Origin of the sequence: Gilliamella sp. CG13 (assembly GCF_046635805.1) — a bacterium.
GTDB lineage: Bacteria > Pseudomonadota > Gammaproteobacteria > Enterobacterales > Orbaceae > Gilliamella > Gilliamella apicola_I.
Genome location: NZ_JBIDFM010000003.1, coordinates 156,762 through 272,104, shown reverse-complemented (window position 1 = coordinate 272,104; position 115,343 = coordinate 156,762). Strand labels below are relative to the sequence as shown.

The window sequence follows — 115,343 nt, the reverse complement described above, 5'->3', positions numbered from 1 at the left end:
TGAGTTGTTGCGCAACTTCAGATGAATCACAAAAAACAAAAGGCAATATTTTAGATATGGTACCAAATCCTTATCTAAAAGCATCGGAATGGGGTTGGCAAATCGATCCAACAGGAATCCGTTATCTATTAAATATGCTTTATGAACGTTACCAAAAACCATTATTTATTGTTGAAAATGGTTTAGGCGCAAAAGATAAATTAGAAGCAGATGGCACGATAAATGATGATTATCGTATTAACTATATGAACGATCATCTTGTGGAAATTCGTGAAGCTATCGATGATGGTGTCGAAGTGATGGGCTATACCAGTTGGGGACCAATCGATTTGATTAGTGCTTCAAAAGCCGAAGTAACTAAACGTTATGGATTTATTTATGTCGATTTAAACCAAGACGGATCGGGAACGCTAAAACGCTATAAAAAGAAAAGTTTCTACTGGTATCAAGCGGTGATTGCATCAAAAGGCGAAGTTTTAAAATCTTAACTTTTGTATCACACCTAAAATTGGAAAGTTACTGCTTACAGCAGGCAAAACCTAAATAGCATTAGAGATAACTTTGCTTAACCGGCTATTTAGGTTTTTGATAATTAAAAAAAGGATATAAAAATGAAAATAAGATATTTAACCTTCGCATTATTTAATATCATGTCTTATTCCGTTCTCGCAAACCCAATATCCAATAATCATTTACAACCTAGCTTTATAGAGAATGCTTTTATTACCGATAGTAAACTTGATTTTTCTACCCGTAATCATTGGAAATATTTAAAAGAAAATGCCGCTCAACCAAAAGAAGTGCACAGTGCTTGGGGACAAGTTTTCACGTTCAATTATAAATCGGGTTATCTGTTTGATACACTTGGATTTGATGTCACTTATGACAATGCAATAAAACTGGGTGCAAGTGACTATTTTGCAACCCGTAATCTACTTTATAACCACGGTAAAGGTTATAGTAAACACAATGCGCATGGCTTTAATAAATTTACTCAGCGTTATATAAAAATAAAACTGGGTGAAGATAGGATAAATTTTAACGGTAAAGTGGGCTGGCATAGTGTGAAAGATTTAGGCATCATTAGCTCTTCACAACATTTAACACGAAACAGCTATCTCGGATTTAGTGGCATATTAAAATATGATGACTTTGCCTTTTCATTTGGTCGTTTAGACAGTGCCCTACCCCGTGAATCCGCCCAAAAAGTTCACTTTTTAACAAACGATCGTAAAAAAGTCATTGATCACATCTCAACAGTTGAAATGGCTTATAAAGATAGTGATACCAAAATCGACTATTCTTATGGTGTCGCCAAAGATTACTTAAGACGGCATGCAATTGAATTATCTTATAAACCCGTTAAAAATTTAACTTTGGGTTCACAATTTTATGGTAGCTATGCGATGAAAAATTATGATGCCATGAAACAAAATAGAAAAGAGTTTGATTCCCATGCATGGCACTATGCAACCGACATTGAATGGAAAGAAGAAGACTGGAGCATCAAAGTGGGGCTCGCCTATACCGATGCAAATAAACATAACGCTCTTGGGTATTATGGACGCCATATCGGTAAAAATAACCGTGGTCGTTTTAATGGACTTGCCGCCGCAGCAGCAGATTACATGCGCGATGGGGAACTTGTTTTCACCGCCGTATTAAATTATGATTTTATTAAGGATAATACCACTGGATTGTATATGAACTATGCTAAATTTAATTATAAGCATGACCGATTAAAAAATGGTGAGATCAACATTTTTAATATTTGGAAACCGAGTTCTGGCATGTTTAAAAATCTCTCGATTTTATCTAAATTTGGTTATGGATGGTCTTACAAAACGATGAGTGCCTCAGATGCGACACCAAACCTAAAACATGGAAGAGCACAACGTTCCCCAACCTTATCAGCGGAAACCGTTATCGATTATCGATTTAATTTATTTTAAAATTTTGTTAAATAAAGGATGAAACATGAAAAAATCTATTCAATTTATTAGCCTACTTTTTGTTATGGTCATATCAATTTCACAAGCTTTTGCCAGTGAAGTGACAATCTATTTAACCCGTCATGGTAAAACCATGTTTAACAACGTTCATCGTGCTCAAGGATGGTCTGATACACCATTGATTCAGTCTGGTATAGAAGTTGCTGAACAATTAGGACAAGGCTTAAAAGATGTCGAATTTATTACTGCCTATTCAAGTGACTTAGGCCGTGCACGACAAACTACACGTATTATCTTAGAAAGTAAAGGTGATACGTTGGCAATTAATGAAATGGAAGCTCTGCGTGAAGCCTGCTTTGGCGATTTTGAAGGCGATCTAGATCCCAATATGTGGACTCCTGCCGCGCAACATTTAGGATATCCTTCTGACAAGGATTTAATGGCTGATCTTGCTAAAGGTAAAATAACACTACAAAAAATGTTAGATGCCGTGGCTGCGGTTGAAAAATCAGGACAAGCAGAAAATTATCAGCAAGTTAAAAAAAGAATGGAAGTCGCATTAAAAACCATTGCTGAATCAGCAAAAGCACAAGGTGGTGGTAACGTATTAGTTGTTTCACATGGTATTGCGATTATGTCTATGGTAGAAGATCTGCTTGATGCTCCAATCACCTCTCCATTAGGCAATGCCAGTGTTACCAAAATTCGTTATACCGATGAAGGTAAATTTATTGTCGAAAGTTTTGGCGATATGAGTTATGTCGAAAAAGGAAAACAAAGCACAAAATAACGTCTTAATTTTATTTGGCTTGCTTAGGTAAGCCAAATAACAAAATGTAATTGGCAATATCAACAAAAAACTAGAAATTTAGTGAATAAACAAGCATAATTTAATTTCAATGTTGAGCTCCAAATTTTAAGGTTTATATGTTTTATTCATCCGATTACGTTTCACCATTAGGGTTAATTACGCTGGCAAGCCGAAACAATCAACTTGTTGCTGTATGGATTGAAGGACAAAAATATTTTGGTGATACCGTCAATGCTCCCCTTGAAAGCAAACCTAACTTACCCATCTTTAACCACACAAAAAAATGGTTTGATCACTACTTTTCAGGAAAAAATCCGGCTATCAATCAACTTGATTTAGCCCCGATTGGTACGCCTTTTCGTCATCAAGTTTGGGATATTCTTTGTAAAATTCCTTATGGTGAACTCATCACATATGGCGATATAGCTAAACAAATTGCGAAAACCAATCAACTTGCAAGTATGTCAAGCCAAGCTGTCGGCGGAGCAGTTGGGCGTAATCCACTATCCATTATTATTCCTTGTCATCGAGTCATTGGTAGTAACGGCAGTTTAACCGGTTATGCAGGTGGCATTGATAAAAAAATTAAACTTCTGCAACTAGAAGGCGTTGATACCCTAAAATTAACGATACCCACTAAAGGCACTGCACTTTAAAAAATTTAGGTTATCAAGGAAAGGCAAAAAATTCATTAAATGGTGCGACTTATTGACGGTACAAGATTTCACTCTCTTTTTGAGCATACCGAGACAATGACTTATCAATACTTAGTTAAACTTGACTACAAATAGCCTTTATCTGATAAACAAATACGCATTTTATTTTGAACTTCTAAACGATTGTAATCTAAATAATCCAAAATTCCTTCAGGATACTTTGAATTTGAATAACCGTAAACATCAAAATAGTGATGCAAACAACTATTCGGCTCGATATTCTTAAGTTGTATAAGATACAAAAAAGCAATATCTCCTTTAGTTAATTCATTTAATTTCAATTTGGTTGGTAAATAAACCCACTCTGTATTTTGGATATTATTTACCAGAATTTCCACCGTTTTTTTATCGTTTTTATTATTAACAAAAAAGAAATCAATATCAAAATCGTCAATACTACTGTTCCATGATAATTGTACATCTTTCTCAAAATAGATCGCTTCTATAATATCACGTTGCTGATTTGATGAATTTTTAGAATTACTTGATCCAAATTCAAAGGATTTGGTGATACCAAAATCATTATATTGATACTCTTGGGCTTGAATGACAAACGACAAATGTGCTAATAATATAAAAATTATTGATATCTTCTTCATTATTAAATTACCTTAAAAAAGGGCTTTAGATATTTAAACTTTTTAACAGCTAATGGAATGATCACCGATAACTTTGATTGTGAGCGCATTCATTTGCTTATGGATCAAAATGTTTAAATATTCATCATCCTTATGTTTTATGTCATTAAATAAAACAGATAATAGTTATTTATGACTATCTCTACTTTTAATTGTGAACACCCATTATCATAATGACGATATTTTACGAGTTATCTGAACTATATAATATAGTGTGCCATTATAACCAATTTTTACTTTTTAAAACAGACGGATATAAATTTAAACCTGTTTAATGGTAAATATGGATTTTAACGTTTTTTAATTTTTATAATATCGCCTTCACATTTATCCTTTGTGACCTTAAATGATGTCGCAAAATTGATTGCGAAAATTATTGCTTAGTCAAATTTTTATAAAGATGTTTGAGGGCCATAATAGGATGATAAATCATCATTCTTGGACCTGAGAAACGCATCACTTGCTTTATTTTTTGTTTATAATCTTTACGATAACAATGTTTTGGACAACGTTCACAAGTTGTTTTATCCTCACCAAATCGGCATAAGGTTAAGCGTTGCATTGCATATTTTAATAAATCATTACACTCATCACATAGCTGATTATTAGGAACATGATGCTGTTTGTGGCAATAAAGATAAATCATTGTGCTAACGGTGGCTTTTTCTTGTTGTATGTTAGGGCCTGTATTATTTGCTACCATAATTCAATACGTCTAAATCGAGAAAGTGTTAAAATTAAAAAATAGATGAACATGATCACAAGGAACAATAAAAATGGCAAGAATTATCAATAAAGATACGATTGTTTGTATGTCATTGGCTGCCAGACCAAGCAATTTTGGAACTCGATTTCATAACTTTTTATATGAGAAACTCGATCTCAATTATCTTTATAAAGCTTTTACGACTAATAATTTAAAAGATGCAATATATGGCATTAAAGCGTTAGCAATTCGTGGCTGCGCCATTTCTATGCCTTATAAAGAAGCCTGCATTGAATTTCTTGATGAACTCGATGAATCCGTTAAATCTATCCATTCAGTTAACACTATTGTGAATACTGACTATCATTTGAAAGGCTATAACACAGACTATATCGCGGTTGCAAAACTGATTGCTTTACATCATATTGATAACACGACCCCATTTGTATTAAAAGGCAGTGGTGGTATGGCTAATGCCGTGATTGGTGCCTTTTTCGATGCAGGTTTTACCCAAGGAATTATTGCTGCACGTAATCAAGAAAAAGGAGAAGCGTTAGCAAAACGATACAATTATCGTTGGGTAAAAGATGAAATTGAAATTTCACCCGAACAAGCAAAATTGATAATTAATGTCACGCCTATCGGGATGCAGGGCGGAAATGAGGAAAATCATTTAGCTTTTCCAGACAGCATGATTAACCATGCCGATATTGTTTTTGATGTAGTTGCCATGCCGGTTGAAACACCTTTGATGAGTTATGCCAATCGATTAAACAAAATAAGAATTTCAGGCGCAGATGTTGCAGTTTTACAAGCCCTTGAACAGTTTTACTTATATACGGGAGTAAGACCGAGTGAAGAACTGGTTAAGCAAGCTGCCGACTTTGCCAGACAAGCTTAACGTTTAATTCATCCACCAATTTAATTGGGTGGATGAATTAATTAACTTTATAGCACTTTATTGCATAGCTTGATGCAATTTATGATACACAGCTAATAATTTTTGATGCATGGCAAATTGTTCAACATCATCATCAACTGATTTAGCGGTCACTAAAGCGTCTTTTAGACCGTAAAATGTTTTTTCGCCAAGGGCATATTGCCACATTTTATCAACACAAGCTTGACCATACATTTTATTAAAGGCCTTTTGATAATCACGGAATTGGCTTGCATCACGTTGAAGAATAAAATTCACCAACGTTTGTAAACAACGATAATCATGATTTCTTTCAGCTGACAAAATAGATTCATTCATTTCTATCGTCCAATCAATCCATAGTTTAGCCTGTTCTAAATCCTGAGCGGCTAATGCAAGCATTGCTTTTAGCTCACCAACTCGTAATGTTAACCAAGCGTTATCTTTGCCTGTAGCGATACCAAGCAGTTCACGAATTCGTGCAAAATCATCTAATCCTTCTTCATCCAATTGTTCAATAATGGCAAGATATTGTTCAGCAGAATAGTTTTTTACTGGTAGTGATAAAATAAGATCACGAAGATGTATCGCCATGTTGTTATTGGCAATTAAAAGATCTTCAGGCGGATAAATTTCGGACATACCGACCGCCAATATACGGCAAGCATATACCCCTAAGTGCTCATAGTCCATAATTAATACTTCGGTATTTTGTTCATGGAAAATTGCCATAAGATTATTAAATTCTTGTTCGGTTGTTCCCGAAAAATCCCAATCTACAAATTCATAATCGGCTTGTTGTTTAAATAAATCCCATGATATTAAACCACTTGAATCAATAAAATGGGTTTCTAAGTTACTTAAATCCGCAATTTCATCATTATCAAAACTTGGTGGTGAGAAAACATCAAGATCTTTTAAACTTCTGCCTTGTAATAGTTCGGTCACCGTTCTTTCTAGTGCAACACCAAAATTAGGGTGAGCACCAAAAGAAGCATAACAAGTACCATTGTGAGGATTAAACAACACCACACAAATCACAGGATATTTACCGCCGAGAGACGCATCAAAACAATAAAGTGGAAATCCTTCATTTTCAAGTGATTCAATTGATGCTAACACACTTGGGTAGCGATCAATCACTTCTTTTGGAATCGTCGGTAAACTAATTGCTTCAGCAATAATTTTATTTTTAACGTAGCGTTCAAAAATTTCAGATAAACCTTGCACTCTGGCTTCATTACGTGTATTACCGGCAGACATACCATTTGAAGCATATAAATTAGCAATTAAGTTTACTGGAACATAAACAATTGTTTGATCTGTTTGAGAAACAAATGGTAAAGCACAAATACCACGTTCACGATTACTCGACTGTAAATCGATGAGATCGGTTGCGTTTAATTCTTGTTCTGGATCATAAAATTGTAATAATTTTTCCGATAACAGGCCTTCTGGCAAAGTATTATCCTCAGGCACTGCAAACCATTTTTCCGTTGGATAGTGAACAAAATTAGCCGTTGCTGCTTGTTTTCCCAAATAAAAATCAGAAAAGAAATAATTAGTTGATAACCGTTCAAAATATTCACCTAAAGCCGATGCAAGTGCGGCTTTTTTACTTGCGCCTTTACCATTAGCAAAGCATAAAGGACATTGGGTATTTTGTATATGAACTGACCAAACATTAGCAACGGGATTAAGCCAAGACGCCTCTTTAACGTCTAATTGATATTTAGCTAATTGTTGATGGAAATAGTGGATTGAATCTTCAAGGGCGGCATCTTTGCCAGTAATATAAGTTTTCATAAATATTTAATCTTTAATTGCATTGATTTCCTCTAAAAAATGTACTCTAATATACAACGATTATTTTAGATAATCATCCTATAGTTTAGCTTTTTATATGCTTTAATAACCTAAATTTATGTGAAACTACATTGGGGAAAGATATGAAAGATTTTAAACCTATAGATTTACTTTTCTTTAATCGTTTAATCATGCCAAGTATATTAACCATTCTGTACTGGTTATCGTTAGCTTGCGTCGTTCTGAGTTGTTTATTCAATATATTCCAAGGTAATTTTTTTTATGGATTGTTCTGTTTAATTAGCGGGGCTATTGTTACACGTATTGGCTTCGAATTAATCTGTGTGACTTTTAGTATCAATAGAAATCTAGAAAAACTCGTTGCAATGCAATCTGAAAACACCAATAAACTCACTAATTCCGATAATTAAACATGCTCTTTTCTAATCCAACTAAATATATCCAACACTAACTGTTGGATATATTTAAAGCCCATCGAGGATTTACCTCAATCGCCAGTTCATTACCTTCTTTAGATTGCAAATGAATCATACCAGCATAAGCTATCATCGCACCATTATCGGTACAAAACGCAACTCTAGGGTAAAAAACTTCTCCTTTTCGCTGTTGCATTAATTGTGTTAATTTGTCACGCAAAGGCTTATTGGCACTCACACCACCAGCAATGACTAAACGGTTAAATCCCGTATGATCAAGTGCTCGTCGGGATTTAATGACCAAAGTATCGACTAACGCATCTTCGAAAGCACGGGCAATATCGGCTTTGGTTTGTTCATCAATCGCATTATTTTGACTATGCTGATGAATGGTATTGGCTGTGGCTGTTTTAAGACCAGAAAAACTAAAATCAAAACCTGGTCTATCTGTCATCGGTCGAGGAAAATGGAATCGAGAAGATAAGCCTTGCTCAGCTAATTTTGATAATTTCGCTCCTCCAGGATAATCAATCCCTAGCAATTTAGCAGTTTTATCAAATGCTTCACCTGCTGCATCATCAATGGATTCGCCAAGTAGCTGATATTCCCCTACTCCAGTCACACTGAAAAGTTGAGTGTGTCCCCCTGAAACTAATAAAGCCACAAAAGGAAACGCTGGCGGATTATCTTCAAGCATGGGAGCAAGTAAATGACCTTCCATATGATTGACGGCAATCGCAGGCACATTCCACGCATAAGCGAGTGATCGCCCAATCGAGGCTCCCACCATTAATGCTCCAATTAATCCGGGCCCAGCCGTATAAGCCACACCATCAATATCGCGCGAAGTTAAATTAGCTTCTTTTAAGGCCGCTTGAATCAGTGGTACGGTTTTACGAATGTGATCACGAGATGCAAGTTCCGGTACCACTCCACCATAATCAGCATGTAACTTGACTTGTGAATAAAGTTGATTGGCAAGCAATCCATGTTGATCATCATAAATCGCCACCCCTGTTTCATCGCAAGATGTTTCAATACCCAAAATTTTCATTACTGATTTCCTGAAGAGTTGAATTTATCATCTTCGCTCCAATGATCTTGTTCGCTTATCTCTTTATCAGCAATACGGTGTTCTTCCGTTGCCCAGTCACCGAGATCAATAAGTTGGCAACGTTTACTACAAAAAGGTCGATAAGGACTAACGTCTGACCATTCGACTTGTTTTTGACAAGTCGGACAATTTACAAAAGTGTGTGTTTGATTACTCATTTCAGTTTCTTCAAAATAGACTTTACCATAACTAACAACAAGCTAGTTCAAATTCAATCGAATCATGTGTTGTGTTTTCGCAAGTTTCAAGGGGTAAAAAACGGATACTATACCGTGACATATGCCCCGATACTTGAGGATAAACATTTTTATCTAATGAAACACGAACACGAATTAAGTTAATTTCTCCGTTAGTTTCTTGAAAAAAATTGTTACTACAATGATATTTTTTAAACTCGCCCAGCTGTCTTATAAGTTGCATACAAGAAGATAATGCCTCATCTAATAAAGACAACTGTTGCAGCCAATTTCTTACCTGAAGGTTTCGTGTTTCTTGAGACAGTTTCAACCATAAATAAAAGAAAGGCAGATCAAAACTACAACACCCACCCGGAATGGTTAAACGTTGCCTTATTGACGTAATAAAACGGTCGTCTTTTAATGACTGCCCTAAACGAGCGGTTGCATTAAATTTGACTAAAAACGAATCGAATCGGAGGATTAAATCACTGATTAGATCCTTATCAACACCATCAATATTCATCCATGAAATCAGTTTTTGTTTTTGTGATTCAATTTCTTTAATGAGTTCCCCTCTGACATCACTACGTTCTATTATCTCAAGAAGTTCAGATAAGGCATGGAAAAAGAGCAGCGCATTATTTTCATTCAAATGACAATGCGTATTAATTTGTTTTAATAAAAATTCTAATCGTAACCAAGTACGCATTTTTTCATTTAAAGGATGTTCAAAAATAATATTATTCATACTTATCCATTCTTAATTTTTGAATTTTTTAAATATTGTTGATGTAATTTACAAACCTGCTGTTTTAATGAATCTAAATCATCATTGTTAATAATAATATCATCAGCATACGACAAACGTTTGCCAGAACAAACCTGTGAAAATATCATTTTTCGGGCTAATGACTCAACAATATGATCACGATTCATAAGACGTTCTAATTGCAATGATTCAGGTATATCTATCATTAATACGCGATCAGCAAAATGATGTAAATTATTTTCAACAAGTAATGGTACCACCCAAATGACATAATCAGCAGTTTGCTTTTCAATTTGAGCTTGGGTTTCTTGCTGTATAATCGGATGTAATAAACTGTTCAACCAAAGACGTTCATGGTCATTATTAAAAATAATTTCTCTTAATTGACGACGATCCAATTCACCGTCAGGTAAGACAATTTCTTGACTAAAATGTTTAACAATTTGAGAAAATGCTAAGGTGCCACTTTTTACAATTTGGCGAGCAATAATATCAGCATCAATAATTGGAACCCCTAAATCAGCAAATAGATGTGCAATGGTACTTTTACCACTGGCAATTCCACCACTGAGTGCAACAACATAAGGCATGAGACAATTCCAATTAAAAAAACAATTTTGCGTAGTATATCATACTACTGTCCTTCATTATATAACCTTAATCTCTGAAACAAAACAAGGAAAACGCATCGTAAAACAGCCCAATCCAATATACAATATTAAACGCACAATCATTTTTTATAACATTGTGAATATATTTAAACTATTATCATTTGTTGTTGATATAGAGGTTAAAATTCAACCTCCGTTATTTTGTAACAAAAGTCAGATAACATTCACCTTAATAAACACAATTAAACCTTGTTGAGCAGAAATAAAATAAAAATCAATGAAAGAAAGGGTTGGCATTATTAACTTAGCTGTATATAATCACATATATCTGTATAAATAAACAGGAAAATCGAATGAGACCATTAACTGAACGCCAACAGCAAATTTATGATTTAATCAAAGATAATATTCAGACTACCGGAATGCCACCAACACGAGCAGAAATAGCAAAAATATTAGGTTTTCGTTCAGCTAATGCAGCAGAAGAGCATTTAAAAGCTTTAGCCAAAAAAGGCGCTATTGAAATGATTGCCGGCTCATCAAGAGGTATCCGCCTGTTACTTGAAAATCATGAAAAAAATGAAGTGGAAGGTCTACCGCTTATTGGTCAAGTAGCAGCCGGTTCACCGATTCTTGCTCAAGAACATATTGAAAGTTATTATCAAGTGGATCCCAATTTATTTAAACCCAATGCCGATTTTTTATTACGTGTACAGGGAATGTCAATGAAAGATATCGGTATATTGGATGGTGATCTACTGGCGGTGCATAAAACTCAGGATGTTAAAAATGGACAAGTTATTGTGGCACGCATTGAAGATGAAGTGACAGTTAAGCGGTTATCTCGCCAAGGTCGATATGTACATTTGATTGCCGAAAATAGTGAATTTTCTCCGATTTTGGTTGATCTTGAACAACAAAATTTTGCTATTGAAGGCATAGCTGTGGGTATCATTCGCAATGGATCATGGTTGTAACTTAGTATAAAATAGTCACAAATTATAGCTAATTCAGGAGAAAATGGTATGTGGCTATTTTGGTTATTTGAAGCGTTAGGATTTGTTGCCGTTATTATCCTCATTTTTGTTTATTGCCGATTTCGTAAACAAGGATTTTGGTCGTTTCTTTGGCGGCGTTTAAAATGGGTGGCTATTGCTATTCTTGTGGTTTGGCTTGCTATTGCAATATTGTGTCGAAATCACTTATTTAGTGCGGTTCACTGTTATTTTCGTGGTGAAAGTATGCATGCCAACACCAAATACTCAATCTATTTAAGTGAATGCCAAGTTGAAACGCCAAGTGGTAGTTACGTGCCAATCGAACGATCCCGAGCGATACCGGGTTCAAATGACCACCATAATGAAGATAATACTATTGATTATTACCATTAATATTCAATTTAACTAAAAATTCAGATAAAAAAATAAGGTAATTTCGGTGAAAATTACCTTATTTTTATTTCAGTTATGTGATTTTACATTCTGTTTTAACAAACCTTATTAACATCAAAATTATTTAGTCATTTCACTTAACAAAGAATGTTGTAAACTTGAAGCATTGTCAAAATCCGTCAACTCATTACCATTAATAGCTTGTGGTACTTTGGAACCTTCTAATGGTTTACCCAGTACCTGCGACGCTAGTACTAAACCTTTATGCTCCATAACAGAATGGGTATAAAAGTTAATCAAATCTTGTTGGGTAATTTTTTTCAATTGATTGATTTTTTTCTCACGTGAATCAAATTTAAAACGTGATAAACGATAATCTGACAGATAAAGATTTAATTCTTCCTCTAGCGTTTGTGGCGGCATTGTCAATTCATTGAGCACGCCTTTTTTATATTGCTCAACATCTTGATCGGATAATTCTTTCAATTTACTTAACATGTTAGGATAAAAATCTTGATAGCGTTTAAGTAAATAATCAGGATCATACTGATTACTTTGAATTAAAAATCCTAATCCTGACGATTCACCTATGGTAAACGGAATGGTAAACACGGCATAACCAAGCTGCTCGTTACTGCGCAACTGCTCATAAAAAGAAGGTTCAATCATTTTGGTCAGCGTATAACTTAAAACTTGTCCCTCGATTTCACTATAATTCGCTGGAATATATCCAATCATTAAAGCATTGTCGCTCGAAGTTGCATGTTGCGTAATTTTTGCTGTCTGCGTCGATGTTATTTTTATCGTTGGTTTTGGTTCAAACTCGATATTCGCATCCAACGTTTTTTGTATTTCCTGATAAAGTTTGAGTGAATTATCGTTCGATATATTCCCTAAACTGATCATATAAGGAACGGATTTCGACAGTAACTTATCACGATAAGCCAATACATCATTCACACTGATATCCGCTGTTATTCGGCGTTTATCACTGCGTTCGAAGTAAGGAATATAAGATAAAGCTTTAACTGGTTGCATCGATAATAAATAACTATTAGCATGATCGGCGGCATCAAGTTTTTGAAGATACCAGGATTTCGCTAATGCTAAACTTTGCTCATCAATATTAACATTTTGATAGCTATTTAAGACAGCGGTTATCATATCTGGCAGATGTTGGTTAAAGCCTGTTGCAGTGATCATTAGTCCATTATCACCCGAACATGATAAAGACATACCTGCGACACCAGCCTGAAATTCTAACTGCGCTAAATTTCGACTGACAATATAGTCAAGTAAATAAAAAATGACCTGTGATTTTACATCTTTAAATGCCTCGTTATTGCGCAATGAAACCACTATGGCAGCTTTCGGATCTTGTTTAAAATATTGACTAGCTAAATGAATATGATTTCCCCGTTTGTTAAACTCAACGGCTGGTAATGGAGTTTCACTTTGCTTTACAATCGAAAAGTCATCGGGGATATAAGGATTGAGCGCTGGTAAGGTAAACGAGAAATCTTTACCTAACGCTGTCCAATTTAATTTTTCTTCTTTAGTAATGTTATCAATTTTGTAAGGCGCTTCAACAAAATAAGCGGTTTTATTGGTTGCTTGATTCGGTGAAATCGTCCATATCCGGGCATTATCGGCAGTTAAACTTTTTAGTCGGGCGATAATTGCAGACTTATCAAAATGCGTTGCAATATAATCTGAATTAAGAACATTTTGAATTGGATATAGCAACATCTGATCCGATAACCATTCAACATAGGACATATCCCGTTCAATATCTTGATATTTAAATCCTAAATCTAAAACTTTCTTAAACTCCTCATAATAAGCTTCGGTTACACCTTCTTTTTGAATTAACTGCAAATAATTAAAAATAGCGCCAATAACTTTATCTTTCTGGCTAAGCCCTGCATCGGTTAAACTGACATTAATACTAAAAATACCACTATTGCCATATCGATTAGGTGAAATCGAGGAGGATATACTTTCGATTAATCCTTGTTTTTGAAGTTGGTCAGATAATGTATTTTGGCTACTGTTACTAATTAAATAAGTGATATATTCATCACTTTTATCGGCAAATTTAGCTAAATTGTTTTCAATGGGAAATTGCAATAACAACAACTTTTTAGGTTGTGCAGGAATCATATAAATTTGTTTACCTAACGAATCCGACGTCATTGATTGCTTATCAATTTTTGGCGCAATAGTATGACGATTGGGAATCTTTCCATAGGTATCTTCGGCTAATTTTGCCAATTTATTTATCGATTGGTTACTGTAAATGACCCCGACCATAATATTGGCAGAATAATAATCGTGATGAAAATTGACTAAGGCATCTTGTAGTTTACTGTCTGGCTTATCACTTAATGTTTCTAAGTTACCCCCTGAAAATTGTGATGCAGGATGTTCGGGATTAATGGTTTCAGCATTAACTTGTTCAATTCTAAAACCATCATTGGATCGTGCCATAGTCAATTCGGCATTAACGGCATTGCGTTCTTTATCGGCAAATTTAGGATCTAAGATAGGCTCGGCAATGGCATCAGCTAAATAATCCAATGCTTTATCAAAAGCACTATTTTCAACTTCAAAATAAAATGCGGTACGATGTGCGGCAGTACTTGCATTATAACTGCCGGTGTGACGGCTTAAAAATTTAGAAAAACTTGCTGGTTTAGGATACTTTTTTGAGCCCATAAGTACCATGTGCTCAGTATAATGCGCTAAGCCTTGCTGTGCTTTTGGATCTTGCAATGAACCAACCGGTAGTGCTAGTGAGCCAAGCGATTTGACTGCATTGGGATCAGACACCAGTAATACCTGCATTTTGTTTGGTAACTCAATCACTTCATATTGACGTTTATCTCGTTCACTTTGTTGTACCTTTTCCAGTAATACAGGGTGAACAAGCTTATTATCAATTGCGCTAGAAGAGTTGGAAATAATGAATCCTAACGCAGTAAAAATAATCAATTTAATTTTCATCTTATTCATATAATTTTCCCATTTAAAAAACTATTATAGTCTTAATTCAACAATTAAGGGCAAAAAAACATAAATAAACAATAGCTATCAAACTAAACAAAACTACACCAAATATTTCTATTCTTTGTTATATGTATTTTATATAATCCACGCGTTTGGATAACCTAAACCATGTAATTAAAATTACATCATCCTGTGATATTACCTAAGATTTCTATTTTTTGCTGATTCAGAACAACTCATTGATTAATTTACATCATTTCAATAGTGCTTTGATTCATACACAAATAAAAATAAAAACATAGATTTTGAAATATATTGAATTAAGGTGGTTTTATGTCTTATAAGTTAGTCTTAATGCTAAGTTTTTTTGCCTACAGTTCTACTATATTAGCAAACCCAATTTATGGAAATAACGCAATCAAAGCAGAACAATTATTAAATGAAAGCATTGAAGCAAAAAAAATGCAAAATTTTAATCTCGCTGCGCAAAAATTAGAATCTGCGCTTGTACTATCACCAACTAATTCAGACATACTTGTCCAACTCGGATTTAACTATTATGCACTGAAAAACTTAGATCAAGCAAAACAAGCATTTCACAAGGCTTTAGTCTTAGCCCCCAATTATGTCGATGCCCAATACGGATTGGTCAGCGTTGTGTTAGCACAAAATATTGATAATCCAAGTGAAGCTGAATTACTACTCAATCACTATTTAACGCAATCACCCAATGATACCCAATTGTTAACATTAAAAAAAACAATCACTGACATCAAAAAATCGATTCATTACTGGACACTCAATGTTGCAGGTACTCATAGTCATTTAACAAAATCTTATGCTGACTGGAACGAAATGGAGTTTGCGCTATCTTACAAACTATCTAAAACAAGTACGGTTACAGGTCATGTTGCTCAATCTCATCGTTTTAATATGAATGATCAAAGAATTGGTACAACATTTTGGCATACGCTAAATGATCGTGCTTACGGCTACTTATCAGGCTTTACCGCGACGTCGAAAAAATTCTTTGCACGTTATACTTTAGCAAGTGGTGCTGACTATGTATTATTATCATCAACAAATGAATATTTTAATTCCCTTCATATCACATTGGATTTAAAGTTCGACCACTACAACGACGGAAATATTAAAAGTATTACGCCAGGGATTGAGCAATACTTCTTGAATGACCGATTATCAATTGCCGGTAAGTGGTACAATACTTATGATCAGGATAATAATCATACCCACGGTTTTCTAATTAAGCTAACCGCAACACCAATCGAAAAATTGCATCTATTTATCGGTTACTCAAATGCTCAAGAAACATCAGATCGTTCTAACCGCTATAATCATTCATTAATCAAAGCGAAAGCACATTTCGTTGGGCTAACGTATGATGTTTCTGACAGATTAAGTCTTCAATTTAACTACACTGCTGAAGGTCGAAAAGACACCAACCGCAACCGTAATTTGTACAACAAGAAAACATTAGGATGTGGTATAAAATGGACATTTTAATACGGTATATGAATATTTACAATGTCAGTATGATTTTTGCTGGTCTGATAATTGTTTTTATCACGTCAATAATTTATCTTGACCGAAGATATCATCGGAAAAGATTTAATGATTTAAAACTAAAATTAATCGATTTGATTGCACAAAAAAGTAAAGTAAACGCCTTTTATGCAAGCAAAATATCGAAATATGCATTAAATTCCGTCGACTTAATTGCCGCTTTTTTTGCTGAAAAACAGTTCAATGAGCTTGAACCGGTATTACCGCTGTTTGAAAATGAAGTATTTCAAAAAAAATTGCGCACTTTATTAAAAAAAGGAACGACGAAAGAACGCATTGATGCCGCAAACATGTTGTCTTACTACCCTTCCACACAAACCTTTGCGGCGTTGAAACATGCTTGTGAAAACCATAACCAAGAAGTTGCTGTTGCAGCAGCGCTGAGTTTAGCGATCAGTAATCCTAACGTGACTCTTGCTGAACTCATAATCTTATTGTCTAATTCAATATCGCAAAATGGTCTATTTTGTTTTTTACGATTAGTTCCATCCTATAAGCTTTTAGAGTTTGAAACCGAACTAGCAAATCAACAATTTAGCAAAATTGTTGATAATCTATCTAACATCTTAACCCAAATTTCTATAAATTATATCACGCCTTACGCTATGTTAGCTAAAGAAGATAGACGCGATTATATGCGGGCGTTTTATGAATCGTTAATCGATTTACAAAATAGTTCTTCCGGTATTATTCACAGCTGTTATCTACTTAATTTTATTAATGAATTCTGCTATCAAGAAAAGATATGTAGTATTGAAGAATTGATAACAGAATATTTTGATTTTACGACTAAGCGATTTGTCCATATCCTCGATAAAAACAACAATATTTTCAAAATTAAACACGGGTAAACTTTATGAACAATGATTTATACTATGCAATCAAGCTTTGCATGGAAGTGCTGGTTATTCTCATAATGATTGTCGGACTTTTACAAGTGCTCATCTATTTTTTGCAACTTATCATTTCTGTTTATGTCCTAATTAAAGCGCGAGATAACGATAAAAAAATTCAGAATATTAAAAAGAATGAAGGTATTTTACCGGCTATCTCTATTATTATGCCTGCCTATAATGAAAGCGTTACCATTATCGATAGTATTGAATCGATGCTCGCAACGGAATACCCTAATGTTGATATTATTGTGATTAACGATGGCTCAACCGACAATACTTTTCAATTAATTTATGACCATTTTCGATTACAAGAAACCGTTCATAATTTAAATAATATGGAACAAAATCACCTGTCTCATGCCAAAATAAGAGGGGTTTATATCTCTCAAAAAGATAGCCGTCTTCGCGTGATAGATAAAGTCAATGGAGGCAAAGCCGATGCACATAATGCGGCAATCAATTTAAGTCAAGCCCCTATCGTTTGTCTCATTGATGCTGATTCAATTTTAGAACCCGATGCACTAACTAAAGCGGTTATTCCTTTTATTTACAGTCCTAAAACTATTGCCGTGGGTGGAACCGTTCGAGTTGCCAACAGTTGTTTGATTAATAAAGGGGTGGTAACAAAAATAAAACTATCACGAAAGTACATTGTTCAATTACAAGCTTTGGAATATATGCGTTCATTTTTAATGGCTAAAGTGGCCTGGAATCATATTAAAATATTACCGATTATATCAGGCGCATTTGGCTTGTTCCGTCGAGATTTAGCCATAAAAATTGGTGGATTTTCGGCTGACTCGGTTGGTGAAGATTTTGACTTTACGGTAAAATTACATAAACTAATCTATGATACCAAAGCCAATTATAAAATAGAATATGTCCCAACTGCGGTATGCTGGACTCAAGTACCCGAAAAATGGAAAGTATTAAAGAATCAACGAATACGTTGGCATATCGGTGCATTGCAAACTTATTTGCATTTTCGGGAGTTTACTTTTAAGTTAAAATATAAAAGATTAAGTTTTATTCTTTTACCCTTTTCGATTTTAACCGATATTTTAGGGCCGATTGCTGAATTATTAGGTTATGTATTATTACCCCTTTTTTGTTATTTTGATGTAGTTGATGGTAATTTAATTTTATCCTATTTTTTACTTGTTATTAGTTACAATATTTTAATCACCTCGACTGCCATTGCCATTGACGGCCTTTTGTTAAGAGGATTAGATAAAATCAGATATTTTGTATCACTACTTTTTATTTCGCTAATTGATAATTTTGGCTATCGACAAATCTGTTTATATTGGAAATTTAAAGGTTTCTTCCGTTTGAAAAAAGGTAAATTATCTTGGGGAAAAATGGAGAGAGTTAAATTTGATAAATAACATTAAACGACTATCAAGCAATGTACTATTTATTCTAATTACTGTCATGCCTGCGGCTTTTGCGGGTAATGTTTCGATGTTGAACAACCTTAAAAACACCGAAACGAGCCAATACAATACGGCATTGCAACATGATTTGTCGAATCCTAATAGCGATTCGGTTTTAAGCGCCGTGGTAAATACGACGCAAATTATTGAGCAGATAGCAATGAGTGATCCGGTTCCAATTATGATTGATCAAAATCAACCCTTATCACTTGATCCATCCGCTCAACCAGATAGTTCAAATGTTCCAAAACTGGACATTGAACAATCAACACATTCAAATACACTGGTTAATAACTTAACTTATACGGAAAAAAACCGCAATCTTGCTATGTGGAATTGGAAAGCAACCACATGGAATAATTCACCTAACCAATTTATCACAAAGATAAAATCAAAAGGGATCAATCAGATTTATTTACAATTATTTATTGAAAACCAGCAAATTGAATATGAAGAACAGCTAATAAATCTTTTAGACATTGCATTTCAAAATGGTATTGAGATCATTGCTGTTGAAGGAGCAGCAGAAATGATACTTGAAAGTGGTTTACAAAATGCGATTGAACGTAATCAGATAATTAAGCAATTCTGTCAGCGACGTATAAATAAACCTTGTCTTGCTGGAATTCAATATGATATAGAACCCTATTTATTAAGTGATTATGACCAAAATAAAGATCTGATTTGGCAACAATGGGCGCAAGCGATAAAAAAATTGAGTGAAAGTTGGGGAGGAAAAATTGAGATTGTAGTCCCATTTTGGTTAAAAGATATTAATCAAAGCAAGCAAATTATCCAGTATATTGAACCTTATTCCTTAAAATATATTATTATGGTTTATCGTACTGATTATGAACTGATTTATGATATCAGTGCTAAATGGTTATCATGGGGAGATGAAAATCTTCATAAAATCGTCATTGCCCTTGAAAATGGTATACTCAGTGAAGAATTCGAAAAATATTACTCCTATGACCAAACGAATAGTGAAATCGAAGAAGGGTCAAATGATGAGAATTCTGATGTTAATTCAACTGATCATATAGTGGACTTCACAGAAATTAGCTTTGAAGGTAAAGAAGATGAACTATTTGGCATGATTAATGCCTTGACTGAAGTATTTTCAAACTGGAGTTCTTTCGATGGTTTTGCTATTAATGGGCTTGATGTTGAAGAAGATTAAATAAGAGCTAGTCACCTAGCTCTTCTTAATTGGCATTATCGGTTATACCAAAAACGGATAAATGAAGTTTACATTAATGCTCACGTGTTTTTCTAAATTCAACATCCGGATAACGTTCCTGTGTTAAATTCAAATTCACCATACTTGGTGCAATGTAAGAAAGATTATCGCCACCATCCAGCGCTAAATTTTGTTCACATTTACGTTTAAATTCTTCCAATTTTTTCACATCACTACATTCTACCCAACGGGCGGTTGTGACGTTCACCGGTTCATAAATGGCTTCTACATTGTATTCCGATTTTAAGCGCGCAACCACAACATCAAATTGCAGAACACCGACCGCTCCGACAATCAAATCATTGTTGGATAAGGGTCTAAATACCTGTACAGCCCCCTCTTCTGACAACTGCACCAATCCTTTTAATAGCTGTTTTTGTTTAAGCGGATCTTTTAATCGTATCCGTCGGAACAATTCAGGCGCAAAATTAGGGATACCAACAAATTTGAAATCTTCCCCCTGCGTAAACGTATCACCGATTTGAATCGTACCATGATTGTGCAATCCAATAATATCGCCTGCATAAGCTTCTTCGACATGTTCACGATCACCTGCCATAAATGTCAAGGCATCAGAAATATTCACATCTTTGGCAATCCTCACATGGCGTAACTTCATGCCCTTTTCATACTTCCCTGACACGATACGCATAAAAGCAACTCGGTCACGATGTTTTGGATCCATATTAGCTTGAATTTTAAAGACAAAGCCACTAAATTTTTCTTCTGATGATTTGACTTCACGTTTGTCAGTCTGACGAGGTTGTGGCGTTGGCGCCCAAGCAGTTAAGCCATCAAGCATATGATCGACACCAAAATTACCTAACGCTGTACCAAAAAAGACAGGGGTTAAATCACCAGATAAAAAAGCATCCAAATCAAACTCATTTGATGCACCTTGAACCAGTTCCAGCTCTTCCCGCAATTGCAGAGCTAAATCCTCGCCCACCGCTGTATCTAATTCCGGATTATTTAACCCTTTAATAATACGTACATCCTGAATAGTGTGGCCTTTACCTGATTGATAAAGATAGGTTTCATCTTTTTTCAGATGATACACGCCTTTAAATAACTTACCACAACCAATCGGCCAAGTGATCGGTGCACATAGGATATTAAGCTCGTTTTCAACTTCGTCAAGCAGCTCCATTGGATCACGAATATCACGGTCTAACTTATTCATAAAGGTTAAAATTGGGGTATTACGTAACCGTGTCACTTCCATTAATTTACGAGTACGATCTTCCACCCCTTTAGCCGCATCAATGACCATTAAACAGCTATCCACTGCTGTCAATGTGCGATAGGTATCTTCCGAAAAGTCTTCATGCCCGGGGGTATCAAGTAAATTGACTAAACAATCGTTATATGGAAATTGCATCACAGAAGTTGTGATAGAAATACCACGTTGTTTTTCCATTTCCATCCAGTCAGATTTTGCATGTTGAGCATTGGCTCCCCGCCCTTTTACCGTTCCGGCAGTTTGAATTGCGTGACCGAATAACAAAACCTTTTCGGTAATCGTGGTTTTACCGGCATCGGGGTGCGAAATGATAGCAAAAGTGCGACGAGCATTAACTTCGTCTAAATAAGCTTGTTCTGTCATAAAATTAACGTTCATTAACCTGTACAAAAATAATCGAGCATTTTAACAGGTATCGCTATGCATTGCCATGAATGTATTACCTGTGATTTCCCTTATTTAATTATCTCTGCATAATATCTTCACTAGCCTAGCCAATTTGTACATTTACAGTATAAAATAGCGCTGAACTACGCAAAAGTTTTATCAAAACGGAACTTTCTATGAATATTCGTGATTTGAAATTATTTTTACATTTATGTGAGACGTGTCATTTTGGCATGACAGCTAATGCTATGCATGTTAGCCCATCGACTTTATCACGGCAAATCCAACGCATGGAAGACTATTTTGGTCATCCGCTTTTTATACGTGATAATCGGCAAGTTCAAATCACCCAAGTTGGCGAAAAGGTCAAACGTTTTGCACTCCAAGTTATTAGTCAACATCAGCAATTAAAACAAGAGTTAGAATTATCCAATCAACAGCTCATTGGTGAATTAAGACTTTTTTGTTCAGTGACAGCCGCTTACAGCCATTTACCCGACATTTTAGACCAGTTTCGTATACATTACCCACTGATTGAAATCAAATTATCAACTGGCGATGCGGCAGATGCCGTTGAAAAAGTCCAGTCTAACGAGGCGGATCTCGCTATCGCAGGCAAACCGAAACAATTGCCTGCTGGTGTTGAATTTTTAAAATTTGGTGAAATTGAAATGGTTTTGTTAATACCCAAACTTAATAGCACCTTTAGTGATAAACTTCATCAAAAAAAGCCCGATTGGCATAATATCCCTTTCATTTTACCTGAGCATGGCCCAAGCCGACAACGTATTGATCTTTGGTTTAAGCAACAGAAAATTACCAGCCCTAAAATTTATGCCACCGTTGCCGGACATGAAGCCATTGTCTCAATGGTGGCATTAGGTTGTGGTGTTGCCCTATTACCGAAAGTTGTGATGGAAAACAGTCCCGAAAGAATAAGAGAGCGTATTACTGAATGGTCAACCAACTTAATGCAACCTTTTGACATAGGAATGTGTGTCCAAAAAAGGCGATTATCCGAAAAAATTATCGCGGCATTTTGGAACCTATCCAATCTAAATCATACCAAAAATTAGAAAATAATTTATAATGAATTTGTCATTCAAAAACTAACATTAACAGGATTGTTAATGTTTTTGATCGCCATGAATGATACGCAACTATTTAACAGTCTGACTATCAAAAAGGAATATTTGAAATGCAATTGCACAACTTTCACGTTAAAACATTATTATCATTATTAATTTTTAGCTCCACACTTATTCCAATTTCCTTGCACGCTCAACAAGATATTCAGACCGATTCTTCTCAAAATTACTCAATCTCAGCTCCCGACTGGCTACTTACCGAAGAAGCCGTTTATTACGATGGTGACAGTGATGACCTCGTTACGGCAGGTTTAGGATTTACTACCTTATCCACGTCAATTTATACCCCACATTTCAGTGATCCGACTCAGCCAACCATTCAAGAGCTACGGCAAGCAAAACTCAATCGTTTTATCAATATCAATAATGGTGAAGGCTCCTTATTTGGATTTAGACGCCAGGAATTAAGTCCCCTTTTTGATGGCAAAATTCCGGGATTTGAAATTTTAGCTACACTAAAATTAGAACAAGAAAAGGTGGGCATGTTACTGCAAATCCCGCTTGATTTTGATAAAAATAAACCATGTATTGTTGCAGTGCCTGCGACGGATTCAGACGGGTTATATAATGCAAAAGATGTGCAAATTCGTGGTTTATGGGGACTTCGGCACAATTGTGCGGTTGTTTATAATGATAAAGGTTTAGGCAATGGTATTTATGATATTGAGCATAAGCGTGGTTATGCCATAAATGGGCAAACTCAATCTACTAATTTATTGTTCGAACCCACTATTTTCAATAGAGATAGATTTATTAAAAAATATCCAAATCGCTATGCAATAAAACAACTCCATTCACGATTAAATTCTGAAGAAAGATGGGGCGAATTTGTATTAAAATCCATTGAATTTGCTTTTTATGCCCTTAATACACAATTCCCTTCTGATTCTAAGTTTCATTTTAATAAGGATAACACAATAGTTTTAGTTTATGGTGAAAGTGATGGTGGCGGTGCAGCATTAAAAGCAGGTGAACTTGATACTGACAATGTCATTAAAGGTATCGTTGCGGTTAATCCACAAATTCAACCCAATGTTGAAAATAGCACCGTTTCCATTCAATATAATAAAAGTGCTCCTCAAAAAATCGATTATAAATCAATTGCTGATTACAGTAGTTATGCGTCCCTGTATATTCCTTGTGCTATACCTGCAATTGTAGCTAAGCACAAAACGATCACTATTCCGTTTGCCGACAAATACCTTTATTCGCAAAACCGATGTGATGCGCTAAAAAAAGAAAACTTATTAACAAAAGGTACCCCTGAAGAAGCACTTGAAAAATTACATAGCTATGGTTGGACGCCATCAATGGATATCCAACTCCCTTATTTTTATTATAAAGAAACAATTGGATTGCCTTATCAATATATCAGTGCCTATGGTCATTTTGATGTCACCGATAGAATGTGTGGTTACTCGGTCGCAAGTACGCAACAAAATCCGATAAATTATCAAGGTAAAGTTGCTAGTTTACACGAAGTGACATTTCAACAGCTATGGTCTTTTGCAACGGGTCATTTACCGATATGGTTAACGGATGATTCAACGGCTTTAGCACTGGTTAATAATGAAGATGCCTATTCACCAAGAAGCGATTTCTTTTCGGGTTCAGATAACAAAAAAGCCATTGACTATAATGCTAAGGGCGCCATATGTTTATATAAAAAATTAACGCATCCTCGTGTTAAATTTGGCATTAATCAAGTGAGTGCATCAGCAAATTTACATGGCACAAAAACCCTTATCGTTCATGCTCGTCATAACGTTAAACAGCTACCTGATTATACTGCACGTGCTTATGTCGCATTAAATAGCCAAGTAGAAGGTAACGCCTCGCAACTGCGCTATTATGAGATTGAAAACACCAGCTACTTGGATGGTACTTATCCATTTGATAATACGCTCTTACCAATTGATTATTATGGGGAAGATGCCATGGAATGGTTATGGTTTCATTTAACGAATCATGCCTCTTTACCTGAAAGCCAAGTTGTTCGTGCAAAAGCCAGAGGTGGTAAAATAGGTTTTGCTCCACAATTGACCGAAAATACGCTTGTCCCTATTTCGCAAACACCAAACCAAAAGGATTTAATCACGACTGAAAACGGGAAAATTATATTACCCAATTAGTATCTACGGTAATTAGCAATCCGCTTAGGACACATCCAAGTTATTAATTCACATTTGTTAAGTCTAATTTTACATTAATAACAGGTAGTCCTAGCGGTGATGATAACTAAATAGGATCAGCTATTATTAAACGACACATTTTAGGATACAAAATAAAAAACAGCGCTTCGAATTCTTTGTAGTGCTGCTTAATATCATAAATAGTCTCTTTTAATAACCATAGCTTTGGTCGTCGAGTGGCCATACCATTAAGCACTTTTCCAACAAATTCAAGATTTGCGTAATTTTCTAACCATTTGCCTTGCCACATTGACTGCATAAAATGCTGATAATGTTCAGGATAGAGATGAATAAAGGGCTGAATTTGTTGTCTGGTGTATTGGTCAAATTCAGACACTGATTTCCCCATGCCATAATCAGTCCAATGTTTAGATAAAAAATGATCCCATACAATATCAAGTGCAATCGGTGCGACACGTTGATGCGGTTTGATAAAGTGTGTTTTGGCTTGTTTCACTTCTGTTAAACCATCGACCATGCTATCAATTTTACGATGTAACATGATACCGTCGGCTATCGTTTGCGGATAAACAAGATTAGGATCCCCTTTAACAAAATCAGCCACACTATTGCCAATTAAGGAGCTATTAGCTAAAGTGGCAAGATGTAAATGAGCCAGAATGTTCATCTTAATTACACGTTACTATTCACGATGTTTAAACTCCCCTTCAGCAAAACCTTGTCGCCAATAACTAATAATATGAAATACATCGGGGGGTAAATGAGGATAATTATCTTTAAGCGTATGTCGAATTTGCTGGGCTAAATCCCGTTCCATTCCACCCCAAATAAGTAAATTATCACTATGGACAATATTCGCTTTTTTTATTGTTTCAACAAGTTGATTTGGCTGATTAACATCTTGTATCAGCCAGTTAACATGAGCATTCGCACTATTCGGTAAAGCCATAATATCTGTTGGGTGATTGACTTCGATAAACGCTTGAACATTAACATTGTTAGGTAGGTGTTCAAGCGTATAACAAATGGCAGGTACAGCTGTTATATCACCAATCAACACCAAACTTTGCTGATTAAACATAAGTTTTGCCGCTGTGCCGACTAAACCTATCTGATCATTGACTTTAGCCTGCTGAGCCCAAACCGAAGCTAATCCCTCTTGATGAATGGCAAAATCAATCGTTAATTGCTGTGTCGTTTCATCATAATGACGAATACTGTAACTGCGAGCCAATTGACGAATCTTGTCATTTATTAGAATTTTATTATTGTCGTCTAATTGTGGAAAAATTATCGTTCCCGTTGAAGGATCAGCAAACAATAATTTTAAATGAGGACAAATCCATAAAGGATTAACCGTCAGCTGTTTATCACAACTAAAGTTAATTCGAATAAAACTATGCGATAACCTTTCAATTCTCAATACCGTTAAAAGTGCATTAACAATAGATGTTTGTTTTTTTCCTGTCATATGGCTAACCTAATATTTCATTTTTAACTATCATACAGCAAAACTTAAATTTTTAGGCTATCTTTTCAATTATTGCTCAGAAACACAGACAAACACACTCCACCCAATTAGGCGGAATGTGATAACAGATGATGACAGTTTAAATTAATAAGTCAGTGAACCAAACGCATTACGCCAATCTTGTTCAAATTTTACTATCGCTGCATCTACAGCTGGATCGGAGATAAATAGTTCAGCTACATCCACCGGTAAGGTAATAGATTCACATCCGGCTAACAGACAATCTAATGCTTGCCTAGGTGTGCGAAAACTTGCCGCCAATACCATGGTTTGAGGACAATGTAACGCTAACAGTTTTTGTAACTCTTGCACGGTATCTTTACTGTTGCCACCTTGGGCATCAATTCGATTGACATAAGGCGCAATATATTTAGCCCCGGCTAGCGCACCTAATAATCCCTGCCCTGCGCCATAAACAGCAGTGCCTAAAGTAGGGATTCCTTGTTGTGTTAAAGCTCTAATCGCTTTCAGTCCTTCTGCATTAACAGGAATCTTAGTGACAATATTGGGTACAACTCTTCTTAGTTGTTCTGCCTCTTTTATCATGGATGATGCATCGCTTGAAAGTACCTGTGCAAACAGTAATTTATCGGCGCCTAATAAATCATGCAGTGTCGATAATAAGGTAAAGAGTGATTGACCGGATTTTGCCACAATGCTTGGATTGGTTGTGACGCCTTTAATCGGTAAAATGGGGGCTAGACGTTTAATGGCTTCAATATCGGCGGTATCTAAATATAACTCCATGGTTAACTCCTGCTGAATGTTCAAATCATTAATCACTGTATTGGTACCATACTAAGTAATCTGTAACCGATAGCCTAGATGACAATCCTGCGATTTACTGGATATTTGTACGCTTGATAAGAAAATGTGAGTGAGATCACACTAAAAACATTTTAAGAATAACATATTGATAAAATTAACGATTTACTTGATACTTTAAAATACTATTTGGCAGTATATAATCATGATTACGATACATAACTAGATTTATCTACGATATTATTTTATGAAGATAGCGATATGGCGATAACGATCAATGAAGTGTTAGCAAAATGCCTTAATCATCAACAAACGAATCAGATATATTTTGCTAATTATGCTCAATCAGCACCATTACTTGCTGATCAAGTCAGTTTACCCAGAATAGAAATCATGATAGAGGGAAAACAATCCATACAATGGGCAGACTATCAGGGAAACATTATTGAAAAAACGTTATTTCCTGGCGATCTTTTATATATCACAGCACAAAGTTGGAGCAAGCCCGTTTATACAACCCCCTTCACCACATTAAGCATCCTGTATGATAAACAACAAATTAGCATGACTATCAACCAGTGGGACGGTCAAGCACTGACATCTTATGATCAAATTAATGTACCTAGGCGAGGAGCACGTATTGGGGCGTTTATCATTCAAGCGCTAGCTGAACTAACTTGGCAGCATCAGCCTTGCGAGCGTGCTCCTACCGCTTATCATCTTATTCAAAGCTTATTAAGTCATACCTTCGACTTACTGAATGTTGATGTCGAAACTTCAACCAAAACAGCTAGCTTATTTGAGGCAATTCGGAAATATATTGATAGCCATTTTCGTGACGATATTACCCGAGATTTTCTCGCTAAAATGTTCTATATTTCACCCAATTATCTATCTCACCTATTCCAGCGAGAAGGTAAAATAGGATTGAATGAATATCTTACCCATGTACGTCTGGAATATGCAAAAACTCGCCTTAGAGACTATGATTTAAATATCAAAGATATTGCCTTAGCATCAGGTTTCAAAGATAGTCACTATTTTTGTCGAATCTTCAGAAAAAAAACTGAACGTACCCCGACCGAATACCGTCGCCAATATCATAGTAAATTATTACCGATGACGGATAACAACAAAACTAGTTAACTAAATTAATGGTTGTGAAAAGTAATTTCATTTGATATAGTTTCAAATGAAACTATCTAAATAAGGTGATGTGATGGCAATCCCGATAGCAACCGTTGAAAAACTGATTGAAAAATTTAAAGCTCGTGGACTCTCTTCAAACTATGACGAGATTTTTTTAAGTCGCTTATTGCAATTTAGTACCGAAGCACTATTAGAAAATTTGAATCAAACCTACCGACATTATGAATTAGATGATAAATTATTTGCGGTTTTATTAGTGATTAACGCCTTTCACCCTGAAGGGGTAAAACCATCGAAAATCAGTGAATTAACCAATTTTACTCGCGTACAAGTTACCCGTTTTGTTGATACACTGTTGGGAAATGACTTAGTCGCCCGCCAAGCTGATCCGCATGACCGCCGCTCACATTGCTTAATTTTAACCAAAAAAGGCATCAATTTTTTTCAATATGAAATACCGCCCATGGAAAAAAAAGTGGTTCAAGCTTGGCAAGTTATTACCCAAGAAGAACGTCAACAGTTACGAACAATCTTATCTAAACTTTTAAAACATCTTGCCGAGTAAACTAAATGAGAATATCCATGAAACAAAAAGGGCTTATCGCCCTATTAATATTAATTATTATTGCAGTAATTTGGGCGATTTGGTTCATGTATAAAAGTCCTTCATCGCTGATTTTATATGGTAATGTGGATATCAGAACGGTAAACAGTAGCTTTCGTGTATCAGGACGCTTAATACAATTAAATCACGAAGAAGGAGATTCGATTAAACAAGGCGATCTATTGGCTAAACTGGATGCAAAACCTTATCAAATCGCTTTAAATAGAGCGAAAGCAAATTTAATGGTAAAGCAGGCGCAACTTGATTTAATGATAACCGGATATCGTAAAGAAGAAGTTGCCCAAGCAGCAGCACAAGTTTTACAGTATCAAGCAAGTTATGATTATGCTGAAAATAACTACCAACGCATGGTCAAATTGATGAAATCATCATCCATTTCTAAAGATCAACTTGAAAACAGTTTAACCTTACGTAATCAAGCTAACGCTAATTTACAAACAGCAAAGCAAAAACTTGATCAACTTAATAATGGTTACCGAAAAGAAGAAATTGAAGCTGCACAAGCCACCGTGCAAGCGGCTAAAGCCGAGTTAAACCAAGCGGAACTTAACTTATTGGATACCGAACTTTATGCACCAACCGACGGCACCATTTTAACTCGAGCAGTAGAATCAGGCACAATGTTAACCGCAGGAACCCCGATTTATGCTATATCTATAGATAGACCTGTCTGGATACGTGCTTATATTGACGAGATCAATTTACATCAAGCCATTCCGGGTAGAACTGTCTATATTTATACCGATTCACAGCCAGATAAACCCTATATTGGACAGATTGGTTTTGTATCGCCTACGGCCGAATTTACACCTAAAACCGTCGAAACCCCTGTATTACGTACAGATTTAGTTTACCGCTTACGTATTCAAATACGTCAAACTGGTGACGGTCAAGCGAATGATATGTTGCGCCAAGGCATGCCGGTAACGATTAAATTTGCAGAATAATCGCTATGACTAAACAAAATCGCCAGCAAATTAAACTCACTCATGTGACCAAAGTGTTTAAGCAAAAAAATCAGCAAGTCACTGTCGCACTAAAACCTTTATCGACAACAATTTTTGCACAGGGTGTGACAGGATTGGTTGGCCCTGACGGTGCAGGGAAAACAACACTATTGCGTATGCTGGCAGGCTTGCTTTCGCCAAGTGCAGGTCAAATTAATGTTGCGCAATATAATCCGACTGAAGATCGGGATCAATTGCGCGCAATTTTAGGCTATATGCCTCAAAAGTTTGGTCTTTACGAGGATTTGACGGTTATTGAAAACCTTAATTTATTTGCTGATCTGCGACATATCAAACAAGAAGAACGTCAACAAATTTTTGCCAAACTCCTAAAATTCACCGATTTAACTAAATTTACCCAACGTTTGGCGGGCAAGTTATCGGGGGGAATGAAGCAAAAATTGGGGTTAGCATGTACTTTGCTTGGCGATCCACAAATATTATTACTTGATGAGCCTGGTGTTGGCGTGGATCCTATTTCACGCCAAGAACTTTGGCACATGGTTCATCAACTAGCCAAAGAAGGGATGTTAATTATCTGGAGCACCTCTTATCTTGATGAAGCCGAGCAATGTGAAACAATTTTACTGATGAATCAAGGTGAATTACTCTTTCAAGGTCAACCCTCATGTTTAACTGAACGTGTCAAAGATCGGGTTTACCTGCTCGCTTCGCCAATTTCACATCGTCGGTTATTACAAACGGCCTTAAAACTCCCTGAAGTCAGTGACGGTGTGATCGAAGGTGATCGTATTCGCTTAATACTCAAGCCGAATCACGCCATTGAACAAGTCATAGCAAAACTTGGGACAACTAACATCACTTATCAACCTACCTTAGGACGGTTTGAAGATGCGTTTATTGACCGATTAGGCGGAATAACTCAAAAAGAATCAATATTAACTAAAATTATGCCGCAGGTTGCCAGTCTGCCAAACGATATTGTCATAGAAGCAAAAGATCTTACCCGAACTTTTGGTAATTTTATTGCAACGGATCATGTTAATTTTGCCATAAAGCGTGGTGAAATATTTGGTTTATTAGGGCCCAATGGCGCAGGTAAATCGACAACATTTAAAATGATGTGTGGTTTATTACCGATTAGTGATGGGCAAGCGTTAGTATTGGGATTTGATCTCAAAAAAAGTGCAACTAAAGTACGTGAACGCATTGGCTATATGGCACAACGTTTTTCTTTATATGACAGATTAACTGTACGCCAAAATTTAAGCTTCTTTTCAGGCATCTACGGCTTAATGGGCAGTGAACAAACACTGCGCATGAATGAAATGATAACCGCATTTAATTTTGAGCCGATTTTAGACAAAACACCAGAATCACTCCCCTTAGGATTCAAACAACGATTAGCTTTAGCCTGTGCGTTGATGCATAAACCCGATATTGTATTTCTTGATGAACCGACATCTGGCGTCGATCCTATCACTCGTCGTGAGTTCTGGATCCATATCAACAGTTTAGTCGAAAAAGGGGTTACGGTCATGGTCACCACCCACTTTATGGACGAAGCCGAATATTGTGATCGTATTGCATTAATTAATGGTGGCAAGTTAATTGCTTTAGGCTCCCCCAACCAACTTAAGCAATCGGTCGCATGCAACGCCACCATGGAGCAAGCCTTTATTAAATTGGTGAACGACGCTAACTCAGGGGCAACAACATGATATTTTCACTCTCTCGAACATTAACATTGTGTAAAAAAGAGATGAAACAGATTATCCATGACCCGAGCAGTTGGATCATGTCAATTATTATTCCATTAATATTACTCTTCTTATTTGGCTATGGTATCAGTTTAGATTCCAATAAAATCCGTGTTGGGGTATTAGTTGAACAAAAAAGTCAACCTGCCCATGATTTTGTCCAAGTGTTAAATGGTTCCCCCTATATTGAACCCATATATCTGGATAATCGTTCAGCATTATCGGCAAAATTAAATGCTGGCGAAATTCGAGATATGCTTATCATTCCAGTTAATTTTGCTCAACAAGTGCAAAATAGGCAGGCAGCCATTCAGTTAATTACCGACGGAAGTGAACCGAATACCGCTAATTTTGTACAAGGCTATTTAACCGGTGTGTGGCAAATCTGGTTACAGCAGCGCAGTCAACAGCAATTAATGAATAGTCAACCAATGATTGACATGACTTCGCACGTTTGGTTTAACTCCGCAGCAATCAGCAAAAATTTTATTTTGCCCGGTGCAATAACCATTATTATGACGATAATTGGCTCGATATTGACGTCGTTAGTCGTTGCTCGAGAATGGGAACGTGGCACAATGGAAGCATTGCTCTCTACCCCGATGACCAAGTTGGAGTTCTTATTATCTAAATTGATTCCTTATTACTTAATCGGTTTAATAGCCTTAATTATCTGTTTTATTGTCACTGTAGGCATTATGCATGTCCCTTTTCGTGGTTCATTCACGCTATTATTACTACTCAGCAGTCTATTTTTATTGGTGATTTTGCAACTTGGCTTATTAATATCCACCCTTACGCGGAATCAATTTAATGCCGCAATGATAGCGTTAAACGCGGCCTATTTACCTGCGGTCATGCTGTCAGGTTTTGTATTTGAAATCAATAGCATGCCCGCTATCATTCAACTGGTTACCTATATCATTCCTGCACGTTACTACGTCAATATTTTACAAACCCTCTTTTTAGCGGGCGATATTTTTTCAGTCATGCTAATTAATGCAGGCTTTTTACTGATGTGTTTATTGCTGTTATTTGTGGTGATTTTCAAAAAAACCCGGATGCAATTAGATTAAGGTAAAGGAGTAATACTATGTTAAAATTTTTCAACACTATCGCCTTTTACCGCACATTAACTCTAATCAAAAAGGAGTTAGCCCTACTTTGGCAAGACAAACAGACACGCATTATCTTAATCGTGCCAGTATTGCTACAAATTTTTATTTTCCCCTTTGCTGCAACCTTAAATGTCAATAATGCGACCATTGCCGTTTATCGCCCCACGATTGATGAACCGACGACGGAGTTAATCGATCGGCTAGCCCATGCCAGCAGTTTTTCAAACGTATTGATATTAGATTCACAGCAAGCCATTACTGACACGATTAATCATCAAAAAGCCTTGGTGGTTGTACAATTTCCTGCTGATTTTTCTCGCAAGTTACTGAATGGACAATCGCCACAAATCCAAATAATTTTAGACGGTCGTAAATCAAATAGTGCCCAAATTGCCGCTAACTATATTCAACAAATTATTATGCAATATCAGCAACAAAATATGAATCAAGATAAGGGAGGATTAATCGTTCGTCACCGTTATAACAGTAATTTAGACTATAAACATTTTATCTTACCTTCGCTGGTTGCACTTATTACCACCATTGGCGTTATGATCGTAACCTCGTTATCAGTAGCGAGAGAACGTGAACAAGGCACGCTTGACCAACTACGTATTTCACCTTTAATGACATGGCAAATTTTTGTTGGTAAAGCGATACCGGCAATCATTGTGGCAACATTACAAGGAACAATAGTACTTATTGCCAGTATTTTTATATATCAAATCCCGTTTCAAGGATCGTTTATTTGGTACTATGTCTGTATGATGAGTTACGGACTCTCTTTAGTGGGATTTGGATTATTTATATCAGCACTTTGCTCAACTCAACAACAAGCCTTTATCGGTATTATTACCTTTATGGTGCCGGCTATTTTACTATCTGGTTTTATTGCGCCAATCGAAAACATGCCACTCTGCTTACAGTATTTAACTGAAATCAATCCAGTGCGTCACTTTATCGAATTGACTAAACAGATTTATTTAAAAAACGTCGATTTTTCAATCATCTGGCAAAGTCTATGGAAGCTCTATGCAATCACCATACTATTAGGCGGTATGGCTTATTATTTATTTAAAAAGTATATGTGAATTTAAAGAGAGCCTCACTCAACCTTATAGGTTTAAATCAAATTCTGTTAAATTTTTTGGGTTTACAATCCAATCATGACAATTCCTTTTTAATAAACTTTTCAGTAAGAGAATTGAACGACCAAAATCGGCAAGTATCCACCAAACCCAAAGCAAATAAACACTTACAATACTTGGCAATGGGACCTTAACATTTACCACTTGTTAAATCGTCAACAACAATGTTCAATTTTTTGGAGGGATGAGAGAATCAAGAGAAGATTATATTATCCCCTCTTGATTTGAGCGTGTTCAATATTAGCAAAACCATTTATTCAAAAAGTCTAATTGACATCCGAATGTTTATCATCGTTAATCTAACTTAGGATGCTGATCCACTAAATCTTGACGCTGTTCTTGCAGATTCTCGATTTGTTCGTCAATATCTTCAACTTTTTGTTCAATTGAATCAAAATGATCCGATAAAATTTCTTTTGCTTCTCGACGATTTGAAGCGGCTGGTGTGGCGCCTCTTAATGGTTGATTTGCGGTTTCTCGCATTTTTAAACCAGTGACTAATCCAACAATTGCTACAACCATCAAATAGTATGCAGGCATATATAAGTTATTGGTTTCTTCGACAAGCCAAGCTGCCACTGTTGGGGTTGCCCCGGCAATTAATACCGAGATATTAAAAGCGATAGCTAACGCACTAAACCGGATATTGGTAGGAAAAATAGCGGGTAAAATAGATGCCATCACACCTGTAAAGCAATTAAGTAGTATGGCAAGTATTAGTAATCCCAAAAAGATTAAACCAATATTATCACTATTAATCATCATAAAGGCCGGATAAGCAAGAATAAGTAACCCCACACTACCGCCAATAATAAAGGGTTTTCGCCCAATTTTATCACTTATTAAGCCAATCATAGGTTGAACAAATAGCATACCAATCATTATCGCAATAATCAGTAATACACCATGATCGGAATGATAATTTAAATCGTGCGATAAATAACTTGGCATATACGTCAGCAACATATAATAGGTAACATTGGTCACGATCACTAAGCCCACGCAGACCATAAAACTCTTCCAATATTGGCTTAAAATCTGTTTTAACGTAATTTTAGATGGTTTTTCAGACCGTTGTTCATTAGATTCAGATTGTTGCTGAAAAGTGGGCGTTTCCTCAAGCGCATGACGCAAATACAGACCAATTACCCCTAAAGGTAACGCAAAAAAGAACGGGATACGCCATCCCCAATCTCGAAATTTGGCATCACCTAATAAAGTAGATAAAATGACAACCAACCCTGCCCCAATTAAAAAGCCTGCAATTGACCCAAAATCCAGCCAACTCCCCATAAATCCTCGTTTACGATCAGGCGAATATTCAGCCACAAAGGTTGCCGCTCCAGAATATTCACCACCAATTGAAAATCCTTGTGCTAATTTTGCCAGTAACAATAAGATTGGTGCGGTAATCCCAATAGTTGCATAAGAAGGAATTAAGCCAATACAAAAGGTACTTAACGACATAATCACAATTGTCATAGACAGCACCTTTTGCCGTCCTAATTTGTCACCTAATAAACCAAACACCACACCGCCCAATGGACGCACTAAAAAAGGGACTGAAAAAGTGGCTAACGCAGCGACAACTTGAACACTGGGCGATGCATTTGAAAAGAACACCTGCCCTAATATATAGGCTAAAAAACCATAAACACCAAAATCAAACCACTCCATCGCATTACCGAGTGCAGCAGCCGTAATGGCTTTTTTAAGCTTACTATCATCAATAATGGTAATATCATTAATATTCAAAGGTTTTGTAATTGACTTTTTTGCCTTCTTCATAAAAAACCGCCTATTTTCATGCAAATTATGGAATAAGTTGAATACAATTTTGATAAAGACTTGCTATAGTGCTTTAGTGACAACAAATGGTTTATTGATTACTTAAATTTTGAAGATATACAAGGAACAGAAAAAGAATTAAACGATTTATCGTTATTACTATCAATCAATTAAGTTTGATAATTACGTTTAGTTTGACAAAAAATAGGCTTTGATTATAGCAACATAAGATCAGGTTGTAAAATTACAACCAGTCTGATAGTTGAAACTTTCATGTCAATATATTCGACACAATTCTGGTTAAATTTTTTTAAGAAAAGCTGTTTTACCCTTTTCTAAATCGTTCAGGGTGTGACAAATTTAACTTTACCTAGTATCCCATGAAATAATCCTTTAAAATGACGTTACTAAAACTGATGAGGTAATTCCTATGCGCTGGAGAGACCAAAGAGAGAGTGATAATATTGAAGATCGCCGCTCACAATCAGGAAGTGAATTAGGAACGCGAATTCCTATTGGTGGTAAAGGTAGAGTTGTTCTATTCATTGTTGTTTTAATCGCCGGCTATTATGGCGTTGATTTAACGGGTTTACTCAATTCTGATGTTATTGATCTTAACAGCACTCCACAAAACAGCGCTGAGTATGCGATTGATGATCCGCAAGCAGCGAAATTTACGTCGGTCATTTTAGCCAGCACCGAAGATTATTGGAGCCAGGAATTTAAACGTCTCGGCAAAACTTATATCCCACCCAAATTAGTTCTTTATACAGGCTCAACGCAAACCTCTTGCGGTACCGGTCAAACCTTTATGGGGCCGTTTTATTGCAGTATTGATAAAACGGTTTATTTGGACACTTCTTTCTATCAAGAGATGAAACAGCGACTAGGCGGTGGCGGTGATTTTGCGCAAGGTTATGTCATTGCCCATGAAATCGGTCACCATGTGCAAAATTTACTCGGCACATTTAATCAACTAAAACAATTTAAACAATATTCCGATGTTAGCGATAATCAATTATCAGTAAGATTAGAATTGCAAGCCGATTGCTATGCAGGGTTATGGGGAAATGCAGTTCAAAAACAGAACTTACTTGAAGTTGGTGATATCGAGCAAGCACTGAACACAACCGAAGCCATTGGTGATGATCGCCTACAACGACAACGTGATGGCTATGTAGTACCCGATAGTTTTACACATGGCACGTCGAAACAACGTTACGCTTGGTTTAAAAAAGGGTTTGATAGTGGTTCAATTGAACAATGTGACACTTTTACTGAGTAACGAACAACATAAGGAAACAAAATGGATGTCAAATTAGTGAATCGTATTTTATTAGTGAATGATGACGGCATCGATGCCCAAGGTATCAAAATATTAAAAAAAGTGGCGGAAAAACTGGCTCATGAAGTTTGGGTAGTAGCGCCAATTATAGATCAAAGTGGCGTGTCTTGTTCCGTTAGTTTAAAAGCCCCATTCAGAGTCTCTAAACGTTCTCATACCGAATACGCCGTTTATGGTACGCCAGCAGATTGCATGTTATTTGCATTGAAACATCTAATGACAGACCAATTACCTGATTTAGTCTTATCCGGTATTAATAATGGGTCTAATGTTGGCTTTGAAACGATTTTATCGGGTACCGTTGGGGCGGCCATGATGGCGATGACCCTTGGCGTACCGGCAATGGCATTAAGCCAAGTGAGCAGTGAAGATAATCAACCGACAAATTGGCATTGTGCCATTCACCATGCTGAAAACGTCATTCGAAAATTGCATGGGTTATCAATGCCTAAAAACATCTGTTTTAATGTCAATTTTCCAGATTGTAATGCTGATCAAATAAAAGGATATAAACTCACCAAACAAGGGGAACCGGATGTAAGCGAACTGATACTCACCCCGACTAAAGACCCAGAAGGACATGACTATTTTTGGTTCAGAGCTAAACGAAATCAAACCGCTTGCCATGAAGACAAAGAACTGGATATAGCAAACAGTGGCTACATTGCAATCACGCCTATGAGTTATGAAAGAACACATTATCCTAGTCTTAACACATTGCAAAATGCGTTAAATCTTGACTAATGCTTAATGCGTACGTCTTTCCTATATCGAAAGACGTACAAAAGCTATTAAGGATTTGATTTTGATTCGTTAACAAAAGCACAAAACAGGAAAGAAACCGCCACCATAATTAAAGCGATCCAATATATCATTTCATGTCCAAATGCTTTAGAGACGAAACCTTGAATCAGACCGGCAATGATAACGCTACACGTTATACCATTATTAAAAAGCGTTGAAGCAACGCCCATTCGGGTAGGAAGAAGATCTTGAAAATAGATAATTCCAATATTCGCCACAATACCGATGAAAAGTGCATTAAAAATTTGCAATGAAAATAGTGCTACTTCATTTTTGAACAGGATGATGCCAATATAAAACAGAACACCACAGCCAATTGCAATAAAAAATAGATTACGTTTTCCTAAATAAGGTACTAAAAAACCGGCAATTAGCATAACCGGAATTTCGATTCCTGCAGCAAGCCCCATTAACTGACCCGGCAAGGAATCCGACAGATGTAAACTCGATTTTATATATAATGGCATATCGATGATATACATCATATTCGCTGTCCACATAAATACGGTTGATAAAAATAAAAAAACCACATTTTTATTTTGGAATAACGGTTGATTTATCTCCTGCTGATTCATAGCTTGAGTTTGCTGTGTAGCCGGATTTTTTTCGACTGAAGGCAAAAAAATGGCAACAAAGATCATCGCAACAAAAAACATCCCCATTGCACTTAGATACATGGTAGTAAAACCATACTCAATCGCTAGAGTAAATGACAAAGGTGGACCAATAACCCAAGCCAAGGAAAGTTGAGCTCGAATAAGTGAGTTAAATGCCACAACATTACGACCCGTTTTAACCGCATACTCACGTGCTAACGCAAAAATTTGTGGCATTGCCGCTGAGGATAATGCCGCAAATAACACACCCAACGTAATCAAAAAGACATAGTGCCGAGAAAAGGCAAAAATCAGACTATTGAAAACACCCATTAAACAACAGAATATGACAATGAGTCGTCTGTCCCCTTTTTTATCCGAATATTTCGCCAACAAGAAACTCCCCACAATACTGGCAATCGCATTGACTGAATAAAAAAGACCGACAAGAATGGGATCAACATTGACTTCATCAGTTAAAAAACGACTTAATGTCGGAGATTGTAAAGCGCCTGCGATCCCGATAATGAAAGTAGTAACAAGAAAAGCAGTAAAAATTACCCCTTTTAATTGTCGAAAAGATGAAGTACTCGGCATAGTGATTTCCTGTGTATAGAATGAAATAATTATATACTGAAAATAAGCATAACAAAAAACATGTTAAGCATACGGGTTTAATCCCGCATGACTTGTTTTCAATCCTTTTTAATTAATACAAACCAAACCTTGACAAATATCATAAAAAAAATGATTTATTTTTAATGATACAAGCGTACAATAAAAATCATCAACTAGCCGAGGTAACGTTATGTTATATAATAACAAATCCAATCATCATCACGCTGATCATCACTGCCATGATAGCTGCCAAAACATCACACATAATCATTCACATAATTCACTTCATGCCCGTGATATTAATAAAAATCATCAATCCAATCTGGGGCGTGAAAATCATGATCATATTGAAACGCAAACCAATGATCTTGATCCTCCACCCGATGAACCTGACCAGCAAAGCCCAACTGTCAAATTAACATGGAAAATTCAAGGCATGGATTGTGCGCATTGTGCCCAAAAAATTGAAAATGGAATCAAAACGTTACCCGATATCAATCAAATAAAAATGACGTTTTCAACTGGAAAACTCATGGTATTTGTGCCCAACAAAAATAAAGAAATTATCAAACTCATTGAAGATAAAGTGGTTGAATTAGGTTATACCCCTATTTTTGAATCTTCGCCACATCATCATCATGAGCATTCACACAGTTTGGATAAAAAAGCGCTACTGCCTTTAGTGACGCTGGGTATCTTAATTGTAATAAGTTATATCATCCTGTTAATCAATCATGATATAGGTAAGTATGCCTTCATTGTTACGGCTATTATTGGCATCATTCCAATAGCCAAAGAAGCCATCACATTAACCCGTAGCGGCACTCCTTTTGCCATTGAAACGCTAATGAGTATTTCAGCAATTGGTGCGCTATTTATCGGTGCCGCAGAAGAAGCCACCATGGTGATTTTTTTGTTTATGATTGGCGAAATGCTTGAAGGGATTGCCAGCAATAAAGCTAAAAAAGGTATTTCCTCACTGGTTGAATTAATGCCAGAAGAAACCGTGATTGTTGTTGACGGAAATCGAAAAACGGTGGCAAGTCACAGTCTTAAACCGGACGATATTATCGAAATATCATCAGGCGGTCGATTACCGGCAGATGTGATCTTAATCAGTGAGCAAGCCAGCATTGATGAAAGCGCACTAACAGGGGAATCGATTCCAGTCAATTATTTATATGGTGATAAAATTTTAGCTGGCTCACTAGTGGTAGATAACACCATTCAATTAAAAGTTGTCTCAGAAACAGGACAAAACGCTGTTGACCGTATTTTACAACTTATTGAAGATGCTGAAGAACGCAAAGCACCGATAGAGCGATTTATTGATCGATTTAGTCGCTATTATACCCCTGCTATTGCCCTATTATCGCTATTAGTAATGGTTATTCCGCCTCTATTGATTCAGACTGATTGGTACACATGGATTTATCGTGGATTAACGTTACTATTAATAGGTTGCCCATGTGCGTTAGTTATTTCAACACCGGCTGTTATTACTTCTGCGTTATCGAGTGCGGCTAAATATGGTGTTTTAATTAAAGGCGGTGCAGCCCTAGAACATATAGGTTCAATCAAAATGATTGCTTTTGATAAAACCGGAACCCTGACTGAAGGCAAACCTCAAGTTACCGATGTTATCAATCGTGATATCACAACCGAACACTTGTTAACTGTTGTTGCTGCGGTGGAAAGTGGATCACATCATCCGTTGGCCAAAGCTATCCTTGACTATGCTAAACAAAATAAGATTGTTTTTACTGAAGCCAATAATCGTAAAGCGATTGCTGGGGTCGGTATTCAAGGAGATATCAATCAAGAGACTTTTTACGTTGTAGCTCCGAATAGGCTCGATACCCTTTCAACCCAATTAACAAAAGAAGATGCACAGCTTATACAACAGCTTGAAACTGAAGGAAAAACGGTTGTCGTTGTAGTATCTCATCAAAAATTATTGGGTATCATTGCTTTGCAAGATGTACTTCGCCAAGATGCGGTCAGTGCACTCAATCAACTTCATCAATTAGGCTTAAAAACCTTGATGTTAACAGGCGATAATGAACGAGCAGCCAAAGCTATCGCTAAACAGCTCAATATTGATTACCGAGCGGAACTTTTACCAGCGGATAAATTAAATGAAATTGAAAAAATAAGCACCACAACCGCTATTGCCATGGTTGGCGATGGTATTAATGACTCCCCTGCCATGAAAGCCGCTACTGTAGGTATTGCAATGGGTAGCGGAACAGATGTCGCACTCGAAACAGCCGATGCGGCTTTAACCAAAAATAGTTTATTGAGTTTACCAAAATTGATACGTTTAACGCGCTTTGCTAACCGTAATATCAAACAGAATATTACGATTGCTTTAGGCATTAAGTTGATATTTTTAATTACCAGCCTATTTGGTATTACAGGACTTTGGCTTGCTGTATTAGCTGATTCGGGAACAACAGCGATTGTCACAGCCAATGCATTAAGATTGCTTAAACTTAAAAAATAAGGATTCTAAATATCAAGTTGCAGAAACGCCATTGTCAAAAAATGAGTTTTTAGACGTTTTAAAACCATATGGCATCTATCTACGCCCACCAAGCAGGGATTTTCACAAAATGCCTGCTTGGAACTATTTAAGAATAAAGGAAACCTTACCGATTATCCATATTTGTTCGCATGCGAACAGTTTATCCCTATGTGCATAGGGAACACGCACATCTAAGAATTTCGGCGTTTAATTCTATTCAGTTTATCCCTACGTGTATATAGGGAACACCGCCTGAGCCTCGCTTAGATTTTCTTTTAGCCACGGTTTATCCCTGTGTATACAGGGAACACTTTTCAATCTGCCGCTAATGGAACATCTGATCCAGGTTTATCCCTGTGTATACAGGGAACACTTTAATCAGTTTGTGTTTTTTTGGCATGTGTCCGGTTTATCCCTGTGTATACAGGGAACACTTCGTGCGAAACACGTCTGTGGATACGCAGCTCGGTTTATCCCTGTGTATACAGGGAACACTCCGCTTTGTTTAATTAAAAATTTCCGACTTTCGGTTTATCCCTGTGTATACAGGGAACACTGATTTCCCCCATTTTTTAGATTGTTCAACCGCGGTTTATCCCTGTGTATACAGGGAACACATGATTCGACAATGTACTAGGTGTCTGCTGTGCGGTTTATCCCTGTGTATACAAGGAACACTCCAGATAAATGTCTGGATGCAGGTTTTACATCGGTTTATCCCTGTGTATACAGGGAACACATAACGGCAGTATTCAAGGAGATTGGCTAGATCGGTTTATCCCTGTGTATACAGGGAACACTTAATTTCATCTGCCGGATAGAAAATCCCATTCGGTTTATCCCTGTGTATACAGGGAACACCGTCTAGGAAATTAACTGACTCAGTCCAAACTCGGTTTATCCCTGTGTATACAGGGAACACTTCATTGATTGCAAAATGCTGTTGGCTCGTAGCCGGTTTATCCCTGTGTATACAGGGAACACTTTATCTTAAAAAGTAGGCAGATCGGATTCACCGGTTTATCCCTGTGTATACAGGGAACACGACCTGCATAATATTGCGCATCATAACCTCGACGGTTTATCCCTGTGTATACAGGGAACACCCTAATTATAACCTATTGTTTATTAATTAAAATAGCAAAGTTTAAAATTCTACCAACTTTTTTGTTGTTTTTTTAGGCAATCTGCTTTGTTAGCTATCTAAAATAGAATTAAATATTTATCATATAGTTAGTTACTTTCCAAATGCTATTTTAGGCATTTCATCTTTTTACAACTTTCTTGCGCACCAGCCTATTTTTGCCTACAGCCTGACTTGTCTTGTTTCGTTAATTGGTCATGACTAATTGCCATGTATCATCTTCCTTTTGTGCCCTTGCCTTATTTTTACTTAACTAATGGGCTATCCCATTAATTCACTTAGCAAATCTAAGCGATAAATAATCAGTTAGTGTTTAAAAGTATGTTCAATAATTTTACGGATGAAGGGGTTGTACTTTAGCAACTAAATACACGGGCGCTATATTTTCAATCGTTTAAAAATTAACAATTGATGATTAAACCGAACATAAAGAAATTATACCTAGATTAAAAGAGCCAGAAATAAATTCATTATTCTGACTTTTATCAGTTATTGCTTGTGCAATACCATTTGATTAATGATTTATAATTAGAATTTGTTTGTTGAAATTAAAAAAATAACAGGTAATTATTTCCAATAAATTGCGAATTTGTTTCCAAAAAAAGAAAAAAAGCTTGTCGCCTGTCAAAAAATAATCTATCCTAAAAAAATGGTTTTATATAAAAATACAAAATAAAACCATAAAATGCAAAATGTTAGCTTTAAATCGTCGGTTTAAGCTTATGCATTACGGATTTGGTATATAAGGGATAGAGAACAACAAGCTGTATGAAATGTTATAAATTGATTACTCAAAAAGAGTGGCTGGCACTACAAAAGAAAGCCCCCGAAAGTCTGTTAGCCCAGTATGGGTTTTATGAGTTTCCCAAAACACAGTTACAGGCATCCGGTTATAACACCGTTCGTTACGATTACAGCGCAGCACAAGATGAAGCTATTGCTCATTGCGTTCAACATCCTGAACAATGTCAACAGCTTTACCCTACACTGGAAAACTTGGGCTTATACTATGGCAACAATCACTATGGTCATGATAACGCCAAAGTCACGCAAGCCTTAACAGAAGCCCTGACAACCGGTCGGGCGTTGTTAATTGAAAAACCGCTCACACTTGATTGTGGATTATTACCGCCTCAAACTAATTTTTTAAGACTACCGAGCAACAAAGCGCCACGTAAATTAACCCCGGCAGAAATACGGGAACGGGAGTTGTTTTTCTTTGATGATGATAACTGGATAGAATTCAGTGTCGAAAACTTACCGAATCAATCTTTTACGTTATTTAATAGCAGTAATCAACGAATGATTTATCAGGGACAACTTGATAGTCGTGGACATGCTTACGTCAATCTTGAGCCGGATATAAAATTAGTGGATGTCATCTTTGACCGCCAAACACAGCACCGAGTCTGGTATCAAGATGTCCCCTTACAGATATTGGGTGGTTTACGAGATGCAGGGCAAAGTACACTCGATTTATTATGGGATAGCACCTTAATTAATCCGGTATCTCCGCTATTTTTTGCTCGAGTGCATGCAGAAATTATCAGTGATAAACCGATTGGTCAGGCACCTAATCCTATACAAATGCCTGAGGTATCACCACCACAGACTATCTCTGGTGGGATAACACATGGTGTCAGTCAATTTATTGTCGGGTTTATACCGGCGGTAAGGGCAACCAAATTTATTAAACCCTTGAAAAATGTAGGCTCGTGGGTAAAAGGGATGATAGCAGGCAGTGTCACAGATTTTACGGTATTTAGTCCCCATGAAGAACGCCTGTCAAACTTAGTACAAGAATTTCCCGAACTGGCTAACCCAATAACCGAATATTTACAAGCCAAACCAGACGATAGTTTTGCAGAAGGACGATTAAAAAACAGCTTAGAAGGAATAATAGCCGGCGGCTTAGCCGAACCCTTAACCCGTTCACTACGCTTATTAAAATACGCCCGCATCAAAATAACCGGCACTGAAGTCAGAGCGAAAGTACATCATAAAATTGAAGCGGTAGAGGTTGAATTAGATGAGGTTAATTGGAATAATGTTGTTGAAAAGGGAGAGAGAGGATCTTTAACCGGCAAACCAACTGAAATACCACTTTCAAGTACTTCTGAAAATATACGCTCAATTATAAGAGAAAATGAAAGTGCTCAAATTCTTTCAAAGAATGGTTATCATGTGGAACAGAATCCCATTACATCAGGAATAAAAAAACCAGATTACAAAATTAATGGTGAAATATTTGATAACTATGCTCCAAGTTCAAATAATGTTAGGAATATTTGGGCTGGCGTTGAAGATAAAGTGCTTAAGGGGCAAACAAACAATGTAGTTATTAATATATCTGATTCTAAAGTGACGATAGATGCTCTTGAAGAACAGTTTTCTAAATGGGAGATTAAAGGATTGGATAAAATAATTGTTATAGATAAATCAGGAAATATAACTAGAATTAAGTGAGATAAATATTATGGCAATAGATATAACATGCTATACAACATTAGATGCAGAGTTATTAAATAAAAAAATTAGTAAGGTTAAATCAGATTATAAAGATATTTTTGATAAATCATATATTATTTATTTGGCTTCACCAATTTTAGAACGAAAACAATTAGAGTTTATTAGTGATAATCAGAAAAGATATTCTCTAGAAAGTAAGTTATTAATTGCTGAAGAATTTGGTTTAGAAGGTGCTAGATCATATTTTATGGTATCGGTAAATGATAAATCCTTTCCGGAAATGAATACATCAGAAATAGCAGATCTTTTACGCTCAGAGCTAGGAAAAGAAAATATCATTGTATTGCTTAACAATGAGAAATTAATTTAATTTTTTCCCCGATCAATATATTGGGGACTTTCATCTATTTTTTGATCTCTATCACAAGCTTAATCATTATTTTATTCAGCTCAAAGTTAATGATGAACGTTAGCCCTATATAAAATTAGTGGATGTCATCTTTGACCGACAAACACAGCACCGAGCCTGGTATCAAGATGTCCCCTTACAGATATTGGGTGGGTTACGAGATGCAGGGCAAAGTACACTCGATTTATTATGGGATAGCACCTTAATTAATCCGGTATCTCCGCTATTTTTTGCTCGAGTGCATGCAGAAATTATCAGTGATAAACCGATTGGTCAGGCTCCCAATCCTATACAAATTCCTGAGGTATCACCACCACAGACTATCTCAGGCGGGATAACACATGGTGTCAGTCAATTTATTGTCGGGTTTATACCGGCGGTAAGGGCAACCAAATTTATTAAACCCTTGAAAAATGTAGGCTCGTGGGTAAAAGGGATGATAGCAGGCAGTGTCACAGATTTTACGGTATTTAGTCCCCATGAAGAACGCCTGTCAAACTTAGTACAAGAATTTCCCGAACTGGCTAACCCAATAACCGAATATTTACAAGCCAAACCAGACGATAGTTTTGCAGAAGGACGATTAAAAAACAGTTTAGAAGGAATAATAGCCGGCGGCTTAGCCGAACCCTTAACCCGTTCACTACGCTTATTAAAATACGCCCGCATCAAAATAACTGGCACTGAAGTCAGAGCGAAAGTACATCATAAAATTGAAACGGTAACGGTTGAATTAGATGAGGTTAATTGGAATAATGTTGCTGAAAAGGTGGAGACGAGTTCTATTCTTAATGATACGGCAGGTTCTATACGTGATGTAAATCCTGGTTACCCTACTGAAGGTAGAACTCATAATTGTGTTAATTGTGCTATAGCAACTGATGCAACATTGGGTGGTAATCCCGCATCCGCTTTACCCATTAATTCAAAAAATGGAGTCTCAATATCCGTATTAGAAAAACAATATGGGACAAAATTTCAAAATGTCAGTGGTCCTAATAATATTATTGAGCAAATGTCAAATGCTGGAACTGGTGCAAGGGGTATTGTATTCGGTTCCTATGGACCAGGGCAACCAGGGCATGTTTTTAATGTTGTAAATCAAAATGGGAAAATACGTTTCTTAGATGGTCAAACAGGTAAAGCTGCGGATATGAGCAAATTCAAATCTTTCAAATTTTTAAGGACTAATTGATGATTACTTTTATTGAAGCGTTAAATAAAGCTAAAAATTATTTAGCTGAATACGATATTCCTGTAGAAATCACTGTAATTGACAGATTTTCTGAAGGATGGCTTTTTTGTTTCCAATCCAGAGAGTTTTTAGAAACTGGTGATTTTTCAACACAATTAATCGGTAATTGTCCATTTATAATAGATAAAGATAGTGGAAAAATATATGAGTTGGGAACAGCATACCCTATAGATGTATATATCCAACAATATGAAAATAAGAAGATAAATGGGAATTTTTAATTGTTCTATACCAATTGCTAAATGGAAATTGAATTGATGCAGAAGGATTACCACTACCAGTTCCGCCTAGTGTTGGTGCTTCAGGTAGAGTTCCTAAGGGATTGCAAACTGGAGGAAATAAGTTAGAAAAAACACTGCTAATAAATTAAATGAATATTTCGTAACAAATTTAACTTCTCGAGAATGGGGGCGAGCTCTTGAAGCACTGAAGGCTGATGCAGGAAAATTACCTAATAATTTTCATGGCAGAATTTTAGATAATGGTGATTATGTTGGGAAGAATGGTGAGATTATAGGCAATATTGGAGATTATTTACCATGAATTTTATAAAGAATAGAATTACACCTATATGTTCAGACTATGAAACATGTAGTGAATGTTTTGTTAGATTAATGATATACACTGGTGCAATAAATCCTAATGAAATTACTAAATTATTAGAAGTTGAACCGACTTATATAACATTAGCTGGAGATAAAATTACCAATAGTTTGGGACGGACTAGAGAAGTTAAAAATTCAGGTTGGTTTTTATCTTCGGAAGGAATTGTAAATTCAAAAGATCTTAGAGAACATATTGATTGGATTGTAAGTAAAATCTCTCCTTTTGCTACCAATTTGAAAAAAATACAAGAAATTAAAGATATTAAATTAACTCTAAAATGTGTTTGGTTTTCTAAATTTGGACATAGTGGTCCAGTATTATGGCCAGAACAAATGAAAGCACTATCAGATTTAGATTTAGAATGTTCTTTTGATATTTATTTTGCCGAAGATTAATAATTATATTATTGATAAATAAAACAAGAATGAAATCATAATCGCATTTATAAAATAAATTTATTAAAACGTTTTACTATCAGAGACCACCTTACAGGCTTTAACTCATGCCGTGAGTCAATTTCTTGTCGGATTTATTCCTATGTTTAAAACCAGCAAGTTTATCCGACCTTTGCAAAAAAATTGGCTCGAGGGCAAGAGGGATGATAGCAGGCAGTGTCACAGATTTTACGGTATTTAGCCCTCATGAAGAACGCCTGTCAAACTTAGTACAAGAATTTCCCGAACTGGCTAACCCAATAACCGAATATTTACAAGCCAAACCAGACGATAGTTTTGCAGAAGGACGATTAAAAAACAGCTTAGAAGGAATAATAGCTGGCGGCTTAGCCGAACCCTTAACCCGTTCATTACGCTTATTAAAATACGCCCGCATCAAAATAACTGGCACTGAAGTCAGAGCGAAAGTACATCATAAAATTGAAGCGGTAGAGGTTGAATTAAAAAAATTAGATTTAAATAATACTGGAAATAATCAGATTATTAATGGATATGAACATCTTGAACTTTCTGATAGACATTTGTTAGATAGACTAAGTATTCCTAAAGCAACAGGTAACTCGCTTTTTACAGGGACAAGAGCTGAAGCATTAGCTGATATGCCTAATTGTGCTAATGTAAAGGCGCTGACTAATCATAAATATCAATACAGATTGCGAGTAGGAAATTATCGAGTTTTTTAATTTTGATGGTGTTATCCTTATTGTTTCTGTTGAAGAGGAGAAAAAGCTCGATGAACGCACGTACTAATATACAATTTATTAATAATGAACTCGGGCAACCTCAATTTGTGGTTATGCCGTATACTCAATATTTAGAGTTATCAAAATCCAAGCAGATTGACACTGAAGCAGGCGTACCAAGTGAGGTGGTAAACATGGTTTTTGATAATAACTATTCACCAGCTCAAGCATGGCGTAAATATTTGAATTTATCCCAAGTTGATGTTGCGAATAGGATTGGCATCAGCAAATCGGCGTATTCTCAATATTATAAAATCCAAAAGTTAAGGAAATCAATGCGAATTAAAATTGCTGAGGCGCTACAAATTAAGCCTGAGCTACTAGATTTTTAAATAAAACCCTCTCAAAGGGTTTTATTTACTTCCTCCTTTTGAATAACTTTTTATACCATTTTCCTATGGTTGATTAGTCCATTTAAAACGCTGTTCTATAAATACCATATCCACCATTTAAAGAATGAGCAATCCTATATGTTAAAACTTGGTTTTTCTCAACATCCCCTTCAACCTCAACCAGACCACCACCACAAATGTTATTAGCTATCATGCTAAAAACTCTCTTCCCAATCCGAGGATAAATTGTGATTTTTTCAGATGGGTTTAAATCAGCAATTTTAACACCATCAACATAAAGAGAATCGGAACATGCGCTACTTACAAAGCCTTTATCTCTTTTTATAATAACTGTTCCTGAATCTTCTTTTTTTTCAAAAATGTTTTGGTTGTATATTCGCTTTTGAGGAACGTTTACCGCTTCATCATTAGACACCGGTGACGATGAACACCCTACCAACATAAAACCAATTATCCCAAACAATACAATTTTTTTCATACTATCTCCTTGATTTTTGGATAATGGTATGAAATTCATGCTATTAAATCAACGTTTATTTAGTAGCCCTTCCGGTCACTGCTCATATTGAATTTGAAAGAGGATTGCTACCGGTTTATCCCTATGTGTATAGGGAACACCCAGTCGTCCGGTGTAGCCCCAAATATATTGCCCGGTTTATCCCTATGTGTATAGGGAACACATTCAAACTCAAGCGCACTCAATGCGAATGCGCGGTTTATCCCTATGTGTATAGGGAACACTTTGATGACGATATACCATTCTGAATTTAAAGCGGTTTATCCCTATGTGTATAGGGAGTATAGGGAACACGTACCGGCGTTGTTCCTGTTGTCCATTCGGTACGGTTTATCCCTATGTGTATAGGGAACACGTCGTTGTCGAGTAGTCTCGCCTGTTTAAATGCGGTTTATCCCTATGTGTATAGGGAACACTTATAATCTAGATATTGCGCGGATCTAGGTTCCGGTTTATCCCTATGTGTATAGGGAACACTGATGTTGCCCTCGTTTCGCCCTGGTTCTGTCCGGTTTATCCCTGTGTATACAGGGAACACCGCACCATTGAATGTATTGACGTTTTTACTCACGGTTTATCCCTGTGTATACAGGGAACACCGTGGTTATTTTTCATTAGATATTTCCCCGATCGGTTTATCCCTGTGTATACAGGGAACACTGGAGCTATCATTACAAACAGCCCAAGCAAGGCGGTTTATCCCTGTGTATACAGGGAACACAGCGGGCTCGTTGAAAACAAAGTCGTCTTTGACGGTTTATCCCTGTGTATACAGGGAACACAGAAAATAACAATTACAATGTAGTTGTTTTTCCGGTTTATCCCTGTGTATACAGGGAACACGATTACGTGATGGTTCACATGAAGGGCAAGAGCGGTTTATCCCTGTGTATACAGGGAACACGATTGTATTCGTTTATATCTAACGCCAATTGACAGGTTTATCCCTGTGTATACAGGGAACACGCTGCGTGTTCTAGTGCAGCATCACCAGCCGCTCGGTTTATCCCTGTGTATACAGGGAACACGGTCAACATTGAAAATAATTTAGTTGCCAAATCGGTTTATCCCTGTGTATACAGGGAACACTGTAATTCGAAAATTTTATCAGTTGTGTTTTGCGGTTTATCCCTGTGTATACAGGGAACACAATTATGCTTAAAGCCTGTTTTGTCAAAAAAGCTGGTTTATCCCTGTGTATACAGGGAACACCTAATTATAACCTATTGTTTATTAATTAAAATAGCAAAGTTTAAAATTCTACCAACTTTTTTGTTGTTTTTTTATTCAGTTGGGTTTTAGGCATTTTAAACACATTAGTTTATATTAATCAGTTGGTTAATTGAATTTAACAAGGAGTTGAATGCGCCTATTCTTCTTGTAACTTATTCGTGCACCGACCCATTTCTAGTTACAAGGTCATTTCTCGCTTTTGGGAATGGATTTTAATGAATTGCAGTGAAATGTTTTGCTTTTTGGACTTTGTCACATTCTACTTGTTAACTAACAGGGTACAGCCATTAACTCACTTTGCAGAATTTTTACCAAAAAGTGGAAAGTTAATAAACATGATATTTATTGAATTTTATAAGAATTTATTGTCCCTGTGTATACAGGGAACAATTTGTTACTCATCACTTCGTAATGAGATTTCACCACCAATATATGCTTGGATTTTGCCATTTTGTTCAAGCAGTAAAGCACCTTGATCATTAATACCTTTTGCTACACCTCGAATCACATCATCACCAATGAGTAATTTAACAGGACGATGGATAAAATTATCGAGATGATTCCAATCATCAATAAAAAATGCTAATCCATTTTTTTCAAATTTTTCTAAATTTTCCCGTAATGTTTTTGCAATTTTGGCAACCAATAAATTACGATTGATGTTCCCTAAATTAGCCCATTTTTGATTGACAATATTTGGGTCGGGATTGGTCATGTTTAAATTAACCCCGATACCAATCACAACATGAGCACAATCCCCAGTTTTACCGGCTAATTCGACCAAGATACCTGCTAATTTTTGGTCATTTAGATAGAGATCATTAGGCCATTTTACTTTAATATCTTGACCCGATAATTCACGTAAAGCCTGCGTAACAACAATACCCACAACTAGACTTAGTCCCATTGCTGCTGCAATGCCTTGCTCTAATCGCCAATACATTGAAAAATAGAGATTAGTACCAAAAGGTGAAAACCATTGACGCCCTCGTCTTCCTCGTGCTTTTGACTGAAATTCGGCTATACAGCAATCTCCCGATTTTAAATCGGGTATTTTATCTAGCATGTATTGGTTAGTTGAGTCGATAATTGGTAAAATTTCAACACGACTATCAGCTTGGTAATACTGATCTATCTTGGATTTATTAAATAAGTCCATCGGTATTTTTAAACTATAGCCTTTACCTTGTATCGAGGATAATTCAATTCCCCATTCACGGAGCACTTTAATATATTTGTTTATTCCGGCACGCGTAATACCAAAATCAGACGCTAGCTCTTCGCCGGAATGAAAATTTCCGTCGGCTAGAATTTCAATTAATTTAAGGGGATTTTGATAACTGCGCATTCGCTCCTCGCTTGTAGACTAATAAAATAATAAAATAAAGTGAAATTATAGCAAAACTGATGAATAAATAAGAGTTATTGGTTATATCCATGACATAAGCAATGATCGCCGGCGCAATAAGACTTCCTAACGTATTGGTTAATAACATTGCTTGATTCATTGATACAATATCTTGTTTTCGTACACAAGAACAAGCCCATGCCATGGATATTGGATAAATCGTGTAGATGGTTGTGCCTAATAAAATAATGGCAAACACATCAAATAAGTTAAATACCAATAATAAGCAAGCAACTAACATGATTAAAGATTCAATCAGTAACACCACTCGACGGCCATATTTATCTGCACACCAATTAGCAGGAAGTTGCGCAATAACACCAGACAAAATAAGTAAGATCATCCAATTAGCGACTTGGCTATCGCTATACCCTAAATGTGAATAGTAGACAGGTAATAATGAATATAAAGAACCAATTAACATGCCCGCAATCATACAACCGATAAGCCCTATACGAGAAGGCTTATGTAAAATCATTGGAACAATATTTAAACCGCTTTTCTTTCTTTTTGGTAATTTATAGTGAGTAAGCAAAATAAATAAAATAGCCAATGCCATTAATAGTGTAATAACCAGTCCAAAATAGAGTACTTCTTGCGGAAAATATCTTAACAACGCTTGCCCTAACACCGTACCAATATAGTAAGTTGTTAAATAAACCGCTAGCATTTTTCCTCGTGTACGTACTGTTCCGGTGACTAAAATGCAACTTTCAATCACAACCCATGTCACCGCACAAGCCATACCTATCATAAAACGCCATATTGCCCAACTATAAAAATCCATTGAAAAACTTAATCCAATGGTGGCAATAGCGAAAAGTAAACAACTATAGGTATAAGTATAACGAGCATTAAAATGACTAATTAACCAGTTTGCCATGATTGTACCAAGCAAGTTACCAGCAAAATAACTTGACCCTACCAGACCAATTTGCCCTAACGAAAATTGGTCTTTTTCTAACCACAGTGGTACTTGGGTATTTAATGCTGATAAAGCGATTGTAACAAAGAGTAAACTTGTTAATAAAATCGGAAATGAATAAGAGTGTTTCATAGTTCAAAATGATTATAAAAAATTGTCTACATCAATTTCGCCTGTTGCACCGATAAAGCGGATTTCAGGTGATAGACGTATTGAAAATTTATTTAAAACGGCGTTTCTAACATGACGTGCTAAATCAACTACATCTTGTGCCGTTGCCTTATTGATATTAACTAAAACCAATGCTTGTTGTTGATGAACAGCAGCACCACCAATCTGATAACCTTTTAAGCCACACTGATCGATTAACCAACCAGCGGCTAATTTAACTTGATTGTTTGATTGTGGGTATATTGGCATTGCCGGGTAGATTTCAATTAGTTTGTCGGCAATAACTTTATCCACCACTGGATTTTTAAAAAAACTGCCACCATTACCAAGTAAGTTAGGATCGGGTAGTTTACTGCGACGAATTTCACACACTTTATCAAAAATCATTTTAGGCGTGACAGTTTTAGCATCAAAGTTTTTTAATTCACCATAAGTGAGTACTGGCTGCCACTGTTTTGCTAATTTTATACCGACATAAATTACCGCATATCCTTGAGAATAGTGTTGTTTAAAAATGCTTTCACGGTATCCGTATTGCCCGTCAGTCACGGTGATAATATTACCGGTTGCAAGTTCAAGCAATTCAACATAGTCAGCAACTTTTTGAAATTCAACACCATAAGCACCGATATTTTGAATTGGTGCAGAGCCGATACAGCCCGGTATAAGCGCTAAATTTTCTAGACCGGCAATATTTTGTGTGATCGTTTTTGTTACGATATCATGCCAGTTTTCTCCTGCGCCTATTTTTAACAACCATTCGTTTTCCATTTCAGTTATGGTAATACCTTTAATGCGGTTAACGATAATTGTGCCTTCAAAATCACAAGTAAAAAGGGTATTACTCCCCTCGCCTATAATCATAATCGGTTGATTAACATTATCATTCCAAACATTTTGTAGTTCCAAAACGGTCGATACCGTGATGACATGTTTAGCAAAAACTTCAAGACCAAAAGTATTCGGGATTTTTTGATTCATTATTCACTACCTTTATTTTTTATAATTAACTTCATCCTAAATGGGCAAACTAACGTGTATTAATTAAATTGGTATTTATTTTGTGTTAATGTCTAAAGTTAGCTTTCAGGATTTTATATAACGTCATTCCTTAAATGGGCTATGCTAATATGATGTGAATTAGTTAACATCTTGTTAAATAATTGAGATATTAAATAGTTCATTTTAACACAACACCTTTGAGATTTTATTCATCATAATTAAATTTATCATTTAATTTCTTCAATAATAATTTTCTGCAAATTGCTTAACAAAACATTATTTAATCGCTCTATTAGCGAATATGTCATAATATTTTTTACAAAATCCGTTAATATTAATCAAATAATCAGCTAAAACGATGCTTAAATCTTTTCTGTTTTTTTTTATCATGTATTATAACTAACCTGAAAACCTTTTATTATAAAGGGCTCAAAAAATAGTTTTAATCGTTAAAAAATTTTTTTGTTACACAATTGACTTTAATAAAGTAAGCAAATGTGTGCTAGATCACAATATTAGCAATCGTTATTTCATAACATGGTTGCCAAGCTTAGTGATATTTGAGATTTAGAGGAAATTATGAAAAGAGTTTTTATTATGATCCTCGATTCCTTTGGAATTGGTGGAGCCGAAGATGCAAAAAAATATGGAGATGAAGGATCGAATACATTAGGTCATATTGCCGAAGCCTGTGCATTAGGTCAAGCCGATAAAGGACGCCAAGGTCCATTAAAATTACCTAATTTAGCTAAGCTAGGCTTAATCGAAGCAGCCTACGAATCGACCGGTTATTATCCCCAAGGAATGCACACAGAAGGTGAAATAATCGGTTCTTATGGCTATGCTAGTGAAATTTCTTCGGGTAAAGATACCCCATCAGGACATTGGGAAATAGCTGGCGTTCCTGTACTTTTTGATTGGGGCTACTTTTCCAACACCACCAATAGTTTTCCTCAAGAATTATTAGATAAAATTGTAAAGCGCGCCAACCTATCTGGTTATTTAGGTAACTGCCATTCATCAGGAACTATTATTCTAGATGAGCTGGGTGAAGAACATATGACAAGTGGCAAACCGATATTTTATACTTCAGCCGACTCAGTTTTTCAGATAGCGTGTCATGAAGAAACATTCGGCTTAGATAGATTATATGAAATCTGCGAAATCGCGCGTGATGAACTGAATAAAGGCAATTATAACATTGGGCGTGTGATTGCCAGACCATTTATCGGTAAAAAAGCGGGTGAATTTGTCCGTACTGGTAACCGCCACGATTTAGCCGTTGAACCACCGGCTCCAACCATGATAAAAAAACTGGTTGATGAAAAACAAGGCACTGTCGTGTCAATCGGTAAAATTGCTGATATTTATGCTCATGTTGGTATTACAAAAAAAGTTAAAGCAACCGGTATTGAAGCCCTTTTCAATGCATCAATTGAAGAAATTAAACAAGCCAAAGATAATACAATTGTGTTTACTAACTTTGTCGATTTTGACTCGTCTTATGGTCATCGACGTGATGTTGCCGGTTACGCTGCTGCGTTAGAATATTTTGATTCTCGCTTACCCGAAATGTTAGATCTTATCGAACCGGGTGATCTACTGATTATCAGTGCTGATCATGGATGCGATCCAACTTGGGCTGGCACAGATCATACTCGTGAACATATTCCAGTCATCGTTTACGGTGATAGTGTTCCTGTTGGTTCCTTAGGGCATCGTAAAACCTTTGCTGATATCGGTCAAAGTGTTGCCGATTATTTTGATTTATCACCAATGGAATATGGGCAATCTTTTATCAAAAAATAGGTAACAGAAATTTATTTTTCAAAAACTTTCAGGAGAAATTAATGTCTACCCCACACATTAACGCAATTGAAAATGCTTTTGCAGAAACTGTCTTAATGCCAGGCGATCCATTACGAGCAAAATTTATTGCAGAAACCTTTTTAGAAAATGCACAAGAAGTGACCAATGTAAGAGCGATGTTAGGTTTTACTGGCTATTATAAAGGTCAAAAAGTTTCTGTTATGGGGCATGGAATGGGCATACCATCTTGTTCTATCTATACAACAGAATTAATAAAATTTTATGGTGTAAAAAATATCATTCGTGTCGGTTCATGTGGTGCGATTAGCCCAAATGTAAATATTGGCGATGTGATTATTGGTATGGGTGCTTGCACAGATTCTAAAGTTAATCGTATTCGTTTTAAGGATCATGATTTTGCAGCTATTGCCGATTTTGATCTTACTTGCCACGCTGTAAGTGCAGCCAAAAAATTAGGTGTTAATGTAAAAGTGGGTAACCTCTTTTCAGCTGATCTTTTTTATAGTGTTGAACCCGAACTATTTGATGTAATGGAAAAATACAACATTTTAGGGGTTGAAATGGAAGCAGCAGGAATTTATGGGGTTGCCGCGGAATATGGTGCCAAAGCATTAGCTATTTGTACAGTATCTGATCATATACGTAAAGGCGAAGCCATGACAGCTGAACAGCGTCAACTTGGTTTTAAAGAAATGATCACCGTTGCGTTAGAATCGGTTTTATTAAACCAAAACTAAAATGGCAGAATGACTGCCATTTTTTTTAATTACTCAAAATTGTTAATGACTGAACTACATCATCAAAAGTGTTCAGTCAAAAAAAAATTTTTTCGGTTTCACGCAATATCGCTGTACAACAGGTTGAAGTTGCAATCAATTTATTGATTATATTTTAGGTAAGAAGTTATGAAAAAGATCGCATTGAATAAGGAATTGAAATGAATACTAAGTTACAACTAAAAGTTATATTTTTTATGCAATTTTTTATTTGGGGATGTTGGTTAATCACCTTCGGTTCTTACATGAATGATGTTTTATCCTTTTCAAGAACAGATATTGGATTAGTGTATGGTTCAATGGGGTTAGCATCGCTATTTATGCCGGGTTTATTAGGTGTAGTTGCAGATAGATGGATCCCTGCTAATCGCTTATACATGCTTTGTCATTTAATTGGTGCAATTACATTATGCATTGCTGCATTAATTACTTCACCCTCTATGATGATGATTGTCATGCTTATTCATTGTTTAGCTTTCATGCCTACCATTGCGATATCAAACTCAATAGCTTATTCATGTATCGAATCTAAAGGGCTTGATGTCATCGCTGAATTTCCCGGCATTCGAATATTTGGCACAATTGGCTTTATTGTTGCCATGTGGTTAGTTAGCTTTTTAAAATTTGATCTTAGTAACATGCAACTATACACAGCGGCAGCCGGTTCAGTCGTATTATGTCTGGTGTCGTTAACACTCCCTTTGATTCCGACATCAAAAAATGCAATCAAAGAAAAATCGCTTATCAGTTCGTTAGGATTAGATGCACTTGTCTTATTTAAGCAACCAAGAATGGCAATATTCTTCCTGTTTGCGGTCTTATTAGGTGGAATTTTACAAATTACCAATACTTTTGGTGACCAATTCCTACGAGACTTTAGAAATATTCCGATCTATGAAACGAGTTTAGTTGTGAAATACCCGTCAGTCTTATTGTCGATTTCACAAATATCGGAAGTCGTATTTATCTTATTTGTACCTTTCTTTATGAAAAGATTAGGCATCAAATATGTAATGTTGATTAGTATTCTAGCTTGGGTTGCGCGTTTTGGTCTTTTTGCCTATGGCGACCCATCACCAATTGGCTTTGTATTACTGTTACTTTCGATGATAGTTTATGGTTGTGCATTTGATTTCTATAATATTTCTGGCTCCATGTATGTCGAAAAATCGGTATCGCCAAGTATACGTAACAGTGCTCAAGGTCTATTTATGATAATGACTAATGGTATTGGTGCTTATTTAGGTTCGGTGATTAGCGGAATTGTCGCCGAACACTATACGCAAATCATTGATGAAAAACAGATCACAGATTGGCATACCGTATGGCTCATTTTTGCTGGCTATGCGCTGGTGCTGGCTGTCATATTTATGGTCATATTTAAAAATGACACCAATGAACAAAAAACAGCCGAGGCCGTTAATTAATTGTTATTAAGAAGTATCATTCAATCACAGAAGGATAATGATCATTGTCCTTCTGTTTGAATCAAAAACAAGCATATTGATTAAGCTAGCGTTTAAAATTATCCTTTTTAACCTTGAGATGATGTGATTAATCAGGGTGATACTGTTTAAAATAAAACGATACCTATCTCACAAAATAAAAATTGGTCACACAAAAAGTATGGAAATAAGATACCTGATCAAGGTAAAATAGATAACAACGCAATTAGCAAAGCTAAAATGCCATTAATCTATCACTATTTGTGTTAAGCGACCTAATAGTGGGAGCCGAGAAAGCATATTAAAAAGATAACTTATCAAATGAATAAACCATTGCTTCCTAAAGTGATATTACATGAACATGTTGAAGGTAGTATTACCCCTTTTATGGCTAAAAAGTTAGCTGATAAAAATCATATTACCTTCCCATCTTCGTTATGCTATCAATCGGGTGAATATGATGCTAACGAATATAAAAATGGGCGATATCGTTATGATGAAACTGATTTTGTTCAGTTTATTCAAACCTATGATACTGTCTCAAATTTTGTAAAAACCCCCGAAGATTATTACCTTATTACTTATGATTTTCTTTATCGAAATGCCAAACAGGGGCTAATCTATTGCGAACTCTTTCTTTCTCCTTATCACATTTGCGCAACAGAAGAACAGGGTGAAATAATCTGGGATGAAGAGCGATTTCATCATACCTTACAGCAAATGGATGCCGCCATAACTGACGTACAAAAAGAATTTAATATTACCGTAAGATATCATGTGATTGGTGTTAGGCATTTAGGGGCGAAAACAGTACATGATACCCTATTATTTATTGAAAAAAACCCTCACCCATTTATTACCGGTTTTAATATTGCCGGTAATGAAAAAGCCGGTCACTTCGATGATTTTCAAGCCTCACACCAATTAGCCCAAAAACTCAATTTAAAAAAATCTTATCATGCTGGCGAAATTGAACCCGCAGCAAGCATTATTCAAGCCCTTAAACATGGTGCAGATAGGATTGGGCATGGCATTCGAGCGATTGAAGATCAGGAATTAATCAACGAATTAGTTCGACGCAACATAACATTAGAAGTTGCGTTAACCAGTAACCGTATTTTAGTCAATGAGTTACATGGGGATATCCATCATCACCCGGTAAGACAGCTTTATGATCAGGGTGTACGAATTACCTTAAATACCGATGACGCAGGCATTTTTGGTACTGACATCGAAAAAGAATATTGTTTAGCCCAATCTATCTTTCACTTTACTCGTTTAGAATTGCTCGATATTACACTGTGTGGAATTGATGCGGCGTTTGTTGAAGATTTGCAAAAAGCACGGTTGACGGATTATGTACTATCCTGTTTCACCACCAATGATCAGCTATCATTACAAACAGCAATCAATGAAAATAATTATCACCCAGCCATTATTAAACGATTTATTCATTACCAACATTTATTATTAAAACGGATGAAAAATAGCATTACCGGAAATAAATAGGAGATCCATATGTTAAAAAATAAATTCACTTTCACCTTATTAACCCTATTGATTTCTGGCACGCTCCATGCAGCAACAGTAGATTTAAGAATTATCGAAACAACCGATCTGCATGGCAATATGATGAATTTTGACTATTTTAAAGATCAATCTGTCGATACCTTTGGATTCGCTAAAACCGCCAATTTAATTCATCAAGCTCGCAATGAAGTCAAAAACAGTGTACTGGTTGATAATGGCGATCTAATTCAAGGAAGTCCTATGGCAGATTATACTGTCAATAAAGGGCTTAAAAATGGTGAGACCCACCCTGTCTATAAAGCCATGAACACGTTAAATTATACCGTTGGTAACATAGGTAATCACGAGTTTAACTTTGGTTTAGACTTCCTGCAAAAAAGCCTTGCCGGTGCTAAATTTCCTTATATTAATGCCAATGTCTATGATGCAACGACCGGGCAGCCCTTTTTTAAACAATATATTATTGTCGACACGCCGGTTATTGATCGAGAAGGTAATCAACACACTATTAAAATTGGTTATATAGGATTTGTTCCACCTCAAATTATGCAATGGGATAAATTAAATTTGGATGGAAAAGTCGAAGTTAAAGACATCACAGAAACAGCCAAACAGTTAGTTCCGCAAATGAAAAAAGAAGGAGCTAATATCATTATCGCCATTCCGCATTCGGGTGTTTCTGCTGAACCTTATAAAGCATTAGCCGAAAACTCGGTATACTATTTAAGTCAAGTAGAGGGTATTAATGCGATTATGTTTGGTCATTCACATGGCGTGTTTCCAAGCGACAATTTTAAATCATTACCGAATACTAATATTGAAACCGGCAATATAAATCATGTTCCTGCCGTTATGCCCGGACAATGGGGAAGCCATTTGGGCGTTGTTGATTTAGTCCTAAATGGTGACAATTCAAATTGGCAAGTGACTTCAGGTAAATCTCAAGCTCGCCCAATTTATGACGTGAAAACCAAAAAAGCACTGGTTGATGCCGATCAACATATTACTCACGTACTAAAAGAAGATCACCAAGGTACACGTGAATTTGTCGGAAAACCGATTGGGAAAATTGATAGTGATATCACCAGTTATTTGGCTTTAGTTCAAGATACCACGGCATTACAAATTATAAGTGATGCGCAAATTGCATATGTAAAACAATTTATTCAAGGTGACCCAGATCTTGATGGTTTACCGGTTTTATCGGCTATTGCCCCGTTCAAGGCTGGCGGTAGAAAAAACGATCCAACTGCTTTTGTTGATGTAAAAAAAGGCGATCTTACATTTAGAAATGCAGCGGATATCTACTTATACCCTAACCTGTTATCAGTCGTCCAAGTGACCGGCAAAGAGGTCAAAGAGTGGCTTGAATGTTCGGCAGGGGTATATAATCAAATTAATACGAAAGTCACGACACCGCAGTACTTAATAGATTGGGATCATTTCAGAACGTATAATTTCGATACAATTGATGGCGTAAATTACCAAATTGATATTACTCAGCCTGCTCGCTACGATGGCAATTGCCAACTAATCAATGCGCAGTCCGAACGAATTAAAAATTTAACTTATCAACAAAAACCAATTGATCCTAATCAAACCTTCTTGATAGCAACAAATAATTATCGTGCTTATACCGGTGCGTTTCCGGGAACGGGAAGCAAAAATGTTAAATTTAATTCACCCGATGATTTAAGAGTGATTTTATCGGCTTATATCACTAACACCACCCATAAAAATGGGGAGGTAAAGGTGGCAGTCGATAATAACTGGCAAATTGCCCCGATAACCAGTAATACCAAATTAGATATTCGTTTTGAATCATCACCAACTGAAGCAGCCAAAACAGTTATCGAAAAACATTCGTTATATCCAACAAGCTATGTGGAAAAAGATAATCTAGGATTTGGGGTTTATCGTCTGGATTTACAATCACCGATGAATGTGCAATCTAAACATCAATAGAACAAGGTATAACTAACAGGATTATCATGATGAAAATTGAAAAACTAATCGAACTGGCTAAAACCGCACGTTCTAACGCTTACGTACCTTATTCTAAATTTCAAGTTGGTGCGGTACTCATTACTGAAGATGACGAGGTCATTTTAGGTTGCAATGTTGAAAATGCATCGTACGGATTGGCTAACTGTGCCGAACGAACCGCTATTTTCAAAGCCGTTTCAGAAGGCAAACGCAAATTTAAAAAATTAGTTGTCATTGGCGATACCCACGAACCTATTTCACCCTGTGGAGCCTGTCGCCAAGTAATAAGTGAATTTTGCGCTAAAGATATGCCCGTAATTTTGACAAATATGCAAGGAAAAATACAAGAAACAACCGTTGGTGAGTTATTACCTTGGTCATTTTCACCCAGTGATTTAGACTAGAAACATTCTTATAATAAAAAATTAACACTATAAATGAGTAAAAATGACAATGTCATGTCGTATTAAATTATACAATTTATGCGTAAAAATGTTGACTGATTTAAACGTCGTTTAACATCAAATAAACAGACCAAGGTAATATTAACCTAATATATTGACATTAAGAGAGAAGATTAATGAGATTTGTAGATATTATTGAAAAAAAACGTGATGGTCATCCACTGACAACTGAAGAAATCCAATTTTTTATTACCAATTATACCAATGGCACAATCCCTGATTATCAAGTGAGTGCTCTATTAATGGCTATCTACTATCAAGGCATGACATCAAAAGAGTGTGCTGATTTAACCACAGCGATGATGCATTCGGGTGATACTGTCGATCTCTCTTCAATTCAAGGTATCAAAGTTGATAAACATTCAACAGGTGGCGTTGGCGATACGACTACCCTTGTGCTTGCCCCATTAGTGGCAGCCGTTGGTGTACCGGTTGCTAAAATGTCCGGGCGAGGACTTGGTTACACAGGGGGTACCAATGACAAATTTGAGTCAATCCCTGGATTTAAAATGGAATTAGATAAGCAAGAATTTATTGATCAAGTCAATCAAAAAGGTGTGTCAGTTATTGGACAATCGGGTAATTTAACGCCTGCTGATAAAAAACTTTATTCACTTCGTGATGTTACCGGTACGGTCAATTCAATTCCACTTATTGCTAGTTCGATTATGAGCAAAAAGTTAGCTGCAGGTGCCGATGCAATTGTTTTAGATGTGAAAACCGGTGATGGCGCACTGATGCGAGAAATGGCAGATTCAGAAAAATTAGCTTATGAAATGGTCAAGATCGGCAATCAAATTGGACGAAGAACCATGGCGATAATTTCGGATATGTCACAACCGCTTGGATTTGCAATTGGTAATGCGCTAGAAGTAAAAGAAGCCATTGATACCTTAAAAGGTCAAGGTCCTTCAGATTTAACTGAATTAGTACTGACATTGGGCAGCCAAATGGTAGTGTTAGCGAATAAAGCGAAAACGCTTGATGAAGCACGAGTAAAACTTCAAGAGGCAATAAACAATGGCAAAGCGATTGAAAAATTCAAAACCTTAATTGAAGCGCAAGGTGGTGATAGCTCAGTGGTTGATCACCCTGAAAAATTAGCAAGTGCCCCTTACCAAATCGCCTTACCAGCACTTAAATCGGGTTATGTTTCTCGTATTGTTGCCGATCAAATCGGAATCGCAGCGATGCAATTAGGTGCAGGACGTGCAACGAAGGACGATATCATCGATCCTGCGGTAGGTATTGTGTTACATAAAAAAGTCGGCGATAAAGTGGAACAAGGCGAAGCTTTACTTACCATCCACGCTAGCACTGACAAACTTGATGCGATCAAACAAAAACTGTATGACAATATCACTATTAGTGATAATGCGCACGTGCCAACATTAATTTATAAGGTCATTACGGAGTAGTGATTGTCTATAAGGAATTAGGAGACACCATGTATTATTTAAATATAACTAAAAAACTATCACTAGTCCTTGCTTTGGGACTATTTTCGGCCAATTCAATAGCAGATGCTATCACGCAACAGCCAAGAGCCCATTCTTGGAAAGAGAATCAACCCTATCAATTCACCATTTTACATACAAACGATCATCATGGTCGTTTTTGGCAAAATGAAATTGGTGAATATGGGCTTGCCGCTCAAAAAACTGTGGTAGATGATATCAGAAAAGAAGTTACCGCCAAAGGTGGAACATTATTACTTTTGTCAGGTGGTGATATTAATACAGGTGTGCCCGAATCTGATGTACTTCAAGCTAAACCGGATTTTATTGGCATGAACGAAATAGGCTATGATGCTATGGCTGTTGGTAATCATGAATTTGATCATCCGTTATCTATCATTCGTGAACAGCAACAATTGGCACATTTTCCTTTTTTGTCTGCTAATACTTACTTCAAAGGCACGGATAATCGTGTCTTTGATGCCTATAAAATGTTTGACTTAAATGGTATCCGAGTTGCCGTTTTTGGTCTTACCACTGATGATACCATTTATCTCGCTTCACCCATGAATACGCAAGGTGTTGAGTTTCGCCAAACATTACCTGAAGCACAAAAAGTTATTGCTCAAATTCAACAAAACGAACACCCAGATATGATTATCGCCGTGACCCATATGGGACACTACGAAAATGGTGAACACGGTTCAATGGCGCCGGGTGATGTAGAATTAGCCCGAGGCTTAAAATCGGGCGAATTAAATATGATTGTAGGCGGACATTCTCAAAATCCGGTTTGTATGGCAAGTGCAAATAAACGAGTCACTGAATATGTTCCTGGTACACCCTGCGCACCTGATCAACAAAATGGGACTTGGATAGTACAGGCTCACGAATGGGGAAAATACGTAGGTAGAGCAGATTTTGAATTTCTAAATGGAAAATTGACACTTAAAAATTATCAATTAATTCCTATTAACCTTAAAAAAGAAGTGGATAATGGCAACGACACTAAACGCCTTGAGTTTTACACCACTGAGATCCCTCAAGATCCACAACTATTGCAGATATTGCAACCTTATCAAGAACAAGGCAGAAAAAAACTGTCAATTAAAAGCGGCGAATTGGTCGGTCGACTTGAAGGCGATCGCCATATTGTCCGATATCAGCAAAGTAATTTAGGACAATTATTACTCAGTGCTTTTATTGAAAAGACAGGTGCAGACTTGGGTATCTTATCGGGTGGGATGATTCGAGATTCATTGATTGAAGGCGATATTGCTTATCGAGATATTCTTAAAGTTGAACCTTTTGGCAATAGTGTGGTTTATGTCGAGTTAACCGGACGTGAATTGATTGACTACCTTAACGTTGCATTGAGCAAAAAGCAAGGATCGGGTGGCTTTACTCATCTAAGAAATATTACCTTAACGCGCTCAGGTGAAAATATTGAAAATGTCAAAATCAATCAACAACCCATTGACTTACAAAAGAAGTATCGTCTGGTGACATTGGATTTTTTAGCGATGGGCGGAGACGGCTATCCGATAATCAACACATTACCTACTTATGTGGATACTGGTTATCGTGATGCGGATGTTGTAAAACAGTATTTTGAAACACATTCGCCAATTAATGCTGCTGATTATGAACCAATACGCATGATTATCGAAAAATAATCATTAGGTTCACCATTTAAATTAAATAAATTTGCTTTTTAGTATCGAGGTTAATATGCACATGACAGAGTTCCAAAGCAGTTGTTATCAAATCGTCACCGATCCTAATTTATCACCAAAACAGAAAGCCAACTTATTGGCATTAGCGGCAGAAAATAATCTGCCTTATGTTGAGCTTGATAATGAAACCCGAAAAGCGTTAGACGAAAATGTTATTTGTGATATGTTTGAGGGTCATGCGCCTTATAAGCCTCGATATGTACTACCTGATTATGCTAAATTTCTTAAACAAGGCTCTGAGTGGTTAGAACTTGATCCCGCCAAAACGTTTGATGATGCCTTAAATATGCTGACTATTGCTTATCATCATGTACCATCCGTTACCGGCATGCCTGTTTATCTGGGTTGTTTAGATCAAATATTGTTACCCTATGTTGGGGATCTCACTGAAGATGAACTTTATCAACGATTAAGACATTTTTGGATAATGTTAGATCGTAATTTACCTGATGCTTTTATGCATGCCAACATTGGACCAACCGATAATGTTATTTGTCGTCTGATTTTACGTGTGGACAAAGAACTCAAACAAGTTGCACCAAATTTAACCTTTATCTATGATGAAAACATCACACCTGAAGCGTTACTATCCGTTGCAATAGGCAATATTTGCGAAACGGCTAAACCTCACATCGCCAATAATCAGATGATTCAAAAAGATTTTGATGAAAAAGGCTATGGCGTTGTCAGCTGTTATAACTCCTTACCTATCGCTGGTGGTGGCAGTACCCTCTCAAGAATCAACTTAAAAGAAGTGGCAAAGCGCAGTCAACATATTGATGATTTTCTGCAAAATACGCTACCCTATTACTGCCAACTACAATTAAATTTAATCAAAGCCCGTTCAGCCTTTTTGTACGAAAAATCAAACTTTTTTCAAAATAGTTTTTTAGTAAAAGAAGGGTTAATTGATGCCAACCGATTTGCACCCATGTTTGGTATTTATGCTATGGCTGAAGCGATTAATATACTACAAGAAAAATCGAACTTAGCGGGTCGCTATGGTGTCGATGAAGATGCTAATGAACTGGCTACCACCATTTCTAAACAATTAGCCGACTTTATTAATCATCATAAAATTAACCATGCTTGGCAAGGTAAAGCTATGTTACATGCTCAATCTGGCATCAGTACGGATAGAGGCACTACACCGGGCTTACGAATTCCTTATGGTCACGAGCCGGATCCTGTTACCCATATTATGGCACTGTTTAAACATCACCATTATTATACATCAGGCATTAGTGATATTTTAACGATTGATGAAACCATTAAAAATAATCCTTCCGCTTTACTGCAAATTTGTAAAGCGGCATTTCAATTTGGCTTCCGAGAGTTTACCGCCAATATTAGTGGTAATGATCTGGTACGAGTAACGGGCTACATGGTGAGATTATCAGATATCAAAAAATATAAAGAAGAAGGTTCACGGATTAATACCACATTTTTAGGTAGTGAAGCCGCACAAGATACTGTTAATAATAGCTATTTATGCCGTACACCACGGGTGATCAGTCATGAACAAGTCATGGGCAATCGTTAATAAACTTTTACCCTTTTCTTGCGTTGACGGGCCGGGAAACCGATTAGTTATATTTTTACAAGGCTGTAATTTTAAATGCTTAAATTGCCACAATCCTTATACCATTTCACTATGTCAGGATTGTGGTGACTGTGTCGCCACATGTCCACATCAGGCGTTAACGTTTAGTCATCATCAAGTTATCTGGCAAACATCAGCTTGCCAGCAATGTGATACTTGCCTTCAGACTTGCCAATATCACTCAACACCAATGACTTACCGATATAGTGTTGAGGATATACTAAACATCATTCGCAAATACCTTCCCTTTTTAAATGGTATTACGCTCAGTGGCGGGGAAGCGACCATTCAATTACCTTTTATTGAAAAACTGTTTCATGCCATTAAACATGCCGATGACTTAAAACATTTAACCTGTTTTATTGATAGCAATGGTTATTTATCTCAAACGGGTTGGCAAAAAGTAGTGAATGTCATGGATGGTGCGATGATTGATCTTAAAGCTTGGGATACCCAAGTTCACAAAAAGTTAACCGGCAGAGATAATCATCGAGTCATAAAAACAATAGAATATCTTTCCAAGATCCATAAATTACATGAAGTCAGATTCTTGATCATCCCAACTCATACGGATCTTCAAAATAAGGCAGAACAAATCGCGCACTTTTTATTGGCGTTGGATCCGAGTATCAGAGTGAGAATCAATGCTTTTCACCACCATGGAGTGCAAGGAATAGCCAAAACATGGGAACCAGCATCAAAACAACATGTCGAAAATTTTGCTACTGAGTTAAAACAATTTGGGCTGAAAAATATTATTTTGCCCACTGTTTACTTATCATGATAATTAAATAGTTTTGATTAATGTGAAAATAGCCAGAATATCTGAATCGTGACGAGTTAATTAAAAGACCGATATAATGATCATTATCTTTATGATTGTCAAATTTTTACAATAAAAATGAGCAGGTTTTTAGATCTGCTCATTTAGTGGAAACCCAAAATTAAATTTAAAGATATTATCTTATTACTTTAACTGCGCTTTTTGAAAAAGCAGATAATTTTATATATTCTCTAATATTTAACACATAAGGTATATGCTATATCTGGTTCAACAATAACGTTACCTTCTACAATCCCTACACTGTAGTATCGATTATTTCCATATATATCTTTTACTGATGATTGTTCACTGGTGAAATAGAAATCATAATAGATGAAATTTTTCAAATTTGACAAACCATTTAACATATCTCGACCAATAATATCTAAAGGTGCATAGAAGTAAACTTTACCCCATTCTGGTGTTAATCCTTCACCAATTGCTCTTTTGTACCCATTATCTTTTACATAATAGTTATCATTAGTGGTTGGCGTGTAAGCTAAAGACGAGTTTGTAATCTCAGCTCGTGTTGGCAATCTATCATTATTGTTTTGACATAATCTATTTGAATTTTGCCAATTACCCGGAAGGTTATTTAAGAAATATAACCAATGTTTTATAGAAAAAGTATAATAAAACTGTGCTAGCGTTCGATTATTCGTCACTAATATGACAAATTTATCACCTTGACCAGGTACATTGTCAGTAAATTTAAATTCACTTTTAGAATCAGCATTTGAATCACGAGCAGTATTAACTAATGAATTATTTGGATTTTTGACCAAGGTGTAACTATAATCAGATATTGGATTGACAGGTACAATTCTGAAACGAGCTTCCGGAAAAGCATAAGTTGGGAAATAATTACCATTTTGATCTTTTGCTGTGGCCTTAAAGCCTTGATGAATAGTAAATTGATCGCTGTTATAAGAAGGATTAACATCTATTGTATCAGCACCATAAGGCGCATAGTTCCCACCTTCATCCCAACCATTATGAGTAATCAAAGCCAGTACACCGGGTCTGATAAAACAGATACCGTCATCAGCACTTACTTCAAATGTTTTTGATACTTCTCTTGGTTCTGAAGTATCAGGCTCACCGTACTGAGTTTTAGCAATAAATTGAATCGTCACTTTTACCGATGATTTTGCATTAGCCGTAGATGAATTACACACATCACTACCCAAAAATGCTGTAGAATCAGAAGGAATAACATTATTGTTCTGGTCTCGCCATTCAGCATTAATCGATTGAATGATAAAACTATCGCTAGTAGCTAATTTATCACCATCCACATCATTGATATCATTTTCATTTAAACTTGAAGTATCAACAGCAAATGAATACAGACTAGGTGAAGTATTGTAGGCAACAGAAATCTTACTGGCAGGCCCCGGCGAAACAATTGCCGGATCAAGACCATCAATGTTTAATTTGAATTGAATTCCGTTTAAGACTTTGGTGTCAGCAGTTTCAAGAATATCTGGTGGATTACCGTGAATATATTCCACAGTGGTTGTAGAAACAGATAATCCTGCTAAAGCAATGCGACAAAAAAGCCCAAAAATAGCAATAACGGCAATATTCAATATATATTGCATCAAATAAAGTTTTTTGAAAACAAACATATCACTATTCATGCTAATTCCTCTACCCATAAGCTTGTCTATAAGTTGAAACAAAGTTATTGATTTGAAGTTTTAGTGAACGACAAATTTATCAAAACGTTGATAAAATTGTTACCGATTACATTTTAAATTTATAAAAAAACAGCATACACGCTAAAAACTATTCGAAAGTTGTTAATTGCATCCATGTAAAGGTCTATTTTATTGAATAAATTGGTAACAATGGACTATATCGTTCTAAAAAACAGTGCAATATTCTAGTATTGTTAACTATTCTTTTTAAGAATATTAAATTAAGGAGTGCTATATAGTAGATCAGGTTAAAACAGTTTAATTACACTAACCATTTGATTAATTACAGATAACTAATTGTGCAAGACTACAAATAACTGAATCAATTGTGTATAGTATATAATAATATGAGTAATATGGAATAACTAAATATTGATTTATCATTATTTAATGGCTTTCAGATGAATATTGGATGGAAAAATACACAAGCTAAATAAGTTAACCTAACTGATTTTATTTTTAACCATTGTATTTATTATTAGTAATTTTATTAAAATGTTATGAAATAAACATTAAACAAAAAGAAGGCGTTAGCCTCCTTTTCGTTTTATGGAACACATATTAACGCCGCTATTTTCCCTTTTTAAAAGCTGCGGCAAAAGCATTACCCATTGCACTATTGGTAATAGGCGTTGACTGTGTATTTTTAGCCGTGCTGGTTGATTTGTTAATTCTTGATTTAGCACCTTCAGAGTTTGGCGTTGTTGGATCATCAAGTCGCATCGATAAAGCAATACGTTTGCGCGCAATATCGACTTCCATCACTTTAACTTTGACAATATCACCGGCTTTAACCACGCTTCGAGGATCTTCAACAAACTTATCAGATAAGGCTGATATATGCACTAACCCATCTTGATGTACACCAATGTCAACAAATGCACCAAAGTTAGTCACATTCGTTACCGCACCTTCCATGACCATGCCCACTTTCAAATCGTCCATGGTTTCGATATTATCGGCAAATTGAGCTGTTTTAAATTCAGGCCGTGGATCGCGTCCGGGTTTATCAAGTTCTTTGATAATATCGGTCACGGTTGGCACACCAAAATGGTCATCAACATAATCAACTGCTTTGAGTGAGTTTAAATATTTCGAGTCACCTAAAATCTCTTTTAATGATTTATGATTTTTATCTAAAATGCGTTCCACAACCGGATAAGCTTCGGGGTGAACAGCAGATGCATCAAGTGGATTGTCGCCATCCATAATACGCAAAAATCCAGCGCATTGTTCATAGGCTTTAGGCCCAAGGCGTGAAACTTTTAATAACTGTTTACGATTAGAAAATCGTCCATTTTCATTACGCCAATTAACAATATTTTGTGCAATAACTTTATTCAGTCCCGCTATGCGAGCTAACAGCATCATCGAAGCCGTATTTAAATTTACGCCAACGGCATTTACGCCATCTTCCACAACAGCATCCAGTTTTTTAGCGAGCTGAGTTTGGCTAACATCATGTTGATACTGACCAACACCAATTGATTTTGGATCAATTTTTACCAGTTCGGCTAGTGGATCTTGTAGTCGGCGAGCTATCGATACCGCACCACGTATTGATACATCCAAATCAGGAAATTCTTGAGCGGCTAGCTCAGATGCGGAATAGACCGATGCTCCTGCTTCACTTACAATGACTTTTTGACCTTTGACTTCAGGATATTTTTTTTGTACATCGAGATAAAAACGTTCGGTTTCACGCGATGCCGTGCCATTACCAATCGCCACTAATTCAACTTGGTATTTAATGCATAGCGCCGCAACAATCATTGCCGCTTTATCCGCTTGCCCGGTATGCGGATAAATCGTTTCAGTTGCGACTAATTTACCAGTTGCGTCAACAACAGCAATTTTTACGCCTGTTCGTAATCCTGGATCCATTCCCATGGTAACTTTCATCCCTGCCGGCGCAGCCATTAACATATCATGCAAGTTAGCGGCAAACACATTGATCGCTTCTTCCTCCGCCTGCTCACGTAAAGTGGTCATCAGTTCGGTTTCCATGTGCATTAAAATCTTAATTCGCCATGTCCAATTAATAACTGCTTTACGCCATTTATCTGCAGGTTGATCATTAAAATGAATCCCTAAATGCTCAGTAATAATTTGCTCGCAATAGCTCTCTTTTGGCATTTCTTCAAATTGCGGATCGGCGTTAAGTGAAAGTTGTAAAAAGCCTTCATTTCGTCCTCTGAACATCGCTAAAGCACGATGAGAAGGCACTTTTGAAATCAGTTCGCTTTGCGCAAAATAATCACGAAATTTTGCTCCTTCTTCTTCTTTACCTGCAACCACTTGCGAAACTAAATGCGCATTATTCCATAGATAATGGCGCACCTTAGCCAGTAATGCCGCATCTTCGGCAAATCGTTCCATTAAGATGTATCGTGCCCCATCCAATGCAGATTTGGTATCGACGATTCCTTTTTCAGAATTGAAGAATTTTTCCGCTTCGCTATCAGGATCAAGTGATGGATTATTCCATAACGCATCGGCCAATGGTTCAAGTCCTGCTTCAATAGCAATTTGTCCCCGTGTACGGCGTTTAGGTTTATAGGGTAGATAGAGATCTTCAAGTTCAGTTTTACTAAGTGTTTGGGTAATTTTTTGACTCAGTTCTGGGGTGAGTTTTCCTTGTTCCTCAATTGACTTTAATATCGTTTGTTTACGATCTTCAAGTTCTCGCAGATAACCTAACCGACTATCTAAAGTACGTAGTTGGGTATCATCTAACCCACCGGTCACTTCTTTACGATAACGCGCAATAAAAGGAACAGTGCTTCCTTCATCTAATAATTGAATAGCAGCTAAAACTTGTTCTGGTTTTACTGTCAATTCACCCGCTATAATATGGCTTATTTGATTATTTATCATGATATCTCTGTATATCTCGTCGATTAACGGAATGTAAACTTATTATGCAAAAAGCTAATTATATAACAAGAGAGGGCTACTTGGCACTCGATCGTGAATTGAAATATTTATGGAAAGAAGAAAGACCCCGTGTTACTCAAGCTGTATCTGATGCGGCAGCCCTTGGCGATCGGAGTGAAAATGCAGAATATATTTATGGAAAACGACGATTGCGTGAAATTGACAGACGAGTACGATTTTTAACAAAACGCCTAGAAATATTAACCATTATCGATCCTGATCCAAGGCAAGAAGGCAAAGTATTTTTTGGTGCTTGGGTTAAACTAGAAGATGAATCCGGTCACGTACAAATTTACCGCATTGTGGGAGCCGATGAATTTGATCCTAAAAAAAATTGGATTTCTATTAATAGTCCTGTTGCCAGAGCGTTAATTGGTCATAAAGTTGACGATGAAATATCAGTAATGACACCTAGTGGTAAAACTTATTTTTTTATCCTTGAAATTAGCTATACTCCAATTACATAACATTTTAACAAATTAATCATTAAGGAATTAGGGGTTTGGTATGAAAAGAAGAAAAATTTTGTTTTTTCAATGCATATTTTTTTTAATAATATTACTAATAATAATTTTTTATTATTTTTTTCAACTCAATAATAGAACATCCTCAGTACCATATACTGAATTAACCTTAAAATTTGATCAAGTCGAATTTGGCAAATTAGATGCTTTCTTTAAGAGACTTAATCAAGATGGATTCAATCAAGATGAACGACTCTATTTTGAACGATCCGGCTCGGTTCGCTTCTCTGATTGTAATTCGAATCAATATTATCAATTTAATGGATCTGGTATAAAATGGTACGGTTTTAAAAGTAATACCCGTATTTACAATAAATATTATCCTTCTTTTTCTGTTTTGATATTAACATTTGATTCTACGATTGAAGCTGAAAAATATAAGAAAATAATTGAAAAATCAGAGCTTCAATTAAATTCTGGTTACCACTGCGGAGTAAATAAAGGTCCTCATGCTATCATAACTAAAGGACATTTCGTTTATTACATTTCTTCTGCTAATATTTTCCTAGACTATGTAGTAAAATATGCTAAAGTTCTACAAGATCTGCCTATGTAGCCAATCGATTATTTATAGGCGTACTATCTACTGCCTATAAATTACGATGAATTCAGTTTACAATTAAGATCACGATTACTCATCATTGAATTTATTATGATCACCGTCAGCCAATTATTTATCTATCCGATTAAATCGCTTGCAGGTATTCCTCTAAATACGTCGAATGTTGTTGAAGGGGGATTCAAATATGATCGTGTATTGATGATTAGTGAACCTGACGGAACATTTATCACCGCAAGACAATTTCCTGAGCTTTTAAAACTAAAAACAGCTATAGTTAACAACAGTATTGTTGTTTCAACGTCAAATAACGAATCAATAGCAATTCAATTTGATGAATTTATTGAAACTAATGAACCAACCGAAGTTTGGGGTAACCATTTTACGTCTCATATTGCGCCAATCAGACTTAACCAATTTTTTAGTCACATCCTTCAAAAAAATGTGCAATTGCGTTGGATTGGCACCAATTTAACAAGAAGGACTAAACGATATCCTCAAACAGCGGTAAGCTTTGCAGATGGCTATCCTTATCTACTATTGAATGAAGCATCATTCAATTATTTACAACAAAGATGCTTGGAAAAGCTCGATACTCAGCAGTTTCGAAGCAATATCATCATTCAAGGTGCGCTTCCTTTTGCCGAAGATGGCTGGAAAACAATTAAAATTGGCGATGTCATTTTTGATATCGTTAAACCGTGTAGTCGCTGTGTACTTACCACTTTTAATATTAATACAGCAAAGCCTTTAGCTAATAATGAACCACTCAATACGCTCCGCTATTTTCGGACTGATGAGCAAGGGGAAATAGATTTTGGAATGAATATGATAGCTCGCAATGTCGGATCAATATCAATTGACGATCCTGTTGAAATACTTGAAAGGCAACCGACCAAAAAGTATTTAAAATCTTTTCCCGAAAATAATCGGTTTAACCACGAACAGTGTAATATTACTTTTGAGAACAATACAATCAAAGGAAATCAACAACAGACTATTTTAGAACAACTGGAACAACATAATATTACTCTCCCTTATTCATGCAGAGTTGGAATTTGTGGTAAATGTGCAGTGGTATTAAAACAAGGAAAAGTGAATCCTCTTACTCAATCTGCAATAAAACGCGATCACCGTATTTTAGCTTGTAGTTGTATACCTGAGGGTGATATCAAAATTGAATTAATAAAAAAACCTTAATGATAATTGGTTATATAATCCCGATTTATCAATAATAAATCGTTAATTATTGATTAAAATGGTTGATTGACACTTAATAAATTATTACCCCACTATGATGACAAGTTAGCCTGCCAATCAATACGTTAATAATGTTATATGGCTTCATTTTAAAACCGTTGATGCTAAATGCTATCCTTTAAAGTCATTTGTATTCAGTTTTAAAGCATTCAACTGCGATACCGTAACGAAAATCCCGTTTAAGTCATCGATTAATCAGATCAATACATTGCCTGCTTCACAACCTGCTGTGAATAACAAAATCAAAATATAACAGGTTTAAATCGAAATTAAGTTTTACTGACAAGACAATAGTCGGATTAGAATGGTATTGTTTACGAAATGGCTTCTAACTTAAGGTCTATCAACGAACTCTGATCCATGACATTTTTTTGGATTGGCGCCAGTCGATCATTCATCACTTTAATTGCTTCGGAAAAATAAAATGTTTTATTCATTGCCACAAATGTAGGTTGAGCAATAATACATAGTGAAGCATTTTCACCCGCTTCAACAACTAATAAAAAAACCCGTTGATCACTTTCTTGCATGCTGACTTCAACAATGTCCGCTAATTTAGGACGATATAGCTTAGGTTGTTGGCAAAAATACCAACTTTTTGGCATTTGAGGTTTAATAAAATTAGCCGCAACAATGGCATTAATGGATAATTCAATCTTTTGCGAGTCAGTTAATGCCAATATTTGACAACTATCATAAAATTGATAATAGGATGTTGCATCACTCACTGAAAATGGAAATTCCCTAAAAACATCAGGAATTAACATTTTACTGGAATAACATGAACGAAATAACATATCGTTTGATACTTCAAGCATCAAACTATCATATTGATTATCAAAATACCAACGCCAACAATCAGTTGGTCGAAAAGCAATTTTCATTGATATGTTATCCCTCCATAAAATTAAAAAATTACATAAAAGATAACATAATTTAGGTAAAAAATAAATAAAAAAGTAAAATAAAATTTATTTAATTATATAATTTTTAAAAATTTTAGCGATCCATTATCAAGATCAAAACGATCTAAGTTAGATCCTTTTGATCCCATTTGCGATCCTTTAAGATCACATCAAATTTAATACTAAAATTTAACTTTAACAAACCAGCCATTTTTTCTAACATTTATCCATAAAAAAAGGTGCAATTAAGCACCTTTTTACGACCAAGCCAATTTGGCTAATTGATTGATTAACTGGCAACATTGATACGTTTCATATCCGTCATATAGCTTCTTAATTTACGGCCAATAATTTCAATTGGGTGATGACGAATTTCATCATTTACATCACGTAATTGCGCATTATCAACGCTACCTTCTGGGATCGCTTTACCAAGATCGCCCGATTGTAACATTGGCATAAATTTTTCTTTTAATAATGGGATTGCTGCATTAGCGAAAAGATAATTACCATATTCAGCAGTATCAGATATCACCACATTCATTTCGTATAAACGCTTACGGGCAATCGTATTGGCAATTAAAGGAAGTTCATGTAAGGATTCATAATAAGCTGATTCTGGTAAAATACCTGACTCAAGCATGGTTTCAAAAGCAAGTTCAACCCCAGCTTTTACCATAGCGACCATGACTACACCCTGATCAAAGTAGGCTTGTTCATCAATTTTACCTTGGTATTCAGCGGCTTTTTCAAAGGCTGTTTCACCGGTTTCTTTACGCCATTTTAATAAGTTAGCATCATCATTTGCCCAGTCTTTCATCATGGTTGCTGAAAATTCACCCGAAATAATATCATCCATATGTTTACGATAAAGATCAGTCATGATCACTTTTAATTCTTTAGCTAATGCATTAGCGCGTAACTTAGCCGGATTCGACAAGCGATCCATCATTAAGGTAATACCACCTTGTTTCAATGCTTCGGTAATGGTTTCCCAACCAAATTGTAATAATTTACATGCATAAGCCGGATCCACACCGTCTGCCACAAGTTTATCAAAACAAAGTAATGACCCTGTTTGCAACATACCGCAAAGGATCGTTTGTTCTCCCATAAGATCAGATTTAACTTCAGCAACAAATGAAGACTGTAAAACACCAGCACGATGTCCACCGGTAGCCGCCGCCCATGCTTTGGCGATAGCTAAACCTTCACCTTTAGGATCGTTTTCAGGGTGAACGGCGATCAGAGTCGGAACACCAAATCCTCGTTTATACTCTTCACGTACCTCTGTTCCTGGACACTTCGGCGCAACCATGACAACCGTGATATCAGGACGAATTTTTTCGCCAACTTCAACAATATTAAAACCATGAGAATAACCTAAAGCGGCTCCCTGTTTCATCAATGGTTGTACTGCTTTTACTACCGCTGAGTGTTGTTTGTCAGGTGTTAAATTAATCACTAAATCAGCTGTAGGAATTAACTCTTCATAACTGCCTACTTTAAATCCATTTTCAGTTGCTTTTTTCCATGAAGGACGCTTTTCTGCAATCGCTTCTTTACGTAAAGCATAGGCAATATCAAGTCCTGAATCCCGCATATTTAAACCTTGATTCAGACCTTGCGCACCACATCCTACTATTACAATTTTTTTGCCTTTTAAAAAATCGGCTTCTGATGCAAATTCATCACGAGCCATAAAACGGCATTGTCCAAGTTGGTGTAATTTTTCACGTAAATTTAGAGTATTAAAATAGTTTGACATTAGGATCTCCATTAATTTATTTGTCATAATCGAATTGTCCAACACTATAACTGAATTTAATTATTGCGAAAATTGATATATTTAAAAAATCATATTGCATAAAATGCAATATACTTGCTAAATGTAATGCTTTCTTTTACTCTAAGCCACTATTTAATTATTGATAAATTATTCAATATGGATACACGATATAAGCAAGCAAATAAAGAAGCTAAGCTTTCACTGTTATTAACAATTATTTATCTTCTTGGCTGGATTGTTTGTGCTTACGGCGCTGGCGATAGAACTGGCTTTTTGGGGCTTCCATTATGGTTTGAATTATCCTGCATTATGGTACCTGTCGGGTTTATTTTATTATGCTGGATCGTTGTAAAATTTCATTTCAAAAACATCTCATTAGAACAAACTAAGTGATCAAACAATGCATTTAGATATTATATTACCGCTAGTCATCTATCTTATTTTTGTGTTTGCCTTATCTATCTATGCTTATGTTAAACGCAAAAAAGTCAATCAATTTACTGATTACTTTATTGGTAATCGAACAATGGGGGGATTTTTGCTCGCCATGACACTGGCGGCAACTTACATCAGTGCCAGTTCGTTTATAGGGGGTCCCGGTGCTGCTTATAAATACGGACTAGGCTGGGTATTGTTGTCTATGATTCAAGTCCCTACTGTTTTGCTATCTCTGGGAATTTTGGGCAAAAAATTTGCCATTCTAGCGCGCAAGTATAATGCTATCACGCTAAGTGATATGCTCTATGCTCATTATAAAAGTAAAACCATTGTCTGGTTTGCCAGTATTGCTTTAGTCGTCGCCTTTGTCGGTGCAATGACTGTCCAGTTTGTCGGTGGTGCCCGATTATTAGAATCTTCAGTAGGCATACCTTATAAAGTCGGTCTACTTATTTTCGGTATTGGTACGGTGATATATACTGCATTTGGTGGATTTCGAGCAAGTATCTTAAACGATGCTTTCCAAGGTTTAGTGATGATCATTGGCTCAATTTTACTTTTAACCGCCATTATTTATGCTGGTGGTGGATTAACGGCTATTATTGAGCGTTTAAAAGAAATTGATCCTGCATTATTAACCCCACAAGGCCCTGGCAATTTTATGGACTTTCCATTTATGGCATCATTCTGGATTTTAGTCTGTTTTGGTGTGGTTGGTTTACCGCATACAGCAGTACGTTGTATGGCGTATAAAGACAGTAAAGCGGTACATCGGGGCATCATTATCGGTACGATTGTTGTTACAGTTATTATGTTAACCATGCACCTTTCTGGTGCACTTGGGCGAGCAATTATTGATGATTTAACCATTCCCGATCAAATTGTCCCAACTTTAATTATTAAAGTGATGTCGCCACTCGCAGCAGGCATCTTTTTGGCTGCTCCTCTGGCTGCGATTATGTCAACCATTAACGCGCAACTGTTACAAGTCTCTTCAGTGATTATAAAAGATCTGTTTTTAAGCATAAAACCTGAAACAAAATGCAGTGACAAAACCTTAACGCGAATATCAGTTATCATTACCTTTATTTTTGGCGCACTGCTCATTTTAGCAGCTTGGAATCCACCGGATATGATAATTTGGTTAAATTTACTTGCTTTTGGTGGGCTGGAAGCGGTATTTTTATGGCCTTTGGTACTTGGCTTATATTGGAAGAAAGCTAATGCAACTGGCGCATTATGTTCAATGTTTGCTGGAGCCATTAGTTATACCTTTTTAGCCGCTTATAACATTAAAATTTATTCTTTCCATCCAATTGTTCCTTCATTAATTATTGGATTGGTTGTTTTTATCATCGCCAATATATTTGGTAACTTAAGGAAAAATTATGCCTTGGATTCAACTCAAAATTAACACAACAAGTGATCTTGCTGAACCAATAAGTGAGCTTTTGGAAGAATCAGGGGCGTTATCTGTCACATTTCAAGATACCTATGATACGCCTGTGTATGAACCCTTACCCGGTGAAACAAAACTTTGGGGTAATACAGATGTAATTGGGCTTTACGATGCTCAAACTGATTTAGATGAATTGAAAGCAATATTAAATCTTGATCAATATTCTTATAAATTCGAACAATTAGAGGATAAAGATTGGGAACGCGAGTGGATGGACAATTTTCATCCTATGCAATTTGGTCAACGCTTATGGATTTGTCCAAGTTGGCGCCCAGTCCCTGATCCTAATGCGATCAATGTTATGTTAGATCCAGGTTTAGCTTTTGGAACAGGTACCCACCCTACCACTGCGTTATGTCTTAAATGGCTTGATAGCTTAGACTTAAAAGATAAATTAGTGATTGATTACGGTTGTGGTTCGGGAATTCTCGCCATTGCTGCACTAAAACTAGGAGCAAAACGTGTCATCGGCATTGACATTGATCCTCAAGCTATTCAAGCCAGTCGAGATAATGCAGAACGTAACAATGTAAATCATGACATTGAACTTTATTTAACTGAAGATATTCCTGATAATTTACAAGCTGATGTTTTAGTCGCCAACATTTTGGCTGGACCACTAAAAGAACTTGAACCTAATATCAATAGTCTGATTAAACCAGCGGGATTACTTGGATTATCGGGTATTTTGACTTCTCAATCTCAAAGCGTCTGTACCGCTTACCAACCCCATTTTGATCTTGATCCCGTCGCTGAGCAAGAAGAATGGTGTCGAATTACTGGCAAAAAAAAGTAAAAAAATGACATTACCCCCTTTTAAGTTCGAGAAAAAATGCGTAATATAGCCGACCTTAAATTACTAAGCATTGGTAAGGTCACATTAAGAAATAATTTAATCGCCGCACCAATGGCAGGAATTAGTGACAGACCATTTCGAAATTTATGCTACCAGTTTGGTGCTGGTCTGACTATTTCAGAGATGTTTTTAGCTAATTCAGATGTTTGGCAAACAGATAAATCTGCTTTAAGAATGGTCTCAACGCAAGATTTGGGCATTCGCGCAGTACAAATAGTGGGTGCCGATCCTGACGAAATGGCTAAAGCGGCAGAATTTAATGCCAAACATGGGGCTGAGTTAATTGACATTAACATGGGATGCCCTGCAAAAAAGGTTAATAAAAAATTGGCAGGTTCTGCTTTAATGCAGTACCCGCAATTAATTGAACAGATTTTGCAAAAAGTTGTTGGTGCCGTTGATGTGCCAGTAACATTAAAAATGCGGACTGGATGGGATAAAAATCATAGAAATTGCATTGAAATCGCACAAATTGCGCAGGATTGTGGCGTAAAGGCGATTACTATTCACGGGCGCACCCGTGAATGTCTATTTAAGGGTGTAGCTGAATATGAATCAATTAAAGCAGTGAAAAAAAAGGTATCCATTCCAGTCATTGCTAATGGTGATATTTGCACCCCTGAACAGGCAAAAGATGTTTTTCAATATACGCAAGCTGATGCTATAATGATCGGCCGAGCGGCACAAGGGCGACCTTGGATATTTGAAGAAATTGCATTCTATTTAACACATGGAAAGTTACAAAAAGAAAAGACAGTTGATGAAGTTGAACAAATCGTTTTTACACACCTTGAAGAACTTTATCAATTTTACGGAGAATACAAAGGATTACGGATTGCCAGAAAGCATGTAAATTGGTATACCAAGAATTATGCTGATAGCGATCATTTTAGGCGCTTATTTAGTGTACTTAGCACCACAAGTGAGCAAGCTAGAACACTAAAAGCATTTTTTAGTCAAATTAGAAACAACAAAAAGAGTTAAGAATACTATGTCAGAACAACGCGTTACAGCTGCAGCACTAAAATTTACAACTGTAAACTCTCAAGACCAAATAACACAAAAACCTTTGCGAGATTCTGTCAAGCAAGCTTTAAAAAACTATTTATCACAACTTAATGGTGAAGATCCTAATGATCTATATGAATTAGTGTTAGCTGAAGTTGAACACCCATTCCTTGATATGGTTATGCAATATACACGTGGTAATCAAACTCGAGCGGCTAATATGCTCGGTATTAACCGTGGTACACTACGTAAAAAATTAAAACAATATGGAATGAGCTAATCGAACTGATATTGATAAGCTTATTTCATACAAAAAAAGCACCTGTTTATTAGGTGCTTTTTTGTTTTTATAACAATAAAAAATCACACGGATTAAAAATCAATACACATATTGATAATGAATTTTAAACAAATGTTTGTTAAAATACGCTGATTTTTAAATTATCTAATCTGGAGAATTCTATGGCAGGTCATAGTAAGTGGGCCAATACCAAACATCGTAAAGCGGCGCAAGATGCTAAACGCGGTAAAATTTTTACTAAAATTATTCGAGAACTTGTAACGGCAGCCAAACTAGGTGGTGGCGATCCAGCGTCAAATCCTCGTTTACGTGCAGCAATGGATAAAGCACTATCAAATAATATGACACGCGATACCATGAATCGTGCTATTGCGCGTGGTGTAGGTGGTGAAGATGATAGTGATATGGAAACCATCATCTATGAAGGTTATGGCCCTGCAGGTACTGCCGTCATGGTTGAATGCCTAAGTGATAACCGTAATCGTACAGTATCAGAAGTACGTCATGCTTTCACCAAAACTGGGGGTAATTTAGGTACTGACGGTTCTGTATCCTATTTGTTTACCAAAAAAGGCGTTATTTCTTATCCTACAGGTACAGATGAAGACAAAGTAATGGATGCAGCTTTAGAAGCTGGAGCTGATGATGTTGTCACTTATGATGATGGTGCAATTGATGTCTTTACCACACCAGAATCATTTGGCGAAGTAAAAGATGCACTTGATGCAGCAGGTTTAGTTGCTGAATCAGCTGAAGTATCAATGATTCCTGCGACCAAAGTTGATCTTGATATTGATTCTGCACCAAAATTATTACGTTTGATCGACATGCTTGAAGATTGTGATGATGTTCAAGAAGTATACCATAATGGTGAAGTTTCGGACGAAGTTGCTGCCGCTCTTTAATGTCTATCATTCTTGGCATAGATCCTGGTTCTCGTTTGACGGGTTACGGTGTAATTCGTCAAACAGGACGACAATTAACCTATCTTGGTAGTGGTTGTATTCGTACAGCCGTCGATGATTTACCAACTCGATTAAAACGCATTTATGCAGGCGTTAGCGAAATCATCTTACAATTCCAACCGGATATGTTCGCTATCGAACAAGTCTTTATGGCACGTAATGCCGATTCAGCATTAAAGTTAGGGCAAGCGAGAGGCTCAGCTATTGTTGCTGCGGTCAACAACGATTTACCTGTTTTTGAATATGCGGCTCGTTTAGTAAAACAAAGTGTAGTAGGCACAGGGGCAGCCGATAAAAAGCAAGTTCAACACATGGTTAAACTCTTGTTAAAATTATCCGCCAGTCCACAAGCCGATGCCGCTGACGCATTAGCTATCGCAATTACTCATGCCCATATGAGTCAGTATTTGATTAAATCCAAAAAATAACTCAATTACATATCAATTATCATTTCAAGCTCGCGAGAGCGTTAATTTAAAGTTTTTTCTTAATTTTTTCTTAAAAATAATTCAAAGAAAAATCAATCATCAAAATGCTACTAGCCATCAATATTATACCACCAGATATTCAACCTAAAAAAAATGCACCAACTGAAATTGATGCATTTTAATAATATTGCTACAAAAGATAATAATTAGTTATTCTTTTCAGAAATAACTGTTTTTTTACCATATTTCTTTCCAAACCATTCAACAAATGTAGTCAAATACAAGAAAAATAATGGTATATAAAAGATGGCCAGGAAAGTTGCTGTAATCATACCACCAATAACACCAGTACCAACTGAATTTTGACTAGCAGAACCTGCACCATTATTTATTGCTAACGGCAATACGCCAAGAATAAAGGCAAATGAAGTCATTAAAATTGGGCGTAATCGTAAGCGACAGGCTTCCAAAGTTGCCTGAAGAATTGTTTTGTTCTCTTTTTGAATAGCGTCTTTAGCAAATTCAACAATCAGTATCGCATTTTTAGCTGTTAACCCCAAAGTTGTTAATAGACCAACAAAGAAGTATATATCATTCTCTAATTTAAACATTGAAGTAGCCACAACAGTTCCGAAGATACCAACTGGAATAGTCAAAAGAACAGAAATAGGGATCGTCCAACTTTCATAAAGTGCAGCTAATGCTAAGAATACAACAATGATAGAAATAATCATTAACATTGTTTTTTGAGAACCAGTTTCACGTTCCTGATACGATAATCCAGTCCAATCATAGGTGAATCCACGCGGTAATTTTTCTGAAATTTGTTCCATAATTTGCATAGCAGCTCCCGAACTTTGTCCAGGAATAGGCGCTCCACTTATTTCCATCGCTGAAACACCATTATAGCGAACCAATGAAGGAGAACCGAATGTTTTTGATGTCTTTGCAAAAGCATCATAAGGCACCATATCGCCATTGTTGTTTTTTACATGCCAAATACTGAAGTCGTCTGGTAACATACGATAATCTGCACTTGATTGTACATAAACTTTCTTAACTCGATTGTTATAAACAAAATCATCAATATATGCAGAACCTAATGCGGTTGACAATACACTATTTACAGTGCTAACCGATACACCTAACGCTTGTGCTGTTTCAAAATCAACATCGATTTTATACTGTGGTACATCAAGCATACCGCCAGGTCTGACTTGCGTTAATTGTGGATTTCTCATCGCCATCATCAAAGTTTGATAAAATGCCCCCATTAAAGCATCATGGCCTTGACCAGAACTATCCATCAACACATAAGAAAAACCATTAGACATTCCTAATGATGGTACAGCAGGAACATTTACAGCAAAACTACGTGCTTCGGTAATTGTTTTCAAAAATCCATTGGAACGTCCAAGTATTGCATTGATCTTTTGGTCTTTATTTTTTCTTAATTCCCAATCTTTAAGCTTAATGAATCCTAATCCGACATTTTGCCCTCGTCCCATTAAACTAAAGCCTGCTACAGTAAAAGTTTCTTTAACTGAATTAGCCTCTTGGGTTTTAAAATAATTGGTTGCTTTTGTTAATACAGATTCAGTTTGATCTAGTGTTGACCCAGGGGGTAATTCAACCATCATGATAATAACCCCTTGATCTTCATTCGGTAAAAATGAAGTAGGAAGTCTTATATAACCCACTGAAAAAATTAATACAATCACTAAATAACCCAAAAGACTCATTTTTGGTTTTTTTAAGGTTCTAATAACGCCTTTTTCATAAAGAGCCTGGCTGCGATTAAATGCTTTATTAAAGTAATAAAAGATTTTATCAACAATTAAAGCTATCCAATTAAATGGAGGAACCTGACCAAGTTTTTGGAAAATTGATTTTTTCTGATCGTTATTTTTAGACGGTGCTTTTAGAATTTGCACACATAAAGCAGGTGTCAAAATAATTGCCATTAATACTGACAATGCCATTGAGGTTACTATCGTAATTGAAAATTGTCGATAAATTCCCCCTGCGGCTCCACCAAAAAATGCCATCGGAACAAATACAGCTGATAAAACGACAGCAATACCAATTAATGCTGGCGTAATCTGCTCCATTGACTTAACAGTAGCATCATAAGGTGATAAACCTTCATCATGCATAATACGCTCTACGTTTTCAATAACAACGATAGCATCATCTACCAATAACCCTATTGCTAAGATCATTGCGAACATAGATAAGGTATTAATAGTAAATCCAGTAATATATAAAACTGCAAAAGTACCAAGTAAAACTACCGGAACGGTAATGGTAGGAATAATGGTTGAACGAAGATTTTGCAAGAACAAGAACATAACGATAACAACTAATCCGATAGCTTCAATTAGTGTATCAACTACGTTATCGATAGATAATTTTACAAAAGGTGTTGTATCATATGGGAAGTCATATTTAATATCTTCCGGAAAGATTTTAGCTAATTCAGCCAATTTAGCATCCACCGCATCAGAAGTATCCAATTGGTTCGCACCAGTCGCTAAATAAATCGCTAAACCACTAGAAATTTGTCCATTATAGCGTGATATAAAATTATAATCCGCAGCACCTAATTCAACTTTTGCAACATCTTTTAATAATAAATTAGAACCATCAGTATTAACACGAACTAAAATATTTTGAAATTGCTTAGCTGTTTTAAGTCTTGATTGTGCGGTAATTGTCGCATTTAATTCTTGTCCTTCTTTTATTGGATAAGAACCTAATTGACCAGCAGTAACTTGTGCATTTTGTGCTTGGACAGCAGCAATGACTTCTTGAGTAGATAATTTGAAATAATTCATTTTATTTGGATCAAGCCATATACGCATTGCATATTCAGAACCAAATAATGTTGTATCCCCTACACCTTGTACACGACGTAACGGATCTTGTACTGTTGAATAAATAAAGTCAGCGATATCGGCCTGTGTTTTATTAGGATTTGTTGAATAAAATCCAATTACTTTTAGAAAGTTAGTGTTATTTTTTGCTACAGATACACCATTTTTTTGAACACTATCCGGTAAACGAGATTTTACACTTTCAACTTTATTCAACACTTGAACTTGAGCGAAATCGGGATCAGTACCAGGTGCAAAAGTTAATGTCGTTTGAACAATACCTTGCGCACTACTCGTTGATTTCATATAGATTAAATTATCAATACCTGTAAGATTTTGTTCAATCAATTGAGTTACTGTATTTTCAATGGTTTGAGCATCTGCACCTGGATAACTTGCTGTAACCGTTACTGCAGGCGGGGCAATATCCGGATATTGCTCAATTGCAAGTAATTTGATGCAAAGTGCGCCACCTAACATCATCATAATTGCAATTACCCAAGCAAATACTGGGCGATCAATAAAAAACTTTGCCATTATTAAAAACTCCGATATTTTTACTTGAGATTATTTTCAATGATTGAATTTAACTTTTCTTGGCTTAAGGAATCAGGTTTTTCTTGATTTAGAACATCAGCCATTACTTTTTGATTAGGATCATTAAAGTTTTTACCTGATAAATTCAATAAACCTGAAACAACAACCTCTTCCCCAGCATTGATTCCACTGGTAACAATCCAATATCCAGGAATACCTGAATAAACCTTAACATTATTACGTTTTTCTAAATAATATTTTCTCTTTGATGTTTTATCAGAATTTTCATTCCCAATACTTTTATCATTAACTTTTTTACTATCAATTAACTCTTGAGTTGTTTCTTTCTCCTCAAAAGGAACAGCAACAATCGCTGTATAGTTACCAGCCTCATTACTTGTGATTCCTTTTTGAGGAACAAGAATCGCATTCTCAATATTTCCCAACGTATAATGAGGTTTTACAAACATACCGGGTAAAATTTTTGAATCAGGATTAGGAAATTCTGCTCGCAAAGTCACTGTCCCTGTTGTTTCATTAACTGTTTTATCAGAAAATTTAATAGCTCCTGTATATTCATATTTTGAACCATCATTGAAAAATAATTCAATTTTCGGATTGGCTTTATAAAGGGTATTACGATCTTTTTCATTTTTTTCAAAAATCGTTGCAGCTTGTGTCATATCGACATAAATCGGATCTAGCTTTTGTACTAATGCCATTGCCGTTTGCTGACCAGCATTGACTAAAGCACCTTCAGTAACGTTAGATTTACCGATATAACCCTTAATAGGAGAATAAACTTTAGTATAATCTAAATTTACTTTAGCTGTGTGCAAATTAGCTTCTGCTACAAGCACTGCCGCGTCTGCTTGTTGAGAATCAGCAGACGCTTTATCGTAATCTTGTTGACTAATAGATTTCGTTTTCAATAAACCTTCGTAACGTTTTAGCGTCAAATGTGCGATATTCGCATTTGCTTTAGCACTTGCAATACTCGCTAATGCACTATCGTATGTTGCTTGATAAATAGCAGGATCAATTTGATAAAGTGATTGACCTTCTACCACATTACTACTTTCTTCGAATTCACGTTTAAGAATAATCCCACTAACTTGAGGTCTAATTTCGGCTATTTGCGAAGCTATGACACGTGCAGGCAGTATTGTTTTAACCGTATAATTTAATGGATCCACTTTAAATACAGTAACCTGGGGTAATTGACTATCACCACTTTGTGACTGTTTTTTATCACAACTAGTTAATAAAAATAAACTGGTTATCGCGAGTGGCACGGTGAGTAATAGCTTGTTAAATCTCATATAAAATTGACCTCAATCAACAAAATTGTTATTTTTAATAATTATAAATCTTATTTAAAAGTAACCGATGATTTTACAAAAAATATGCATAAATTGTAAGTATCTTTACAGGTTAATAGCACAGAGTTCTAAAAATTAAAATCTAACATTATTAATAAAAAAATATATACCGATAATTATGATTATTGGCAGAAATAAAGTAATATATGCTTATTGATTTTTAGTGCGAAAAAATTAGGCTTGATAAGATGACACAATCAAAGGCATTTATGTACTGACAATCAATTGAATTTTTTTAATTTGCAAAGAAAAAGTAATTATTTTACATTGTGGTACTCCGTAATCACTTCATTCGATTCTTTTATTGAGTGATTTGAGTCTTTATTTAATTTAATTCTGAGATGGTTATTATGGATAATTTACGTATTGTTCTGATTGTTATTGCATCCTTGGTCATTATTGCATTATTGATACATGGATTATGGATTAATAAAAAGGAACGTTCTTCTCTGTTTAATTCAGATAAAAAAAGGAATATTAACCCTATTGCTCAACAGCAAACAGACATTTATATGGATGAAATAGAAGAAGATGATGTAATACTGATTAACCCCAAAAATAAAAAAACAACAACACCGCATGTTGAAGTTGTTGAGATCATTGAAAAAGAAGCACCTCCTCAGCAAGAGGATTTATTTAGTCATCAACCGATAGACGAACCAGAAGAAGATACTATCCTTGAACCAGTGATTAATCTTAATCAGGATCTCTTTGAAAATGAACCATTAGAAGAAAAAGTCGAAACAGAAAGTCAACTTGAAAAAACAGAAACAATCACAATAAGTGAAGAAATTCATGAAGTTGAACCTGTTAAGCAAAACGAAGTTTTGAACACTGAATCATCAGCTGACCATCATGAATCTGAAAAAGCAAACATCGACCATGAAGAAGATAAAACAGAAATCATTGTGTTAAATGTAACTGGCATTAATGGTCGATTATTACAAGGTGATGTATTACTTGCCAGTATTATGCAATCAGGTTTTCAATTCGGTGATATGCGAATTTTTCATCGCCATGTCGATCCTGCGGGCAACGGTCCTGTTTTATTTAGTTTAGCAAATATGGTTAATCCAGGCTATTTGGATCCTGAGACCATGCACGAATTTACCACACCTGGCGTTTCAATTTTTATGATTGCACCGACACAAGGAAACAATCAGCAAAATTTTAAACTCATGTTACAAACAGCACAACGTATAGCCGATGATGTTAATGGTGTTGTCTTAGATGATTCCCAACACATGCTAACACCACAAAAAATCGATAGCTACAAAGAACGCATCAAAAAAGCGTGCAACGAAATATAACCCAAATATAATAATAATTTTATCAACACCACCAACATTAGTTGGTGGTAAATGGACGGGAAATAAAAAGATTCTGATCCGATTGTTAACGATATTCACCATGATGAACATATTGATTTAATCAAGTCATTCATACTTGATTGGTGTCTAATAACATTTAAAAATCTTACTTTAAATTAAGAGCATACTAACATGTCACTATCTAATTCACCCGAAAACCTTACCCATGATTCACAACAAAAAGTCATCACTGAAGTTCAATCTTTACGTGATAAGATAAGACATCATGAATATTGTTATTATGTCTTAGATGCGCCTGAAATTCCGGATGCGGAATATGACAAATTGATAAAACAGCTTCAAACTATTGAACAGCAGCATCCCGAATTGATTACCCCTGACTCCCCTACTCAACGGGTTGGCGGTGCTCCCCTATCTCAATTTGCCTCAATAAAACATGAAATACCAATGTTATCTTTAGATAATGTTTTTGATGAGACAAGTTTTATTGCCTTCAATAAAAGAGTAAAAGATCGCTTACACTTAAAAGAAAATGAACCGGTAGAATATTGTTGTGAATTAAAATTAGATGGATTAGCGGTAAGTTTACTTTATGAAGATGGTCAATTTGTGCAAGCTGCAACCCGAGGAGACGGCACAACAGGAGAAGACATTACCGCCAACGTCAAAACCATAAAAACCATTCCACTGGTTTTAAGAGGAGAGCAGATACCAAGACGCTTAGAAGTTCGTGGTGAAGTGTTCATGTCCCACAAAGGTTTTGCTAAACTCAATGCTGAAGCAGAAAAACGAAACGAAAAAGTCTTTGCAAATCCTCGTAATGCAGCCGCTGGCTCTCTGAGACAATTAGACCCTAAAATTACTGCTAAAAGACCTTTATCGTTTTTCTGTTATGGTTTAGGTGTTATTGAAGGTGCCAATCTGCCCAATACGCATTATGACCGTTTAATGCAACTTAAAACTTGGGGATTACCTGTTAGTGATAAAGTTCAAGTGCGAAAAGGTGCGCAAGCTGCTTTAGATTACTTTAAACAAATTGGTGAAGAGCGCATGTCATTGGATTTTGACATAGACGGTGTGGTCATCAAAGTAAACAGTATCGCTTTACAAGAAGAACTCGGCTTTGTTGCCCGTGCTCCTCGTTGGGCAACGGCGTTTAAGTTTCCCGCGCAAGAAGAAATCACCCAATTAAATAAAGTTGACTTTCAAGTCGGTAGAACAGGCGCAATTACACCTGTTGCAAGACTAGAACCGGTATCTGTTGCAGGTGTGATTGTCAGTAATGCAACTTTGCATAACAGTGATGAAATCGCCCGATTAGGTGTCCGTGAAGGTGACTATGTTTCTATACGCCGTGCAGGTGATGTGATTCCTAAAATTGTATCGGTCATATTAGATCGAAGACCAGCCGACACCAAAGCGATTATCTTTCCAACCCACTGCCCGATTTGTGGTTCGCTAATTGTTCGCGATGAAGGGCAAGCGGTATCTCGCTGTGCAGGCGGACTTATTTGTCCAGCACAACGAAAAGAAGCGCTTAAACATTTTGTATCCCGTCGAGCCATGAATGTGGAAGGAATGGGTGATAGGCTAATTGAACAGTTAGTGGATAAAGATTATGTTAAAACACCCGCAGATCTTTATAGACTCACGGTACCATTACTATGTTCGTTAGATAAAGTAGGCGATAAATCGGCTAAAAATTTATTAGCAGCACTTGATACATCGAAAAATACAACTTTAAGCCGCTTTATTTTTGCGCTTGGTATACCAAATGTCGGTGAAGTGACGGCTGAAAATTTAGCTAACCAATTTGGTAATTTAACGGCAATTGAAAATGCATCACTTGAACAACTACAATTAGTTAATGATATTGGTGTGGTTATTGCTGAAAGTATCATTGATTTTTTCCAAGAACCCCATAACCGCGACGTAATAGAACAATTAACCAGTGATGACATTGGTATTCATTGGCAAGACACCAATCCCCAAGCACAAACAATGGCAACCGATTCACCTTTTTCGGGTAAAACGATTGTTTTAACCGGGACTTTATCTGTTTTAACACGTGATGAAGCCAAAGATAAATTAAAACAACTTGGTGCCAAGGTGACGGGAAGCGTATCAAAAAATACTGATCTGGTGATTGCCGGTGAATCTGCCGGTTCAAAATTAGAAAAAGCGCAACAACTTGGCATTAAAGTCATTGATGAACAAGAGATGTTAAGTTTGCTAAATGAATAAGATTGTTTGGACTTGTCCAGTTATAAAGACTATAACTGGCAACTCAACACCAAGGAGAAATTTATGCCATTATTAGATAGTTTTAAAGTAGATCATACTAAAATGAAAGCCCCTTTTGTCCGCGTTGCAAAAACGATGGTAACCCCAAAAGGCGATAATATCACTGTGTTTGATCTTCGTTTTACTATTCCAAATAAAGCACTACTACCCGAAAAAGGGATCCATACTTTAGAACATCTATTTGCAGGGTTTATGCGCGATCATCTAAACAGTGATACTGTTGAAATTATTGATATTTCGCCAATGGGATGTCGCACAGGATTTTACATGAGCTTAATCGGTCAACCTGATGAATCGCTCGTTGTTGATGCTTGGCTCAAATCCATGCATGATGTCCACAGTGTAACATCACAAAACCAAATACCCGAATTAAACGAATACCAATGTGGCACATACAAGATGCATTCATTGGATGAAGCCAAGGCTATTGCTGCAAAAATAATTCACTCAGGTATCGGTATTTGTCATAATCAAGATATCGCATTAACCGACGCTCAACTTGCCAAAATGGGTCACTAGGAGTTTTTTATGCCAAATGTTGTCATCGATTTTTTAGAAGGTCGTACTATTGAACAAAAACGAGAAATGGCGAAACGTGTAACGGAAGCGATTGTTCAAACGCTTAATTGTAAGCCTGAAGCAGTACAAATTATTATGCACGAATTATCCAAAGATCAGCTAGCAAATGGCGGTGAGCTAAGAATTGATAAGGAATAATACTTTTTTAATTCTGTTATTAATAGTGATTAATCCAGCACTATACTCGACATCTATTGCATAACAAAATAGTACGCAAATCTAAAAAAACCTCAAAAAATCATCACTAATTTTTTGAGGTTTAAATATATCAATTATTTTTGCTTTAACTAGTGTTGACCATTTTTCATGCCACATCCTACCAATTATCAATAATGTAAAAATGTGTTTAATGATCGCAGTGATGAAGATGAAGCAAATGTCCCATTTTATTAGCTTTGGTTTCTAAATAGTGTTCGTTATTTGGATTCTCGCCTACTTCCAAAGGAACTCTTTCTGTAACTTGAATTCCAGCTTGTTCTAACACTCTTATCTTTTCAGGATTATTAGTTAGTAAACGAATTTGTGATACACCAAGCAGTGTCAGCATATCAGCACAAAGTTTAAAATCACGCTCATCAGCAGCAAATCCTAACTGCTCATTCGCTTCCACCGTATCAAGCCCTTGGTCTTGCAGGGCATAAGCTCTAATTTTATTTAATAAACCGATATTACGACCTTCTTGCCGATGATAGATTAAAATGCCTTGACCTTCTTTTGCAATTTGTTTTAAAGCTGCTTCTAATTGAAAACCACAATCACACCGTAAACTAAATAACGCATCACCCGTTAAACACTCCGAATGCACTCTGGTTAAAACAGATGTTGCCTTTGAAATGTCACCAAAAACTAATGCGACGTGATCCTTGCCAGTTGCAATTTCTTCAAAACCTACCATAGTGAAACAACCCCATGGTGTTGGTAGTTTCGCTTCTGCGACATGTTTTAATTGCATTATTATCTCCGTATTAAATGAATTACATAAACGAGAATCTATTAAAAATAAACCACATTTATGATAAAATAGACAGCACAATATGCTTAGTTGAGTTTTTAAATGGGGTTAGTTATAAAAAAAACAATAGCTGCATTGGCTATTTTTTTAGTCGTACCATTGTTTATTATAGTCATAAATTGGCATTGGCTACCAGACACATTGAACGATAAATCAGAATATTTTTTTTGGGTTACTGAAACAGCAAGTTACCCATGGGCAATAATAACATCAATATTTTATTTCATTTTATTTTGTGCTTTGCTAGTCAGCAAAACAGATAAAATGTTAAAAAAGATTGTATTAGTATGGTTGGTTCTCGTGAGTGCTGTCCTCAGCGGACAAGTGATAAAATCTATCATAAAATCACAAACAGCAGAATCAAGACCTTATGTAATATGGATAACAAAAGAACATAATACAACTGACCAATATTTTTATTCATTAACCAAGCCAGAAAGAGCCGCTTTTATCAAAGAATCATTAATCAATTCATCTACAATACCGAATTGGTTATCCAAACACTGGCAAAATGAAACAGGGTATTCTTTTCCCTCTGGTCATACACTATTTGCAGCAACATTTGCTTTTTTAGCCATTGTGCTACTTAACTTCAGGCGTAATTATATCTTTATATCGTTGATTGTGATATGGACGATATTAATAGAAATAAGTCGATTATTACTAGGTATGCATACTCCTATAGATTTAATATTATCCGTCATCATTGGTTGGGGTATTGCATTAATCTGCTATTTTTATGCTAAAAAATGGCATATAGTAACGTAATCATTTACCCAGTTTTTGCGTTACTAAACGATTTAATGCCTTTAGATAAATCGGTAACAGGTTGTTTAACCGATAAATGGATAACAATAAAGAATAAAAAGTATTAAAAAGAAGAAAGGTCAACATTATGAAATTAATTTTATCGATTATATTGATTATTGCTATTTTTGCATTGTCTATTGCTTTAGGTGCAGCCAATGATCAAGTGGTGACATTTAATTATTTAGTTGCTAAATCAGAATTACGCTTATCTGTTCTGCTGGCAATTTTATTTGGCAGTGGTTTTCTGGTAGGTTGGTTTGTCACTGGTTACTTCTTTTTAAAATCGAAATTACAACACTCATCAACTAAACGCAAACTAAACAAATTACAAAAAAAGTATGATGAAGATATCGCAATAAATCAAAAAGCAACATTAACAAAAATTAATTAAGAATAGACGATTATGTTTGAACTGTTATTTCTGTTACTTCCTATCGCAGCCGCTTACGGTTGGTATATGGGTGACAGAAATGCAAAACAAAAATACTTAAACCAATCCAACCGGCTATCGCGCGAATATGTTGATGGCTTAAACTTTCTTTTATCAAATCAAAAAGATAAAGCTGTTGATTTGTTTTTAGATATGTTAAAAGAAGATGACAGCACCCTTGAGGCTCATTTAACTTTAGGAAACTTATTCCGTTCACGTGGTGAAGTTGATAGAGCCATACGCATTCATCAATCTTTAATGGAAAGTTCAGCATTGACGTTCGAACAACGCCTATTGGCAATACAGCAACTAGGGCGAGATTATATGGTTGCCGGTTTTTATGATCGTGCCGAAGAAATGTTCTTACAGTTAATTGATGAAGACGATTTTCAACAATATGCATTACAACAATTGATTATCATTTATCAATCAACCAGTGAATGGATCAATGCGATTAATGCAGCCACCAAATTAGTCAGATTAGGTAACATTAAATACAAAACAGATATTGCACAATTTTATTGCGAGTTAGCCGCTATTGCTATGTCTGCTGATGATATGGAAAAAGCTTATAACCTGTTACAAAAATCAGCTGCCGCTGATGCTAAATGTGCGCGTACCTCGCTCATGCTGGGTCGGGTATTAATGATACAAAACAAGAAAGAACAAGCCATTGAATCATTCAAACAAATTTTAACGCAAGATAAAGCCTTTATCGGTGAGGCATTACCTTTATTAAAAACATGTTATTTAGAATTAAATCAACCCGAACAGTTTAAACAATTTCTACAATTATGCGTTGATCAAGATAGTGGCAATGTTGCTGAATTAATGCTTGCCGATATAGTCGAAAAACAAAGCGGACTTGATGCTGCCCAAAACTACATGTATCGGGAATTACTCAAACACCCTAATTTAAAAGGGTTTTATCGATTGATGAATTACCACGTAGCCGATGCCGAAGAAGGTCGAGCAAAAGAAAGTCTTTCACTTTTACGTAAAATGGTTGGCGAACAGATCAAAACCGTCCCTAATTATCGCTGTATTAAATGCGGGTTTACTGTCAATTCCATTTACTGGCTATGTCCTGCTTGTCGTTCTTGGTCAACCATAAAACCTGTTCGTGATTTTGAACAACATTCAGATAATTAATAAGAGCTTTATATGTATTTAATTGATTCTCACTGCCATTTAGATAGCTTAGATTTTAGCAACAAATCGATTGATGAAGTATTGCAAGACGCAATACGTCACGATGTTAAACACTGCTTAAGTGTAGCAACCACGCTTTCAGGCTATGAATCGATGAGAGATTTTTTAAAACCCTATACTAAACAGTGCTCATTTTCATGCGGTATTCATCCTCTTAATTTAGAAGAAGAAAGCTATGACGCCGATCGCTTTGAAACATTGGCAAGCCAAGATAATGTAATTGCGCTGGGCGAAACTGGGCTTGATTATTACTATCAACAAGATAATCTTGAACAACAACAAGCAAACTTCAAGGAACATATTCGGTTAGGTCGTAAACTCAATAAACCTATCATTGTTCATACACGCAATGCACGCCAAGATACCTTAAGAATCTTAAAAGAAGAGCATGTTTATTCTGGGGTCTTACACTGTTTTACCGAAGATATCGATACGGCCAAACAATTGCTAGATATCGGTTTTTATATCTCTTTTTCGGGCATTATCACCTTCAAAAATGCTGAATCATTACGTGAAGTTGCCAGATATGTCCCCATGGATCGTATTTTAGTTGAAACCGATTCACCTTATTTAGCACCTGTTCCCTATCGAGGGAAAGAAAACCAGCCAGCTTATGTTCGTGAAGTTGCTGACTATTTGGCAGTATTGAAAGGTGTTTCTATAGACGAAATAGCACAACAAACAACGAATAACTTTTGTCAATTATTTAATTTACAAGGGGCATTACATGAGTAATAAGTTAACTATAGATTGGGATGATTTTTTAACGAATTATTGGCAAAAAAAGCCAGTTATTTTACGTGATGCTTTTAAACACTTTGTTGATCCTATCACGCCTGAAGAACTTGCAGGTTTAGCGATGGAAGAAGAGATTGATAGCCGAATAGTTACCAACAAAAATGGGAAATGGGATGCCCAATTTGGTCCTTTTATCGACTTTAGCCATTTAGGTGAAAACCATTGGAGTTTGCTGGTACAAGCAGTTGACCACTGGCATGAACAAGCAGCCACCTTAGTTGCCCCTTTTAAATGCTTGCCTCAATGGCAATTTGAAGATCTGATGATTTCTTACGCAACAGATAAAGCAGGCGTGGGGCCTCACATTGACAATTATGATGTATTTATCATACAAGGCAAGGGATGCCGACGTTGGCAAGTTGGCGACCGAAACGAACACTACAAACAATTTAGTGCTCACAAAGCATTGCTACATGTTGAAAGTTATCAACCCATCATTGACGAAGAAATTACAGCAGGCGATATTCTGTATATACCGATAGGCTTTCCACATAATGGTGTCTCAATCGGCGAATCGCTTAGTTATTCAGTCGGTTTTAGAACCCAAACGTCTCAAGAACTATTAAGTGGCTTTGCCGATTATGTTATCGACAACCTACCCAATGGCATATTTTACCAAGATCCCAACTTAACATTACCTAAAGATTCCTATCGAATACAATCCTATGAATTAGAAAAATTACAAAACCAGATAATTGAACTGGTTAGAACGCCTAAACTCTTTAACGATTGGTTTGGTAAACACATTACTATTCCAATGCATGAATTAAATATTGTTCCTGTCGAGCCACTATATCAATTTGATGAATTTGTCTCGCTTTTAAAAACTAATAATCTGTGCCGAGTTCCGAGCATACGCATTCTAAAAGTAGGTGATTATGGCTATATTCATGGTGAAAAAATCCATTTGCCGATGCCGGTTATTGATCTTTTATGCCAAGAAGAAGAGCTTTATTATGAACAGCTAGAAGATGAATCGACTTTAAAGGTCATTTTGGATTTAGTCAATAAAGGCTATTGGTATTTTATCGAAGACTAATCAAGATTATCCGCTGAGGAACACTCAGCGGAAATTAGCTATCAATCATTTAAATTTAAAAACTAAGATTTACTTAATAAATCATCTATACCCTGTCACGATTCTTTACACAAAATAAAATTATCACTAGTTGATGCATCCTTTAATATTTTTATATATAAAGTTACTTACAAGAAATGATTATTTTCTAGCAAATAACCAATTGTAAAGGCTTTTAGCTTGGATTTTTAAAGTTTTTAAGTATATACTTTGCACCGCTTTTAAACGACCTTATTGAATTAGCCTACAACCTATTTTAAAAGGTAAAGTTTAAATAAGTAACTCACTATTCACAATCATTAGAGGTAAATATGAAAACTGCGATAGACCCAATTAAACAAGCTGCAAGTGAAACTGGATCCACCACAGCTTATCAAAAAAGAACGCTTTTTGCCTCTACAGTCGGCTATGCATTAGATGGTTTGGATATGATGATTTTAGGGGTCTGTTTTACCCTAATTCAAGCAACTTTTAATCTAACCAAAACCGATTTAGGAACATTAACTTCAGTAACATTATTAGGTGCTGTACTGGGCGGAATTCTTTTTGGAACCTTAGCAGACAAATATGGTCGTGTTAAAGTCTTTTCATGGACAATTATCATATTTTCTGTATTTACTGGGCTGTGTGCTATTTCACCAAATTATGAAAGCTTTTTAGTTTTCCGTTTTTTAAGTGGTCTTGGACTAGGTGGAGAATTTGGCATTGGCATGACGTTGGTGTCAGAAACATGGTCAAAGCATAAACGTTCAAGAGCGACATCGATTGTTGCGTTAGGATTTCAGTTAGGCATTATACTGGCAACCTTAACGGTAAATTTTGTAGGAGAAGCACACGGTTGGCGTTGGGCTTTTGCTGTCGGAGTACTTCCTGCTTTGTTTGTTGCCTGGACACGTAAAGGATTGAAAGAGCCTGAAATTTGGCAATCATTAAAAGATCAAAACAAAAATAAAATTGCATTAGGTAAACTATTTAAAAATGTCAAAACATCAGCAACCACGGTTGGTTTAACCATTGCTTGTGCCGTACAAAACTTTGGTTTTTATGGCATCATGACTTGGATGCCAACCATGATCGCAACCGAACGTGGTTTATCATTCAAAAATACGCTATTTTGGACGATATCCACCACAATTGGTATGTCATTAGGTATCTTAATTTTTGGTTGGCTATGTGACAAATTTGGACGCCGTCCTTCTTATATTGTCTTTCTATTAGTTTCAGCGTTATCTATCTGGTTTTACTTTCAACAAATCGATATGATCGTTTTGATTTTATTTGGTTCAGTCATTGGCTTTTTCGTAAACGGCATGATGGGGGGTTATGGGGCATTACTGGCCGAACATTATCCGACAGACGCTCGTTCAAGTGCTGAAAACATTATCTTTAATGTTGGACGAGGCATTGCTGGCGTATCACAAGTCTTAATTGCTTATTTAGCGACAGTTTATTCAATAAGCTACGCACTAGCGCTATTATCTGCGGCTTATCTATTATCGGCTGCTGCATTTATGTTTTTAATTCCAGAAACAAAAGGAAAAACGTTAGAATAATTTCTATTATTACAGGGCTTAACCCTGTAATAATACCGCCCAACATAGCAAAATATCATGTGGTACACAAAAGTGAATAGTTCAATGCAATGACAATTATTTTGAACAATCTGTTGATTTGACGTTAATGGATAACATTTTTTTATTATTCAAGTAATAATCATATCGAATACCATCCATGAATATTTCTTTAAAATGAGCAATACCTTTGTTATCAGAACAATAAAGCTCAAGAATCTCTGTGCGAGATGATTGTTCAAACTCTGGTGAGGTTAATTCTACTTCTTCAATATTTTTTATTTCGTATTTATATATAAACTGATCGTTGTCCTTTAAAACATCCACTAATGTAAAATTCTCATCATAAACAATAGGAAGTTGTTTTTTCATTGAATCAATAACTATACGTTGATTTTTTTCTTTATAGCTCCCACTATCACAACCAAATAGCGCCAAACTCCATACCAATAATGCAGATATTTTTTTATATTTCATGCTATTACCCATAAGTAAAATTAATATTATTTTGTTTTTTCCATTTTAAATAAAACAATTAATAAAAAAATAAAAAGTCCCTATATAATTTGAATGAGGATTTTAATTTATATGGTTAAAATTTTACAACATAAAATATATTCTTATTTTAATAGTAAGCGTCAATATCAATACACTGTGTTAATTAAACTTTAGGTAATAACCTGATCGTTATCTTCTATCATTAGAAAATCATCATTTAATTAACTAACATAAATACATCATTTTGAGTTGATAATCTTCATTTTTTAAAATGATATTTAGATTCACATCTTTCTCAATAAACAAAATAAAAAAAGGGCTATTAATAGCCCTTTTCACCTTAATCGATATTCTACAATTTACCATCACAATCACTTGGTTTTAAATTGAGTGTTAATGCGTTACTATTATTGATATAGTAATTATGTGTAGCACCTTCAGGGAAAGCAAGTCTTAATGCTTTCTTCATTAAATCTGTACTACAATAATCGGTGAGTAAATTATTTAATAATGTCTTTTGAGTATTCTCAACTTTTAAATCATCTGGCGTCACACCTTTGACATCATATTTATAATTAATTGTGTTGTTTTCTTTGGATACATCCACCAGCGAAGTATTCTGATCAATATTCATTGGTAATGTTTGTTTAATATTTTTAATCACCGCATCTTGTGCAAGATTATAGTTACCCTCTTTTAACTTATTCAATATATCGTTACTTTCTGCTTTTGCTTGTTCAAAATAATCTTGTGTTTTATCGCTGATATCTGCACCTGTTTGCTGTACTTTCTGTTTAATATCATCAACAGTCGATTTAGAATTATCACAGTTAACTAAAAAAACACCTAATAATGCAAGCGTGATTACTTTAAAAAATTTCATTTTTTTGCCTTTATTCTAAGTTAAGTTTTAACACTATTATGAACAATGCATAATAGAACGTGATTTAAGATGTCTAGCTTAAAAATTTTTTGTAATAAAAGAGCCTGAGCAGCTCTTTTATCACGATATAAACATGAGATTAGTTAGTATGCTCACCACCCGTTACACCATAAGTTTCTGCAGTGGTATAACTTGACTCTTCTGAAGCTAAATGTACATAAACCCCTGCAAGTTCAACCGGTTGACCTGCTCTTTTAAGTGGTGTTTCTTTACCAAATTCAGGAATTGCATCGCTGAGTTGTCCGCCACAAACTTGTAACGGCGTCCAAACCGGACCGGGTGCAACACTATTAGCACGAATACCTTTACTTGCTAATTGCTTAGCTAATGCTTTTGTAAAAGCGATAATTGCCGATTTAGTTGAAGCATAATCTAATAATGTTGGGCCTGGTTGGAAGGCTTGAACAGATGAAGTAGTAATAATTGTCGATCCTGGTTTTAAATAACCTAATGCCGCTTTAGTTACCCAAAATAGCGAAAAGACATTAATTTCGAACGTTTTGCGAATTTGCTCTGTAGTCAGATCCATAATATCAGCAACCGCAGTTTGTTTACCTGCAACCAATGTTAGATTATCTAACCCACCAAGTTTATGATGAGCTTCATCGACCATTTTTTTACAAAACGCTTCATCACTTAAATCGCCGGGTATCAATACGGCTTTACGTCCGGCAGCTTCAATAACTTTTGCCACATCTTCAGCATCTTTTTGCTCATCAGGATGATAATTGATCGCTACATCTGCCCCTTCTTTGGCATACGCGATTGCCGCTGCACGACCAATACCCGAATCGCCACCTGTGACCAACATTTTAAGACCTTCTAAACGTTGATGACCTTTATAGCTTTTTTCACCACAGTCAGGAATCGGATTCATCTCACATTGCAAACCGGGCGCTTTCTGTTTTTGTTTTGGAAATTTTTCATGATAATATTTGGTCGTTGGATTACAGGTTTGTTTACTCATAATTTTCTCCTAAGTTAAACACATACATGTTCATAAACGATAAATAACTTAAACAAAATCAATTAACAATGACAAAACCGTATAACTTGAAAAAAGTAGAAACGAATCAATTAACAATATTGATAAATAAGATGAATAGAGATAAAAAACTTAAATATTATTTTTAAAAATCATTAATCTGTGACGAACTGAATTCAAACATAATATTAACTGTGGCTGTCCATAAGTAACGGGGCGAGAATACAATTTATCAATCAACAAGAAGAAAATGCATAGAATTTGATAAACGATCTCAGTTTAACAAATAAACGTTTATTAAGCCAGTACACAACAAATTAATCTCAATATTGCAAAACTTAATGACCTATGATTGTTTGATTAAAAGGATAAATTATCAATAAACGATCATTTATCTGTCTGACAATCATCCGGATTAAGTTCAACAATAATGATCTCTTCATTATTGATGAAGTAATGATAGTGGGCGCCATTTGGAAACACATTTTTCAGTTCTTTCATTTGTGGCACATTTTGGCAATAATCATCAAGTAAATTACTTCGTAAAGTATCAAGCGTCGACGTTAATAATAGTGCCTGTTTTGGTGTGTTTTTTACGCGGTATTTATAATGGATAATATTATTGTCAGCAAAAACATCAAATAGCGTTGTCAATTCATCAATTTCAATCGGTAACTCGTTTTTAACCGCATTAATTTCTAAATTTTGAGAAGCGAGTAAATCATTATTAGGTTTTGTTAAACTGTCAGCAGAGGAATGATTTGACGCGGGCTTAGCATTATCACAATTCAGTAACACAAAACCAAAACTTATTAACACTATTATCTTTAATATGTTCATACATATTTCGCCTTTTTTTATTTTAAACGTGTATTTTTGATATTAAACAGGATAAATAAGCAGATAAAAACGATTAATGATTAACATTTATACACTAATCTTTGAAAAATGCCAATTAAAAACTCGTGTCATAATCAAATCTTTTTAGACATCAATCTTTATTATTTTAAAACTTCTTGCAATCGCAAAAGCAAGACTCTAAAAAAACCAAAAAAAACAGTTGAATTTTTTTCTAAAACGAGTATTTTGTTAAGAATACTTACTCAAAGAAGCAAAAAAATTTAAATAAAACGTATGAATTTTTCACTTATTATCGTCCTCATCAACATTCTTGTCAGCGTGGTCATTATTCCAGCGCGGGGGCGTTCTTTGAGTTAAAAAAGCTTCATAGTTAACCCAAAACCCCCGCCCCAAAAAGCGGGGGTTTTTTTATGAGCAATGCAAATACCTGAAAAAAAGAGCGAGGAATAAATGTTAGGAACACAGTGGATAGTAAAAACCTTAAAAGAAAAAGGCGTTACCACCGTATTTGGGTATCCTGGTGGACAAATTATGCCTCTGTATGATGCCCTTTATGATGGCGGTATCGAACACGTGTTATGTCGTCATGAACAAGGTGCAGCAATGGCTGCTATAGGTTACGCAAGGGCGACAGGCAAAACAGGGGTATGTATTGCCACATCGGGGCCGGGAGCAACCAATATTATCACGGGACTTGCAGATGCGTTGATTGATTCAGTTCCAATCGTTGCAATAACGGGGCAAGTACCTAATAACTTAATCGGTACTGATGCCTTTCAAGAAGTTGACGTATTAGGTTTGTCATTGGCGTGTACTAAACACAGTTATTTAATTGATGATGCGCATGACTTACCCAATATATTCGAGGAGGCATTTACCTTAGCCAACTCAGGCAGACCGGGACCAATATTGATTGACGTTCCGAAGGATATCCAGCTTGCCGACTTAGATTACCAACAATATTTAACCAACCACACTTCTCAAAGTTATCTCAACAAATCAAAATCCTTTGTTATCTCTTCTGATGATATAAAATTAACTAAAGCGATGATTCAAGATGCTAAAAAACCCATGCTTTATATTGGTGGTGGAGTTGGGCTTTCTGGCGCGATATCAGAATTAAGACAATTTATGGAAATGACTCAAATTCCGAGCGTTTCAACCTTAAAAGGATTAGGGGCTGCTGATATCAATAATCCCTATTATTTAGGATTAATTGGCATGCATGGTTCTAAAGCAGCGAACTTAGCCGTGCAAGAGTGTGATCTATTAATTGCGTTAGGGGTACGATTTGATGACCGTGTTACCGGAAACCTGAATGAATTTGCTCGCCATGCTAAAGTCATTCATATTGATATCGATCAGGCTGAAATTAATAAATTAAAGCAAACGCATTTAGGGTTACAAGGCGATATCAAACAAGTCTTACCTTTAATTCACCAAACCGTATCGATAGAAGATTGGCACAAAAGAATAGACCAATTACGAAAAGCGTATCCAACTCGTTATGATCATCCGGGTGAACCTATCTATGCCCCAGCGTTACTAAAAAGCCTTTCAGAACAAAAAACAGCTACCACAATTGTCACTACCGATGTTGGTCAACATCAAATGTGGACAGCTCAGCACATGCAATTTAACCACCCACAAAACTTTATTACTTCTAGTGGACTTGGCACAATGGGGTTTGGTTTACCAGCAGCCATTGGAGCACAACTAGCAAGACCAAATGATTGTGTGATTTGCATTTCTGGCGATGGCTCTTTTATGATGAATGTTCAAGAGCTGACCACAATTAAACGCAAAAAATTACCGATTAAGATTGTATTAATTGATAATCAACGTTTAGGCATGGTTAGACAATGGCAAGAACTCTTTTTCAATCAAAGATACAGCGAAACCAATTTATCTGACAATCCTGATTTTTTAATGCTGGCTAAAGCCTTCGATATCGACGGACAAAAAATTACCCAAAAATCAGAAATTCAAAGCGCCATCGATACGCTATTAAATTCAACAGGAGCCTATTTATTACATGTGTGTATCGATGAGCTTGAAAACGTGTGGCCTCTTGTTCCACCTGGTGCTGCCAATGAACATATGTTAGATAACAACAGTAAGGAGTAAAGGATGAGTAATAAAGAACAGCATCAATTTACTATCACCGCTTATGATAAATTAGGAACACTTGAGCGTATCTTACGGGTTATACGCCACCGTGGTGGTCACATAAAACAGATGCAAATGCAGACTAAAGATGATCAGATTCTATCATTATCTTTAGCATTAACAACAAAACGCCCTATTTCAGCACTACTTAATCAGATCGACAAATTGGTAGACGTGATATCGATTGAAATATAGTTATTTTCAATAATAAATCATGATGAAATAATAAGTTAAATTTATAAAAGTATACACTTTAGCAGTTAAACAAAATCGATAGTATAGTATAATGCTTGACCGTTTATTGTTGAAAGCACCGAGCTATATCTATGCTAAACAAAAGTAAAATTTAAGAGGAAATAAAAATGAGTTCTACAGCAAAATCGGATTATATTTGGTTCAATGGTGAAATGGTTCCATGGGCAGATGCTAAAATTCATGTCATGTCTCATGCTCTACATTATGGTACTTCAGTTTTTGAAGGAGTTCGTTGTTATAAAACTCATCAAGGCCCTGCTATTTTCCGTCATAGAGAACACGCACAACGATTGCTAAATTCAGCCAAAATATACCGTTTTCCTGTTCCTTACACGATTGAAGAAATCATGGAAGCAACGCGTCAAACTATCAAGAAAAATAACTTAGAAAGTGCCTATATTCGTCCTCTTGTATTTATTGGTGATGTCGGTATGGGCGTTAATCCCCCTGCTGGTTATCAAACTGATGTCATGATTGCCGCTTTCCCTTGGGGTGCCTATTTAGGTGAAGATGCATTAGATCAAGGAATTGATGCGATGGTTTCTTCATGGAATCGTGTCGCATCCAATACCATTCCAGCAGCAGCAAAAGCTGGGGGCAACTACTTATCATCATTATTAATTGGCTCAGAAGCTCGTGCTAATGGTTTCCAAGAAGGGATTGCATTAGATGTACATGGTCATCTGTCAGAAGGTGCGGGTGAAAATCTATTTATCATTAAAGACGGTGTACTATTCACCCCAGTATTATCTTGCTCTGCACTTCCTGGTATCACTCGTGATGCCGTATTAACGCTTGCTCGTGATTTGGGTATCGAAGTCCGTGAACAAATTTTATCGCGCGAATCACTCTATTTAGCTGACGAAGTCTTTATGACCGGTACCGCTGCCGAAATTACACCTGTACGAAGCGTTGACCGCATTCAAGTAGGTATTGGACGTTGTGGCCCAATCACTAAACAGATCCAACAAACATTCTTCGGGTTATTTAACGGTAAAACAGAAGATAAATATGGTTGGTTAGATATTATTAAATAATATCTCAAAAAATCCGCTAACTAATACGGCGGATAAATACTTTTTGTAATGCGATGTACATCAAAACATGATGGACTCATCAAAATGATAAACCGATTAAATCGGTCGCAAGTATAATAAGAACTTGGGAGCAACAAATGCCTAGATATCGTTCAGCTACCTCCGTTGAAGGCAGAAACATGGCAGGAGCGCGCGCTTTATGGCGTGCTACTGGCGTAAAAAATGAAGATTTTGGTAAACCTATTATCGCCGTCGTAAACTCATTTACTCAGTTTGTACCGGGACATGTCCACCTTAAAGACATAGGACAACTAGTGGCTAAACAGATTGAAGCATCAGGTGGTATTGCTAAAGAGTTTAATACCATTGCAGTAGATGACGGTATTGCAATGGGGCATGGTGGTATGCTTTATTCGTTACCTTCACGTGAACTTATTGCCGATTCTGTAGAATACATGGTCAATGCGCACTGTGCTGATGCGATGATCTGCATCTCCAACTGTGACAAAATCACCCCCGGTATGTTAATGGCATCACTCCGTTTAAATATCCCAACGGTTTTTGTCTCTGGTGGCCCTATGGAAGCTGGAAAAACCAAGCTTTCAGATCAAATCATCAAACTTGATCTTGTTGATGCCATGATTCAAAGCGCCAACCCCAATGTCAGTGACGCAGACAGTAAAGCGATTGAAGAATCAGCCTGTCCGACGTGTGGCTCATGTTCAGGCATGTTTACAGCGAATTCAATGAACTGCTTAACCGAAGCTTTAGGGCTTTCGTTACCCGGTAATGGATCACTCATTGCCACTCACAAGCAACGTGAACAACTCTTTTTAAAAGCGGCCAAACGCATAGTTGAAATTACCAAACGTTATTACGAACATGATGATGAATCTTATCTACCAAGAGCCATCGCCACCAAAGCAGCCTATGAAAATGCCATGTCACTCGATATTGCGATGGGAGGCTCGACCAATACCGTTTTACACTTGCTTGCAACAGCGCAAGAAGGCGAAATTGATTTTACGATGTCAGATATCGATCGACTATCTCGTCAAGTACCGCATCTGTGTAAAGTTGCGCCAAGTACAGCAAAATACCACATGGAAGATGTACACAGGGCGGGCGGTGTGGTATCCATCATGTCAGAACTTGACAAAGCAGGACTACTAAATCGCAATGTTCACAATGTGCTTGGACTGTCATTACAAGAAACCTTTGCACAATATGACATTACGCAAACCCAAGATGAAGAAGTAAAAAAAATGTATCGCAGTGGGCCGGCTGGGATTCGTACAACGAAAGCATTTTCACAAGATTGTTATTGGGACACACTGGATGACGATCGGGAAAATGGTTGTATTCGTGACAAAGCACATGCTTATAGCCAAGACGGCGGACTTGCCACACTCTATGGTAATGTTGCCCAAGATGGTGCTATCGTAAAAACAGCCAGTGTTGCCGCTGAAAACCTTGTGTTTAGAGGGCCTGCAAAAGTATTTGAAAGCCAAGAAGATGCAGTTGATGCCATTTTAGGTGGAAAAATAGTTGAAGGTGATGTCGTTGTGATCATCTATGAAGGCCCAAAAGGTGGGCCGGGAATGCAAGAAATGCTCTACCCTACCAGCTATTTAAAATCAATGGGACTTGGTAAAGCTTGTGCACTTATTACTGACGGTAGATTTTCAGGCGGATCATCAGGCTTATCCATTGGACATATTTCACCAGAAGCGGCTAACGGTGGCGTAATTGGTCTGGTACGTAATGGCGATATTATCGATATTGACATTCCTAATCGAAAATTAGTTTTAGATGTGCCTGAAGATGAACTAGAACGTCGTCGGGTGGCAGAGCTTACTCGTGGCGACAAAGCATTTACCCCTCATAATCGTGACCGCTATGTGTCGTTTGCCCTAAAAGCTTACGCAAGTTTAGCGACCAGTGCTGATAAAGGTGCAGTCCGCGATAAAAGTAAACTAGGTGGCTAAAAGTGAAACAACAAACAATACTGACTGGTGCTGATTATTTAAAAGCAACGCTTTGCAGTGCCGTATATGATGTGGCGCAAGTCACACCGCTGGAAAAAATGGATAAACTATCTGCCAGACTAAATAATCAGATATTTGTCAAACGTGAAGATCGTCAGCTAGTGCACAGTTTTAAAATTCGAGGTGCACAAGCGATGATCGCCAGCCTTTCCCCAGAAGAGCGACAATGTGGCGTTATTGCTGCTTCAGCTGGAAACCACGCACAAGGTGTGGCATTTTCAGCGAGCAAATTAGGTATAAAATCGCTCATTGTTATGCCGTTAACGACAGCGGACATCAAAGTAGAAGCAGTAAAAGGATTCGGTGGTGAAGTTTTACTTTATGGTGCGAATTTTGACGAAGCCAAAGCCAAAGCCTTAGAATTAGCCAAAGAACAACGACGCATTTTTATTCCCCCTTTTGATCACCCACTGGTGATTGCCGGACAAGGCAGTATTGCCATGGAACTGTTGCAACAAAATGCCAAACTCGATCGCATATTTGTCCCCGTTGGCGGTGGTGGGCTTGCAGCTGGTGTTGCTGTACTAATTAAACAAATTATGCCATCGATTAAAGTCATTGCAGTTGAACCTGAAGATGCTGCCTGTTTAAAAGCCGCCTTAGATGCAGGTCACCCAGTTGATTTAAATCGAGTAGGTTTATTTGCTGAAGGGGTTGCCGTTAAACGAATCGGTGATGAAACATTCAGACTTTGCCAACAATATATCGATGATATTATTACTGTTGATAGCGATGAAATTTGTGCGGCTGTCAAAGATTTATTTGATGATGTTCGTGCCATTGCAGAACCATCGGGTGCGGTCGCACTGGCGGGACTGAAAAAATACGTTGAAAAACACAATATTCAAGGTGAAAACCTTGCTCATATCTTATCGGGAGCTAATTTAAACTTCCATAATTTACGTTATGTGTCAGAACGCTGTGAATTAGGTGAAAAACGAGAAGTCTTAATCGCCGTGACGATTCCAGAGAAAAAAGGCAGTTTCCTAAAATTTTGTCAGATCTTGGGTGGGCGTTCAGTCACCGAATTTAATTACCGCTATCATGATGAAGAATCGGCATGCATTTTTGTGGGTGTTAAAATCACTAAAAATAGTGAAAAAGATGACATCATGCAACAACTCACTTCAGCCGGTTATCCCGTGGTTGATCTGACTGATGATGAAATGGCTAAATTGCATGTTCGCTATATGATTGGTGGCAAGCCTTGTCAGCCAATTCAAGAACAAATTTACAGCTTTGAATTCCCAGAATCGCAAGGGGCATTACTCAAATTCTTACAAACACTTGGTACTAACTGGAATATCTCAATGTTCCATTACCGAAGTCATGGGACTGATTATGGTCGCGTTCTTGCTGCATTTGAAATTGATCAAACCAATAGTCATGATTTTGGTAAACACTTAACCGAATTAGGTTATGGTTTCCATAACGAAACCGAAAATCCATCGTTAAAACTTTTTTTAACCAATTCGCATTAAATAAAGGAAGACTATTCACTTTTACGGGCGTTAATTAAAGTGGATAGTCTCTAAATCCTAACCAAATAGTTTAAACTTTTAAAAAAAATAGATAGATTAACCATGATTAAATTAGCAACAATTGGAACCAATTGGATCACTGAAAAATTCATTGATGCGGCATTACAAACTAAACAATATCAATTAACCGCTATCTATTCCCGTGATATCGATAAAGCCAATGAACTGGCAAAAAAATACCAAGTTAATACGGTATTTGATAAGCTCACCGAGCTTGCTCAATATGCCAATGTCGACGTTGTTTACATTGCCAGCCCAAACTCACTGCATTTTGAACAAGCCAAATTGATGTTGGAAAATAATAAAGACGTAATATGTGAAAAACCATTAACCTCGAATTTGATGGAAACTCAAACATTAATTAACATTGCCAAACAACATAAAAAACTCATTTTTGAGGCTCTTAAAACCGTTTATTTGCCCAATTATCAATTAATTCGGGATTATCTTCCAAAGTTAGGAAAAATTCGCAAAGCACTACTCAACTACTGTCAATATTCCAGCCGTTACGAAAGTTATTTGAATGGCAATAATCCCAACACGTTTAATCCCACCTTTTCAAATGGTTCCATAATGGATATTGGAGTTTACCCACTCAATTTTGGACTAGGATTATGGGGATATCCCAATAAAATTAATGCCAGTGCGATAAAACTTGAGTCAGGTGTCGATGCGCATGGCAGTGTCTTACTTAATTATGGCGATTTTGATGTCATCATTTGGCATTCAAAAGTCAGTAACTCTTATCTTCCTAGTGAAATTCAAGGCGAAAATGGCTCACTTATTATTGAAAATCTTGCCACTTGTGAGCGCATTATTTATCAACCAAGAATCGGTGAAAAAAAAGAAATCACCCTTACACAACACAATAATGATATGTATTACGAAGCAGAAGAATTCGCTAAGCTATATCAACAACGCAACGTAGATCATAACGGTTTAGCCTATTCGATACTATCATCAACAATCTTGACTGAAATCAGAAAGCAAACAAGTGTGGTGTTTCCTGCCGATCAACATTAAAGATCTTTAGAATATACAAAATGAAATAATAAGTTGCCAAACCTTTGTAGCAGAACGCTAACTAATATTAGCGTTCTGGGTGATATATCCGTTGACTGAGTATAAAACAACTATCCGACCAAACACGCTTATTTAATATGTGCAATATAACCCTTAATAATCTCGACACTATTTTTAAATAACTGCTTTTCATTATCTGAAAAATCTAACTCAATAATTTTTTTGATACCATGCTGATCTAAAATCGCAGGCACACCTATTGCCACATCTTGATAACCATACTCCCCATGTAAAATACAACTTAATGCTAACGCACGATGGCTGTTAGTAAAAATATGCTGACAAATTTCAGTAATCGTACTGGCGATACCATATTCAGTGCAATGCTTAAATTTAGCAATTTCAAAACCTTTATTCTTCGCTTTGCTGCCAATATCATTAAAATCGATTCTATTTTTTTCGAGATGATTAAGGTTAATGCCATAAACCGATGAATGCGACCAAACGGGAAATTGTGAATCGCCATGCTCGCCAACAATAAACGCATCGATACTTTGTGGACCAATATCCATTTGTTCCCCCAATAAACGACGTAATCTTACTGTATCAAGCCAAACCCCAGTACCAATTATCCGATGACGGGGTAAACCTGATAATTGCCAAACTTGGTAAGTAATCGCATCACAAGGGTTAGTCGCCACTAAAAAAATCCCTTTAAAACCATTTTTCATCATATCGGGCACAATTGTTGCAACAATTTTTGACGTACCTGCTAGCTCCTCTGCTCGGCTTTTTTGCGCTAATCCCGAAGTAACCGTAATAATCGCAATATCAATATCAGCACAATCGGTGGCATCACGTAAACTGACTTTAATCATGTTTTGCCGATAAGCAGCCGCATCTAATAAATCCTGAGCATGACCATAAGCCCGATCTTTATTTACATCAACCAGTACAATTTCTTCACAAATACCACGATTAACCAAGGTATAAGCCGTCGTGGATCCCACATTCCCTACTCCAATAATCATGACTTTACGTAGTTTCATAATAAACTCCAATTATTTGAAAAATGAAAAATGAAAAATGAAATAAAATCAATAGAAATACAGATACGAAAGGGTTTGTTATCACAGCGTTAGTATTGCATATTTTTGTGTAAACGGGGAATCGTTTTCTTATGTTAATAGAGGCAAAACAATTTATTATTTTGTATATAATAAATAATGGTGTTTCAATATTTTCAGTTAAAGCAACGGCTTACTTTTATATATTATATCATCATCTCGGTAAATTGTGACATTGACTATTTGCCCTCAGACGCCATCATCCTAACCTCTGTCTCGGTTTTATTTATTTGTTTACTTAAGGTTTTTAGAATGCTCGGTATTTCGTTAAAAACGGTCATTGCTTCAATACCATCGAGCTTAGCTTTCATCTGCGCCTTGATTAATGCGTTTGTGGCTGATTCTGTGCTGATCGCACTAGTTTCATTGATTGTCATTAAATTTGACAGGGTGTCGATATAGGATAGCGTACCCTGAGTGCTGTATCCTAATTCAGTCATTGAGTTAGATAGGCGTATATACAGCTCGGCTGATTCCTCAATTTTGCGCCCGTGTTTTGTATGCGATCCTCTAATTCATTCCAGCCCTGAGCATAGGATAAAACTGCGTTTGAAACCAGAGCAGCTGACACCGCTCTAGCTATAAAACTCAACTTACCATTGTTCCAACTAATGAATTTACGCTCTTATCAGTTCTATTAGCCCTCTCCTGAGCACGCTGATTAAAATTTGACACATGTTTATCGGCTGTTAATAAACCGCCTCTTTTTTAGCATCAATGGTGTACCTGCATCAAATGACATGAAAACCTCTTATAAAATTTTAGACAATAAAAAACCCGCCAGAGCGGGTTGGATGTATTGATTGGCTATATATTATCTTGGATCTAATGCTATTTTTTTTGTGTTTATATCAAGCTCTTCTAGTTCTTCATCCCATAAATTGTTATCTTTAAGCTTTTGCTTTATATCTGAATAATAAGGATCGTTATGAAGAACATTTGACGTTGTAGCAGAAAAAGCCTTACCAGCTGAACATGCAGATAATAATCCTTTAATTTCATTACGGGCTTTATAATCTACAGAGCCATGATATAAACATTCTAATGTTTCCTTAACGAGATTGCATAAATTGAATCTGGAATCAATTAATCTTTCTTTATCGTTCAAGTTAAGGGCATCAATTGTTAACCGCCCCATGTCTGAATTAGATTTAGGATATAATCTAGCTGCCTCAACACAGAGATGCTCTTTGGGTTCGTCTTTGCTAGGATTAATGATTGGCTCTTTTCCTGTATCGTGGTTCCCTTTGTTACCATTGCATTTTTTACAAGATGGTAATAAATTATCCCAACATACTACTTCTGATTTATAGAGACTTTTAGGATGAAAGTGTTCAACTTCCATATAGGAATCTTCTATTTGTAATTCAGTTTCACAATAAGCACATTTATAGTTAGACAGCTTGAGTAAAGCTTCTTTTATTTTGTCTTTATTCCAAACAGAAGCGCCTGTATTTATAAACTCCTCAGTCAATTGTTTGACTTTGTCATCTGATAAATACGCTGGGCACGGCGTTCTGTTTAACTTTATCATTTGTATCGTCCGTTAAGCATATCTAATTGAAAGCGAGACAATGCAAGGTCGGTGCTACTCGGGTGTAGTTTTAATCTAAGTTCATTAAATATTTTGTTTGCATTTAAAACATCATTCGCATCTAAAGCGTTATCAAATTCTTTTTGCTTGCTTCTGAACCATTCTGTTCTTGTATCTCTCATACCCATTACATCAGTAAGGATTTCTTCAACAGTCCAACCTTTAAAGCCATATGGTGCAATATCTAAGGTTCTTTTTTCTAAATGACCATTTTTTCTTGATAAAGCTATAACTTCATTTGCTTCAGCGGTTTGAATAACATGAGGGCTATGAGTACTGATGATAAACTGAATATTAGGAAATAAAGTGGTTAACGCATTGCAAATTTTACCTTGCCATTCTGGATGAAGATGTAACTCTATTTCGTCGATTAGCACCACACCATTAAAATCTTTTACAAAAATGTCTGGGAAACGGACTTGAACTTCTCTAATAATTCCCCACACAATAGTTATGCACGTTTTAAATCCTGAGGATAAGTATTCATAAGGAATAATTCCCGTTGGGGTATTAATATAAATTTCCATATCTTGTTTAAGTGCAGAAAAGGAATAGGATTTATTTAAAATACCAAATGCTTTTTTAGCTAATTCTATTGAATTTTTATCATTATCATTAGTATATGGTTGAGAAGATAATAATTCGTTTTTGATAAACCAATCCTTCGCTAATTGAATTGACACACCATCTAAGTTTTTTAAATGGTTTTCTACTTCATCATATATTTCTAGACTTGATATCCATTTATGTGAAAATAATCTTTCAGTTTTAAAATATATCAGATTAGAATAATTACTATCAAAATTAGCTAATAATTTTGAGCGAAAATCATAAGGGTTTTGGTTGTAATCTCTTGGTTCAAAAGATTCAATTAAACAGGTATATGGTTCAATTCGATTAAAATCGCATACTATAGTTATATATCCGTTTACACAATTTGATTTTCTCTTTAAAATAAAATTTGAAAGTTGCGAAAAACAATGAGCTATTGAATCCAAAATATTTGTTTTACCAATACCATTTTCACCACAGATAATGTTCAATTTTGGGTCAAATTTTTCAATTGATAAACTTGATATACCACCAACATTTTCTATTTTGAGTGACTCAATTTTCATTGCATTATCCTGTTTATTTTTATCGTCAAAATAATAGCATAATATTTCAATAAGTTGATCATTAAATGTTCTCTTAAACGTAGTAATTTTTTCATATTATTTATATGCCAATAAAAGGCTAGCTGTTAATCCTACAACCGAATCCGCATAAGCCATTGCAGAATCGTAATCATCGGTTTATCTATGTGTATACAGGGAACACATTCCCAACAAGATGACGTATTTATGCGTGTGCGGTTTATCCCTGTGTATACAGGGAACACGTATTTCACCTGTAACTAGATTGGCTGTTTTCACGGTTTATCCCTGTGTATACAGGTAACACCTGAAATTTAGGCATTAATAACCCGTAGTTATCGGTTTATCCCTGTGTATACAGGGAACACGTTAGCGTCATTACTATTCGTCTTCCAATTTTGCGGTTTATCCCTGTGTATACAGGGAACACATCTGAAAACCAATCTATGTCGCCTAACGCATCGGTTTATCTCTGTGTATACAGGGAACACAGCGTGACGTTCAGATTGGATTGTGTATGCTGCGGTTTATCCCTGTGTATACAGGGAACACACTAATTGAAGGCGATTTAATTGTTCAGCCCGCGGTTTATCCCTGTGTATACAGGGAACACGGCGTTATAGTATAAATTTTATCTGATTTGTAAGGTTTATCCCTGTGTATACAGGGAACACCGATAGGTTGGATACCGATGTTTTTAAAATCCCGGTTTATCCCTGTGTATACAGGGAACACATGATAATGCTACAAAACTATTCCATGATGTGGTTTATCCCTGTGTATACAGGGAACACAACCTCTAATTCGTATTGACGATCAACCGGCACGGTTTATCCCTGTGTAT

At 36.1% G+C, this 115,343-nt stretch carries 97 protein-coding genes, 2 pseudogenes and 3 CRISPR repeat arrays (1 of these 102 only partly in view); of the genes and pseudogenes, 66 read left to right on the top strand and 33 right to left on the bottom strand.

Annotated features, from left to right (window positions below):
* The 4 genes from ACGH6R_RS06720 to ACGH6R_RS06705 form a co-directional block, all read left to right on the top strand.
* Positions 1-488, top strand: the 3' portion of a protein-coding gene (locus ACGH6R_RS06720; RefSeq protein WP_411599233.1) for a glycoside hydrolase family 1 protein. 907 nt of this gene lie to the left of the window's left edge; 488 of the gene's 1,395 nt are visible here — the last part of the coding sequence; the start codon falls outside the window, past its left edge; its stop codon occupies positions 486-488.
* Between the two features lie 123 nt (positions 489-611).
* Positions 612-1,952 carry an OprD family outer membrane porin gene (locus ACGH6R_RS06715; RefSeq protein WP_411599232.1) on the top strand — a complete coding sequence of 447 codons (1,341 nt, stop codon included), beginning with the start codon at positions 612-614 and terminating at the stop codon, positions 1,950-1,952.
* A gap of 25 nt (positions 1,953-1,977) precedes the next feature.
* Positions 1,978-2,742, top strand: a complete 765-nt coding sequence (locus ACGH6R_RS06710; protein ID WP_411599231.1) for a histidine phosphatase family protein — start codon at positions 1,978-1,980, stop codon at positions 2,740-2,742.
* A 137-nt stretch (positions 2,743-2,879) separates the two neighbouring features.
* Positions 2,880-3,419, top strand: a complete 540-nt coding sequence (locus ACGH6R_RS06705) for a methylated-DNA--[protein]-cysteine S-methyltransferase (RefSeq protein WP_411597075.1) — start codon at positions 2,880-2,882, stop codon at positions 3,417-3,419.
* Between the two features lie 125 nt (positions 3,420-3,544).
* On the opposite strand, the gene ACGH6R_RS06700 is transcribed toward ACGH6R_RS06705, so the two are convergent.
* Complete coding sequence (locus tag ACGH6R_RS06700) at positions 3,545-4,078, bottom strand: hypothetical protein (protein WP_411599230.1); 534 nt, start codon at positions 4,076-4,078, stop codon at positions 3,545-3,547.
* 412 nt (positions 4,079-4,490) lie between these two features.
* Positions 4,491-4,820, bottom strand: a complete 330-nt coding sequence (locus tag ACGH6R_RS06695; RefSeq protein ID WP_267352192.1) for a nitrous oxide-stimulated promoter family protein — start codon at positions 4,818-4,820, stop codon at positions 4,491-4,493.
* 82 nt (positions 4,821-4,902) lie between these two features.
* On the opposite strand from ACGH6R_RS06695, the gene ACGH6R_RS06690 reads away from it, so the two are divergent.
* Positions 4,903-5,724 (top strand): shikimate 5-dehydrogenase, encoded by an 822-nt coding sequence (locus tag ACGH6R_RS06690; protein WP_411599248.1) that lies wholly within the window; start codon positions 4,903-4,905, stop codon positions 5,722-5,724.
* Positions 5,725-5,781: 57 nt separating this feature from the next.
* On the opposite strand, the gene ycaO is transcribed toward ACGH6R_RS06690, so the two are convergent.
* On the bottom strand, positions 5,782-7,548 hold the full coding sequence (gene ycaO / locus ACGH6R_RS06685; RefSeq protein ID WP_411599229.1) for a 30S ribosomal protein S12 methylthiotransferase accessory factor YcaO: 1,767 nt from the start codon (positions 7,546-7,548) through the stop codon (positions 5,782-5,784).
* Between the two features lie 143 nt (positions 7,549-7,691).
* Between ycaO and ACGH6R_RS06680 the strand changes: the two genes are divergently transcribed.
* A complete protein-coding gene (locus ACGH6R_RS06680; protein ID WP_267359269.1) occupies positions 7,692-7,979 on the top strand; it encodes a DUF4282 domain-containing protein in 288 nt (95 codons plus the stop codon).
* A 37-nt stretch (positions 7,980-8,016) separates the two neighbouring features.
* Here the strand turns inward: ACGH6R_RS06680 and tsaD are convergent, their stop codons facing one another.
* The 4 genes from tsaD to coaE are packed head-to-tail and all read right to left on the bottom strand — an operon-like array spanning position 8,017 to position 10,637.
* Positions 8,017-9,039 (bottom strand): tRNA (adenosine(37)-N6)-threonylcarbamoyltransferase complex transferase subunit TsaD, encoded by a 1,023-nt coding sequence (tsaD, locus tag ACGH6R_RS06675; RefSeq protein ID WP_267359268.1) that lies wholly within the window; start codon positions 9,037-9,039, stop codon positions 8,017-8,019.
* Positions 9,039-9,257, bottom strand: coding sequence for a DNA gyrase inhibitor YacG (gene yacG / locus ACGH6R_RS06670; protein WP_267359266.1), 219 nt, complete (start codon positions 9,255-9,257; stop codon positions 9,039-9,041). Before yacG ends, tsaD begins: the two co-directional genes overlap by 1 nt.
* Before the next feature lie 31 nt (positions 9,258-9,288).
* Positions 9,289-10,026, bottom strand: coding sequence for a cell division protein ZapD (zapD, locus tag ACGH6R_RS06665; protein WP_267359265.1), 738 nt, complete (start codon positions 10,024-10,026; stop codon positions 9,289-9,291).
* A 2-nt stretch (positions 10,027-10,028) separates the two neighbouring features.
* Positions 10,029-10,637, bottom strand: coding sequence for a dephospho-CoA kinase (gene coaE / locus ACGH6R_RS06660; RefSeq protein ID WP_267352197.1), 609 nt, complete (start codon positions 10,635-10,637; stop codon positions 10,029-10,031).
* 374 nt (positions 10,638-11,011) lie between these two features.
* Here coaE and lexA point away from each other — a divergent pair, with 374 nt between their 5' ends.
* Entirely contained in the window at positions 11,012-11,635 is a 624-nt protein-coding gene (gene lexA, locus ACGH6R_RS06655) for a transcriptional repressor LexA (RefSeq protein WP_411599228.1), read from the top strand.
* Positions 11,636-11,683: 48 nt separating this feature from the next.
* Positions 11,684-12,049, top strand: coding sequence for a hypothetical protein (locus ACGH6R_RS06650; protein WP_267352199.1), 366 nt, complete (start codon positions 11,684-11,686; stop codon positions 12,047-12,049).
* Between the two features lie 120 nt (positions 12,050-12,169).
* On the opposite strand, the gene ptrA is transcribed toward ACGH6R_RS06650, so the two are convergent.
* The gene (gene ptrA, locus ACGH6R_RS06645; RefSeq protein WP_411599227.1) at positions 12,170-15,064 is read right to left on the bottom strand and encodes a pitrilysin; all 2,895 of its coding nucleotides are present in this window, start codon (positions 15,062-15,064) and stop codon (positions 12,170-12,172) included.
* A gap of 327 nt (positions 15,065-15,391) precedes the next feature.
* Between ptrA and ACGH6R_RS06640 the strand changes: the two genes are divergently transcribed.
* From ACGH6R_RS06640 to ACGH6R_RS06625, 4 genes are read left to right on the top strand one after another with little or no spacing between them, the layout of a single operon-like run.
* Positions 15,392-16,582, top strand: a complete 1,191-nt coding sequence (locus tag ACGH6R_RS06640) for a YaiO family outer membrane beta-barrel protein (RefSeq protein ID WP_411599226.1) — start codon at positions 15,392-15,394, stop codon at positions 16,580-16,582.
* Positions 16,570-17,493 carry a hypothetical protein gene (locus tag ACGH6R_RS06635; protein WP_411599225.1) on the top strand — a complete coding sequence of 308 codons (924 nt, stop codon included), beginning with the start codon at positions 16,570-16,572 and terminating at the stop codon, positions 17,491-17,493. The genes ACGH6R_RS06640 and ACGH6R_RS06635 overlap by 13 nt, the downstream gene beginning before the upstream one ends.
* Positions 17,494-17,498: 5 nt before the next feature.
* Entirely contained in the window at positions 17,499-18,926 is a 1,428-nt protein-coding gene (locus ACGH6R_RS06630) for a glycosyltransferase family 2 protein (protein WP_065557921.1), read from the top strand.
* Positions 18,916-20,157: a hypothetical protein gene (locus tag ACGH6R_RS06625; protein ID WP_411599224.1), complete on the top strand. Its 1,242-nt coding sequence runs from the start codon at positions 18,916-18,918 to the stop codon at positions 20,155-20,157. Before ACGH6R_RS06630 ends, ACGH6R_RS06625 begins: the two co-directional genes overlap by 11 nt.
* Positions 20,158-20,230: 73 nt before the next feature.
* Here the strand turns inward: ACGH6R_RS06625 and prfC are convergent, their stop codons facing one another.
* Positions 20,231-21,823: a peptide chain release factor 3 gene (prfC, locus tag ACGH6R_RS06620; protein WP_267352205.1), complete on the bottom strand. Its 1,593-nt coding sequence runs from the start codon at positions 21,821-21,823 to the stop codon at positions 20,231-20,233.
* Between the two features lie 200 nt (positions 21,824-22,023).
* Between prfC and ilvY the strand changes: the two genes are divergently transcribed.
* On the top strand, positions 22,024-22,923 hold the full coding sequence (gene ilvY / locus ACGH6R_RS06615) for an HTH-type transcriptional activator IlvY (RefSeq protein ID WP_267352206.1): 900 nt from the start codon (positions 22,024-22,026) through the stop codon (positions 22,921-22,923).
* Between the two features lie 122 nt (positions 22,924-23,045).
* Complete coding sequence (locus ACGH6R_RS06610; RefSeq protein WP_411599223.1) at positions 23,046-25,127, top strand: 3-hydroxybutyrate oligomer hydrolase family protein; 2,082 nt, start codon at positions 23,046-23,048, stop codon at positions 25,125-25,127.
* Positions 25,128-25,233: 106 nt separating this feature from the next.
* On the opposite strand, the gene ACGH6R_RS06605 is transcribed toward ACGH6R_RS06610, so the two are convergent.
* The 3 genes from ACGH6R_RS06605 to fsa all read right to left on the bottom strand — a co-directional run bounded on the left by ACGH6R_RS06605 (position 25,234) and on the right by fsa (position 27,426).
* Positions 25,234-25,815 (bottom strand): ACP phosphodiesterase, encoded by a 582-nt coding sequence (locus ACGH6R_RS06605; protein WP_411599222.1) that lies wholly within the window; start codon positions 25,813-25,815, stop codon positions 25,234-25,236.
* A gap of 15 nt (positions 25,816-25,830) precedes the next feature.
* Positions 25,831-26,619, bottom strand: a complete 789-nt coding sequence (locus ACGH6R_RS06600; protein ID WP_411599221.1) for a siderophore-interacting protein — start codon at positions 26,617-26,619, stop codon at positions 25,831-25,833.
* Between the two features lie 144 nt (positions 26,620-26,763).
* Positions 26,764-27,426, bottom strand: a complete 663-nt coding sequence (gene fsa, locus ACGH6R_RS06595) for a fructose-6-phosphate aldolase (protein WP_294827079.1) — start codon at positions 27,424-27,426, stop codon at positions 26,764-26,766.
* A 279-nt stretch (positions 27,427-27,705) separates the two neighbouring features.
* Between fsa and ACGH6R_RS06590 the strand changes: the two genes are divergently transcribed.
* The 6 genes from ACGH6R_RS06590 to ACGH6R_RS06565 all read left to right on the top strand — a co-directional run bounded on the left by ACGH6R_RS06590 (position 27,706) and on the right by ACGH6R_RS06565 (position 34,155).
* A complete protein-coding gene (locus ACGH6R_RS06590) occupies positions 27,706-28,590 on the top strand; it encodes a helix-turn-helix transcriptional regulator (protein WP_411599220.1) in 885 nt (294 codons plus the stop codon).
* A 73-nt stretch (positions 28,591-28,663) separates the two neighbouring features.
* Positions 28,664-29,158, top strand: coding sequence for a MarR family winged helix-turn-helix transcriptional regulator (locus ACGH6R_RS06585; RefSeq protein ID WP_411599219.1), 495 nt, complete (start codon positions 28,664-28,666; stop codon positions 29,156-29,158).
* Positions 29,159-29,175: 17 nt separating this feature from the next.
* Positions 29,176-30,165 carry a secretion protein HlyD gene (gene hlyD / locus ACGH6R_RS06580; protein ID WP_411599218.1) on the top strand — a complete coding sequence of 330 codons (990 nt, stop codon included), beginning with the start codon at positions 29,176-29,178 and terminating at the stop codon, positions 30,163-30,165.
* Positions 30,166-30,170: 5 nt separating this feature from the next.
* Positions 30,171-31,907: an ATP-binding cassette domain-containing protein gene (locus ACGH6R_RS06575; RefSeq protein ID WP_411599217.1), complete on the top strand. Its 1,737-nt coding sequence runs from the start codon at positions 30,171-30,173 to the stop codon at positions 31,905-31,907.
* Complete coding sequence (locus ACGH6R_RS06570) at positions 31,904-33,022, top strand: ABC transporter permease (protein ID WP_411599216.1); 1,119 nt, start codon at positions 31,904-31,906, stop codon at positions 33,020-33,022. The genes ACGH6R_RS06575 and ACGH6R_RS06570 overlap by 4 nt, the downstream gene beginning before the upstream one ends.
* Before the next feature lie 17 nt (positions 33,023-33,039).
* The gene (locus tag ACGH6R_RS06565) at positions 33,040-34,155 is read left to right on the top strand and encodes an ABC transporter permease (protein WP_411599215.1); all 1,116 of its coding nucleotides are present in this window, start codon (positions 33,040-33,042) and stop codon (positions 34,153-34,155) included.
* Between the two features lie 351 nt (positions 34,156-34,506).
* On the opposite strand, the gene proP is transcribed toward ACGH6R_RS06565, so the two are convergent.
* Positions 34,507-36,000: a glycine betaine/L-proline transporter ProP gene (proP, locus tag ACGH6R_RS06560; RefSeq protein ID WP_411599214.1), complete on the bottom strand. Its 1,494-nt coding sequence runs from the start codon at positions 35,998-36,000 to the stop codon at positions 34,507-34,509.
* A gap of 430 nt (positions 36,001-36,430) precedes the next feature.
* Between proP and ACGH6R_RS06555 the strand changes: the two genes are divergently transcribed.
* Complete coding sequence (locus tag ACGH6R_RS06555) at positions 36,431-37,285, top strand: neutral zinc metallopeptidase (protein ID WP_267352218.1); 855 nt, start codon at positions 36,431-36,433, stop codon at positions 37,283-37,285.
* A gap of 21 nt (positions 37,286-37,306) precedes the next feature.
* Positions 37,307-38,089 carry a 5'/3'-nucleotidase SurE gene (gene surE, locus ACGH6R_RS06550; RefSeq protein WP_411599213.1) on the top strand — a complete coding sequence of 261 codons (783 nt, stop codon included), beginning with the start codon at positions 37,307-37,309 and terminating at the stop codon, positions 38,087-38,089.
* Positions 38,090-38,136: 47 nt separating this feature from the next.
* On the opposite strand, the gene ACGH6R_RS06545 is transcribed toward surE, so the two are convergent.
* The gene (locus ACGH6R_RS06545; RefSeq protein WP_294827017.1) at positions 38,137-39,342 is read right to left on the bottom strand and encodes an MFS transporter; all 1,206 of its coding nucleotides are present in this window, start codon (positions 39,340-39,342) and stop codon (positions 38,137-38,139) included.
* A 211-nt stretch (positions 39,343-39,553) separates the two neighbouring features.
* On the opposite strand from ACGH6R_RS06545, the gene ACGH6R_RS06540 reads away from it, so the two are divergent.
* From ACGH6R_RS06540 to ACGH6R_RS06505, 8 genes and pseudogenes are all read left to right on the top strand, one after another.
* Positions 39,554-41,869 carry a zinc/cadmium/mercury/lead-transporting ATPase gene (locus tag ACGH6R_RS06540; protein ID WP_411599212.1) on the top strand — a complete coding sequence of 772 codons (2,316 nt, stop codon included), beginning with the start codon at positions 39,554-39,556 and terminating at the stop codon, positions 41,867-41,869.
* A gap of 303 nt (positions 41,870-42,172) precedes the next feature.
* Positions 42,173-42,996: direct repeats of the CRISPR family, unit length 29 nt; unit sequence CGGTTTATCCCTGTGTATACAGGGAACAC.
* 806 nt (positions 42,997-43,802) lie between these two features.
* Positions 43,803-45,500, top strand: a complete 1,698-nt coding sequence (locus ACGH6R_RS06535; protein WP_411599211.1) for a hypothetical protein — start codon at positions 43,803-43,805, stop codon at positions 45,498-45,500.
* 10 nt (positions 45,501-45,510) lie between these two features.
* Complete coding sequence (locus ACGH6R_RS06530; RefSeq protein WP_267360336.1) at positions 45,511-45,873, top strand: hypothetical protein; 363 nt, start codon at positions 45,511-45,513, stop codon at positions 45,871-45,873.
* 118 nt (positions 45,874-45,991) lie between these two features.
* Positions 45,992-47,107 (top strand): toxin glutamine deamidase domain-containing protein, encoded by a 1,116-nt coding sequence (locus ACGH6R_RS06525; RefSeq protein WP_411599210.1) that lies wholly within the window; start codon positions 45,992-45,994, stop codon positions 47,105-47,107.
* On the top strand, positions 47,107-47,388 hold the full coding sequence (locus ACGH6R_RS06520; RefSeq protein ID WP_187756470.1) for a YrhB domain-containing protein: 282 nt from the start codon (positions 47,107-47,109) through the stop codon (positions 47,386-47,388). Before ACGH6R_RS06525 ends, ACGH6R_RS06520 begins: the two co-directional genes overlap by 1 nt.
* Before the next feature lie 318 nt (positions 47,389-47,706).
* Positions 47,707-48,168: a DUF4279 domain-containing protein gene (locus ACGH6R_RS06515; protein WP_218837305.1), complete on the top strand. Its 462-nt coding sequence runs from the start codon at positions 47,707-47,709 to the stop codon at positions 48,166-48,168.
* Between the two features lie 599 nt (positions 48,169-48,767).
* Positions 48,768-48,978, top strand: a pseudogene (locus ACGH6R_RS06510) (type II toxin-antitoxin system RelE family toxin).
* The gene (locus tag ACGH6R_RS06505; protein ID WP_411599209.1) at positions 48,962-49,303 is read left to right on the top strand and encodes a helix-turn-helix domain-containing protein; all 342 of its coding nucleotides are present in this window, start codon (positions 48,962-48,964) and stop codon (positions 49,301-49,303) included. The pseudogene ACGH6R_RS06510 and the gene ACGH6R_RS06505 overlap by 17 nt, the downstream one beginning before the upstream one ends.
* Positions 49,304-49,385: 82 nt before the next feature.
* On the opposite strand, the gene ACGH6R_RS06500 is transcribed toward ACGH6R_RS06505, so the two are convergent.
* From ACGH6R_RS06500 to murB, 4 genes are all read right to left on the bottom strand, one after another.
* Positions 49,386-49,802 carry a hypothetical protein gene (locus tag ACGH6R_RS06500; protein WP_065557897.1) on the bottom strand — a complete coding sequence of 139 codons (417 nt, stop codon included), beginning with the start codon at positions 49,800-49,802 and terminating at the stop codon, positions 49,386-49,388.
* Between the two features lie 364 nt (positions 49,803-50,166).
* Positions 50,167-51,053: a CRISPR direct-repeat array (repeat unit 29 nt; unit sequence CGGTTTATCCCTGTGTATACAGGGAACAC).
* 415 nt (positions 51,054-51,468) lie between these two features.
* Entirely contained in the window at positions 51,469-52,422 is a 954-nt protein-coding gene (gene birA, locus ACGH6R_RS06495) for a bifunctional biotin--[acetyl-CoA-carboxylase] ligase/biotin operon repressor BirA (RefSeq protein ID WP_267351116.1), read from the bottom strand.
* On the bottom strand, positions 52,397-53,539 hold the full coding sequence (locus ACGH6R_RS06490) for an MFS transporter (RefSeq protein ID WP_267351114.1): 1,143 nt from the start codon (positions 53,537-53,539) through the stop codon (positions 52,397-52,399). The genes birA and ACGH6R_RS06490 overlap by 26 nt, the downstream gene beginning before the upstream one ends.
* A gap of 12 nt (positions 53,540-53,551) precedes the next feature.
* Positions 53,552-54,562 carry a UDP-N-acetylmuramate dehydrogenase gene (gene murB / locus ACGH6R_RS06485; RefSeq protein ID WP_411599247.1) on the bottom strand — a complete coding sequence of 337 codons (1,011 nt, stop codon included), beginning with the start codon at positions 54,560-54,562 and terminating at the stop codon, positions 53,552-53,554.
* A gap of 597 nt (positions 54,563-55,159) precedes the next feature.
* Here murB and ACGH6R_RS06480 point away from each other — a divergent pair.
* The 10 genes from ACGH6R_RS06480 (at position 55,160) to ACGH6R_RS06435 (ending at position 68,191) form a co-directional block, all read left to right on the top strand.
* A complete protein-coding gene (locus ACGH6R_RS06480) occupies positions 55,160-56,389 on the top strand; it encodes a phosphopentomutase (RefSeq protein ID WP_267379419.1) in 1,230 nt (409 codons plus the stop codon).
* Positions 56,390-56,430: 41 nt separating this feature from the next.
* The gene (gene deoD / locus ACGH6R_RS06475) at positions 56,431-57,147 is read left to right on the top strand and encodes a purine-nucleoside phosphorylase (RefSeq protein WP_267379417.1); all 717 of its coding nucleotides are present in this window, start codon (positions 56,431-56,433) and stop codon (positions 57,145-57,147) included.
* A gap of 200 nt (positions 57,148-57,347) precedes the next feature.
* Positions 57,348-58,613, top strand: coding sequence for a nucleoside permease (locus ACGH6R_RS06470; RefSeq protein ID WP_411597096.1), 1,266 nt, complete (start codon positions 57,348-57,350; stop codon positions 58,611-58,613).
* Between the two features lie 339 nt (positions 58,614-58,952).
* Complete coding sequence (gene add, locus ACGH6R_RS06465) at positions 58,953-60,140, top strand: adenosine deaminase (protein WP_411599208.1); 1,188 nt, start codon at positions 58,953-58,955, stop codon at positions 60,138-60,140.
* 9 nt (positions 60,141-60,149) lie between these two features.
* A complete protein-coding gene (locus ACGH6R_RS06460) occupies positions 60,150-62,126 on the top strand; it encodes a bifunctional 2',3'-cyclic-nucleotide 2'-phosphodiesterase/3'-nucleotidase (protein ID WP_411599207.1) in 1,977 nt (658 codons plus the stop codon).
* Positions 62,127-62,155: 29 nt separating this feature from the next.
* The gene (locus tag ACGH6R_RS06455; protein ID WP_267351102.1) at positions 62,156-62,551 is read left to right on the top strand and encodes a cytidine deaminase; all 396 of its coding nucleotides are present in this window, start codon (positions 62,156-62,158) and stop codon (positions 62,549-62,551) included.
* A gap of 176 nt (positions 62,552-62,727) precedes the next feature.
* Positions 62,728-64,029: a pyrimidine-nucleoside phosphorylase gene (locus ACGH6R_RS06450; protein WP_267351101.1), complete on the top strand. Its 1,302-nt coding sequence runs from the start codon at positions 62,728-62,730 to the stop codon at positions 64,027-64,029.
* A 29-nt stretch (positions 64,030-64,058) separates the two neighbouring features.
* Positions 64,059-65,744 carry a bifunctional UDP-sugar hydrolase/5'-nucleotidase UshA gene (gene ushA / locus ACGH6R_RS06445; protein WP_411599206.1) on the top strand — a complete coding sequence of 562 codons (1,686 nt, stop codon included), beginning with the start codon at positions 64,059-64,061 and terminating at the stop codon, positions 65,742-65,744.
* A gap of 55 nt (positions 65,745-65,799) precedes the next feature.
* Positions 65,800-67,347, top strand: coding sequence for a YjjI family glycine radical enzyme (locus tag ACGH6R_RS06440; protein WP_411599205.1), 1,548 nt, complete (start codon positions 65,800-65,802; stop codon positions 67,345-67,347).
* On the top strand, positions 67,322-68,191 hold the full coding sequence (locus ACGH6R_RS06435; protein ID WP_411599204.1) for a YjjW family glycine radical enzyme activase: 870 nt from the start codon (positions 67,322-67,324) through the stop codon (positions 68,189-68,191). The genes ACGH6R_RS06440 and ACGH6R_RS06435 overlap by 26 nt, the downstream gene beginning before the upstream one ends.
* Positions 68,192-68,421: 230 nt before the next feature.
* On the opposite strand, the gene ACGH6R_RS06430 is transcribed toward ACGH6R_RS06435, so the two are convergent.
* Complete coding sequence (locus ACGH6R_RS06430; protein ID WP_411599203.1) at positions 68,422-69,873, bottom strand: hypothetical protein; 1,452 nt, start codon at positions 69,871-69,873, stop codon at positions 68,422-68,424.
* A 764-nt stretch (positions 69,874-70,637) separates the two neighbouring features.
* Positions 70,638-72,810: pseudogene (locus ACGH6R_RS06425) on the bottom strand (Tex family protein); the annotation flags it as partial.
* Between the two features lie 44 nt (positions 72,811-72,854).
* Here ACGH6R_RS06425 and greB point away from each other — a divergent pair.
* The 3 genes from greB to ACGH6R_RS06410 all read left to right on the top strand — a co-directional run bounded on the left by greB (position 72,855) and on the right by ACGH6R_RS06410 (position 75,153).
* A complete protein-coding gene (greB, locus tag ACGH6R_RS06420) occupies positions 72,855-73,337 on the top strand; it encodes a transcription elongation factor GreB (protein WP_411599202.1) in 483 nt (160 codons plus the stop codon).
* Positions 73,338-73,377: 40 nt separating this feature from the next.
* Positions 73,378-73,950 (top strand): hypothetical protein, encoded by a 573-nt coding sequence (locus ACGH6R_RS06415; RefSeq protein WP_411599201.1) that lies wholly within the window; start codon positions 73,378-73,380, stop codon positions 73,948-73,950.
* A gap of 96 nt (positions 73,951-74,046) precedes the next feature.
* The gene (locus ACGH6R_RS06410; RefSeq protein WP_411599200.1) at positions 74,047-75,153 is read left to right on the top strand and encodes a YcbX family protein; all 1,107 of its coding nucleotides are present in this window, start codon (positions 74,047-74,049) and stop codon (positions 75,151-75,153) included.
* Between the two features lie 374 nt (positions 75,154-75,527).
* On the opposite strand, the gene ACGH6R_RS06405 is transcribed toward ACGH6R_RS06410, so the two are convergent.
* Complete coding sequence (locus tag ACGH6R_RS06405) at positions 75,528-76,097, bottom strand: cell division protein ZapC (RefSeq protein WP_411599199.1); 570 nt, start codon at positions 76,095-76,097, stop codon at positions 75,528-75,530.
* Positions 76,098-76,407: 310 nt separating this feature from the next.
* On the bottom strand, positions 76,408-77,886 hold the full coding sequence (ilvC, locus tag ACGH6R_RS06400; protein WP_220215362.1) for a ketol-acid reductoisomerase: 1,479 nt from the start codon (positions 77,884-77,886) through the stop codon (positions 76,408-76,410).
* A gap of 126 nt (positions 77,887-78,012) precedes the next feature.
* Between ilvC and ACGH6R_RS06395 the strand changes: the two genes are divergently transcribed.
* The 7 genes from ACGH6R_RS06395 to ruvC all read left to right on the top strand — a co-directional run bounded on the left by ACGH6R_RS06395 (position 78,013) and on the right by ruvC (position 83,362).
* Positions 78,013-78,300: a YhdT family protein gene (locus tag ACGH6R_RS06395; RefSeq protein ID WP_411597104.1), complete on the top strand. Its 288-nt coding sequence runs from the start codon at positions 78,013-78,015 to the stop codon at positions 78,298-78,300.
* 7 nt (positions 78,301-78,307) lie between these two features.
* Entirely contained in the window at positions 78,308-79,759 is a 1,452-nt protein-coding gene (gene panF, locus ACGH6R_RS06390; RefSeq protein WP_411599198.1) for a sodium/pantothenate symporter, read from the top strand.
* A complete protein-coding gene (prmA, locus tag ACGH6R_RS06385) occupies positions 79,734-80,600 on the top strand; it encodes a 50S ribosomal protein L11 methyltransferase (protein WP_411599197.1) in 867 nt (288 codons plus the stop codon). Before panF ends, prmA begins: the two co-directional genes overlap by 26 nt.
* Positions 80,601-80,636: 36 nt before the next feature.
* Positions 80,637-81,644, top strand: coding sequence for a tRNA dihydrouridine synthase DusB (gene dusB, locus ACGH6R_RS06380; RefSeq protein WP_267351076.1), 1,008 nt, complete (start codon positions 80,637-80,639; stop codon positions 81,642-81,644).
* 7 nt (positions 81,645-81,651) lie between these two features.
* On the top strand, positions 81,652-81,948 hold the full coding sequence (fis, locus tag ACGH6R_RS06375) for a DNA-binding transcriptional regulator Fis (RefSeq protein WP_025315996.1): 297 nt from the start codon (positions 81,652-81,654) through the stop codon (positions 81,946-81,948).
* Positions 81,949-82,130: 182 nt separating this feature from the next.
* Positions 82,131-82,874, top strand: coding sequence for a YebC/PmpR family DNA-binding transcriptional regulator (locus tag ACGH6R_RS06370; protein WP_065557873.1), 744 nt, complete (start codon positions 82,131-82,133; stop codon positions 82,872-82,874).
* A complete protein-coding gene (ruvC, locus tag ACGH6R_RS06365; protein ID WP_411599196.1) occupies positions 82,874-83,362 on the top strand; it encodes a crossover junction endodeoxyribonuclease RuvC in 489 nt (162 codons plus the stop codon). The genes ACGH6R_RS06370 and ruvC overlap by 1 nt, the downstream gene beginning before the upstream one ends.
* A gap of 206 nt (positions 83,363-83,568) precedes the next feature.
* Here the strand turns inward: ruvC and ACGH6R_RS06360 are convergent, their stop codons facing one another.
* Entirely contained in the window at positions 83,569-86,775 is a 3,207-nt protein-coding gene (locus tag ACGH6R_RS06360; protein ID WP_411597109.1) for an efflux RND transporter permease subunit, read from the bottom strand.
* 20 nt (positions 86,776-86,795) lie between these two features.
* Positions 86,796-88,097, bottom strand: coding sequence for an efflux RND transporter periplasmic adaptor subunit (locus ACGH6R_RS06355; RefSeq protein ID WP_411597110.1), 1,302 nt, complete (start codon positions 88,095-88,097; stop codon positions 86,796-86,798).
* Positions 88,098-88,507: 410 nt separating this feature from the next.
* Between ACGH6R_RS06355 and zipA the strand changes: the two genes are divergently transcribed.
* From zipA to ACGH6R_RS06335, 4 genes are all read left to right on the top strand, one after another.
* Complete coding sequence (zipA, locus tag ACGH6R_RS06350) at positions 88,508-89,467, top strand: cell division protein ZipA (RefSeq protein WP_411599195.1); 960 nt, start codon at positions 88,508-88,510, stop codon at positions 89,465-89,467.
* A gap of 192 nt (positions 89,468-89,659) precedes the next feature.
* A complete protein-coding gene (ligA, locus tag ACGH6R_RS06345) occupies positions 89,660-91,732 on the top strand; it encodes an NAD-dependent DNA ligase LigA (protein WP_411599194.1) in 2,073 nt (690 codons plus the stop codon).
* Between the two features lie 63 nt (positions 91,733-91,795).
* Positions 91,796-92,311: an S-ribosylhomocysteine lyase gene (luxS, locus tag ACGH6R_RS06340; RefSeq protein ID WP_411599193.1), complete on the top strand. Its 516-nt coding sequence runs from the start codon at positions 91,796-91,798 to the stop codon at positions 92,309-92,311.
* A 9-nt stretch (positions 92,312-92,320) separates the two neighbouring features.
* On the top strand, positions 92,321-92,509 hold the full coding sequence (locus tag ACGH6R_RS06335) for a 2-hydroxymuconate tautomerase (RefSeq protein ID WP_267351059.1): 189 nt from the start codon (positions 92,321-92,323) through the stop codon (positions 92,507-92,509).
* A 208-nt stretch (positions 92,510-92,717) separates the two neighbouring features.
* On the opposite strand, the gene ribA is transcribed toward ACGH6R_RS06335, so the two are convergent.
* Positions 92,718-93,323 carry a GTP cyclohydrolase II gene (ribA, locus tag ACGH6R_RS06330; RefSeq protein WP_267351058.1) on the bottom strand — a complete coding sequence of 202 codons (606 nt, stop codon included), beginning with the start codon at positions 93,321-93,323 and terminating at the stop codon, positions 92,718-92,720.
* Between the two features lie 102 nt (positions 93,324-93,425).
* On the opposite strand from ribA, the gene ACGH6R_RS06325 reads away from it, so the two are divergent.
* The 6 genes from ACGH6R_RS06325 to ACGH6R_RS06300 all read left to right on the top strand — a co-directional run bounded on the left by ACGH6R_RS06325 (position 93,426) and on the right by ACGH6R_RS06300 (position 99,264).
* Positions 93,426-94,151, top strand: a complete 726-nt coding sequence (locus ACGH6R_RS06325) for a phosphatase PAP2 family protein (RefSeq protein WP_411599192.1) — start codon at positions 93,426-93,428, stop codon at positions 94,149-94,151.
* A 127-nt stretch (positions 94,152-94,278) separates the two neighbouring features.
* Positions 94,279-94,584 carry a LapA family protein gene (locus tag ACGH6R_RS06320; RefSeq protein ID WP_267351055.1) on the top strand — a complete coding sequence of 102 codons (306 nt, stop codon included), beginning with the start codon at positions 94,279-94,281 and terminating at the stop codon, positions 94,582-94,584.
* Positions 94,585-94,596: 12 nt separating this feature from the next.
* A complete protein-coding gene (gene lapB / locus ACGH6R_RS06315) occupies positions 94,597-95,775 on the top strand; it encodes a lipopolysaccharide assembly protein LapB (RefSeq protein WP_267351054.1) in 1,179 nt (392 codons plus the stop codon).
* A gap of 12 nt (positions 95,776-95,787) precedes the next feature.
* A complete protein-coding gene (locus tag ACGH6R_RS06310) occupies positions 95,788-96,570 on the top strand; it encodes a YchF/TatD family DNA exonuclease (protein WP_267379360.1) in 783 nt (260 codons plus the stop codon).
* Positions 96,563-97,672: a JmjC domain-containing protein gene (locus tag ACGH6R_RS06305; RefSeq protein ID WP_411599191.1), complete on the top strand. Its 1,110-nt coding sequence runs from the start codon at positions 96,563-96,565 to the stop codon at positions 97,670-97,672. Before ACGH6R_RS06310 ends, ACGH6R_RS06305 begins: the two co-directional genes overlap by 8 nt.
* A 350-nt stretch (positions 97,673-98,022) precedes the next feature.
* A complete protein-coding gene (locus tag ACGH6R_RS06300) occupies positions 98,023-99,264 on the top strand; it encodes an MFS transporter (protein WP_411599190.1) in 1,242 nt (413 codons plus the stop codon).
* Between the two features lie 96 nt (positions 99,265-99,360).
* On the opposite strand, the gene ACGH6R_RS06295 is transcribed toward ACGH6R_RS06300, so the two are convergent.
* From ACGH6R_RS06295 to ACGH6R_RS06280, 4 genes are all read right to left on the bottom strand, one after another.
* A complete protein-coding gene (locus tag ACGH6R_RS06295) occupies positions 99,361-99,759 on the bottom strand; it encodes a hypothetical protein (protein WP_411599189.1) in 399 nt (132 codons plus the stop codon).
* A 373-nt stretch (positions 99,760-100,132) separates the two neighbouring features.
* Positions 100,133-100,663: a hypothetical protein gene (locus ACGH6R_RS06290; protein ID WP_267351045.1), complete on the bottom strand. Its 531-nt coding sequence runs from the start codon at positions 100,661-100,663 to the stop codon at positions 100,133-100,135.
* A 139-nt stretch (positions 100,664-100,802) separates the two neighbouring features.
* On the bottom strand, positions 100,803-101,690 hold the full coding sequence (locus ACGH6R_RS06285) for an SDR family oxidoreductase (RefSeq protein ID WP_267351044.1): 888 nt from the start codon (positions 101,688-101,690) through the stop codon (positions 100,803-100,805).
* Between the two features lie 405 nt (positions 101,691-102,095).
* A complete protein-coding gene (locus tag ACGH6R_RS06280; protein WP_411599188.1) occupies positions 102,096-102,548 on the bottom strand; it encodes a hypothetical protein in 453 nt (150 codons plus the stop codon).
* Positions 102,549-103,019: 471 nt separating this feature from the next.
* Here ACGH6R_RS06280 and ilvG point away from each other — a divergent pair, with 471 nt between their 5' ends.
* From ilvG to ACGH6R_RS06250, 6 genes are all read left to right on the top strand, one after another.
* Positions 103,020-104,696, top strand: a complete 1,677-nt coding sequence (ilvG, locus tag ACGH6R_RS06275; protein WP_411599187.1) for an acetolactate synthase 2 catalytic subunit — start codon at positions 103,020-103,022, stop codon at positions 104,694-104,696.
* A 3-nt stretch (positions 104,697-104,699) separates the two neighbouring features.
* On the top strand, positions 104,700-104,933 hold the full coding sequence (gene ilvM, locus ACGH6R_RS06270) for an acetolactate synthase 2 small subunit (protein WP_267351038.1): 234 nt from the start codon (positions 104,700-104,702) through the stop codon (positions 104,931-104,933).
* Between the two features lie 167 nt (positions 104,934-105,100).
* Positions 105,101-106,030, top strand: coding sequence for a branched-chain amino acid transaminase (locus ACGH6R_RS06265; RefSeq protein ID WP_411597118.1), 930 nt, complete (start codon positions 105,101-105,103; stop codon positions 106,028-106,030).
* A 137-nt stretch (positions 106,031-106,167) separates the two neighbouring features.
* A complete protein-coding gene (ilvD, locus tag ACGH6R_RS06260; protein WP_411599186.1) occupies positions 106,168-108,018 on the top strand; it encodes a dihydroxy-acid dehydratase in 1,851 nt (616 codons plus the stop codon).
* Between the two features lie 2 nt (positions 108,019-108,020).
* Positions 108,021-109,559 (top strand): threonine ammonia-lyase, biosynthetic, encoded by a 1,539-nt coding sequence (gene ilvA / locus ACGH6R_RS06255; protein WP_411599185.1) that lies wholly within the window; start codon positions 108,021-108,023, stop codon positions 109,557-109,559.
* A 102-nt stretch (positions 109,560-109,661) separates the two neighbouring features.
* Positions 109,662-110,642 (top strand): Gfo/Idh/MocA family protein, encoded by a 981-nt coding sequence (locus ACGH6R_RS06250; RefSeq protein WP_411599184.1) that lies wholly within the window; start codon positions 109,662-109,664, stop codon positions 110,640-110,642.
* Positions 110,643-110,770: 128 nt separating this feature from the next.
* On the opposite strand, the gene ACGH6R_RS06245 is transcribed toward ACGH6R_RS06250, so the two are convergent.
* The 4 genes from ACGH6R_RS06245 to ACGH6R_RS06230 all read right to left on the bottom strand — a co-directional run bounded on the left by ACGH6R_RS06245 (position 110,771) and on the right by ACGH6R_RS06230 (position 114,481).
* Positions 110,771-111,691, bottom strand: a complete 921-nt coding sequence (locus ACGH6R_RS06245) for an L-lactate dehydrogenase (protein ID WP_411599183.1) — start codon at positions 111,689-111,691, stop codon at positions 110,771-110,773.
* A gap of 257 nt (positions 111,692-111,948) precedes the next feature.
* Positions 111,949-112,284, bottom strand: coding sequence for a tape measure protein (locus ACGH6R_RS06240; RefSeq protein WP_411599246.1), 336 nt, complete (start codon positions 112,282-112,284; stop codon positions 111,949-111,951).
* Between the two features lie 299 nt (positions 112,285-112,583).
* Positions 112,584-113,303: an HNH endonuclease gene (locus ACGH6R_RS06235; protein ID WP_411599182.1), complete on the bottom strand. Its 720-nt coding sequence runs from the start codon at positions 113,301-113,303 to the stop codon at positions 112,584-112,586.
* Positions 113,300-114,481, bottom strand: a complete 1,182-nt coding sequence (locus ACGH6R_RS06230) for an AAA family ATPase (protein ID WP_411599181.1) — start codon at positions 114,479-114,481, stop codon at positions 113,300-113,302. Before ACGH6R_RS06230 ends, ACGH6R_RS06235 begins: the two co-directional genes overlap by 4 nt.
* A gap of 173 nt (positions 114,482-114,654) precedes the next feature.
* Positions 114,655-115,293: direct repeats of the CRISPR family, unit length 29 nt; unit sequence CGGTTTATCCCTGTGTATACAGGGAACAC.
* Positions 115,294-115,343 lie beyond the last annotated feature (50 nt).

Excerpts from the sequence above, each read along its gene's own strand:
- ACGH6R_RS06590 (WP_411599220.1), top strand. The coding sequence starts at position 27,706 with ATGGCGATAACGATCAATGAAGTGTTAGCAAAATGCCTTAATCATCAA.
- ACGH6R_RS06410 (WP_411599200.1), top strand. The coding sequence starts at position 74,047 with ATGATCACCGTCAGCCAATTATTTATCTATCCGATTAAATCGCTTGCA.
- ACGH6R_RS06700 (WP_411599230.1), bottom strand. The coding sequence starts at position 4,078 with ATGAAGAAGATATCAATAATTTTTATATTATTAGCACATTTGTCGTTT.
- fsa (WP_294827079.1), bottom strand. The coding sequence starts at position 27,426 with ATGGAGTTATATTTAGATACCGCCGATATTGAAGCCATTAAACGTCTA.
- ycaO (WP_411599229.1), bottom strand. The coding sequence starts at position 7,548 with ATGAAAACTTATATTACTGGCAAAGATGCCGCCCTTGAAGATTCAATC.
- ACGH6R_RS06295 (WP_411599189.1), bottom strand. The coding sequence starts at position 99,759 with ATGAAATATAAAAAAATATCTGCATTATTGGTATGGAGTTTGGCGCTA.
- prmA (WP_411599197.1), top strand. The coding sequence starts at position 79,734 with ATGCCTTGGATTCAACTCAAAATTAACACAACAAGTGATCTTGCTGAA.
- ACGH6R_RS06630 (WP_065557921.1), top strand. The coding sequence starts at position 17,499 with ATGAACAATGATTTATACTATGCAATCAAGCTTTGCATGGAAGTGCTG.
- ACGH6R_RS06640 (WP_411599226.1), top strand. The coding sequence starts at position 15,392 with ATGTCTTATAAGTTAGTCTTAATGCTAAGTTTTTTTGCCTACAGTTCT.
- ACGH6R_RS06460 (WP_411599207.1), top strand. The coding sequence starts at position 60,150 with ATGTTAAAAAATAAATTCACTTTCACCTTATTAACCCTATTGATTTCT.
- ACGH6R_RS06585 (WP_411599219.1), top strand. The coding sequence starts at position 28,664 with ATGGCAATCCCGATAGCAACCGTTGAAAAACTGATTGAAAAATTTAAA.
- ACGH6R_RS06705 (WP_411597075.1), top strand. The coding sequence starts at position 2,880 with ATGTTTTATTCATCCGATTACGTTTCACCATTAGGGTTAATTACGCTG.
- ACGH6R_RS06500 (WP_065557897.1), bottom strand. The coding sequence starts at position 49,802 with ATGAAAAAAATTGTATTGTTTGGGATAATTGGTTTTATGTTGGTAGGG.
- ACGH6R_RS06435 (WP_411599204.1), top strand. The coding sequence starts at position 67,322 with ATGAACAAGTCATGGGCAATCGTTAATAAACTTTTACCCTTTTCTTGC.
- birA (WP_267351116.1), bottom strand. The coding sequence starts at position 52,422 with ATGCGCAGTTATCAAAATCCCCTTAAATTAATTGAAATTCTAGCCGAC.
- coaE (WP_267352197.1), bottom strand. The coding sequence starts at position 10,637 with ATGCCTTATGTTGTTGCACTCAGTGGTGGAATTGCCAGTGGTAAAAGT.
- ACGH6R_RS06310 (WP_267379360.1), top strand. The coding sequence starts at position 95,788 with ATGTATTTAATTGATTCTCACTGCCATTTAGATAGCTTAGATTTTAGC.
- ribA (WP_267351058.1), bottom strand. The coding sequence starts at position 93,323 with ATGCAATTAAAACATGTCGCAGAAGCGAAACTACCAACACCATGGGGT.
- lexA (WP_411599228.1), top strand. The coding sequence starts at position 11,012 with ATGAGACCATTAACTGAACGCCAACAGCAAATTTATGATTTAATCAAA.
- fis (WP_025315996.1), top strand. The coding sequence starts at position 81,652 with ATGTCAGAACAACGCGTTACAGCTGCAGCACTAAAATTTACAACTGTA.
- yacG (WP_267359266.1), bottom strand. The coding sequence starts at position 9,257 with ATGAGTAATCAAACACACACTTTTGTAAATTGTCCGACTTGTCAAAAA.
- ruvC (WP_411599196.1), top strand. The coding sequence starts at position 82,874 with ATGTCTATCATTCTTGGCATAGATCCTGGTTCTCGTTTGACGGGTTAC.
- ACGH6R_RS06490 (WP_267351114.1), bottom strand. The coding sequence starts at position 53,539 with ATGAAACACTCTTATTCATTTCCGATTTTATTAACAAGTTTACTCTTT.
- ACGH6R_RS06300 (WP_411599190.1), top strand. The coding sequence starts at position 98,023 with ATGAAAACTGCGATAGACCCAATTAAACAAGCTGCAAGTGAAACTGGA.
- ACGH6R_RS06540 (WP_411599212.1), top strand. The coding sequence starts at position 39,554 with ATGTTATATAATAACAAATCCAATCATCATCACGCTGATCATCACTGC.
- dusB (WP_267351076.1), top strand. The coding sequence starts at position 80,637 with ATGCGTAATATAGCCGACCTTAAATTACTAAGCATTGGTAAGGTCACA.
- ACGH6R_RS06280 (WP_411599188.1), bottom strand. The coding sequence starts at position 102,548 with ATGAACATATTAAAGATAATAGTGTTAATAAGTTTTGGTTTTGTGTTA.
- ACGH6R_RS06695 (WP_267352192.1), bottom strand. The coding sequence starts at position 4,820 with ATGGTAGCAAATAATACAGGCCCTAACATACAACAAGAAAAAGCCACC.
- ACGH6R_RS06565 (WP_411599215.1), top strand. The coding sequence starts at position 33,040 with ATGTTAAAATTTTTCAACACTATCGCCTTTTACCGCACATTAACTCTA.
- ACGH6R_RS06505 (WP_411599209.1), top strand. The coding sequence starts at position 48,962 with ATGAACGCACGTACTAATATACAATTTATTAATAATGAACTCGGGCAA.
- deoD (WP_267379417.1), top strand. The coding sequence starts at position 56,431 with ATGTCTACCCCACACATTAACGCAATTGAAAATGCTTTTGCAGAAACT.
- ACGH6R_RS06470 (WP_411597096.1), top strand. The coding sequence starts at position 57,348 with ATGAATACTAAGTTACAACTAAAAGTTATATTTTTTATGCAATTTTTT.
- panF (WP_411599198.1), top strand. The coding sequence starts at position 78,308 with ATGCATTTAGATATTATATTACCGCTAGTCATCTATCTTATTTTTGTG.
- ACGH6R_RS06370 (WP_065557873.1), top strand. The coding sequence starts at position 82,131 with ATGGCAGGTCATAGTAAGTGGGCCAATACCAAACATCGTAAAGCGGCG.
- ACGH6R_RS06285 (WP_267351044.1), bottom strand. The coding sequence starts at position 101,690 with ATGAGTAAACAAACCTGTAATCCAACGACCAAATATTATCATGAAAAA.
- ACGH6R_RS06455 (WP_267351102.1), top strand. The coding sequence starts at position 62,156 with ATGAAAATTGAAAAACTAATCGAACTGGCTAAAACCGCACGTTCTAAC.
- lapB (WP_267351054.1), top strand. The coding sequence starts at position 94,597 with ATGTTTGAACTGTTATTTCTGTTACTTCCTATCGCAGCCGCTTACGGT.
- ACGH6R_RS06430 (WP_411599203.1), bottom strand. The coding sequence starts at position 69,873 with ATGAATAGTGATATGTTTGTTTTCAAAAAACTTTATTTGATGCAATAT.
- ilvC (WP_220215362.1), bottom strand. The coding sequence starts at position 77,886 with ATGTCAAACTATTTTAATACTCTAAATTTACGTGAAAAATTACACCAA.
- ACGH6R_RS06325 (WP_411599192.1), top strand. The coding sequence starts at position 93,426 with ATGGGGTTAGTTATAAAAAAAACAATAGCTGCATTGGCTATTTTTTTA.
- ACGH6R_RS06715 (WP_411599232.1), top strand. The coding sequence starts at position 612 with ATGAAAATAAGATATTTAACCTTCGCATTATTTAATATCATGTCTTAT.
- ilvY (WP_267352206.1), top strand. The coding sequence starts at position 22,024 with ATGAATATTCGTGATTTGAAATTATTTTTACATTTATGTGAGACGTGT.
- greB (WP_411599202.1), top strand. The coding sequence starts at position 72,855 with ATGCAAAAAGCTAATTATATAACAAGAGAGGGCTACTTGGCACTCGAT.
- ACGH6R_RS06405 (WP_411599199.1), bottom strand. The coding sequence starts at position 76,097 with ATGAAAATTGCTTTTCGACCAACTGATTGTTGGCGTTGGTATTTTGAT.
- ACGH6R_RS06575 (WP_411599217.1), top strand. The coding sequence starts at position 30,171 with ATGACTAAACAAAATCGCCAGCAAATTAAACTCACTCATGTGACCAAA.
- ligA (WP_411599194.1), top strand. The coding sequence starts at position 89,660 with ATGTCACTATCTAATTCACCCGAAAACCTTACCCATGATTCACAACAA.
- ACGH6R_RS06335 (WP_267351059.1), top strand. The coding sequence starts at position 92,321 with ATGCCAAATGTTGTCATCGATTTTTTAGAAGGTCGTACTATTGAACAA.
- ilvD (WP_411599186.1), top strand. The coding sequence starts at position 106,168 with ATGCCTAGATATCGTTCAGCTACCTCCGTTGAAGGCAGAAACATGGCA.
- ACGH6R_RS06650 (WP_267352199.1), top strand. The coding sequence starts at position 11,684 with ATGTGGCTATTTTGGTTATTTGAAGCGTTAGGATTTGTTGCCGTTATT.
- ACGH6R_RS06520 (WP_187756470.1), top strand. The coding sequence starts at position 47,107 with ATGATTACTTTTATTGAAGCGTTAAATAAAGCTAAAAATTATTTAGCT.
- ACGH6R_RS06545 (WP_294827017.1), bottom strand. The coding sequence starts at position 39,342 with ATGCCGAGTACTTCATCTTTTCGACAATTAAAAGGGGTAATTTTTACT.
- ACGH6R_RS06515 (WP_218837305.1), top strand. The coding sequence starts at position 47,707 with ATGAATTTTATAAAGAATAGAATTACACCTATATGTTCAGACTATGAA.
- ACGH6R_RS06395 (WP_411597104.1), top strand. The coding sequence starts at position 78,013 with ATGCTTTCTTTTACTCTAAGCCACTATTTAATTATTGATAAATTATTC.
- ptrA (WP_411599227.1), bottom strand. The coding sequence starts at position 15,064 with ATGAATAAGATGAAAATTAAATTGATTATTTTTACTGCGTTAGGATTC.
- ilvG (WP_411599187.1), top strand. The coding sequence starts at position 103,020 with ATGTTAGGAACACAGTGGATAGTAAAAACCTTAAAAGAAAAAGGCGTT.
- ACGH6R_RS06555 (WP_267352218.1), top strand. The coding sequence starts at position 36,431 with ATGCGCTGGAGAGACCAAAGAGAGAGTGATAATATTGAAGATCGCCGC.
- ACGH6R_RS06450 (WP_267351101.1), top strand. The coding sequence starts at position 62,728 with ATGAGATTTGTAGATATTATTGAAAAAAAACGTGATGGTCATCCACTG.
- ACGH6R_RS06320 (WP_267351055.1), top strand. The coding sequence starts at position 94,279 with ATGAAATTAATTTTATCGATTATATTGATTATTGCTATTTTTGCATTG.
- ACGH6R_RS06245 (WP_411599183.1), bottom strand. The coding sequence starts at position 111,691 with ATGAAACTACGTAAAGTCATGATTATTGGAGTAGGGAATGTGGGATCC.
- ushA (WP_411599206.1), top strand. The coding sequence starts at position 64,059 with ATGTATTATTTAAATATAACTAAAAAACTATCACTAGTCCTTGCTTTG.
- ACGH6R_RS06250 (WP_411599184.1), top strand. The coding sequence starts at position 109,662 with ATGATTAAATTAGCAACAATTGGAACCAATTGGATCACTGAAAAATTC.
- ilvM (WP_267351038.1), top strand. The coding sequence starts at position 104,700 with ATGAGTAATAAAGAACAGCATCAATTTACTATCACCGCTTATGATAAA.
- prfC (WP_267352205.1), bottom strand. The coding sequence starts at position 21,823 with ATGACAGAACAAGCTTATTTAGACGAAGTTAATGCTCGTCGCACTTTT.
- ACGH6R_RS06230 (WP_411599181.1), bottom strand. The coding sequence starts at position 114,481 with ATGAAAATTGAGTCACTCAAAATAGAAAATGTTGGTGGTATATCAAGT.
- ACGH6R_RS06535 (WP_411599211.1), top strand. The coding sequence starts at position 43,803 with ATGAAATGTTATAAATTGATTACTCAAAAAGAGTGGCTGGCACTACAA.
- ACGH6R_RS06530 (WP_267360336.1), top strand. The coding sequence starts at position 45,511 with ATGGCAATAGATATAACATGCTATACAACATTAGATGCAGAGTTATTA.
- ACGH6R_RS06360 (WP_411597109.1), bottom strand. The coding sequence starts at position 86,775 with ATGGCAAAGTTTTTTATTGATCGCCCAGTATTTGCTTGGGTAATTGCA.
- ACGH6R_RS06415 (WP_411599201.1), top strand. The coding sequence starts at position 73,378 with ATGAAAAGAAGAAAAATTTTGTTTTTTCAATGCATATTTTTTTTAATA.
- ACGH6R_RS06605 (WP_411599222.1), bottom strand. The coding sequence starts at position 25,815 with ATGAACATTCTGGCTCATTTACATCTTGCCACTTTAGCTAATAGCTCC.
- ACGH6R_RS06600 (WP_411599221.1), bottom strand. The coding sequence starts at position 26,619 with ATGACAGGAAAAAAACAAACATCTATTGTTAATGCACTTTTAACGGTA.
- ACGH6R_RS06355 (WP_411597110.1), bottom strand. The coding sequence starts at position 88,097 with ATGAGATTTAACAAGCTATTACTCACCGTGCCACTCGCGATAACCAGT.
- add (WP_411599208.1), top strand. The coding sequence starts at position 58,953 with ATGAATAAACCATTGCTTCCTAAAGTGATATTACATGAACATGTTGAA.
- ACGH6R_RS06265 (WP_411597118.1), top strand. The coding sequence starts at position 105,101 with ATGAGTTCTACAGCAAAATCGGATTATATTTGGTTCAATGGTGAAATG.
- ACGH6R_RS06635 (WP_411599225.1), top strand. The coding sequence starts at position 16,570 with ATGGACATTTTAATACGGTATATGAATATTTACAATGTCAGTATGATT.
- luxS (WP_411599193.1), top strand. The coding sequence starts at position 91,796 with ATGCCATTATTAGATAGTTTTAAAGTAGATCATACTAAAATGAAAGCC.
- ACGH6R_RS06440 (WP_411599205.1), top strand. The coding sequence starts at position 65,800 with ATGCACATGACAGAGTTCCAAAGCAGTTGTTATCAAATCGTCACCGAT.
- ACGH6R_RS06710 (WP_411599231.1), top strand. The coding sequence starts at position 1,978 with ATGAAAAAATCTATTCAATTTATTAGCCTACTTTTTGTTATGGTCATA.
- tsaD (WP_267359268.1), bottom strand. The coding sequence starts at position 9,039 with ATGAAAATTTTGGGTATTGAAACATCTTGCGATGAAACAGGGGTGGCG.
- surE (WP_411599213.1), top strand. The coding sequence starts at position 37,307 with ATGGATGTCAAATTAGTGAATCGTATTTTATTAGTGAATGATGACGGC.
- ACGH6R_RS06480 (WP_267379419.1), top strand. The coding sequence starts at position 55,160 with ATGAAAAGAGTTTTTATTATGATCCTCGATTCCTTTGGAATTGGTGGA.
- hlyD (WP_411599218.1), top strand. The coding sequence starts at position 29,176 with ATGAAACAAAAAGGGCTTATCGCCCTATTAATATTAATTATTATTGCA.
- zapD (WP_267359265.1), bottom strand. The coding sequence starts at position 10,026 with ATGAATAATATTATTTTTGAACATCCTTTAAATGAAAAAATGCGTACT.
- proP (WP_411599214.1), bottom strand. The coding sequence starts at position 36,000 with ATGAAGAAGGCAAAAAAGTCAATTACAAAACCTTTGAATATTAATGAT.
- ACGH6R_RS06570 (WP_411599216.1), top strand. The coding sequence starts at position 31,904 with ATGATATTTTCACTCTCTCGAACATTAACATTGTGTAAAAAAGAGATG.
- ACGH6R_RS06235 (WP_411599182.1), bottom strand. The coding sequence starts at position 113,303 with ATGATAAAGTTAAACAGAACGCCGTGCCCAGCGTATTTATCAGATGAC.
- zipA (WP_411599195.1), top strand. The coding sequence starts at position 88,508 with ATGGATAATTTACGTATTGTTCTGATTGTTATTGCATCCTTGGTCATT.
- ACGH6R_RS06610 (WP_411599223.1), top strand. The coding sequence starts at position 23,046 with ATGCAATTGCACAACTTTCACGTTAAAACATTATTATCATTATTAATT.
- ACGH6R_RS06680 (WP_267359269.1), top strand. The coding sequence starts at position 7,692 with ATGAAAGATTTTAAACCTATAGATTTACTTTTCTTTAATCGTTTAATC.
- ACGH6R_RS06290 (WP_267351045.1), bottom strand. The coding sequence starts at position 100,663 with ATGAAATTTTTTAAAGTAATCACGCTTGCATTATTAGGTGTTTTTTTA.
- ACGH6R_RS06305 (WP_411599191.1), top strand. The coding sequence starts at position 96,563 with ATGAGTAATAAGTTAACTATAGATTGGGATGATTTTTTAACGAATTAT.